General features: G+C 52.1%; 104 protein-coding genes and 1 riboswitch (2 of these 105 cut by a window edge). Of the genes, 61 read left to right on the top strand and 43 right to left on the bottom strand.

The genetic code is table 11. From position 1 onward, the window contains the following. Positions 1–1650 carry the 3' portion of a TonB-dependent receptor gene (locus ACYVAD_RS08825; protein WP_461139132.1) on the top strand. It extends 747 nt beyond the left edge of the window, so the window shows 1650 of its 2397 coding nt (coding positions 748–2397); its start codon lies off the left edge, out of view; it ends in the stop codon at positions 1648–1650. Between the two features lie 17 nt (positions 1651–1667). Further along, the gene (locus ACYVAD_RS08820) at positions 1668–2909 is read left to right on the top strand and encodes a DUF4249 domain-containing protein (RefSeq protein ID WP_461139131.1); all 1242 of its coding nucleotides are present in this window, start codon (positions 1668–1670) and stop codon (positions 2907–2909) included. 190 nt (positions 2910–3099) lie between these two features. Here the strand turns inward: ACYVAD_RS08820 and ACYVAD_RS08815 are convergent, their stop codons facing one another. From ACYVAD_RS08815 to ACYVAD_RS08800, 4 genes are all read right to left on the bottom strand, one after another. Further along, positions 3100–4497: a Gfo/Idh/MocA family protein gene (locus tag ACYVAD_RS08815; protein WP_461139130.1), complete on the bottom strand. Its 1398-nt coding sequence runs from the start codon at positions 4495–4497 to the stop codon at positions 3100–3102. Positions 4498–4686: 189 nt separating this feature from the next. Further along, positions 4687–5700 carry a hypothetical protein gene (locus ACYVAD_RS08810; RefSeq protein WP_461139129.1) on the bottom strand — a complete coding sequence of 338 codons (1014 nt, stop codon included), beginning with the start codon at positions 5698–5700 and terminating at the stop codon, positions 4687–4689. Beyond that, complete coding sequence (locus tag ACYVAD_RS08805) at positions 5685–6104, bottom strand: hypothetical protein (protein WP_461139128.1); 420 nt, start codon at positions 6102–6104, stop codon at positions 5685–5687. Before ACYVAD_RS08805 ends, ACYVAD_RS08810 begins: the two co-directional genes overlap by 16 nt. Before the next feature lie 58 nt (positions 6105–6162). Beyond that, positions 6163–6579: a hypothetical protein gene (locus ACYVAD_RS08800; protein ID WP_461139127.1), complete on the bottom strand. Its 417-nt coding sequence runs from the start codon at positions 6577–6579 to the stop codon at positions 6163–6165. Between the two features lie 283 nt (positions 6580–6862). Here ACYVAD_RS08800 and ACYVAD_RS08795 point away from each other — a divergent pair, with 283 nt between their 5' ends. The 7 genes from ACYVAD_RS08795 (at position 6863) to ACYVAD_RS08765 (ending at position 15294) form a co-directional block, all read left to right on the top strand. Beyond that, complete coding sequence (locus tag ACYVAD_RS08795; protein ID WP_461139126.1) at positions 6863–7966, top strand: aldose epimerase family protein; 1104 nt, start codon at positions 6863–6865, stop codon at positions 7964–7966. A 14-nt stretch (positions 7967–7980) separates the two neighbouring features. Continuing rightward, complete coding sequence (gene uxuA / locus ACYVAD_RS08790) at positions 7981–9207, top strand: mannonate dehydratase (RefSeq protein WP_461139125.1); 1227 nt, start codon at positions 7981–7983, stop codon at positions 9205–9207. A gap of 193 nt (positions 9208–9400) precedes the next feature. Continuing rightward, positions 9401–9901: a hypothetical protein gene (locus ACYVAD_RS08785; protein ID WP_461139124.1), complete on the top strand. Its 501-nt coding sequence runs from the start codon at positions 9401–9403 to the stop codon at positions 9899–9901. Positions 9902–10017: 116 nt separating this feature from the next. Further along, positions 10018–11436 carry a Gfo/Idh/MocA family oxidoreductase gene (locus ACYVAD_RS08780; protein WP_461139123.1) on the top strand — a complete coding sequence of 473 codons (1419 nt, stop codon included), beginning with the start codon at positions 10018–10020 and terminating at the stop codon, positions 11434–11436. Between the two features lie 284 nt (positions 11437–11720). Continuing rightward, positions 11721–13139 (top strand): putative oxidoreductase C-terminal domain-containing protein, encoded by a 1419-nt coding sequence (locus ACYVAD_RS08775; protein ID WP_461139122.1) that lies wholly within the window; start codon positions 11721–11723, stop codon positions 13137–13139. A 144-nt stretch (positions 13140–13283) separates the two neighbouring features. Further along, positions 13284–14444, top strand: coding sequence for a Gfo/Idh/MocA family protein (locus ACYVAD_RS08770; protein ID WP_461139121.1), 1161 nt, complete (start codon positions 13284–13286; stop codon positions 14442–14444). Between the two features lie 7 nt (positions 14445–14451). Next, the gene (locus ACYVAD_RS08765; RefSeq protein ID WP_461139120.1) at positions 14452–15294 is read left to right on the top strand and encodes a ThuA domain-containing protein; all 843 of its coding nucleotides are present in this window, start codon (positions 14452–14454) and stop codon (positions 15292–15294) included. 220 nt (positions 15295–15514) lie between these two features. On the opposite strand, the gene ACYVAD_RS08760 is transcribed toward ACYVAD_RS08765, so the two are convergent. From ACYVAD_RS08760 to ACYVAD_RS08735, 6 genes are all read right to left on the bottom strand, one after another. Continuing rightward, the gene (locus ACYVAD_RS08760; RefSeq protein ID WP_461139119.1) at positions 15515–16432 is read right to left on the bottom strand and encodes a hypothetical protein; all 918 of its coding nucleotides are present in this window, start codon (positions 16430–16432) and stop codon (positions 15515–15517) included. A gap of 17 nt (positions 16433–16449) precedes the next feature. Continuing rightward, positions 16450–16578, bottom strand: a complete 129-nt coding sequence (locus tag ACYVAD_RS08755; RefSeq protein WP_461139118.1) for a hypothetical protein — start codon at positions 16576–16578, stop codon at positions 16450–16452. Positions 16579–16669: 91 nt separating this feature from the next. After that, complete coding sequence (locus ACYVAD_RS08750) at positions 16670–17608, bottom strand: hypothetical protein (protein ID WP_461139117.1); 939 nt, start codon at positions 17606–17608, stop codon at positions 16670–16672. A gap of 17 nt (positions 17609–17625) precedes the next feature. Next, positions 17626–19050, bottom strand: coding sequence for a hypothetical protein (locus ACYVAD_RS08745; protein ID WP_461139116.1), 1425 nt, complete (start codon positions 19048–19050; stop codon positions 17626–17628). Continuing rightward, positions 19034–19621 carry an RNA polymerase sigma factor gene (locus tag ACYVAD_RS08740; RefSeq protein WP_461139115.1) on the bottom strand — a complete coding sequence of 196 codons (588 nt, stop codon included), beginning with the start codon at positions 19619–19621 and terminating at the stop codon, positions 19034–19036. Before ACYVAD_RS08740 ends, ACYVAD_RS08745 begins: the two co-directional genes overlap by 17 nt. Positions 19622–19643: 22 nt before the next feature. Beyond that, complete coding sequence (locus ACYVAD_RS08735) at positions 19644–20597, bottom strand: hypothetical protein (RefSeq protein ID WP_461139114.1); 954 nt, start codon at positions 20595–20597, stop codon at positions 19644–19646. A 483-nt stretch (positions 20598–21080) separates the two neighbouring features. Here ACYVAD_RS08735 and ACYVAD_RS08730 point away from each other — a divergent pair, with 483 nt between their 5' ends. The 3 genes from ACYVAD_RS08730 (at position 21081) to ACYVAD_RS08720 (ending at position 24139) form a co-directional block, all read left to right on the top strand. After that, on the top strand, positions 21081–22439 hold the full coding sequence (locus ACYVAD_RS08730; protein ID WP_461139113.1) for an MFS transporter: 1359 nt from the start codon (positions 21081–21083) through the stop codon (positions 22437–22439). A gap of 7 nt (positions 22440–22446) precedes the next feature. Then, positions 22447–23502, top strand: coding sequence for a zinc-dependent alcohol dehydrogenase (locus ACYVAD_RS08725; RefSeq protein WP_461139112.1), 1056 nt, complete (start codon positions 22447–22449; stop codon positions 23500–23502). Between the two features lie 100 nt (positions 23503–23602). After that, positions 23603–24139, top strand: coding sequence for a DUF2911 domain-containing protein (locus tag ACYVAD_RS08720; RefSeq protein WP_461139111.1), 537 nt, complete (start codon positions 23603–23605; stop codon positions 24137–24139). Positions 24140–24211: 72 nt separating this feature from the next. Here the strand turns inward: ACYVAD_RS08720 and ACYVAD_RS08715 are convergent, their stop codons facing one another. Further along, positions 24212–26512 carry a glycoside hydrolase family 3 protein gene (locus ACYVAD_RS08715; protein ID WP_461139110.1) on the bottom strand — a complete coding sequence of 767 codons (2301 nt, stop codon included), beginning with the start codon at positions 26510–26512 and terminating at the stop codon, positions 24212–24214. A gap of 307 nt (positions 26513–26819) precedes the next feature. On the opposite strand from ACYVAD_RS08715, the gene ACYVAD_RS08710 reads away from it, so the two are divergent. The 3 genes from ACYVAD_RS08710 to ACYVAD_RS08700 all read left to right on the top strand — a co-directional run bounded on the left by ACYVAD_RS08710 (position 26820) and on the right by ACYVAD_RS08700 (position 29533). Continuing rightward, the gene (locus ACYVAD_RS08710; protein WP_461139109.1) at positions 26820–27416 is read left to right on the top strand and encodes a TetR/AcrR family transcriptional regulator; all 597 of its coding nucleotides are present in this window, start codon (positions 26820–26822) and stop codon (positions 27414–27416) included. A gap of 21 nt (positions 27417–27437) precedes the next feature. Further along, entirely contained in the window at positions 27438–28583 is a 1146-nt protein-coding gene (locus ACYVAD_RS08705; RefSeq protein WP_461139108.1) for an FAD-dependent oxidoreductase, read from the top strand. Between the two features lie 149 nt (positions 28584–28732). Next, entirely contained in the window at positions 28733–29533 is an 801-nt protein-coding gene (locus ACYVAD_RS08700) for an FkbM family methyltransferase (RefSeq protein WP_461139107.1), read from the top strand. Positions 29534–29615: 82 nt separating this feature from the next. On the opposite strand, the gene ACYVAD_RS08695 is transcribed toward ACYVAD_RS08700, so the two are convergent. After that, positions 29616–30464, bottom strand: coding sequence for a cupin-like domain-containing protein (locus ACYVAD_RS08695; RefSeq protein ID WP_461139106.1), 849 nt, complete (start codon positions 30462–30464; stop codon positions 29616–29618). Between the two features lie 362 nt (positions 30465–30826). On the opposite strand from ACYVAD_RS08695, the gene ACYVAD_RS08690 reads away from it, so the two are divergent. Beyond that, positions 30827–31453: a DUF2306 domain-containing protein gene (locus tag ACYVAD_RS08690; RefSeq protein ID WP_461139105.1), complete on the top strand. Its 627-nt coding sequence runs from the start codon at positions 30827–30829 to the stop codon at positions 31451–31453. Here ACYVAD_RS08690 and ACYVAD_RS08685 read toward each other — a convergent pair. Both ACYVAD_RS08685 and ACYVAD_RS08680 read right to left on the bottom strand, forming a co-directional pair. Beyond that, positions 31450–31998, bottom strand: a complete 549-nt coding sequence (locus ACYVAD_RS08685; RefSeq protein ID WP_461139104.1) for an arsinothricin resistance N-acetyltransferase ArsN1 family B — start codon at positions 31996–31998, stop codon at positions 31450–31452. The two genes, ACYVAD_RS08690 and ACYVAD_RS08685, sit on opposite strands and share 4 nt — an antisense overlap. Positions 31999–32022: 24 nt before the next feature. Continuing rightward, positions 32023–32421 (bottom strand): response regulator, encoded by a 399-nt coding sequence (locus tag ACYVAD_RS08680; protein WP_461139103.1) that lies wholly within the window; start codon positions 32419–32421, stop codon positions 32023–32025. A 412-nt stretch (positions 32422–32833) separates the two neighbouring features. On the opposite strand from ACYVAD_RS08680, the gene ACYVAD_RS08675 reads away from it, so the two are divergent. After that, positions 32834–36049, top strand: coding sequence for a SusC/RagA family TonB-linked outer membrane protein (locus ACYVAD_RS08675; RefSeq protein WP_461139102.1), 3216 nt, complete (start codon positions 32834–32836; stop codon positions 36047–36049). A 13-nt stretch (positions 36050–36062) separates the two neighbouring features. Then, the gene (locus ACYVAD_RS08670) at positions 36063–37487 is read left to right on the top strand and encodes a RagB/SusD family nutrient uptake outer membrane protein (RefSeq protein ID WP_461139101.1); all 1425 of its coding nucleotides are present in this window, start codon (positions 36063–36065) and stop codon (positions 37485–37487) included. A 257-nt stretch (positions 37488–37744) separates the two neighbouring features. Here the strand turns inward: ACYVAD_RS08670 and ACYVAD_RS08665 are convergent, their stop codons facing one another. Beyond that, the gene (locus tag ACYVAD_RS08665; protein WP_461139100.1) at positions 37745–38311 is read right to left on the bottom strand and encodes a hypothetical protein; all 567 of its coding nucleotides are present in this window, start codon (positions 38309–38311) and stop codon (positions 37745–37747) included. A 121-nt stretch (positions 38312–38432) separates the two neighbouring features. Between ACYVAD_RS08665 and ACYVAD_RS08660 the strand changes: the two genes are divergently transcribed. After that, positions 38433–38879 carry a hypothetical protein gene (locus ACYVAD_RS08660; protein ID WP_461139099.1) on the top strand — a complete coding sequence of 149 codons (447 nt, stop codon included), beginning with the start codon at positions 38433–38435 and terminating at the stop codon, positions 38877–38879. A 205-nt stretch (positions 38880–39084) separates the two neighbouring features. Here ACYVAD_RS08660 and ACYVAD_RS08655 read toward each other — a convergent pair whose 3' ends face one another. Continuing rightward, a complete protein-coding gene (locus tag ACYVAD_RS08655; protein WP_461139098.1) occupies positions 39085–39885 on the bottom strand; it encodes an SDR family oxidoreductase in 801 nt (266 codons plus the stop codon). A gap of 252 nt (positions 39886–40137) precedes the next feature. On the opposite strand from ACYVAD_RS08655, the gene ACYVAD_RS08650 reads away from it, so the two are divergent. The 12 genes from ACYVAD_RS08650 (at position 40138) to ACYVAD_RS08595 (ending at position 52244) form a co-directional block, all read left to right on the top strand. Further along, the gene (locus ACYVAD_RS08650; protein WP_461139097.1) at positions 40138–40260 is read left to right on the top strand and encodes a hypothetical protein; all 123 of its coding nucleotides are present in this window, start codon (positions 40138–40140) and stop codon (positions 40258–40260) included. A gap of 277 nt (positions 40261–40537) precedes the next feature. Next, entirely contained in the window at positions 40538–41203 is a 666-nt protein-coding gene (gene modB, locus ACYVAD_RS08645) for a molybdate ABC transporter permease subunit (protein ID WP_461139096.1), read from the top strand. After that, positions 41200–42009 carry a sulfate/molybdate ABC transporter ATP-binding protein gene (locus ACYVAD_RS08640; protein ID WP_461139095.1) on the top strand — a complete coding sequence of 270 codons (810 nt, stop codon included), beginning with the start codon at positions 41200–41202 and terminating at the stop codon, positions 42007–42009. Before modB ends, ACYVAD_RS08640 begins: the two co-directional genes overlap by 4 nt. A gap of 11 nt (positions 42010–42020) precedes the next feature. After that, on the top strand, positions 42021–43352 hold the full coding sequence (locus ACYVAD_RS08635) for a chloride channel protein (RefSeq protein WP_461139094.1): 1332 nt from the start codon (positions 42021–42023) through the stop codon (positions 43350–43352). A 96-nt stretch (positions 43353–43448) separates the two neighbouring features. Further along, positions 43449–45467: a M13 family metallopeptidase gene (locus ACYVAD_RS08630; protein WP_461139093.1), complete on the top strand. Its 2019-nt coding sequence runs from the start codon at positions 43449–43451 to the stop codon at positions 45465–45467. A gap of 112 nt (positions 45468–45579) precedes the next feature. Next, on the top strand, positions 45580–46701 hold the full coding sequence (locus ACYVAD_RS08625) for a glycoside hydrolase family 18 protein (RefSeq protein ID WP_461139092.1): 1122 nt from the start codon (positions 45580–45582) through the stop codon (positions 46699–46701). 123 nt (positions 46702–46824) lie between these two features. After that, positions 46825–48570 carry a S41 family peptidase gene (locus ACYVAD_RS08620; protein ID WP_461139091.1) on the top strand — a complete coding sequence of 582 codons (1746 nt, stop codon included), beginning with the start codon at positions 46825–46827 and terminating at the stop codon, positions 48568–48570. Positions 48571–48742: 172 nt separating this feature from the next. Beyond that, on the top strand, positions 48743–49732 hold the full coding sequence (locus ACYVAD_RS08615; protein WP_461139090.1) for a helix-turn-helix transcriptional regulator: 990 nt from the start codon (positions 48743–48745) through the stop codon (positions 49730–49732). A 69-nt stretch (positions 49733–49801) separates the two neighbouring features. Beyond that, the gene (locus tag ACYVAD_RS08610) at positions 49802–50218 is read left to right on the top strand and encodes a DUF1761 domain-containing protein (protein ID WP_461139089.1); all 417 of its coding nucleotides are present in this window, start codon (positions 49802–49804) and stop codon (positions 50216–50218) included. Positions 50219–50368: 150 nt separating this feature from the next. Further along, positions 50369–51016, top strand: coding sequence for a YdeI/OmpD-associated family protein (locus ACYVAD_RS08605; RefSeq protein ID WP_461139088.1), 648 nt, complete (start codon positions 50369–50371; stop codon positions 51014–51016). 170 nt (positions 51017–51186) lie between these two features. Continuing rightward, positions 51187–51507, top strand: coding sequence for a quaternary ammonium compound efflux SMR transporter SugE (gene sugE, locus ACYVAD_RS08600; protein ID WP_461139087.1), 321 nt, complete (start codon positions 51187–51189; stop codon positions 51505–51507). Positions 51508–51665: 158 nt separating this feature from the next. Continuing rightward, a complete protein-coding gene (locus ACYVAD_RS08595; RefSeq protein WP_461139086.1) occupies positions 51666–52244 on the top strand; it encodes a nitroreductase family protein in 579 nt (192 codons plus the stop codon). A 222-nt stretch (positions 52245–52466) separates the two neighbouring features. Here the strand turns inward: ACYVAD_RS08595 and ACYVAD_RS08590 are convergent, their stop codons facing one another. Further along, a complete protein-coding gene (locus ACYVAD_RS08590) occupies positions 52467–53654 on the bottom strand; it encodes an ABC transporter substrate-binding protein (protein WP_461139085.1) in 1188 nt (395 codons plus the stop codon). An 89-nt stretch (positions 53655–53743) separates the two neighbouring features. Continuing rightward, positions 53744–53845: riboswitch (TPP riboswitch) on the top strand. Positions 53846–53911: 66 nt separating this feature from the next. Here ACYVAD_RS08590 and thiM point away from each other — a divergent pair. The 14 genes from thiM to ACYVAD_RS08520 all read left to right on the top strand — a co-directional run bounded on the left by thiM (position 53912) and on the right by ACYVAD_RS08520 (position 64057). Next, positions 53912–54718 (top strand): hydroxyethylthiazole kinase, encoded by an 807-nt coding sequence (thiM, locus tag ACYVAD_RS08585; protein WP_461139084.1) that lies wholly within the window; start codon positions 53912–53914, stop codon positions 54716–54718. Further along, on the top strand, positions 54715–55386 hold the full coding sequence (gene thiE, locus ACYVAD_RS08580; protein ID WP_461139083.1) for a thiamine phosphate synthase: 672 nt from the start codon (positions 54715–54717) through the stop codon (positions 55384–55386). Before thiM ends, thiE begins: the two co-directional genes overlap by 4 nt. Beyond that, positions 55346–56152 (top strand): bifunctional hydroxymethylpyrimidine kinase/phosphomethylpyrimidine kinase, encoded by an 807-nt coding sequence (gene thiD / locus ACYVAD_RS08575; protein ID WP_461139082.1) that lies wholly within the window; start codon positions 55346–55348, stop codon positions 56150–56152. Before thiE ends, thiD begins: the two co-directional genes overlap by 41 nt. 8 nt (positions 56153–56160) lie before the next feature. Beyond that, positions 56161–56811: a thiaminase II gene (gene tenA, locus ACYVAD_RS08570; RefSeq protein ID WP_461139081.1), complete on the top strand. Its 651-nt coding sequence runs from the start codon at positions 56161–56163 to the stop codon at positions 56809–56811. A gap of 259 nt (positions 56812–57070) precedes the next feature. Beyond that, positions 57071–57724: a hypothetical protein gene (locus tag ACYVAD_RS08565; protein WP_461139080.1), complete on the top strand. Its 654-nt coding sequence runs from the start codon at positions 57071–57073 to the stop codon at positions 57722–57724. A 194-nt stretch (positions 57725–57918) separates the two neighbouring features. Further along, positions 57919–58242 carry a TfoX/Sxy family protein gene (locus ACYVAD_RS08560; protein ID WP_461139079.1) on the top strand — a complete coding sequence of 108 codons (324 nt, stop codon included), beginning with the start codon at positions 57919–57921 and terminating at the stop codon, positions 58240–58242. 294 nt (positions 58243–58536) lie between these two features. Next, positions 58537–58800, top strand: coding sequence for a hypothetical protein (locus ACYVAD_RS08555; RefSeq protein ID WP_461139078.1), 264 nt, complete (start codon positions 58537–58539; stop codon positions 58798–58800). A 431-nt stretch (positions 58801–59231) separates the two neighbouring features. Then, a complete protein-coding gene (locus ACYVAD_RS08550) occupies positions 59232–59495 on the top strand; it encodes a hypothetical protein (RefSeq protein ID WP_461139077.1) in 264 nt (87 codons plus the stop codon). 274 nt (positions 59496–59769) lie between these two features. Further along, positions 59770–60207: an NAD(+)--rifampin ADP-ribosyltransferase gene (gene arr, locus ACYVAD_RS08545; RefSeq protein ID WP_461139076.1), complete on the top strand. Its 438-nt coding sequence runs from the start codon at positions 59770–59772 to the stop codon at positions 60205–60207. A 136-nt stretch (positions 60208–60343) separates the two neighbouring features. After that, positions 60344–60700: a TfoX/Sxy family protein gene (locus ACYVAD_RS08540; RefSeq protein WP_461139075.1), complete on the top strand. Its 357-nt coding sequence runs from the start codon at positions 60344–60346 to the stop codon at positions 60698–60700. A 140-nt stretch (positions 60701–60840) separates the two neighbouring features. Continuing rightward, the gene (locus ACYVAD_RS08535; protein WP_461139074.1) at positions 60841–61377 is read left to right on the top strand and encodes a GNAT family N-acetyltransferase; all 537 of its coding nucleotides are present in this window, start codon (positions 60841–60843) and stop codon (positions 61375–61377) included. A gap of 396 nt (positions 61378–61773) precedes the next feature. After that, positions 61774–62277, top strand: coding sequence for a hypothetical protein (locus tag ACYVAD_RS08530; protein WP_461139073.1), 504 nt, complete (start codon positions 61774–61776; stop codon positions 62275–62277). An 82-nt stretch (positions 62278–62359) separates the two neighbouring features. Next, complete coding sequence (locus ACYVAD_RS08525; RefSeq protein ID WP_461139072.1) at positions 62360–63094, top strand: MBL fold metallo-hydrolase; 735 nt, start codon at positions 62360–62362, stop codon at positions 63092–63094. 378 nt (positions 63095–63472) lie between these two features. Further along, positions 63473–64057: a diheme cytochrome c-553 gene (locus ACYVAD_RS08520; protein ID WP_461139071.1), complete on the top strand. Its 585-nt coding sequence runs from the start codon at positions 63473–63475 to the stop codon at positions 64055–64057. Between the two features lie 250 nt (positions 64058–64307). Here ACYVAD_RS08520 and ACYVAD_RS08515 read toward each other — a convergent pair whose 3' ends face one another. Both ACYVAD_RS08515 and ACYVAD_RS08510 read right to left on the bottom strand, forming a co-directional pair. Next, the gene (locus ACYVAD_RS08515; RefSeq protein WP_461139070.1) at positions 64308–65150 is read right to left on the bottom strand and encodes a hypothetical protein; all 843 of its coding nucleotides are present in this window, start codon (positions 65148–65150) and stop codon (positions 64308–64310) included. Positions 65151–65521: 371 nt separating this feature from the next. Then, a complete protein-coding gene (locus ACYVAD_RS08510) occupies positions 65522–66472 on the bottom strand; it encodes a sensor histidine kinase (RefSeq protein WP_461139069.1) in 951 nt (316 codons plus the stop codon). Between the two features lie 325 nt (positions 66473–66797). On the opposite strand from ACYVAD_RS08510, the gene ACYVAD_RS08505 reads away from it, so the two are divergent. Both ACYVAD_RS08505 and ACYVAD_RS08500 read left to right on the top strand, forming a co-directional pair. Beyond that, positions 66798–66947: a hypothetical protein gene (locus ACYVAD_RS08505; RefSeq protein WP_461139068.1), complete on the top strand. Its 150-nt coding sequence runs from the start codon at positions 66798–66800 to the stop codon at positions 66945–66947. Positions 66948–67190: 243 nt separating this feature from the next. Then, a complete protein-coding gene (locus tag ACYVAD_RS08500) occupies positions 67191–67979 on the top strand; it encodes a bestrophin-like domain (RefSeq protein ID WP_461139067.1) in 789 nt (262 codons plus the stop codon). Positions 67980–68186: 207 nt separating this feature from the next. Here the strand turns inward: ACYVAD_RS08500 and ACYVAD_RS08495 are convergent, their stop codons facing one another. The 3 genes from ACYVAD_RS08495 to ACYVAD_RS08485 form a co-directional block, all read right to left on the bottom strand. Then, on the bottom strand, positions 68187–69110 hold the full coding sequence (locus tag ACYVAD_RS08495; protein WP_461139066.1) for a helix-turn-helix domain-containing protein: 924 nt from the start codon (positions 69108–69110) through the stop codon (positions 68187–68189). 4 nt (positions 69111–69114) lie between these two features. Further along, positions 69115–70089 (bottom strand): NADP-dependent oxidoreductase, encoded by a 975-nt coding sequence (locus ACYVAD_RS08490; protein WP_461139065.1) that lies wholly within the window; start codon positions 70087–70089, stop codon positions 69115–69117. Positions 70090–70361: 272 nt separating this feature from the next. Next, positions 70362–71486: a TlpA family protein disulfide reductase gene (locus ACYVAD_RS08485; RefSeq protein ID WP_461139064.1), complete on the bottom strand. Its 1125-nt coding sequence runs from the start codon at positions 71484–71486 to the stop codon at positions 70362–70364. A 189-nt stretch (positions 71487–71675) separates the two neighbouring features. On the opposite strand from ACYVAD_RS08485, the gene ACYVAD_RS08480 reads away from it, so the two are divergent. The 4 genes from ACYVAD_RS08480 (at position 71676) to ACYVAD_RS08465 (ending at position 78196) form a co-directional block, all read left to right on the top strand. Continuing rightward, positions 71676–72746, top strand: a complete 1071-nt coding sequence (locus ACYVAD_RS08480) for a sensor histidine kinase (protein WP_461139063.1) — start codon at positions 71676–71678, stop codon at positions 72744–72746. Then, the gene (locus tag ACYVAD_RS08475; RefSeq protein WP_461139062.1) at positions 72739–73416 is read left to right on the top strand and encodes a LytR/AlgR family response regulator transcription factor; all 678 of its coding nucleotides are present in this window, start codon (positions 72739–72741) and stop codon (positions 73414–73416) included. Before ACYVAD_RS08480 ends, ACYVAD_RS08475 begins: the two co-directional genes overlap by 8 nt. 348 nt (positions 73417–73764) lie before the next feature. Continuing rightward, the gene (locus tag ACYVAD_RS08470) at positions 73765–77073 is read left to right on the top strand and encodes an efflux RND transporter permease subunit (protein ID WP_461139061.1); all 3309 of its coding nucleotides are present in this window, start codon (positions 73765–73767) and stop codon (positions 77071–77073) included. Beyond that, the gene (locus ACYVAD_RS08465) at positions 77054–78196 is read left to right on the top strand and encodes an efflux RND transporter periplasmic adaptor subunit (protein ID WP_461139060.1); all 1143 of its coding nucleotides are present in this window, start codon (positions 77054–77056) and stop codon (positions 78194–78196) included. Before ACYVAD_RS08470 ends, ACYVAD_RS08465 begins: the two co-directional genes overlap by 20 nt. Positions 78197–78283: 87 nt before the next feature. Here the strand turns inward: ACYVAD_RS08465 and ACYVAD_RS08460 are convergent, their stop codons facing one another. The 3 genes from ACYVAD_RS08460 to ACYVAD_RS08450 all read right to left on the bottom strand — a co-directional run bounded on the left by ACYVAD_RS08460 (position 78284) and on the right by ACYVAD_RS08450 (position 81619). Next, the gene (locus tag ACYVAD_RS08460) at positions 78284–80341 is read right to left on the bottom strand and encodes a glycoside hydrolase family 3 protein (RefSeq protein ID WP_461139059.1); all 2058 of its coding nucleotides are present in this window, start codon (positions 80339–80341) and stop codon (positions 78284–78286) included. Between the two features lie 251 nt (positions 80342–80592). Continuing rightward, positions 80593–81045, bottom strand: a complete 453-nt coding sequence (locus ACYVAD_RS08455) for a YybH family protein (RefSeq protein ID WP_461139058.1) — start codon at positions 81043–81045, stop codon at positions 80593–80595. Positions 81046–81100: 55 nt separating this feature from the next. Continuing rightward, complete coding sequence (locus ACYVAD_RS08450) at positions 81101–81619, bottom strand: glycine zipper domain-containing protein (protein ID WP_461139057.1); 519 nt, start codon at positions 81617–81619, stop codon at positions 81101–81103. Between the two features lie 194 nt (positions 81620–81813). On the opposite strand from ACYVAD_RS08450, the gene ACYVAD_RS08445 reads away from it, so the two are divergent. Then, positions 81814–82428, top strand: coding sequence for a 2,3-bisphosphoglycerate-dependent phosphoglycerate mutase (locus ACYVAD_RS08445; RefSeq protein WP_461139056.1), 615 nt, complete (start codon positions 81814–81816; stop codon positions 82426–82428). 24 nt (positions 82429–82452) lie between these two features. After that, the gene (locus tag ACYVAD_RS08440; protein WP_461139055.1) at positions 82453–83385 is read left to right on the top strand and encodes an NADP-dependent oxidoreductase; all 933 of its coding nucleotides are present in this window, start codon (positions 82453–82455) and stop codon (positions 83383–83385) included. A gap of 225 nt (positions 83386–83610) precedes the next feature. Here ACYVAD_RS08440 and ACYVAD_RS08435 read toward each other — a convergent pair whose 3' ends face one another. Beyond that, positions 83611–83952, bottom strand: coding sequence for a hypothetical protein (locus ACYVAD_RS08435; protein ID WP_461139054.1), 342 nt, complete (start codon positions 83950–83952; stop codon positions 83611–83613). 442 nt (positions 83953–84394) lie between these two features. Here ACYVAD_RS08435 and ACYVAD_RS08430 point away from each other — a divergent pair, with 442 nt between their 5' ends. Together ACYVAD_RS08430 and ACYVAD_RS08425 are read left to right on the top strand one after the other, a co-directional pair. Further along, positions 84395–86863: a TonB-dependent receptor gene (locus ACYVAD_RS08430; protein ID WP_461139053.1), complete on the top strand. Its 2469-nt coding sequence runs from the start codon at positions 84395–84397 to the stop codon at positions 86861–86863. A gap of 7 nt (positions 86864–86870) precedes the next feature. Beyond that, a complete protein-coding gene (locus ACYVAD_RS08425; protein ID WP_461139052.1) occupies positions 86871–87791 on the top strand; it encodes a DUF4249 domain-containing protein in 921 nt (306 codons plus the stop codon). 22 nt (positions 87792–87813) lie between these two features. On the opposite strand, the gene ACYVAD_RS08420 is transcribed toward ACYVAD_RS08425, so the two are convergent. Next, a complete protein-coding gene (locus tag ACYVAD_RS08420) occupies positions 87814–89079 on the bottom strand; it encodes an asparagine synthetase B (RefSeq protein ID WP_461139051.1) in 1266 nt (421 codons plus the stop codon). 109 nt (positions 89080–89188) lie between these two features. On the opposite strand from ACYVAD_RS08420, the gene ACYVAD_RS08415 reads away from it, so the two are divergent. Next, complete coding sequence (locus ACYVAD_RS08415; protein WP_461139050.1) at positions 89189–91735, top strand: M1 family aminopeptidase; 2547 nt, start codon at positions 89189–89191, stop codon at positions 91733–91735. An 81-nt stretch (positions 91736–91816) separates the two neighbouring features. On the opposite strand, the gene ACYVAD_RS08410 is transcribed toward ACYVAD_RS08415, so the two are convergent. From ACYVAD_RS08410 to pdxR, 4 genes are all read right to left on the bottom strand, one after another. Further along, a complete protein-coding gene (locus ACYVAD_RS08410; protein ID WP_461139049.1) occupies positions 91817–92122 on the bottom strand; it encodes a hypothetical protein in 306 nt (101 codons plus the stop codon). A 356-nt stretch (positions 92123–92478) separates the two neighbouring features. Continuing rightward, positions 92479–93306: a 4,5-DOPA-extradiol-dioxygenase gene (gene ygiD / locus ACYVAD_RS08405; RefSeq protein ID WP_461139172.1), complete on the bottom strand. Its 828-nt coding sequence runs from the start codon at positions 93304–93306 to the stop codon at positions 92479–92481. 129 nt (positions 93307–93435) lie between these two features. Continuing rightward, on the bottom strand, positions 93436–94038 hold the full coding sequence (locus ACYVAD_RS08400) for a Crp/Fnr family transcriptional regulator (RefSeq protein WP_461139048.1): 603 nt from the start codon (positions 94036–94038) through the stop codon (positions 93436–93438). Positions 94039–94042: 4 nt separating this feature from the next. Beyond that, complete coding sequence (pdxR, locus tag ACYVAD_RS08395; RefSeq protein ID WP_461139047.1) at positions 94043–95512, bottom strand: MocR-like pyridoxine biosynthesis transcription factor PdxR; 1470 nt, start codon at positions 95510–95512, stop codon at positions 94043–94045. A gap of 92 nt (positions 95513–95604) precedes the next feature. Between pdxR and ACYVAD_RS08390 the strand changes: the two genes are divergently transcribed. The 4 genes from ACYVAD_RS08390 (at position 95605) to ACYVAD_RS08375 (ending at position 98362) form a co-directional block, all read left to right on the top strand. Further along, complete coding sequence (locus ACYVAD_RS08390) at positions 95605–96234, top strand: pyridoxamine 5'-phosphate oxidase family protein (protein ID WP_461139046.1); 630 nt, start codon at positions 95605–95607, stop codon at positions 96232–96234. A gap of 37 nt (positions 96235–96271) precedes the next feature. Continuing rightward, positions 96272–96598 (top strand): cupin domain-containing protein, encoded by a 327-nt coding sequence (locus tag ACYVAD_RS08385; RefSeq protein ID WP_461139045.1) that lies wholly within the window; start codon positions 96272–96274, stop codon positions 96596–96598. 33 nt (positions 96599–96631) lie between these two features. Then, complete coding sequence (locus ACYVAD_RS08380) at positions 96632–97102, top strand: OsmC family protein (RefSeq protein ID WP_461139044.1); 471 nt, start codon at positions 96632–96634, stop codon at positions 97100–97102. A 171-nt stretch (positions 97103–97273) separates the two neighbouring features. After that, positions 97274–98362, top strand: a complete 1089-nt coding sequence (locus ACYVAD_RS08375) for an acyltransferase family protein (protein ID WP_461139043.1) — start codon at positions 97274–97276, stop codon at positions 98360–98362. A 70-nt stretch (positions 98363–98432) separates the two neighbouring features. On the opposite strand, the gene ACYVAD_RS08370 is transcribed toward ACYVAD_RS08375, so the two are convergent. The 7 genes from ACYVAD_RS08370 to ACYVAD_RS08340 form a co-directional block, all read right to left on the bottom strand. Beyond that, positions 98433–99320, bottom strand: coding sequence for an NAD(P)-dependent oxidoreductase (locus tag ACYVAD_RS08370; protein ID WP_461139042.1), 888 nt, complete (start codon positions 99318–99320; stop codon positions 98433–98435). An 8-nt stretch (positions 99321–99328) separates the two neighbouring features. Next, positions 99329–100057, bottom strand: a complete 729-nt coding sequence (locus ACYVAD_RS08365) for a universal stress protein (RefSeq protein ID WP_461139041.1) — start codon at positions 100055–100057, stop codon at positions 99329–99331. A 173-nt stretch (positions 100058–100230) separates the two neighbouring features. Beyond that, complete coding sequence (locus ACYVAD_RS08360) at positions 100231–100890, bottom strand: YdcF family protein (RefSeq protein WP_461139040.1); 660 nt, start codon at positions 100888–100890, stop codon at positions 100231–100233. 37 nt (positions 100891–100927) lie between these two features. After that, a complete protein-coding gene (locus ACYVAD_RS08355) occupies positions 100928–102496 on the bottom strand; it encodes a glycoside hydrolase family 43 protein (RefSeq protein ID WP_461139039.1) in 1569 nt (522 codons plus the stop codon). A gap of 187 nt (positions 102497–102683) precedes the next feature. After that, positions 102684–103622, bottom strand: coding sequence for an SPFH domain-containing protein (locus tag ACYVAD_RS08350; RefSeq protein ID WP_461139038.1), 939 nt, complete (start codon positions 103620–103622; stop codon positions 102684–102686). A 182-nt stretch (positions 103623–103804) separates the two neighbouring features. Beyond that, entirely contained in the window at positions 103805–104977 is a 1173-nt protein-coding gene (locus tag ACYVAD_RS08345) for an MFS transporter (RefSeq protein ID WP_461139037.1), read from the bottom strand. A gap of 163 nt (positions 104978–105140) precedes the next feature. Further along, a complete protein-coding gene (locus ACYVAD_RS08340) occupies positions 105141–106664 on the bottom strand; it encodes a T9SS type B sorting domain-containing protein (protein ID WP_461139036.1) in 1524 nt (507 codons plus the stop codon). 205 nt (positions 106665–106869) lie between these two features. Between ACYVAD_RS08340 and ACYVAD_RS08335 the strand changes: the two genes are divergently transcribed. Further along, positions 106870–107805, top strand: coding sequence for a carbon-nitrogen hydrolase family protein (locus ACYVAD_RS08335; RefSeq protein ID WP_461139035.1), 936 nt, complete (start codon positions 106870–106872; stop codon positions 107803–107805). Here the strand turns inward: ACYVAD_RS08335 and ACYVAD_RS08330 are convergent. The 5 genes from ACYVAD_RS08330 to polA all read right to left on the bottom strand — a co-directional run. Continuing rightward, entirely contained in the window at positions 107795–109150 is a 1356-nt protein-coding gene (locus ACYVAD_RS08330) for an HlyD family secretion protein (protein ID WP_461139034.1), read from the bottom strand. The genes ACYVAD_RS08335 and ACYVAD_RS08330 overlap by 11 nt on opposite strands. Before the next feature lie 9 nt (positions 109151–109159). Then, entirely contained in the window at positions 109160–110458 is a 1299-nt protein-coding gene (locus ACYVAD_RS08325) for a TolC family protein (protein ID WP_461139033.1), read from the bottom strand. Positions 110459–110511: 53 nt separating this feature from the next. After that, positions 110512–112707 carry a peptidase domain-containing ABC transporter gene (locus tag ACYVAD_RS08320; RefSeq protein ID WP_461139032.1) on the bottom strand — a complete coding sequence of 732 codons (2196 nt, stop codon included), beginning with the start codon at positions 112705–112707 and terminating at the stop codon, positions 110512–110514. Positions 112708–113420: 713 nt separating this feature from the next. Continuing rightward, positions 113421–114656, bottom strand: a complete 1236-nt coding sequence (locus ACYVAD_RS08315) for a multidrug effflux MFS transporter (RefSeq protein WP_461139171.1) — start codon at positions 114654–114656, stop codon at positions 113421–113423. A 125-nt stretch (positions 114657–114781) separates the two neighbouring features. After that, on the bottom strand, positions 114782–115343 hold the final stretch of the coding sequence (gene polA, locus ACYVAD_RS08310) for a DNA polymerase I (protein WP_461139031.1). 2537 nt of this gene lie beyond the right edge of the window; the window shows 562 of its 3099 coding nt (coding positions 2538–3099); the start codon falls outside the window, past its right edge; it ends in the stop codon at positions 114782–114784.

Genomic DNA, 115343 nt, shown 5'->3' with positions numbered 1-115343 from the left:
CGGCTGACGATCGAAACGCCCATCGTCAAAGGAAAACTGGGTCTCCTGGTGTCGGGGCGGGGGGCGTTTAATGATTTCCTGCTGCGTCTGGTGTCCGATCAGCTCAGCAGCATTCGGGCTAAGTTCGGCGACGGAACGGCGAAGCTGTTTTGGCGGGTCAACGACCGCAATACCGTAACCGCCATGGGGTATTACAGCGCCGATCTGTTTCAGACAAACCTGCTGGGTAGTCTGGCCAACGTCAACGCCGTTAATACGCAGTATGGTCAGCAGACAGCCAACGGTATGGTTCGCTGGTTTCATTCGATTACACCCCAACTGAACCTGCAAACGACCGCGCTGATCGCTCGTTACGTACCAACAATTATCTCGACCGAAGACAGTACGAATAATAAGGTCGTGCTGAAACAGGGACTGCTGCAACGGCAGGTCAAGTCGAACCTCAATTACCAGCTGACGAATCAAAAGATTGAGGTAGGCATCAGCGGGACGCACTACCAGATCAATCCAGGCGAGCTGATTCCCAATAACAGTCCATCGGTCAACTACAGGCGGACGCCCCAGGAAAACGCACTGGAGCTGGCCGTTCACGCCGAAGACGAAGTCAGCCTGTCAGACCAGCTAGCGGTTTCGGTGGGGATACGCTATTCGCATTTTCTGGCGCTGGGCCCGTCCGTTGTTCGCCAGTACCGCCAGAGTGAAGTCGGCTTCGACGCGTCGGCCGTAGTCGATTCGATACGGTATCAGAATGGACAGGTAAGCGCGCAGTACGGTGGTTTTGAACCCCGGGTGGGCCTGCGTTACGCCCTGTCGCCCAACTCGTCAGTCAAGTTTGGCTATAACCTGATGCGGCAGTATCTTCAGGTCATTACCAACACCACGACGCCCCTCCCTACCTCGCGCTGGAAAACATCGGATGCGCACATCCAGCCGCAGGTAAGCCAATTGTGGTCGGCGGGCTATTCGCATAACTCCAAAAACAATATTTTAGAGCTGTCGGCGGAGATCTACTGGCGGAGTACGCAGCACATTCTGGACTACAAACCAGGGGCCGATTTTTTGTTACAGCCTTACCCCGAAACGCAGTTGCTGGACGGTCGCAGTAAAGCCTATGGGCTGGAACTGATGGTTGCCAAGAAAAAGGGGGAATTGACGGGCTGGATCAATTATACGTATTCCCGGACGCTGAACCAGGTTAACCAGGGCGCTACGTTCCAGCAGCGAATCAACGGCGGAGACTGGTACCGCGCCAACTACGACCGCCCCCATAGTCTGAACGCCAGCCTGACTATCAACCAGGGACGCCACCATAGCTTTTCGTTCAACTTTGCCTACAGCACCGGCCGCCCCTACACCGCCCCGGAAGGATTTATCCGCTACCAGAACCGAAACTACCCGTTTTACAACGAGCGGAATCAGTACCGGCTCCCTGATTACCACCGGCTGGATTTCGCCTGGAATATTTACAACCCCGGCCTGAAGAACCGACGCTGGCAGGGCCATTGGACCTTTACGGTCTACAACTTATACGGTCGCAGCAACGTCTATTCCATCTTTTACCGGACCGAAGGCCAAGCCACGAAGCCGTATCGCCTGAGCATCTTTGCCGCCCCAATCCCTAGTCTGACCTATAACTTTCAGTTTCATTAACTCAGCGTTTTTGACCTATGTCCTCTTCCCGTCTACTTTCGTTACGTTGGTTGCTGCCGCTGCTGGTACTGGCGGGTTGCGTCGATCCCATCGACCAGACCTTGCCCGGAAATCTGAACGTTATTGCGGTTGATGGCACCATTTCTAATCTGGACGAAACCCAGTTTATTTTGCTGAGCAAGTCCGAATCGGACCCGATCAGTGGTCGTCCGGCGTCTTTTCCACTGACAAAAGCACGGGTTGAAGTCGTGGTGGATTCGAGCCAGGTTATTGCCGCAACCGAAACGACGGATGGGCGCTACCAGCTACCGTCGGACTTTAAAGGTCAGATCGGTCACGCCTATCAGTTGCGGTTTACGTTGACTAACGGGACGCGTTACGTCTCCGATCAGCAGGTTATGCCTAAAGTTCCTCCGATTGAGCGAGTCCGGGCGCAATTCAACCCGACCAGCTTAGCTCCCATTGAAGTTGGTGGATTTCTGGCGGCCCACGACATTTACCTCGACGCGCAGGACCCCAGCGATCAGACTAATTTTTACCGCTGGACCTGGCGATTGTGGGAGAAACAGGACTGGTGTCGAACGTGTAACAACGGCGTATATTCCATCAATAACGTACGACTACTGACATCAGCGAACGGTCTTCGGTATTTCGCGCTGGGCGATTCGTTACTGGAAGACTGTTTTACCCAGCCGGCTTCCATCCCGATTGTGCGCCCCTGGACGTATGATTACAACTGCCGCTCCACCTGCTGGGCGATTATTCCCAGTTATAAACTGAACGTCTTTTCGGACACCTACACCAACGGTGGCCCCATCCTGGCGAAGCGAGTCGCGCAGATTCCATTTTATCAGACAAACCCCTGTCTGGTTGAGATCCGGCAGGCAGGGCTTACCGCTTCCGCCTACGAGTTCTACAAACAGCTTCAGGACCAAACCGAGAATACAGGAGGAATCGTCGACACACCCCCGACGGCATCGGTAGGGAACGTCAAGAATGTTAACAACGACCGGGAAATTATCTTTGGCGTGTTCACGGCCTCGGCCATTGCCACGACCCGCTACTGGATAGACCGGAAAGACTCGCAGGGCATTCCGCCGGGGCTGTTCAGAGGCCTCAATGGACGCGAATTTATTGCCGAACCGACCTTCCCTGCCAGACCGGCTATTGTTATTCAGGGAGCCAACCAGCCGTATACAGCAGTCTGCTCGTCCAACGAAGCCAGGACACCCTTCAAGCCCGCGGGTTGGCGGGATTAATGTAGCAGGGGCTGGGGGTAGCGAATGGAGAACGCTAATATCTGGTCTTGTAGGGGTTTTACGGTGTACCCCCGGCACTACCCACCCCTCCCGTTCCCCTCCTAAAACAGGAGGGGAACATGCAGAAGTGACATTTTTTTACCTCCCCCTCCTGTTTTAGGAGGGGGCCGGGGGGTGGTAAATACCATCCTTACACCGTATTCGGGTCGGGGTGCTGCCAGGGCTGGCGGTAGGGTCGTTTCAATAATTTGGTTGCTTCCGGATCGCCCACAACTTCCCGTTTCTTTGGATCGTACACAACCGGACGTCCTATCTCCATCGATAGGTTTGCCAACAGGCAGCTTGCCGTCGAAATATGGCCTTCCTCAATGTCGGCGACGGGCCGTCCGTTGGTTTCAATAGCTTTCAAGAAATCACGCATGTGCAGGCGCGTAGCCGGGGCCGCGTTCAGCTCAATTCGCTCTTCGGTTACGTCTTCGGGGTACTTTTCCTTTTCGTAAACGACGTCCTTGTGAATCTTTTCCCCTTTCGTCGGGCCGTCTTTGCCTTCCGGGATGAAGTCGTAACTCATCGTGCTGGCCCAGAGCGTTCCTTTATCGCCGTACAGCGTGAACGACCAGGGATAGTCCGGATTATTGGGCGTACCCCAGGTGCGGTGCTGCCAGACACAGTTCAGATTATCGTACTCGAACAAAGCCGACTGCGTATCGGTAATGTTGGATTTACCGTCTTTCTGTACGTAAATACCACCCGTCGAGCTGATGCGGTTTGGCCAGCCTAGTTTTAGCATCCAGCGCACGGTATCAAACATGTGGATGCACATATCGCCCATAATGCCATTGCCGTATTCCTTGAACGTCCGCCACCAGCGAATGTGGGGCAGACCGTCGTACGGGCGCAGGGGCGCAGGACCGGTCCACATTTCGTAATCCAGAAAAGCAGGTACGGGTTCGACAGGTGGATTGCCGTTGTTGCGCATGTGGTAATAACAGCACATTTCCACGTGCTTGATGTTACCCAGCAGTCCGGCATCCACGATGGTTTTCTTAGCATCAATGAGGTGCGGAGTACTTTTACGCTGCGTCCCGACCTGCACGACCCGCTTGTATTTCCGGGCCGCAGCGACCATGGCTTCACCTTCCATGACGTCCACGCTGATGGGTTTTTGTACGTACACATTAGCACCGGATTTCATGGCTTCGATGGCCTGGAGTGCGTGCCAGTGATCAGGCGTGCCCACCAGCACGATGTCCAGTTTATTTTCGGCCAGCAGCTTCCGGTAGTCGCCGTATAGCTTGGGCGTCTTGCCTGATTTCTGACGCTGACTGACGAGCTTAGCCGCCCCATCCAGCTGATTTTTGTCCACATCGCAGAGCGCAATAACCTCCACGGGAGCCACCTGAATCAAGCGAAACAGATCACTTTTGCCGTACCAGCCGGTACCAATCAGCGCCACTCGCAGGGGAGCCATCGTGGTGTCCTGAGCCAGCAGATTGGCCGCCATAGCGTTACCCTCCAGCGCCGAGAGAGCAAGTGCGGCTGAAGTACCCTGTAAAAAATGACGGCGGTTAAGCGGGAAATCCTTCATCAGACAATCAGATTGCGATAGTTTCCCAGTAAAGGCTGATATGATCGTTTCTTACTTAACTCTACGGGGCAAAGCGTCTGTTTACCGATGCGATGAGCTAAACGCTTGGTACGCTGATTTGGTCAATACTCAACGTTGAACGAGTTGTCTTTCATTTTAAGACCTCGATCATATACGGCATCCGAACTATCAATAATCTGTAACTTCTTTTAACCAGTTTTCAAATGAGTATTTCTTCCTGACCGTATCATTAATAAAATAAGGCTGTTCTAAGAAATCATCAATTTCGTTTGCGCTGTTTTGAGTTAATACAAAGAAATTATTAGGATGATAAAAATCTTCATTTACTACACAAGTATTCGTCGTAATAACTTTCTTCCTTAGTTTAATTCCATCAAAAATCCGAAAAGAAAATCCTGAGTGGTGCACCATCTTTATATCTATAATTATCTCAGTATTCTGAATCAATTTGAGTTGTTCTTCGTAAGGAACAATAGCCCGTATGCAGTTGAAGTTATGCTTTACGTACTCAGGAAGTTGTTCCTCCTCAGCTTCGTTACACACCAAATCAAATCGTATCGGTGCAATTCGGCGACATAGCAATTGATGAAGCGACTGAATAAAGTCTAGGCGAAAGGGATTAAACGAGCTGATGTAATAAATTTTATTGGGATTATCTTTCTGATTCGCATTGAGCGATGGATAATCAAAATAAAAATTGGAAGCGTACGAAACAGCATGGTCTCTGAATGCGGCTAGCTCCGTCTTATCAAATATATAAAACCGATCAAATAAAGGAACAAAGGGTAAGACATGTTGGTTGTGCGTCAAGCCATCATAGAAGAAAGAGATAAACTTACGGCTTCTTCTCTTAGCCTCTCTCAGCAAATCTTCAGAAAAAACATCAGCTCTGAGTACTAAGCATATATCATAGTACGGTTGTGATTTAGCCAAAGACAACCTCTTTTCTTCTTTATAAATATCCTTTAATCGTTGCTTGCTAGCTTTTTCTTGTGTCAATAATTTCTTGAGAGCATGTTTTAGTCTAACTGGTAAATCGTTTAAAGTGGGGGTATAATGATTATTATGAATAACAGTCACTTCATAACCTAAATAGCAAAGATTTTTCTCAATTACTTTGTACAACTGATAATCCCACGGAGCAATAAGTAAGAATTTCTGGGGGACTAATTCCTCAGGCATGTATTGGCTGGTTGATTGGGCACAGATAGAGTGTCGATTGCGCGCATACCATCACTCGACTTGACGGCTTGTTCGAGAATATCTTTTCTTACGTTCTTCCAATAACAAGAAGGTCCATCAGGTATATCTTGTTCCAATCCCAGCGTTTCTTGATTCTTGTTGTACCAAAGAGCGTTTGCTCGGGCTTCAGAAGGCAGCGCATTATCATTGGTATATTTTACTTTGTAATCTCCGTTAGTTGGTAGCGAATTATAGTTTTTAAGTAGATAGGCAAGCGCCTGGTTCTGGCCTTCCACTCGGCTACTAAACGAGCCTAGATCGCGATATGAACTAAATAAACCCGGCTCTTTGCAACTAAACACAACTCCTATTGCTAGGACAAAAACAACCGAACGAGTTTTCATAGTAAAAAATGAATGTCGTAATAACTGAGCTTGTAACGAGTCCTCAACCGGCTAATACCTATCTCAGACACGTATTGGCAGGTTGGTAAGGCTTAGCTAACGAATCGATTGTCAGCATACCATTATTCGACTTAACAGCTTGCTCTAAAATATCTTTACTTACGTTCTCCCAATAGCAAGCAGGTCCATCGGGGGGACTGACTTCCATACTCAGAATATGCTGACGTTTATCGTACCAAAGAGCGTTTTCACGGGCTTCTGATGGCCGTGCGTTTTTATTAGCATACCTTACCTTGTAAATCTTGTTAGGTGATAGTAAAGGATAGTTATTAAGTATGTCTGCCAGCGCATAGTTCTGACCGTCGACTCGACTATTAAAGGAACCAAGCTCTTGATACGGAATTAGTACAGCTGGTTGTTTGCAACTAAAAACAGCTACGACTGCTAGAATAGAAATTAATGAACGAGTTTTCATCTAATTGAAGGTGAGTCTTTGCAGGATTTTAAATGCATCCAGCAGGACGTGGACGAATGTAGTATAGATGCGTAAAGATACATGATTTACATTTCATGCGTATTACTTGAATGGATATTCTAATAGTATCAGTCAAATGATCTATCCTATCTATCCCCCCTTCTCTGCCATCAGTAGTAATCAACGGGATTTATCTTACCGTATCGTCCATCTTTTTTTGTTCATGCCTGGTATCGTCAACATCCTCCGTCAGCTCTTATTTGTCAGTACTGTCCTCTTTTTTATGCTCGACTCACAACAGACACTCGCCCAGAAGGCGGGTATTGAACAGACCGTTTTTGGTAAATTTCCCGACGGACGTGAAGCCCAGTTATTTACGCTACGTAACGCGGCCGGAATGACGGTTCAGATCACCAATTATGGTGGCTATATCGTTTCCTGGACGGCTCCCGACCGACAAGGCAAGCAGGAAAACATTGTCCTAGGCGTCCCTGCTTTTGCCGATTACCTGGCTGGAACGCCCAACTTCGGCCCCATCGTCGGGCGCTTTGCAAACCGCATTGGCAAAGGAAAATTCACGCTGGATGGTACAACCTACACGCTGGCAACGAACAACAATACCAACCATATTCACGGTGGACCCCAAGGCTTCGATAAGAAACTCTGGGCCGCTACGCCCGTTGATGGCGCAGAACCCGCCGTCAAGCTCCATTACACCTCCCCTGACGGCGAGGAAGGCTACCCCGGCACGCTGTCGGTCGACGTTACGTACACCCTCCAGAAAGATAACGCCCTACGGATCGACTACCAGGCTACGACCGATAAACCCACCGTCGTGAACCTGACGAATCATGCCTATTTCAACCTGAGTGGCATGAAACAGGATATTCAGCAGCACGAGGTGATGATCAACGCCGATCACGTGTTGGCGACCGACAAAGGGCAGATTCCAACCGGCGAACGACTGGCCGTTAAAGGTACAGCCTTCGATTTTAATCAACCCACCGTCGTCGGGAAACACATCAACGACACGACCGGTCAGCAGCCGGCCAACGTGCAACTCCGCTACGCCAAAGGGTTTGACCACTGCTGGATTTTTCCGGATCAATCGAACAAGCTGAAACTGGGCGCTACGGTTTACGAGCCGACCAGCGGCCGCCTGCTGACGATGTACACCACCGAGCCAGCCGTTCAGTTCTACACGGGTAACAACCTGAAAGGCAACAAGACCGGCAAGGAAGGGGTCGCATTTACGAGCCGGTACGGGCTGTGTCTGGAAAGCCAGCACTTCCCCAATTCGCCGAATCACCCCGATTTCCCAACAACGACGCTCCGTCCCGGCGAGCGCTTCCAGTCAACAACCGTTTACAAACTATCTACTAAATAACGTCAACGATACCCATGGGTATGTTACAAACAATGCGATGGTTCGGGCCGAATGATCTGGTATCGCTGATGGACATTCGTCAGGCAGGCTGCACCGGCGTCGTCACGGCGCTACATCCGATTCCGGTTGGCGAGGTCTGGCCAGTCGACGCCATCCGGGAGCGCCAGCGACTGATCGAAGCCGATAATGATAAATTCGTACCGCTACACTGGGCGGTAGTCGAAAGCTTACCCGTACACGAAGCGATCAAAAAGGGGAATCCCAGCCGCGATACGTACATCGCCAACTACCAGCAATCGCTGCGCAACCTGGCGGCCTGTGGCATCCAGACGGTGTGTTACAACTTCATGCCGGTACTGGACTGGTCGCGGACCAACCTGAACTACGTCATGCCGGACGGCTCGCGGGCACTGCAGTTCGTCTGGAACGATTTCGCCATTTTCGATCTATTTATCCTGAAGCGACCAGAAGCCTCAACTGATTATAATCCGGAATTCACCGCCAGGGCAAACGAACAGTTTACGATGCTGTCGCCGGAGCGTGTTGCCGAGTTAAAAAACACGATCCTGCTTGGTTTGCCCGGCTCGGAAGAAAGCTTTACCCTTAATACGTTCCAGAGCTTACTTGACGAATACGCTCAGATTGGCGACACGGAGCTACGGAATAACCTGTACTACTTCATTCAGCAGGTTGCCCCGGTAGCGCAGGAGGTAGGTATTAATCTCTGCATCCACCCCGACGATCCGCCGATGCCACTGCTGGGGCTGCCCCGCGTGGTCAGCACCGAAGCCGATCTAGCCCAGCTCATGGCCGCCTGCGACGTACCGGCCAACGGCATTACGTTCTGTACCGGCTCGCTGGGTATCCGGCCTGATAATGACCTACCAGGAATGATCGAGCGCTTCGGCGAGCGAATTCATTTTCTCCACCTGCGCACGACCAAACGGGAAGGACCCAATAAAACCGTCTGGTATGACTCCTTTTACGAAGCCGACCACCTGGCGGGCGATGTCGACATGTATGCTGTTGTGAGAGCCATTGTTCTTGAACAACAGCGACGGATCGAAACAGGTGTTGGTAATCCATCGATTCCCATGCGTCCCGACCACGGCCACCAGATGCTCGACGATCTTCACAAAAAGACGTACCCCGGTTACTCGGCCATCGGACGGCTGCGCGGGCTGGCCGAAATTCGGGGACTGGAGCTGGGTATCATGCACGCTCTGGGGAATCAATCATAAACGTCGTTGAGAGTGGGTTATGGGCGAGCGCTTTTCGAGCTTTCGCCACTACTCTGCCAGTATCAACAGCTAACCGGAAAGACCGGCTAGCTGTTGATACCAGGATACAGCTTGACCATAAGACACGTCGTCTCCGTCTATTTCCTGTACTACAGACGAACCTATCAGCGAACGTTAAGACAATTCCCTATCTATGACTCCTCTCTCCACTAAATTCCTTACGGGTATCGCTTTCTCCGGTTTATCGTTACTATTCACGTCAACCAGTCATGCCCAGACGCTGGCCAAAAACGGGGCCTGGCTCGAAAAGCATTTTGCTAAACTGGTAACCGACAAAGACAATGCGCCTACGTTTACGTTCAAAGGGTGCCAGATGAACATGGCAGTTGCCGATAAGGATAAAGACGGCTCAGTCAATATGAACATGGGGTGGCTGTTGAAGGACGTTCGGAAAGTGAGCTACAAGAAAGAATCAAACGGACAGTACAAACTTCTGTTAGATGTTCCAGCCGACAAAGTAAGCATGGCAATGAACATAGGCGGTTTCTCCGGCTCGTTTAGCACAGACGATAAATATAAAGGCAAGGATAATACGACCTCGTTCGGGCTGGACACGACCGACGAATCGCTGGTGAAGCAGCTTAAGCAGAAGCTGGAAGAATCCGTGCAGCTCTGTCGCCGGGGAAAAGAATAACAGTAGTTTGGCTTTACTACGTGTTACGTCTCTCTCCTAAAAGTTCTATCTCATCCTCTGCTAGTAGACCGTGACCGTTTGTTTCTTTTAGGTATATCTCCTAAACGACACGGTATATGAAGCCGATCTCCGACCCAACAATCAACCGACGTGATTTCTTGAAAGCCAGCGCGCTGGCCACGACTGTCATCTGTGGATTTCCTACCATTGTACCCGCTTCGGTATTTGGTAAAAATGCCCCCAGCAACCGAATCAACGTGGGAGCCATTGGTACCGGCCGCATTTCGCGGGGCCATGATCTACCGGGCGTCTGGCAGTATGACAATGCACGCGTCATGGCTGTCTGCGATCTGGACAGTCTCCGGGCGGAGGACGCCAAGAAGCTTGTCAACGATTATTATACCAAAAAGACGGGAAAGGAGTACGACGGCGTTCGGGTGTACACGGACTACCGCGAGCTACTTAATAACAAGGACATCGACGCCGTTCTGGTCAGCACTCCCGACCACTGGCACGCGCCCATCGTCATCGACGCGGTTCGGGCGAAGAAGGACGTGTATATGCAAAAACCAGCGTCGCTGACCATTGCCGAAGGGCGGATGATGGCCGATGTCGTTAACCAGTCGAAACAGATTGTGCAAGTAGGCAGTCAGCAGCGGTCGTCGGAGCAGTTCCGCTACGCGGCCGAACTAGTGCGTAACGGCCGGATCGGACAGCTTAAAACAGTATACGTCGGCCTTCCCGGTGATCCCTCGGGCGATGAAGAAGCGCAGATGCCCGTCCCCAAAAACCTTAATTACGATATGTGGCTAGGCACCACGCCGGATGTTTACTACACCGAAAAGCGGGTTCATCCACAAGCGGGTTACGACCGGCCGGGCTGGCTCCGCTGCGAGCAGTTTGGCGCGGGGATGATTACGGGCTGGGGATCCCACCACATCGACTGCGCCCACTGGGCCATGAACACAGAACATACCGGCCCGGTCGAAATCTGGGGGAAAGCCGACTTTCCCAAGTCGGGGCTTTGGGATGTCCACGGTATTTTCCGGACAGAAGCGCTGTACGACAATGGCGTACACATGATTGTGAGCAACGAAATCCCGAACGGTATCAAGTTCGAAGGGACCAACGGCTGGATTTTCGTATCGCGGGGAGACGGGTCAGTTACGGCCAGCGATCCGGTGGCCAAGCAGCAGGCCGCCAAGAAACTGGACGCCAGCGACCCGAAATTACTCACGTCGGTCATTGGCCCGAACGAAGTTCACTTGACCGTCAGCAAGGAGCACCACGGCAACTGGCTGGAAAGCGTTGTGAGCCGCAAGCAGCCCATTGCTCCCGCCGAAATTGGGCACCGCTCCTGCTCAGCCTGCCTGCTACACCATGCCGCTATGAAGCTCAACCGGAAACTATACTGGGACCCAAAGAAGGAACAGTTCAAAAACGACCCCGAAGCCAATCAACTCTTGTCCCGCCCCCAACGCAAGGAATATGCCATTAAACTGGCCGCTAACCAAAAGAATGCAGTTGGGAAGTAGGCAATCTACGGCAGCGGTTGATCGTCACGGCCCTTGTCCTAAAGCTTAATCTTGTAAAGGTTTGCTCTGACCACCGGCACGGGCCGCCCCGCCTAGCCCCTCCTAAAACAGGAGGGGAACAAGCACCAGTGCCCCCCCCCCGGCCCCCTCCTATAAAATTAGGAGGGGGCCGGGGGGGGGCAGAGCAAAACCTCGACACGATTAGGTTATAGGCAGTCCACCGTCGCGAGAAGGCATAAGTTATGTAAACGCCCCCAGCCCGACACAACACTGAACCAACTTCCATGACACGTAATTTCTTTCTTCGTACTCCGTTCATGCTGCTCCCGTTCATAGCTGCGCTGGATACGTCGGCACAACAGACTACGCCCCAAAATGCTACGGTTCGGCTTGTTACGTTAGATCCTGGCCATTTTCACGCAGCTCTCGTGCAGAAAAGCATGTATCCCCAGGTTAGCCCGGTCGTGCAGGTATACGCGCCGGAGACTCCCGACGTAAAACTGCATTTAGCCCGAATTCAGTCGTATAACAAACGCGCCGATAAGCCGACAAGCTGGGACGAAAAGGTATACATCGGACCTGACTACCTCGAAAAAATGCTGGCTGACAAACGGTCGGGAGCGACGGCGGGCAACGTCGTTGTCATCGCGGGCAACAACCAGAAAAAGACTGAGTACATTCAAAAATCCATTGACGCCGGGTTTAACGTGCTAGCCGACAAACCGATGGTGATCGACGCGCGGGACTTCGACCAGCTCCGGACTACGTTTACAACGGCCGCCCAAAAGAACGTACTGCTCTACGACATCATGACCGAGCGATCGGAGATTACAACCCTGTTGCAGCGTGAACTCTCGATGATTCCCTCTGTGTTTGGGACGCTCGAAAAAGGCACGCCCGACAATCCGGCGGTGACGAAGGAAAGCGTCCACCATTTTTACAAGTACGTATCGGGCAGCGTTCTTCAGCGTCCGGGCTGGTTCATGGACGTAACACAGCAGGGCGAAGGTATCGTCGACGTAACGACGCACCTGGTTGACCTGGTACAGTGGGAATGTTTCCCCGAGCAGATCATCGATTACAAGAAAGATATTCGTCTGAACTCAGCCCGGCGGTGGACGACGGATATGACGCGCAGTCAGTTCAAAACCATCACCAACTTCCCCGACTTCCCGGATTATCTGAAACGGGAAGTCGTGAATGACTCACTCCTAAAAATCTACAGCAACGGCGAAATCAATTATCAACTGCGGGGCGTCAACGCGAAAGTATCAGTCATCTGGGCGTACAAAGCACCGGAAGGTGGTGGCGATACGCACTACTCCATCATACGCGGCACCAAAGCCAATCTGGTAATTCGTCAGGGGGCCGAACAAAAGTACACACCAGCCCTCTACATCGAGCCGATCACCACTAATGCCGCCTACGAAAGCAGTCTGACCGCAGCCGTCAATACGCTCCAGCAGCGCTATCCGGGCGTTTCGGTGAAGAAAAACGATAAAGGCTGGGAGGTAATTATTCCAGAGAAATACAACGTTGGCCACGAAGCCCACTTCAGTCAGGTTACCGAAAATTTCCTGAAGTACCTTCAGGCCGGTAAGCTCCCCGCCTGGGAAGTGCCGAACATGATCGCCAAATATTACACAACAACGCAAGCGCTGAAGCTGGCGAAAGAGAGTAAGACCGGGTCGCCGTTGCGATGAACGAGCGAAAGCAGCTCGCTAGGCCCCATCCTATACTCGTAAAAAGCTGCTCACACGAGCATGCTTGGTACGCGCTTGACGCCCCTCTTTACTCGCTCTTTCGCTCATTCATTCTTTCACTCTTTGATTCTTCTTTCACTCTCTATGCCCCTTCGACGTCAGTTTTTAAAAGATTCGGCGAAAATGGCCGCTGGTCTGGCCGTTTCGCCTACCCTTCCTACTCTTGTCCATCCGGGTGAGGCCCGGCCAGGCGAGGCACCGTTCTCAATCGTGTCCAGCGCTCCGTTAGCTAACCGCATTCGGTTTGCAGTTATTGGGATGAACCACGGGCATATTTACGGGCAGGTTGAAGCCGTTATCCGGGGCGGTGGCGAACTCGTATCTTTCTATGCGCAGGAACCTGACCTGACCGCCCCCTTCGCCAAGCGGTATCCCAACGCCAAACAGGCTCGCAGCGAAAAAGAGATTCTGGACGATACGTCCATTCAGTTGGTTCTCAGTTCGATCATTCCTGACGAACGAGCTCCACTGGGTATCCGGGTGATGAAAGCGGGTAAGGATTACATGTCTGACAAGCCCGGCATCACGACCCTGGATCAACTCGCCGAGGTTCGTCGCGTACAGAAGGCGACCAAGCGCATCTACTCGATCATGTACAGCGAGCGCTTCGAAAACAGAGCCACCGTGAAAGCGGGGGAACTGGTCAAGGCCGGCGCCATCGGTAACGTCATTCAGACCATCGGACTGGGCCCACACCGCATCACGCTCTCATCGCGCCCCGACTGGTTTTTCGACAAGAAACGGTTTGGTGGTATCATCTGCGACATTGGCTCGCATCAGTTCGACCAGTTCCTGTATTTCACCGGCTCGACCCAGGCCGACATTGTTGCCTCGCAGGTGGGCAATCTTCATTTCCCGCAACACCCGAAGTTTGAGGATTTTGGCGACGTGATGATGCGGGGTAATGGTGGCATGGGCTACATCCGCGTCGACTGGTTTACCCCCGACGGCCTGAAAAGCTGGGGCGATGGTCGCCTGACGATCCTGGGCACCGACGGTTACATCGAGATTCGGAAGAACATCGATCCCGGTGGCCGTGAAGGTGGTAATCACATGTTCATCACGGACAAGAAGGAAACGCGCTACATCGATTGCAGCAAAGAGAATCTGCCCTACGGCCAACTGCTCGTTGACGATGTGCTGAACCGAACCGAAACGGCCATGTCGCAGGAGCACTGTTTCCTGGCGACCGAACTGGCCCTGAAGGCACAGAAACAAGCCGAAACGATCAACCTCAAAAAGTAGCGAACGTATGATGAGCCGGTATCTGATCATTCTGCTGCCCCTGCTGCTAACCTGGAATTTAGTCATGGCAGAAAGTACGCCACCCAGGGACGGCATCAACTGGAAAAAAGTCCGCGTGCTGGTTTACACCAAAAACGGCAAAGGATACGTTCATGATAACATTCCGAACGCGGTTCAGTGCATCCGGAAGCTGGGTCAGGAACATGGCTTTTCCGTGGAAGTAGCCGATCAGCCCGGCGTTTTCGTTGAATCGAACTTACAGAACTACACGGCCATCATTTTCCCCAGTACCAACAACGACGTATTTGATACCGATGCCCAGCGTCTGGCGTTCCGGCGCTACATCGAAGCGGGGGGCGGCTTCGTGGGTATTCATTCGGTGGTGGGTACGGAACGCAACTGGACCTGGTTCAAGCGTATGATTGGCGGGACGTTCGCTTGGCATCCTCGTTTTCAAAAATTCCGGGTTCAGGTGATTGATACGAAACACCCGTCGACGCAGGGCATTCCGCCGACCTGGGAGCGAGAAGACGAGTTCTATTTCATCAAAGACATGTCGCCCGGCCCCACGGTGGTCATGGCCAGCGACCTGAATTCACTCAACGGTGAAGAACCCGAAAAGGTCCAGCAGTTTCGGGGTTCATTCGGGCAGTTGTATCCTTCGGTCTGGTACTACAATTTCGACGGGGGGCACACCTGGTGCACGACGCTCGGTCACGACAAACGGGACTACGAGAATCCGCAGTTCATCCAGCACATTTTTCAGGGGCTGCGTTATGTAGTGGGACAGGTCAGAAAAATCAACTTCGCCAACGCCTACGCCGACTCACACGATACGCCCATTCGGTAATGTATGACAAGGGATTTTAAGCTTTTATTCCTATTACACTGTCAAAGAATAGTATCTCATTCTCCTTTTTGTCATCCCGACCGAAGGAGAGATCTTTGGTAGTAGGCGTTTTTCCTGCTGTTCCTGAAGATCCCTCCTTCGGTCGGGATGACAAAAAAACTTTCAGTTCGTCAATAGAAAATCCAGACAGGTTCAGTATCCCCAACCAAGTACGCTCTATTTAGGGTGCGTACGAGAACGTATAACCACTTGTCCAATCACCCCACCGATTTTCAAACGTTCTAAATTCCCTTGTCAGATAGCCTGTCAACCGATTCTGGCTATCAAATTCATAGCGATATTGATACAGTTCCTGCGCCGGTCCCTGTTCACTAGGTCCATAGCCGGTCCTATAATGACGACTGATTAGATTCTGGGGCCACACGTGCACTTTTGCCAGCGGATTCTCAACCTGATTATACACCATACGGACATTCGACCCTACCGGCGGTTGGCCAGGATTGTATTGCTCTATCCGATAAACATCTCCATCAGACCAGTAATGAAGGGTCACTTGATTATGACCGGTTGCTATTGCGACCGTCAGTCGGGTATATTGTAGTTTCCCCGTACCGTCATACACATACTGAACGGTCTGATCGAGTTTATATCGGTCGTCGTATTTATTGTACGTCAGCGCCAGTGCTATTCGTTGCTGAGCGTCGTACCGATATCGGGTAATAGACCAGGTCTGTGCCCCCTGTTTCGGGTAAACACCTCCCGTGTACGCTTCCGCTAATAGCGTCCCTTCGTTCCGGATTACCCGTATCACATCGTAACCATAGCTGGTCCGTTCATAGGTGCCAGTCAGTCGGCGCTGCGCATCATATGTATAAGCGTAAAAATTGCCATTTGGCGCAAAAACAGGGGCCGCATAGATCAACGTACCCGACGGCCCCTGCCCCTTGCTCGATACAGCGGAGTAATCGATCGACGCTGGAGCCGCGATGACGGAGTCAACCCGCTCGGTTACCAGCAGCTCAGCGGGCACCACCTCAACCGGCGCGGGAGCCTCGGGCGAGCAGCGGCTCAAGATTAGTACACTCAGCAGACCAAGCGATAACGTAAAAAAACAACGAACTAGGGAAGATTGAACCATGGTGTTGTGGTGGTTGATTAGCGGGTAAGAAACGTCTGCGGTCGCACGGTTACGGAGATGCCCACGGTATACGGGTGGATGATCAGTTGCCGCTCGGTGCTCCAGATTCGGTTCAGGCTGTACTCAATCGCGGGTCCGACCTGCACCAGATGCGCTTGTCCTAGCGGCAGATTGAGTCCTCAGCTGGCCTGTGCCCAACCCAGCGTTTGTTGCGTCGTGCTTAACAATATCGGCCACTCAGGGCGCGTACGTAAATACGTACTTGTCGGTCCAGTCCCCCCACAGATTTACTCCATTGCAGTAGTTCGTCGATAAGCGTCTTTGCGAACCAGTCATTCGCTGCATACTGTCATATTCGTAGCGATACTGTGTCGACTCATGCGCTTGACAATTTTCACTTGGTCCATAACCAGTCAGATAGTGTGTATTACTCAAACTGTGCGGCCAGGGATAGAGCCGGGCAATCGGGTTTTCTACCTGATTGTACACATTGCGACTACTTGGCGTTACCGGTGCGTAACCAGGACTATATCGTTCCTCGCGGTATACGTCTCCATCAGACCAGTATTGTAGCGTTAATTGATTATAGCGAGCTGCGATCGAAAGGGTGACTCGGGTCAGTTGTAGTTGGCCATTATCTCCATACTCGTATCGAACAGTCTGATCGAGATGAAAACGAGCGTCCTCCTGCTCCCTGTACATCAGCGCTAATACTACCCGATGCTGGGAATCGTATCGATACCGGGTTATAGTCCAGGTCCGCACACCTTGACCGGCTGGATTCGAATAGAAACCACCAGTACAATTTTCCGACAAAAGAGACCCTTCATACCGCATCGCGCTTACAAGATCGTAGCCATAGCTAGTCCGTTCATACGTACCGATCAACCGGCGCTGCGCATCATACGTGTAGGCGTAAAAATTGCCGTTGGGAGCAAAAACAGGGGCCGCATAGATCAACGTGCCCGACGGTCCCTGGCCCTTGCTCGATACAGCGGAATAATCAATCGACGTTGGAGCCGCGATGACGGAGTCAACCCGCTCGGTTACCAGCAGCTCAGCGGGCACCACCTCAACCGGCGCGGGAGCCTCGGGCGAGCAGCGGCTCAAGATTAGTACACTCAGCAGACCAAGCGATAACGTAAAAAAACAACGAACTAGGGAAGATTGAACCATGGTGTTGTGGTGGTTGATTAGCGGGTAAGAAACGTCTGCGGTCGCACGGTTACGGAGATGCCCACGGTATACGGGTGGATGATCAGTTGCCGCTCGGTGCTCCAGATTCGGTTCAGGCTGTACTCAATCGCGGGTCCGACCTGCACCAGATGCGCTTTTCCCAGGGGCAGATTGAGTCCCCAGCTGGCTTGTGCCCAACCCAGCGTTTGTTGCGTCGATGGTACGTAGGTTGCTTGCCCCCCTATTCGGGAGTAATACTGCTGACGCCGACCCAGTGTATACTGTTTACTGATACCAACGCCCAGCAGCGGCAGCGCCACGTTTTCTGACTGGCTTTCCACCCGGCGGGTTACCTGGTAGTCAGTTGAGCCGGTTGGCTTGACCTCAAAGTCTTCCGTCGCCAGATCGTAGTACGCCCATCGCCGAATCTGCCCATAGGATACGTAAGCATCCCATTGCCTCCAGGAGACACCGCCACTGAGTTGATATCCCCACGTCTGCCCCGACAAGGCCGAGGGCGAGCCCACATGCTGTACGTAAACACCGGCCTTCCCAACCACCGTCATTTGCTGGTAGGTACTCAGCGCGGCCACCCGAACAAACCAGTCGGGCGCAACCCGATGGGGCACCATCCGGTGGGGCACCATCCGCACATCAGTCGGAGCACCTGCTGCCGCAAAAGCAACCCGACGGTTGATTGGCAAAGACAGTTCGGCAGTAGGTACCCGGCGAATCGTTAACGGCTCTAGGGTGGTCGATGACGGGTTTACGTTTTCCGTTACGACGAGCGGTTGCTGGTTCAATTTTACGTCATGAGCCAGTGACGGTACATTAGCAGGCTCATTCGTCAGACCGCTTTCCTGACCGGAGATAGTTACATCCTGGGAAACGGTAGTCAGTTTATTGCCAGGACGACCCGCTTCAGGCGATTCTAAGGCTCCGGTAAGTTTTTCAATTCTCTCGTCGCTAGCCTCGACAAGCATAGGTCCGATCGACTCAGTTGGCGGCTGATCGTTTATCCCAATGATCACTCTTCGGGATAGTTTTTTCGATAAAGACGTATTGCGTTGCGTTGCTTCCTGGGCTGGCGATGGCGTTTTTTGCGCGCCCTCCCAAACCGCGGTTTCGGCGCCATGATCACCTCTCAGCGTGGCAATCAGCTTCTCGCCCCGACGGATCACGACTGGTTCTACAAGGTCACTAGCTGGTTGTCTGTTAGACGGATCCTGAGCAGAAGGCTGCTCGAACAGACGGCCACCGGCCGGAAACAGAGTACCAACCAGCACCAGACTGTACGCTACGTATCGCCGGAAGGCGGCCTTGGGCAGCTCACGCCAGATCCGATCTTTGAGCGAATCCGGGGGTGTTACGTCATACGCGTCGAAGACCTGCTGGAACTGCCTTCGCAACTGCTCGTCGAGGGGATCATCCAAAGAGTTCATGTCGTTCGATACCGTTTTGTTGTAAAGTTTTTATCAGAATCTGGCGGGCTCGGCTGTACTGGGAGCGCACCGTCGTTTCCGGGATGGTTAGTAATTCCGCAATCTCGCCGTGGTTGTAGCCTTCTACCAGGTATAAATTCACCACAATCCGGTACAGATCCGGCAGTTGCTGAATAAACGTCAGCAACGCATCGAGCGTAAGTTGACGGATTAGCCCCTCATAATCGTCACTGGCAACCGTTTCGACCTGATCGTCGTACGAACTGAAGCGGTCGTTGGGCTGGGTCGTGCGATTATAATAATTGATGGCTGTGCGAATCAGTATCGACCGGACCCAGCTGTCAGCTGCCTCCGGGTTCTGTAGCTCCTGAATGTGCGTAAAGATTTTAATGAATGCTTCCTGGAAAATGTCTTCAGCTTCGGCCTCCGTGCGAGCGTAGCGTCGGCACACCCCCAGCAGGCGGCTTTTGTACCGCTCGTAGAAGGCATGCTGCGCCTGCGGCTTCTGCTGCTGGCAGGCCAGCACAAGCTCCCGGAGACTGGTGTATTTTTTCTTACCGAATAAAGGCATTCCAAAAATCGTTTTGCCAGCGTCAGATTGTGTTCACGTACGAACGACTAAGAAGTTGCCCCTGTCCGTTAAAGGTCATCAGCCAGACCTGCTGCCCGTTTTGCAGGTTGACAGTGTATGTCTCCAAGCCCCGATACTCGGTTTTGGTCAGTTGGGCCATTGTTCCCTCCGGTCCAAAGCCAGCCAGCTCAGGCGTACGGGTTAGGTAAGCTTGAATGGACGAAGGTAACTGGCTCACGGCGGTGAATCGCTGGGCTGCATTCGTCGTCACGGCTGCCACCAATTGGCCCGCCGTATTATACGTAAGGGTATACGTCTTGTTGGGTTGCGGCACGATAAGCGTGTATTGCTTCTGCCCCTGCCCGTCGACTTGTACCCTCGCCCGCGTGAAGCCGATTTGCTGTTCGGCCAGTGATTGCTGGATGGGGAGCGGTAAATCAGCTAACGTAACGGTATAGTAGTCAAGCTGCGTTGGGGCCAGCAGTTCGGTACGATACGTCATCTGACCGAACACGTCCGCGCTGGTCCAGCGAACCGTATAGGTGTTACCCCGCCACACATAATCAGCCAGCAAAACCGCCCCGTTGTTTATGGGCTCAACATCCCGGTACCAGGAATAGTCCTGCCGTCGAATATTCGATAAGGTCCCGCCATCGATGAGCGTGTTCTTCAGCGTAGCACGTAACGAATCAAGCGAGACCGCAGGAGCCAGTTGGTAGGCCGTTAGCAGTAGTTGCTGATTGGTGACGGCCTGGTAGCGGGTGGTCTGCTGCTGAAACGTAACGCGCCAAACCTGATTCTTTTCCAGTGAAGTGAAAACCAGGTCCGTCGCCTGCGGATAGCGGCTGATCACCGGTCGAATGGCGCTGGCGGGTACCGTCTCTTCGGCGTCAACGGGTGCTGGCTGCGAATCGATAACTCGATTACAGGCGCTGGCACCGAGCACAAGCAGAATAAGCCATCCGATTACTTTCATACAAACTGATTAGTAGAATCCTGACCGACTGTTGAATCCCGCGCGAGTGAAGCTCGGAACCAAAGGTCAAGAATAAAGACACCGGTTTGCTTAGCCGCCGTTGCAAGGGGATAAAACTTTTCCGTGCGGCAACGACGTAATAGGAGCAATTTCTCTTTTCGGTTCAATCCTTCCTCCTGAAATATATTCTTGCAGTAGGGTCGCTAACTACCCCCTGCCCCCTCCTACAACAGGGAGGGAAAGTTAACAAGTGTCACTTCTGTATGTCCCCCTCCTGTTGTAGGAGGGGGCAGGGGGTGGTAACTAGCGGATACCAATCCCGATTCACCACCTTGACCTAAGAAGGAGGACGGACAGAACCTAAAAGACATCGTTTGCACTGTATTTCGTACTTGCCTGCTTAAGTTTGACATGCCAATAGCGGATTTCCCGCCCGGCAACCGATCCACTCACTCTATTTCTCCGTAACGTACGTTGGTATCAATGGCCAAGAACGGGACCTATCGCTGGCGCATTGTTGCGCTGTTACTCCTGGCAACGACGATCAATTACATCGATCGACAGGCCTTATCGTTCGTCATGACCGACGAGGGGTTCAAGAAAACGCTACTCGGTCTGTCATCCAGCAGCCTGCTGACCGACGAACACGTCAAGCTGTTCCGCATTCAGGTCGGACTGATCGATTCGGCCTTTAAAGCCGCTTACGCCATCGGCTTTCTGCTGGTAGGCTGGCTAATCGACCGGATCGGCACTAAAAAGGGGTTCGCGGTGGGCATTACCGTCTGGAGCGTTGCCAGCATTGCCACGGCTTTTGCGTCAACGGCCGGTCAGTTTACCGCCATTCGTGCCGTGCTGGGTCTGGGCGAAGCGGCCAATTTCCCTTCGGCCATGAAAGCCATCTCGGAGTGGTTTCCCAAAAAGGTACGGTCAACGGCCACGGGGCTGCTCAACGCGGGCTCCAACATGGGCGTTATTGCGACGGCTCTGCTCGTACCGTTTCTGATGCAGCAGTTCGGCTGGCGGATGGCGTTCCTGCTCTCGGCCGGGCTGGGCGTGCTGATGCTCGTTATCTGGTGGCTGAGCTATTCAAAACCGGAAGACGCCAAAAACCTGTCCCCCGCCGAATACAACTACATTATGGATGGTCGGGCCGCTGAACACGCAGCCGTTCAGGAGCGGCAGCTTTCCTGGAAGCAACTCCTGAGCTACCGCCAGACCTGGGTGTTCTGTTTCGGTAAAATCTTCGCCGACCCTGTCTGGTTCTTTTACCTGACCTGGTTGCCGGATTTTCTGATGACCAATCAGCAACTCGACCGGAAACTCGATCTAAAGAACTTCGGGCTTCCGTTTTTGATCATCTACTTGGTTTCTGACTTGGGCAGCATCTTTTTCGGCTGGCTGGCGACCCAGTTCATGCTCGCTGGCTGGAACGAAAACAAAGCCCGCAAAGTAACCATGCTGATCTGCGCGCTGCTCATTACGCCTATCTATCTAATTCCATCCATCTCCAGCTTCCCACTGGTCGTCGCAATGCTGGCCTTGGCAACGGCCGCCCATCAAGGTTGGTCCACGAACGTATACGCCATGACGACCACCCTATTTCCTAGCGGTTCGGTTGCCTCGGTAACGGGACTGGGCGGTTTTTCGGGCGGCCTGACGAGTATGGGGGTGGCAGCCGCTACGGGTTACGTCGTTGCCCTGTACGGCTACCAGCCAATGTTTATCTTCGCCAGCTGTTCCTACCTCGTAGGCCTGATTGTCATCCATTTAATCCTTCCGGTCATTCGCCCAATTCGGGAAGCCACTCAGAATTACGCGGATACGCTACCGACTTCACTCTAAGTTCACTATGCAGCATCTTCCGGCTTCTTCTACCGTAGCCAGTCCATTGACCACGACCATGCGCGCGGGTATCTTGAGCGGGATTCAATCCCTGGCCGTTCAACAGCTCGCTATTCCTGAACCCGGCCCCGGTGAGATACGTATCCGGATGAAGGCCGTCGGTATTTGTGGCTCGGACGTATCGATGTTTCTGGGTCACCGCCCCGATCTGGCATTACCCCTGCTGATTGGCCACGAAGGCTTGGGTTACGTCGACAAAGTGGGCACGGGCGTTACGTCGCTTCAGCCCGGCGACCGGGTAGTTATTGAACCGAATTATCCCTGTGGACACTGCGCCATGTGCTGGCAGGGGCGCGGTAACATCTGCGTTGACAAACGGATTATGGGCGTACGCGAAACCGGCTGCTTCGCCGATTACGCCATCGCCCCCGCCGACTTTACCTGGCCCATTCCCGATACCGTTCAGGATGATGACGCCGTTGTGATCGAACCCACGGCGGTTGCGCTACACACCATTTTTTCGTCCCCCGCGCGACCCGGTGACGTCGTAGCCGTCATCGGCCTCGGTGCAATCGGTCTTCTCGTCACGCACTTGGCGGTTCAGATGGGTTACCGGGTGCTGGCCTATGATCGACTCGCCGATAAGATCGCTCTCGCTGAAATATTCGGCGCCGTTTCCATGCCCGCAGATGCAACGACTCAGCAACTGGCTGCTCTTTGGCAACAGGCTAATGTGCATACGGTATTCGAATGCGCCGGGGCTGCTCCCGCCCTGACACTGGCCGTTGAAGCCGCCCCCCGGGGCGCTTACGTCGTTGTAGCTGGCCTATCAGACAAGGGTAGTACGATCTCCGAGTTTGCCATGACCCGGCAGGGGATTAACATCATTACGTCCATGATTTACCAGCACCCGATCGATTTTGCGCGAACGATTCGCCTGATTGAACAGGGATTTATTCAGCCCGGCCGGATCATTTCGAAGCACCTGCCGTTCGAGCAACTGCCGGACGCCTTAGTTGCCGCCAGCCGGGGTCAGCACGCCAAAATTATCGTTCACTTGTAAACGTAGCAGGGCAAGCCGGTTCGTACACTAAGAAGACAGCACCGGGGCAAGTTTCTATTGAAATAAATGCTGATATTGGCGCGATAACCAGTCAAACCTAATGAAAACAACACGCAATCTGACAGCCCTTACGCTGCTTTTAACCGGCTTTTTCCTGACCACGCTGACCTGGGCGCAGGAGAAAAAGGAAGTTCCCAGCCCACCCGCTACGGCCTCCGGTAAAGTAGCCGGATCGGACATTACGATCAACTACGGTAGCCCAGCCGTAAAAGGACGAACGCTCTTCGGTCCTGAAGGGTCGCAGGCCTTGGAAAAATACGGGAAAGTATGGCGGGCCGGTGCCAACGATGCCACCACCTTCGAAACCAGCAAGGACATCAAAGTGGAAGGCAAAACACTCCCAGCCGGCAAATACGCGCTGTTCACGATTCCAACCGAAAATCAGTGGACAGTGATCTTCAACAAAACCGCCAAGCAATGGGGCGCGTACAAGTACGATGAAGGTCAGGATGCCCTACGCGTTATGGTTAAGCCTAAAAAATCGGCTTCGATGAACGAGCGCCTGAAATACGACGTCACCAAAAATGGCTTCGCGCTAAAATGGGGTGATGTTGAAGTTCCCGTCGCGATCAAGTAATTCTTAATTGTAGACAAAAGAGAAAAGCCGTAAGAATGACTTTTGTCGATCTTACGGCTTTTCTCTTTTGTTCTATTTCCGCAACGCTGGCTTTTGGTACGTCGCGGTACGCTTGTCCTGAATAATACCTTTCCAGTTCAGCCCGTAACCGAAGTCGTAGCAGTGTTTCTCCGAGTCAACGTAAGGCGTTACGTCGCGCGGCACGTCCTCGGCCTGCACTTCGACGGTTTTCATATCGGCGGGCATCACCAGTGGCAACAGCGCCGACGGCTCGCTCACACCGGTCAGAATCTCCAGCAACGCCTGATCCTGCACGCTGAAATGCGCCAGAATCGCCTGGGATTGCGGTTCGAACTCACGGCAGACCGTCGGGTTGGCCAGCTGAATGATCGTAATCACCGGTTTCCCATTCATCTTGGCGTAGGTTTCCGTTACCATGTCAAGATCCCGGCTATTGATCGTCTTCGCGGTTTTGCCTTTATACGTCCGGTTCGTGAACTTCTCCAGCGGATCACCACCGGCCAGGCTGGGGTCTCGACTGTCCTGCGCGGTATAATCGTTGTATTGCAGACTAACCGGTACGTAGCCCGTGCCGCCCGCTTTGGCATCCTCTTTACTATAGCCACCACCCGAGTCCGGACTACGAATAAAGGCCAGCGCAAAATCAGCGTCTTCGGGCTTGTCCGTTACGGTGAAGTATTTCTGCGCGATGGCGACACTGATGGGCGATTCGAGTTTTTCGGGTGTTTCCATCCCCAGGAAGTTACGACCGGCGGGGGTGAAGCGCTTCGGAATGTATACTTTCTTTCCCTTCGCCAGCGGCAATATGTTCCCTTTGTTTTTCAGCATCACTACCGATTTCAGCTGCGCCTGATAGCCAGCCTGCATAAATTCAGCCTGACCCACCGTCCGCTGTGAGGCCGAAGGATCAAGGTACGGGTTTTCGAACAGGCCCACCCGGAACATGTTACGCAGCAGCCGCACCGCTGACTTCTCCAGTCGGGCGCGCATCGCTGCTTCGCCCTGCTCACGAACGCCCAGTTTGTAGGCTTCCATGACCGGCCCGGCATCGTTGTTACCACCAAACTGGTCGGCCCCGGCTTGCAAGATTTTGTAATGCCGTTCGCCCACCGTCAGTTTCTCAACGCCCCAGGGTTTCCCGGTCAGAAATACGTCAACGGCAGTTTCGTCGGCCGTGATGTTCCAGTCGGTGCAGACAACCCCGTCGTACTTGTACTGACCACGTAACAGATCGTTGATCAGGTATTTGTCGTAGCTGTTACCCACGTTCTCGCCGTTCTTCTTATCCTGTCCGAACGAGATCGTGTAGTACGGCATCACGGCTGCGGCTTTACTGGTTTTCCCACTTAGTTTAAACGCGCCCTCGGTAAACGGCAGCAGGTGCGCATCGAAGTTGTTTCCCGGATAAACCGCGTATTTACCATAGCCATAGTGCGCATCGCGACCCGCTTCGCCCGAGCCACCACCCGGCCAGTGTTTCACCATCGCGTTGACGCTGGTATACCCCCAGCCATCCTTAATTTCCTTCGCGCCTGTCGACGTTTGAAAGCCGTCGATGTAAGCGCGGGTCAGGTCCGTCGTCAGCCGTGGGTCCTCGCCGAACGTACCGCTGAACCGGTACCAGCGCGGGTCTGTCGCCAGATCGACCTGGGGCGACAGGGCCGTAGCAATACCCAGCGCCCGGTACTCCATCGCGGCAATCTGCCCAAACTGCCGGGCAATAGCCGGATCGAACGTAGCCGCCAGCCCAACTGAGCCGGGCCACATCGAGATGGTTCCGCCCGCCCCAGCATTGTACTCCGCATCAGCACGGGTACCGTGGCGCGGATCCGAGCTACTATTGATCGGAATGCCCAGCCCCATGCCTTCGACCAACGCCTGAGCATTGTTGTTCCATTCGGCCGCAATGGCGGGGCTCTGCACCGACGTAATCAGGACGTGCCGGAGGTTGTCTTTGGTCAGGAACTCGCGTTGCTGGTCGGAGAGATCGGCGGGATTGGCCCCACTTTGTGCGAAGATCTTACCGCCATACGTACCGGCAAACGGGCCACCCGCTGCCGCCGGAATGGGCTGGTGTTTACTGTAGAGCATCAGCCCGGCAATTTGCTCGATGCTCATCTTCGACGCCAGGTCTTTAGCGCGCACCTCAACCGGTTGCCGCCAGTCCTCGTAGGGGTCGAGTTTACCGTTGCGGTTCAGGTCTTTGAAGGCCCGCCCGCCGATCGACAGTATTTTCAACCCCGATTGGGTTGAGTACGCCATCGTTGGCCCACCCTCGGAAGAAAATGTAAGAATACCACCATTTTTCACTCCACTGGGAAAGCCAGTCTGGGACCAACCAGCAGTTTTCATACACAGGCAAACTAGACTGGCCAAGGTAATCGTACGAATCATTATAGAAAGGGGTTAGCACTGTCTGGCAACTTATTCAAAAATCGAACGCAAATCAACCTAAGCCGGCGGTTACTAAAGGTTTCCTCTTCGCACGGATCAGCAAGCCGTCACGCACACATAGATTTTTATTATACCATCACGGAGAACGACTGATAATAAGGCCACTGCAACTGAAATCAGCATCTTCTGTCAAATTAATAATTAGTAAACGAACGTTTATTTATAAATATTGATTAGATAACTAATAATCTAAACACCGTACCCCATGCGACCCAGAAGCGAAGAAAAAGAACAGGCGATTGTTACCGTTGCCCTCCGGTTGATTGCCGACGAGGGGCTGGAAAATCTGAGTATGCAGCGACTGGCGAAAGAAGCCAACGTATCCCCCCGTACGATTTATCTAAAATACGAAAACAAGGAGGATCTGCTTATTAAGTTATTCGTGGATGAAGTGCTTGCCGTGTATGAAACTGCTGTCCTGACGGGCTTTGACAATAGCATGGACCTTGCCGAAGGAATTCAACAACTTTGGATGAACAGCTTCAATTACTTGACTACCAACCGACACGCCTTTGTGCTGATGCAGTACGGTAAGTCCTCCCCCCTGCTTAATAAAGCGTATCAGGAACGTAACATCAAGCAGGCGCATCATTTTGTACCCATCCACCAGTTTTTGACCCGCCATAGTCAGGCGGGTCTTATTCCCGATTTTCCGTTTGACGTCTACCGGGCGCTGCTTTTTGCGCCCCTTCTCGACCTGGTTGGCGAGTATTTCGACTACCTCGACCGACCCCGGCAAATCATTACGAAAGAAACTATACGGGCCTGCTGCCAGGTCGTTATCAATGGATTACGTCGATAAGCTTATAAAACAAGTACGACCATGAGTACCGTAACGAACAAAAAAATAGCCATCGTCGGCGGAGGCCCCGGTGGGCTCACCCTGGCCCGACTCCTACAACAAAAAGGTGCCCACGTACGCGTCTACGAGCGTGACCTGGACCGGAACGCCCGGGTGCAGGGCGCTACGCTCGACCTACACGAAGAGTCGGGGTTACTGGCTTTGCAGGCCGCGGGGTTGATGGACGCCTTTATGGCGAATCACCGTCCCGGTGCCGACCGGGTACGTATTGTGGATGCGGACGCTACCATCCGGCTGGACGATCACACGAACGAGGATAAGGACGCCAGTCGGCCCGAAATTGATCGTGGTCCTCTGCGCGACATTCTGCTGGATTCGCTACTACCCGGTACGGTTGTCTGGAACAGCCATCTGATCGATATGAAACCGCAGGGTGATGGCTGGCAGCTGTCCTTTCAAAATGGTACGTCATCAGTGGCCGATCTGGTTGTTGCCGCCGACGGAGCCAATTCGATAATACGGCCATTGCTCACCCCCCTCAAACCCATCTACTCGGGCGTTACCATCGTGGAAGGTACGGTTTACGAGTCGGCAGTTAACGCACCGGCTGTCCACGAGTTGCTGAAAGGCGGGAAGATCTTCGCTTTCGGGGACGAAAAAACCATCATTGTCAGTTCCAAAGGTGATGGTAGTCTGGTATTCTATACCGGTTGTCAAACAGAAGAGGACTGGATACGGACCAGCGGTATCGACTTTACGGACAAAGCGCAGGTTCGGGCCTGGTTCGAGCAGGCGTTTGGCGACTGGAACCCAATCTGGCGGGAGTTGATCGACGGGGCAACTACTCTCTTTACGCCCCGACCGCAGTATTGCATGCCGTTAGATCAGCACTGGAAAAGCCTGCCCAACCTCACCCTGCTGGGCGACGCGGCTCACCTGATGCCCCCCTATGCCGGAGAAGGCGTCAACATGGCCATGCTCGACGCCCTGGAACTAAGCACCTGCCTGACCAGTGGGGAATTTGCGGATACTCAATCCGCCATTGCCATCTACGAACAACAGATGCTGGCTCGCTTCGCCGACATTGGCGGTATTACGTTACAGCAAACAGCCGCCCTTCACTCGCCCGATGGTTTAATGAACATGCTGCTTGTATTGACAGCCTAACCACTCATATGTTAGTTAGTACGTGACTTATGCGTTTGAACGAGGTCCCATAAACAGAACATTATTTCTTACCGGCTGACGTGCAGCAGCTTCCAGCATGAATCAGGCGGTATGGTTTCCCCATTTATCAGACGACCTGCCACGTACTTATGCTGAAAACTATCGCGAGCGTTACTAAGAAAATTATTGGTATTCATCCACAACAGGGCGTTCAACCGCTCCGTCAGCTAACCCACGTGGGGTCAACCTTTCATGGGTACCACGTCCCCGAAAAGCTACTCACGCCTGATTCGATCTGTTACTGCATTGGCGCGGGCGAAGACATCTCCTTCGATACGGAGTTGAAATACCGGTTCGATTCGCGGGTGTACATCTTCGATCCGATGCCCGAAGGCATTCACCATTTTGAAAAGCTGAAAGAACATACCAGCCGCAACCAGCCGTTTTCTATTCATACCAGCATCCCATTTACGTATCGTGTGAACAAGGAGCAGGTGGATGCGATTACGTTCGTACCGATTGGCGTATGGGATGCCAAAACGAAGCTCAAGTTTTTCGCACCCGACCGCGACGACTATCCCTCCCATTCCGTTTACTTGTTCCAGGACACGGGCAAGTACATCGAGGCTCCCGTTGATCGGCTCAGTAATCTGATGCAGCAGCTCGGCCACCAGTCAGTTGACCTGGTCAAGATGGAAATTGAAGGGGCTGAATACACGGTCATTGATACCATCGTGGACGATAAGCTGGATGTCAAGGTCATTCTGGTGGAGTTCGACGAGGTATTCAATACCAAAGACAAGTTCTTCCATTTCCGGATCAAGAACGCCTGCGATAAGCTAAAGAAAGCGGGTTACGTACTCGTTCACTCGACGGATAACCTGAAGCGCACGTTTGTCCGGCAGGACGTGTACGAAAAACTCAAAGCGCAGGAACTGAATTTGAATTAACAAGACCACATGTAAACGAAACGCGGGCGGCCTGATTCCGATTGGAACGGGCCGCCCGCGTTTTTCGCTATAAGCTTATTTATCAGTTAAATTTTTCCTGAATGTCCATCAGCTTACCCAGCGTTTTCGCGTAAAGCAGCGCGGGTCTGGCTATGCTTGGCCGGTATTGCTGCCAGGATTTATAATTGTCACTGGTAAAATCGTCCCAATTACCCGCGTTCAGTTGTACCCGGCCCATCGAAATACACGGTTCATGAATCCGGGTGGTATGCCACCACTTGGTAGGAAACAGGATCGTTTCACCTTCTTCCACGATCACCCGCAGTGGCTTTACGTTCCGGAACAGTGGAAATTTCTCGTAATCGGGATTAAACACATCGACCTGCGAGATCTTTTCGTTGTCGGGCCGGGGATACATATAAGCCGACTGCTCAGGCGGATACAGGATAAACTCTTTGGCTCCGTAGAGCTGCGTGATCTGCGTGTGCAGGTACAACGCATCGACGTGCAGAAATGGAAAGCTGGCTCCATTACCTCCGAAGAAAAATTCGTAGATATCCGTACCGTGCAGCATGAATCCGGGCAGCAGCGGGTGGTTAATCCGATCAGACTTGCCGTAGATAATTTCGGGCTTGATGTCCTCCAGTAATTCAGGACAATGCTCTCTGATATTGAGGTTAAACGGGTAGGGCGCGGGATTTTCCGGCGTCGACTCCATCATCAGATCAATATACTGGGCCAGCGTATACGTATTGCCTTTGATCTCTTTGGTCAAGTGGCCATAATGCTGCTTAAAAAAATCGGGAGTCAGTTTTCCCATCCCCGACCAGTCACGGGTGGCATCAGTTATCACGACCGGAAGCTCGGGTTTTATATATTCTTCCAGTAACTCCCGTCGAGAAAGATTGCTTCGCTTTTCTATCTTTCTCACTATCTGCCGATTAGGCGTTTCTGCTGTAACCATCTATAAAATAAAGTACAAGTTTTCAATGTAATTCTCTTCTCATAAGAATACGTTTTATCTCTTTTGTCACTGTGTGACATGAACTTTCTTCATATTTGGGTTATTTTGTATTCACGACTGATAATCAGCTAACTCTACGAGTTTTGTGCTTGGTCTGAACCTGTCACCGAACTGAATTTACAACTAGTGCCTCTTCCTTCTGCATCACATACGCACTGGTTTTCTATTCCGCTATTACCTGGGTTTATCCCGTAAAAGGACCACTTCGTCCTCTTTCGCTACCATCACCAGACTACCATGTTTACTTTGGCAGGACAAATGCCAACCTTATGAGCACCTTTGCCCGCAAGACAGTCAACTATATCGGCTATTTTCTAATAATCGTCGTCGCACTTTACGCGCTAACGTTCTTCGTCCCTGGCTTACACGATGGATTTCTTGGCCATAAACCGCTGACAAGCCTGCTCTGGCGACTCGGTTTCTGGACACACGTTTTGTTAGGTACGATTGCGTTGGTATTGGGGCCCATTCAGTTTTCGACCCGGCTGCGGGCGCGTCGGTTGACGTTACATCGGCAGTTGGGTAAAATTTATGTCGTCAGCATTCTGACGGCCAGCGTCATGGCATTTTACATCGCTTGGTTCTCGGATACGGGCTGGATTGCGGCAACGGGTTTCGCGGGTCTGGCAATAGCCTGGTTCTATACGACCTGGCAGGCGTACGCAACCGTTCGGCGGGGTGAGTTGCTGTTGCATCAACAATGGATGTACCGCAGCTACGCCCTCACCCTGGCTGCCGTTACGTTACGAATTATTCTTCCGCTGGAGCTGGCAGCCCTGCACCTACCCTTTCCACTTGCCTACCGTATCGTAGCCTGGCTCTGCTGGGTGCCCAATCTATTCGTAGTCGAATGGTTTTTTATCCGTCGGAAAGCGCCGGCTGCGGTACGTGTTTAACGTCCGATTTTGCCAAGCTGGTGAACCGGCATGGGAGGAACCGGATTGATCGGATACGGTTGCAGCGTCAGCTGAAACCAGGATACGCTCCGCCAGGCGCCCATCTTGTAGCCAACGTTGTGGTAGGTGCCAACTGACTCAAATCCCATTGCCCGATGAAAAGCCTCGCTGCTGGGATTTGGTATAGTGATACCAGCATAGACGTTGTAATACCCCTGCTGCCGGAGCAGGTCAAACAGATGGCCATACAATTGTCGTCCAATTCCCTGCCGGTGCCCGTCGGGGTGAATATACACGGACGTATCGACCGACCACTGATAGGCTGAACGTTCGCGGTGCTTTGACGCATACGCATAGCCCAGCGCTCGGCCATTTATCTCGGCAACCAGATACGGTAATTGTTGCTGAATGGCTTCAATGCGCTGGGTAAACTCCGCTAGCGACGGTACTTCGTATTCGAAGGAAACAAATGAGTCGGTAATGTAGGGAGCGTAAATCGCTAGTAGGGCAGGTGCATCGGCGAGTGTAGCGAAACGAATTGTCATAATTCCGGCCAGGCATCAATATTTTCAGGCAAAATACCCAGCCAGGCAAAGTTCGTCCGCAAAATCACGCCACTCCTTGAAGCTGGTGGGTTTTGGCGACACCTGATATACGTTCAAGCCCTGCGCTTTTTCTACAATATCTTTCTTCAGGCTTTGGCTGAACAAAACTGTTTTCAAAGTACTGGTATCGGGATTCGCTTTAAGTTTTTCAATGACTTTCAGACCATCATCTCCTGGCAGGTAGTAGTCGACAACCAGTAAAGAAGGCAAATGATTACTCGCGCCCAGCGCTTGCATCAGTGAGCTACCATCAGGAAAACTCTTGACCTGGCAGCTCAGGTTTTCCCGCTGAAATGCCCGCTGAATGACGTCAATAACATCAGTATCGTCATCAACCAGCCAAATGGTCGCTTTTTGTTTCATAAGTGGTATCAATAAGATCGCTTTCCTTTACTTCTTAACTATCATTCTTACTTTGATGAAAGCAACCAACAAGCAAGATTGATAGGTCTACAAGCATAAAACAAGCCTTATTGTTACGTTCCCAGCATCGCTGGCGCCACGATCAATTAATTGATATGGTACTTTTCAGCTTCAGCACCCCCATCAGACCCAATTTAACTTGTCATGCCAAGTCAGCCGACGTCTGCACGGAGGACTGCTATGGCGCACTAAAATGATTTAGCTAATCCCGCCCAGACGACGAACGTCAATTATATATTAAAATTTTTTAATTCTTTGGTAGTCTAGCACGTAATATTGTATCGCTGGCTTTGTCAGTAGAAAATTTGCCAATCAGGCAATCAGCTCCATTTCACCAGTTAACTCAATCAGTATGCTTGTACCACTACGTAAACAGATCCGGCATGGCATCCGGCACTGGGCCGGTCTGGGCTTGCTGCTTCTTCTGGCGCAGGCCAGTTGGGCGCAGACGCTCATCACGGGTACCGTCACCGATGCTGCCAACGGCGAGAAGCTCGCCGGCACAACGGTTCAGGTTAAAGGCACCTCCGTGGGAGCCACTACCGATGCCGCCGGCAAATACCAGCTCAATCTGCCCGCGGGCGGTACGGTACTGGTGTTCTCATTCATCGGCTATCAGCCGGCCGAAATCACGGTCGGCAATCGTAGCGTAGTCGACGCGAAACTCACCGCTACTGACAATGCCCTGAGCGAAGTCGTCGTGGTGGGCTACGGGGTACAGAATCGACGCGACATCACGACGTCCATTGGCTCGGTCCGGTCGAAAGACCTGGCGAATCAGCCGGTGCCCAGCTTCGACCAGGCACTGGCCGCTAAGATTGCCGGGGTGCAGGTAACCCAGACCTCGGGGGCACCCGGGGCCGCCCTGTCGGTGCGGGTGCGTGGAACGGGCTCCATCAGTGCGGGTAATGACCCGCTCTACGTTGTCGACGGAATTCCTCTCTCGCGCGATACGAAGTTTGCCACCGGCAGCACCAGCACGCAGTTTCCCGATAACCCGATCAACGTCCTGAGCACGCTCAACACCGACGATATCGAGAGCATTGAAGTACTCAAGGACGCGTCGGCAGCGGCTATCTACGGCTCGCGGGGCTCCAACGGCGTAGTGCTGCTAACCACTAAACGGGGTAAGGAAGGCAAGACACTGGTGAACTACGATACGTACGTGGGCGTGCAGCAGGTCTCGAAAAAGATCGATCTGCTCAACGCCTACGAATACGCTCAGTTAAGCTATGAAGCGAAAAATAACGCTTACCTCGATCGCAATCCAACCGGTAAGATCACCGACTCAAATGACATTCGTAACCGGGGCGTGGGGGCCCCCAGCACGCTGATTCAGCCCGAGATTGTACCATATCTGATCGGACAGCCTGGCGCATCCACGCCGGGCCTGACGAATACCGACTGGCAGGACGCCATTTTCCGGTCGGCACCCATTCAGAACCACACGCTGTCCATTTCCGGTGGTAAAGACAACTTCAAATTTTACGTATCAGGCAACTACCTCAATCAACGGGGCGTAGTGATCAGTTCGGGCTACAAACGCTACAGCGCCCGCGCCAACGTCGAAATCAAAACGGGACGGCTGACGGTTGGCGCAAACCTCAATCCGACGTACGGCTACCATGATCTGGTCAAAGCCGAAGGGCCGTACTTAGGCGAAGGTGTAGTTGGTCTTGCGCTGCAACTCGCGCCGATCTGGCCGGTAACCAACGCCGACGGCTCGTACAATTTTGGTGGCAACGCCTGGGGTTACGGTGCTACGTCGATTCTGAACCCGGTGGCCATCGCCAACCAAGTGTCTGACAAGCTGAGCCAGATCCGGATACTGGGCAATACGTATGCGCAGTACGAAATCATCGATGGACTGTCATACCGGCTTAACCTGGGCACGGATGTCAACAGCTTCCAGCGGGACTACTATCGGCCATCGACGCTCGAAATCCGGGATCGTAAAGGACCTTCGACGCCAACGGGTTTCTCGCGGGCGCAGAACTTCGTGAACTGGCTGGTTGAGAACACACTGAATTACAATCGCTCGTTTGGGGCGCATAACGTATCGGCGCTGGCCGGTTTCACGTCCCAGAAAGATCGACGCATCGCCAACGAACTGACGGCGACCAACTTTCCGAATGATCTGGTCTATACGCTGAATGCGGGGCAGGTATCATCGGGTAGCTCCGACATTCAGGAGTGGTCGCTGCTGTCGTACCTGGGTCGGGTGCAGTACGATTACAACGGCAAGTATCTGTTCTCGGGCGCGGTTCGGGCGGATGGTTCCTCCCGCTTCGGACGCGACAACCGCTGGGGTTATTTCCCGTCGGTGTCGGCGGGCTGGAACGTTTCGCAGGAGTCGTTTCTGAAGTCATCGACCTGGTTGAGTGATCTGAAACTGCGGGCCAGCTACGGCCTGACGGGTAACTTCCAGATTCCGAACTACGGATCGGTGAGTTTGCTGAACTACCAGAACTACATTCTCGGTGCCGAAACCATTGTTAGCGGGCTGGCACCGGGCAACTCCGCGAATGACCGCCTGCGCTGGGAAAAAACGGCCATGCTCGACGTAGGTTTCGACGTTAGTTTCTGGCGCAATCGCCTGAATCTGACGGTCGACTATTACGATGCCAATACGTCGGACCTGTTGCTGAACGTACCGGTCCCCCGCGCGTCGGGCTTCAGCACCGAATTGCAGAATATCGGCAAGGTGAACAACAAAGGAATTGAATTTACGCTGGGGACCCGGCAAACGTTCGGCAAACTAACCTGGGACGGTAGCCTGAACTTCGCCAGCAACCGCAACCGCGTTAAGGCACTTGGCCCCGCCGGTGATCCGATCATCACGGCCGGTGGTGTAGCGGGCGCGCAGTTCATTACGCAGATTGGTCGACCTATCGGCGAATATTACACCATGATCAACGACGGTGTGTTCAAGAACCAGGCAGAAATTGACGCCTACCCACACGTATCGACAACCCGCCCCGGTGATTTCAAATTCCGGGATACCGATGGTAACGGAACGATCGATTTCAACCGCGACCGGGCCATCACGGGCAGCTATTTCCCGAAATTCACTTTTGGTTTCAACAGCAACCTGGCCTACCGGGGTTTCGATTTGGGTGTTGCGGTACAGGGCGTACAGGGGCACAAGATCATGAACCTGATTCGTCGGTACATCTACAACATGGAAGGCAACGGCAATCTGTTCCGGGGTGCGCTCGACCGCTGGCAGTCGCCCGAAAATCCGGGCAATGGTATCGTAAACCGGGCCAACCGACTGGCGTCGGGCTCGAACGGCGAAATCTCAACCTGGCACATCGAAGATGGTTCTTACGTTCGTATTCGTACGCTCACGCTGGGCTACACCATTCCATCGACCCTCATGCAGCGCTGGCGCATGAACCGGGCGCGCATCTACGTAACGGGGCAGAACCTGTTCACCTTTACGAAGTATCTGGGCTACAACCCGGAGGTAAACAGCCGCCCCGACAGCGCTCTGTCGTCGGGAGAGGATTACGGTACGTATCCCCTACCCCGCACCATGTCAGTTGGTCTTAACCTTTCTTTCTAAACCACCCAACGCCATGAAAAAAACACGCTTTCAGTCAGTAACTAACGTAGCGCTCTTTCGCTCTGTTATTCTTTCGCTCGTTGGTACGCTTCTGCTAACCGCCTGCCGCAAGGACTTCCTCGATCTGTCGCCCCTGTCGCAGCCCAACGTCGATAATTTCTACAGGACGCCCAGCGACTTCAACAACGCCGTCAACGGTGCTTATGACGCCATCCAGAACCCCAGCCAGTACGGTAGCGAGTTCAACACGATTATCGAAGCTCGTAGCGACAACGTCCTGGACAACGATCCCTCATCGGGCTCAGGACTCCGGTACAACATCGACCGGTTTATCGAACCAACGACCAACACCGTTCTACGCGACAGTTGGGGCAGTCTGTACACGGGCATCAACCGCTGCAACCTGATTCTGGACAAGATCGACGCCGTAACGATGGACGCTATGCTTAAGGCGCGCTACAAAGGTGAAGCTCAGTTCATCCGGGCGCTGTCGTATTTCAATCTGGTCCGGTTGTGGGGCAAGGTCCCGCTTGTTCTGACCGCTGGCACGACCAACGACGCACGTTCCTATACCCGCAACGAAGTGACCGCCATTTATGCCGCCATCGAAGCGGATCTGACGGCGGCAATAGCGGGGTTGCCTGCCAGTTATACCGGCAACGATATTGGTCGGGCCACGTCGGGATCGGCGCGCGGCTTGCTGGGAAAAGTATACGTAACGGAAAAGAAATACGACCTAGCCGTATCGACGTTGCGCGAACTGGTTACGGGCACGCGCTATCAGCTATTACCGAACGTGGCTGATGTCTTTGCCGTATCGAACAAGAACAACGCCGAGCTGCTGTTTGCGGTGAAGTACCGGAAAGGTGGTTTGCTGGGCGAAGGGCACGGTTCCTGGTTTGGCACCAGCATCGGCGACAACATCGAGCCGTCGCTACGGGCTGCTTACCCGGCTGGTGACAAGCGGTTACCACTCACCGTTCAGGTGCCAGTGCCAAGCAGCATCAACGCCGTCCCTCGAAAGTTCTATGACGAGCTGTCTTCGACCAACGACGTGGGTAACGACTTTCCTGTTCTACGTTACGCGGATGTGCTGCTACTCTATGCCGAAGCCCTGAACCAGGTTGGGTACCAGGCCAACGGCGATGCCTTCGCTGCCTTGAACCGGGTTCGGACGCGGGCGGGTGTCGCTACGTATACCAGCGCCCAGCTGGCTACTAAGGAAGCCTTCCAGACGGCGGTTATCGCCGAGCGTAGGCTGGAGCTAGCCCTCGAAAGCGACCGCTGGTTCGATCTTGTCCGGACGGGCACCGCCGTCGAAGCCATCAAAGTAACGGGCATCACCATGCCTGCCTACCGGGTCCTTTACCCCATTCCGCAGTCTGAAATTGACGTGTACAATAATTCAACCACGTTCCCGCAGAATCAGGGGTATTGAGCGGATGTTCTGACCACCCCTGCCCCCTCCCGCTACGGCGGACTGTTAGAAAATTAGGAGGGGGATGTTAAAAGGCCACTTTTGCTTGTCCCCCTCCTAAAACAGGAGGGGCTAGGGGTGGTAAATAGCGAAAATGGCCGATTCACCTCTTCGCGAAGCTTCTAAAAAGATTAGCCTGAAGACCTAGATAGAGATTAACCAAACAGGAAAGCCCGGCTCTCTATGTAGAGAGCCGGGCTTTCCTGCTATTGGCTCGATCAATCGTTGGTCGAAGGCAAGGGGGGTATATCTCGTGAATCGAACCCACGATTGTTCCGGGACCATTCCTCCTGACCGTTTTTCACCCTGAACTGCCACTCTAAGCCTCCATGAACGACTATGATCTCCATCATCTGCAGCCCGTTTCCAAGGTCAGTGACGGATTGATATTTCTCCATAAACGGTTCCGCATAGCTGATCAGATTCGCAACCGGTGCAGTATCCGTTATGTACAAAATCGAGTCTGTCCGCGCGGCTGATTCAACAATTACGACAATGCCCTTCCAGACAGCCCAGCGCGTTGGTGGATGGTCAATAATATTGTTGAGAAAAGGTACATCCGATAGATGGCAGATATATCCTTCTTCTGCCTCCCGTAGGTTCACTCGCACAGCCGTATTTTTTCTGGCGGCAAACATCTGGATGAAACTGGGCAGCACGTTGTCCTTGAAAACGATATGCTGTAACGGAATCGGTGGCTTGGGCTGGCCGATCACGCTTGACAAACCAAGCAGTGAAAGAATGAAAAGGCCCGCTAGTTTTTTGTACAGTCGTCGTTTCATCATGTACGTGATGTAGAAAAGCGGGAGCAATGCAGAATGAACGTTCGCTCCGCTAGTGACAAAAATTAATGACTTCGGTTATACTGATTAATTTCTGTCAGTTATTCCATATCAATCGACTGTTATGAAAACGATCTTCGCCTTTTTTCTGCTGATTAGCTCGGTAGCAATGGTCCAGCCGGGTCAGGCCCAGCCGGGTCAAGTCGCGAATTACTCAACCGGCAAACCCGGCACCGACGGGTACGAAGAATTCTCATTCTGGGTTCGAAACAATACGGTATCCACCATCTCGTACGTGTACGGGCGCGACCGCAAAGAAGCCAAAATAAACTACCTGGGGAAAAGCAGCCTGAATGGCAAACCCGCCTTTAAGCTGGGGCTTCCCAATGGCGTCACCTTGTACGCCGTTCCGCTGGACATCACGCTGATGATTACCGACCGGCCCGGTAAGTATGTTAAGCGTTTCTCCTGGCAGTACGAGGGCCCTGTCAATGGTATTGGTACGTTCTGTCAGCCCTGTGCGCCGGACGAACGCTCGGCTATGCGGCTAATTAAAAAGTATTATCTGTAAGATTTCAGGCGAGCAGTTAAAAGATATCTCCTCTCCTAATTCCTCCGTATGCGTGCTCATTAAAAGCTGGTTTAGCCTACTGTCAAGAACTTGTCTGGTAACGGCATGAATATTCTCATGCATGAAATAGCATTACCTAAACAAGCAGAATGGATAAGCTCAATAGTCTATTCATTCTGCTTGTTTAGGCAACGACCAGTGCGAACTACATTTCGTAATGCTTGCGGATCATTTTTTCGTACATACCAGTAGGCAATAAGCGTTTCAGGACGACAGAGAATTTTTCCAGGGGCTTGCCAACGCGGTACGCCCGTTCAACCTTTTGTGATTGAATAATTTTTTCGATTAGTGGGCCAAACACGTCTGGCTCGATGCCCTGGCTCACACTTTCGTCAATCAGTTCGTACGTCCGATCAAACGTCTTTTTGTAAACGCTGTCGGCGGGGAGCGACACCTTCAAGCGGTTTTTGTTGATATCCGTTCGGGTGCCGCCGGGCTGCACGTAACAAGCCTGTACGCCAAACGGAGCCAGTTCCAGTCTTAGGGCTTCCGTAAGTCGATCAACGGCCGCTTTGCTGGCGCTATACGCACCCCGGTAAGGTAGTCCAGCCTCAGCCGCAATCGAGCTGATGTTAATAATTAATCCAGCTTTCTGCGCCCGCATACCGGGCAGTACCGCCTGAATGGTACGAATCACGCCAACCACGTTGGTATCAAAAACACGCTGTACATCGTCAATTGACAGCGACTCGACCGGGGCGGCAATTCCTAATCCAGCGTTATTGATGAGGACGTCCAGACGACTCTGCTCTGTCAAAATACGCTGCACCGCTCCCTGAATGCTTGCCTCACTACACACATCCATGTTCAGCGTATGGAATGGTTTAGTAAGCTGTTCGATACTGCGAGATGTACCGTACACGGTATGTCCCTGCTTGGCCAAGTAACTGGCGATATGTTCACCTAGCCCGGTAGAGGCTCCGGTTATCAGAATAACTTTTGACATGGTGTTTGCTAGCCGCTTCATCCAGAGCGAACACGAAGGTAAACGTTCCAGACACAAAATCACTTGACATGACTCGTATACATCTTCACTATTTTGTATACCCGACCAGCGAGCATCTATAGACAAAATCTATATATCATAGACGATATCATAGAAAATTAAAATATAATTAATTTAATTAGTTGCATTATCTACCTAAATACTTTCACTTATTTTTGACCACTTACCGTTGTATTTTAAACCTAGATCACCATGACATCATCACGCACAGGCTCCATTGATATTACAAATCTAATTACCTGGAGCATCGTTCTTTCGGTTGCAGCCACCATGGCTGTCGAACTGGCACGAGTAGTCCTTTACTGCCTCCGCTAGACAATCTCTTCAGAAAAAGCCCAGCTAATAAATCAAGTACGCGTACCGCCAACTGACTCCTCTCTAACATAAATCGAGTGCCAATGCGGAAGCCTTACGTGATTATGTAAGGCTTTTTTTTATGAGTTCGACTTCAGCTGGTCAAGTTAATAGCTGTCTTTTCTTCCAATCATATTCCCGACGCGGCATGATCAGCTCTTTTGCAGTCTGCGCTTCGAGCCCGTACTTTGTGATGATGCAGGCAATTACTATCCGCGCTGCATCCTAGTTGCTCTGTATGCCCATTGACTGGGAACCCATCTGGCTTACGCTGCGGCTAGCCAGTATCACAACTCTGGTGCTGTTTGTCATCGGTGTTCCGCTGGCGGGTGGCCTGGCCCTGAATCAGTTTAGGGGTAAATCTGTGATCGAAGCCTTGATCAGCCTGCCGCTCGTGCTGCCCCCGTCCGTCGTTGGGTTTTATTTGCTGCTGGCATTTAGCCCAACCAGCGCGTTGGGAGCCTGGCTGCTAACGCACCTGAATCTGCAACTCGTCTTTTCCTTCGAGGGGCTTGTGGTAGCTTCTCTGCTGTATAGCCTCCCATTTATGGTGCACCCCATTCAGGCGGGCCTGGAAAACTTACCGACATCCTGGCGCGAAGCTGCTTATACGTTGGGACAATCCCCCATTCGTACCTTCTGGCGGGTACTACTTCCCAATTGTAAACCGGCCTTATTGACCGGTGTTGTTCTTTCGTTTGCCCACACCATTGGCGAGTTTGGGTTGGTATTGATGATTGGCGGTAATCTACCCGGTCAGACGCGGGTCGCTTCCATTGCGATTTACGACGAGGTTGAACTGCTGCATTTTGATACGGCTCACGCGTATGCTGTGCTGCTGCTGGGGCTTTCGTTTATTATTTTATTGCTGGTCTACAGCATCAACAAGCGCGTTACGGTATGATTCAGGCCGATTTGACGCTCCCCCGCCTGTTCGCAGAAGGTGCCGGTAACCTGCACGTCCAGTTAACACTACCGACGGGTAACCTAACGGCGCTGATTGGTCCATCAGGTTCGGGCAAGACGACGATTTTGCGGCTGTTGGCGGGGCTGGAAACGCCTACGCAAGGACGTATTACTGTCGGCGAGCAGATCTGGCTGGACACCCAGCAACGTATCAACCGACGGCCGCAGGACCGGTCCGTGGGGTACGTTTTTCAGGACTCCGCCCTGTTTCCGAATATGACCGTTCGCGAGAATATTCAGTTCGTTACGCCACCTAGCCAGCAGTCATTTGTTGCAGAATTAATCGACCAGACCGGATTACTGCCGTTTATTGATCAGAAGCCAGGCCGCTTATCGGGCGGACAGCGACAACGGGTAGCGTTGGCTCGGGCGCTGGTTCGTCGGCCGCAGTTGCTCCTGCTGGACGAGCCATTCGCAGCGCTGGATTCGGCCTCCTCCCAGACGCTTCAGCGCGTACTGCTCGATCTCCACCAGCGGTGGGGTACGACGACCCTACTGGTTAGCCATCACATGGCCGATGTTCAGTCGCTCGCCGACCGGATCATTCGGCTCGATCAGGGCCGGATTCAGGCCGAATCGCCAGTCGACGTAACGGGGCCCGCAAATGGCGAACGAATCGAACGATTATATTTTGACCAGCCGACTGGCCAGTGGGTGCTGGAAACGAAGACAACACAATTACGGGCTGAGACTCCGGCCTGGCAACACTTAAAAGCGGGTGATCGGATTCACATCAGCTGGTAACTTTTCTACCTATGCGCCTGAACGACGAACTGATTCTCTTTTTTTCGGTCCTGAAATGGCTGATCATTTCAACAGTCATTGGTGTGCTTGTGGGCGGGGCCGCTTCGGCCTTTATCCTGTTCATTCACCACATCATTGAACTGGGCAATCAGCACGAAAACGTGTTTTACCTGTTGCCGCTTAGTTTTTTTACCGCCAACCTGCTCAGCCAGTTCGTACTGAAACGACACCTGGGCACCGATGCGCTGATTTCGGCCATCAACAAAAATTACGGTAAAATCGATGGAACATTCATTCCCACCAAAGTCATTAACGTATCGCTGATCCTGGGAACGGGAGGCTCGGCCGGGAAAGAAAGCCCATGCGCGCAGATTGGTGCAGGAATCGGTAGTGTCATCGCGACGCTGCTGCGCGTCGACGATGTGGATCGCCGAAAAATGGTCCTCTGTGGTTTCTGTGCTGGTTTCGCCTGCGTTTTTGGTGCCCCACTGGCCGGAGCGCTGTTCGGCATTGAAATCCTAGCGGTGGGCATCATCATGTACGACGTACTCCTACCCGCTTTTGTCGCGTCCATCACGGCTTATCAGGTGTCTTCGGCGCTGGGCATTACGTTCTTCTACTACCCACTGGATTTCGTCCCGGCTTTTGAAGAAGGGTTCTTTATTCGGTTGCTGGCCGGTGGCATTTTCTTTGGTTTGTGCGCTTTTGCCCTGCTTCGCACCATTCGTCGCAGCACCGCCCTGACGGCCCGGATTCCGATCTGGCGACCGCTGAAAGGATTGGTTGGCGGCTTGGTGTTAGTGGGTCTTACGCTGCTATTCTCCCGCGATTACCTGGGACTGGGCCTCAACCTGATGGAAGATACCATCCGGGGCGTGCCGGTACTATGGTACGCTTTTCTGCTGAAAGCGCTGTTTACCATCATTACGTTAAGCATCAGCCGGATTGGTAGTGTCATTACGCCGATTCTGTTCATTGGCGCCACGGCGGGTAGTTTTTACGCGGACCTGGTCGGGGCCGATCGGGCGACGTTTGCGGCTATCGGCTTTGTGAGCCTGCTGGCCGGGGCAACTAATTCGCCTATTGCGACCAGCGTGCTGGCCATTGAACTGTTTGGGGCGACAGTAGCGCCTTACGCGGCCGTTTCCTGTGTCATCAGCTTCCTGATGTCGGGGCACCAAAGCCTCTACACCTCGCAGTTACTAGCCACCAGTAAATCCCGCGCCATTCCGGTCGAGTTAGGAAAAGAAATCAGTTCGGCGGGTCAAGAGCAGAGCCATACGTACCCGCCTTTACACATTCTGCTGCGCGACTGGCTTAAGCAGTGGCGCCGGGATAAGTAGCGCTGGCACAATTCGTCGCTCGATCAATTTAAATTAGATCATTTTGGCCCGATGTAAATTAGTCGGTGTATCTTGACGAGTACCCAAACACAAACGATGAAAAAACTGGTCTACTTCTCGCTGGCCCTGCTGTTAGCAGGTGCCTGTCAGCGACCGTCCATGCCGACAACGAAGCGCGTTGTCATCACCGGAATTGATGCTTCTAAAAAGCCCGGCGATGATTTTTTCACCTACGCCAACGGCATCTGGAACGATACGGCCCAGATACCACCCAGTCAAACCGGCGTGGGGGCTTACTCCTTCATGAATTACCCGCAGCGCATCCGGTTGCAGGGGATTTTGGACAGCGTTTCGACAGGAAAGAACCGAGCGGGAAGCCTTGAACAACAGGTGGGCGATTTTTACGCGTCCGGCATGGACACAGCCGCGATCAACAAGCGCGGTTATGATCCCATCAAACCCCTGCTTACCCGTATCGATGCCGTAGCAGATGTCGCGTCGTTGCTGAAATTAGTGGCCGATGAGCAGAAAGCCGGCAACGGTTCTATCATCGGTTTTTACGTTGGCCCCGACGACAAACAGAGCACGATCAATATCGCTCAGTTTTCCCAGACGGGCATCGGTCTGCCCGAACGAGCGTATTACTTCAAGACCGACTCGTCTACCGTTGCTATTCAGAACGCGTACAAAAACTACCTCACCCGCCTGTTCGAGCTGACGGGGACGGAACCAGCTACGGCGGAGAAAAATGCCGCCGTTACGTACGATCTTGAAAAACAACTGGCTGACGCACACCGAACCAACATTGAACTCAGGGACGTAAAGGCCAACTACAATAAACTGGCCGTTGCGGACCTGTCGAAGAAACAGCCTGCTCTGAACTGGACTACCTTATTGACCGATCTGGGCGTCAAAGCAGACTCGGTTAACGTCGGCCAGCCAGCCTATTATGACAAGCTGAATGCGATGGTAGCAACCGTCCCTCTCCAGAACTGGAAAGTCTATTTGAAAGCTCAGGCACTGACCAACTACGCGGATCTCCTGAGTCAGCCGTTTGTCGATGCGTCTTTTGCCTACGCAAAAGTTCTGACCGGCCAGGCTGTCAAGAAAACCCGGGCGGAAGAAATGACACAAGCCGTCGATCGGTCGCTCGGCGATGCCCTGGCCCAGCTGTACGTAAAAAAATACTTTCCGGAAGCGGCCCGAAAACGAATAGCCGATCTGGTCGACAACCTCAAAAAAGCGTTTGAAGTCCGTATCGATAAGCTGGACTGGATGAGTGATTCGACGAAGGCAAAGGCGAAAGAAAAGCTGTATGCCTTCAGCCAGAAAATCGGTTACCCGGACAAATGGCGCGACTATTCGAAGGTGATGATAAAGCGCGACGCTTACTTTGAAAACCGGCTGTCGACCAACAAGAATGATTACGCTTACAACGTGGCTAAAGTTGGGCAGAAAGTCGACCGAACAGAATGGCACACCACCCCGCCCACGGTAACGGCCTACAACAATCCTCCGCTCAATGAAATTGTTTTCCCGGCGGGCATTCTTCAAGCGCCATATTTCGACGTGAACGCCGATGACGCGCTGAACTACGGCGGCATCGGCATGGTAATCGGGCACGAAATAACGCACTCATTTGATGATCAGGGAGCGCAATATGACAAAGACGGCAACGTGACAGACTGGTGGACCAAAGCGGACTATGCGAAGTTTAAAGCCAGAACCCAGCAGGTGATCGACCAGTATAATACGTTTACCGTCCTGGACTCGGTACACGTAAAAGGAGCACTGACCGTGGGCGAAAACACCGCCGATATTGCCGGGGTTGCCATTGCCTACGACGCCTTTAAGCTGACCGAGCAAGGAAAAAGCGCGACCAAACTGGACGGCTTCACGCCCGATCAGCGGTTCTTCATTTCAATAGCCCGAATCTGGCGCGTCAAAACCAGGAACGCCTACATGGGCATGTACGTGAATACCAATCCGCACTCCCCGGCTAAATGGCGCGTAAACGGCCCGCTGATGAACTTCACGCCATTTTACAACGCCTTCAACGTGCAGCCCGGCGACAAAATGTACAAACCAGAACAGACTAGAATAACGGTCTGGTGAGAATTTCTCGAAGCAAATTAGTCTATGACTAATTTGCTTCGAGAAAACCCGCTAGTCAACTCGCGCGGACAAACACCCGCTTTTCTGGTTTCCTGTCTATACCCCTTTCTGTATGCATCGTCTTCTTCATTACATTCCCGTTTTCCTGCTGATTGCCGGTCTCAGCGCTGGTTTTAAACCAAAGCCGACAACCAAACCCATCGTGCTGGCCTACGTCGGCGGTTTCCGGGGGCTGGTCGACGCCGAAAATATAGCGGCCGAGAAACTGACGCACATCAACTACGCCTTCGTCAACGTGCAGCATAACCGCGCCACGCTGACCAATCTCGCCACCGACTCGACCAATTTCCGGAAACTGAACGAGCTGAAACGGCGCAATCCGGATCTAAAAATTCTGATTTCCATTGGCGGCTGGTCCTGGAGCGAAAACTTTTCGGATGCCGTTTTGAGTGATACATCACGAACGGCGTTTGCCGCGTCGGCGGTGGATATCGTCCGGCAGTACCAACTGGATGGGATCGACATTGACTGGGAATATCCGGGCATGAAGGGTGAAGACAACGTATTCCGGCCCGAGGATAAAGAGAACTTTACCCTGATGTTCAAATCCCTGCGGGAGCAATTGAACGCGCTCAAGCAGCAAACCGGCAAAGATTATCTGGTTACGACAGCCGTGCCGGGTTTCGAGGAAATCTTCACGCATACCAACATGGGTCAGGCGCAGCAGTACATGGACTACGTAAACGTCATGGCGTACGACTACTTTACCGGCGGTCCGCTGGCGGGGCATCACACGAACCTGGCAACCCCGAGCAAAGACTATAAAGGTCAGTCCGGCGAACGTAACATCGAACTGTTTAAGAAAGCGGGCGTTCCGGCTAACAAACTCGTACTCGGCGTAGCGTTTTATGGTCGGGCGTGGCAGCTGCAAAACGATAACCCCAAACAGGAGCCCCGCACCATTGCGAAGGTTGAGCGCGGGGGAGGTTATACCTTCATCAAAGACAGCCTGCTCACCAATCCGGCTTACAAACGCTACTGGGACAAGAAAGCCAAAGCACCTTACCTCTACAACGCCGACCTGAAACGTTACGTCTCCTACGACGACGAACAATCCATCAAGGAGAAGTGCCGTTACGTGAAACAACAAGGACTGGCGGGCGTCATGTTCTGGGAGTATTTCAGCGACCCGAAAACGTATTTGCTGAGTGAGATCAACCGGGATTTGAAGTAGGCTGACACGAACGATCAGTAAATTTGTCCCCTGGACTGTTTCCTTATCCCGGATTGCTTATCGATTTATTAAACAGAGGACAGTACCTTTCTGCCTGTTGTAATAAACCCTTTGTCTTCCTGTATGAAACCTGTACTCTTCATCTTGTTGGTATGTAGCTACCTCATTGCTCATGGGCAAACGGACCGATTGGGCATGAAGGAGTACACGTTTTTACAGAATGAACGACAACGCGCGGACAAAATCGTAGGCGACGCTCCCCAACCTCCACTCGACAGTCTGAAGAAAGCCGAACAGATTCTGCTCGACGCCCTGACCTACTACCATCGCCCCGAGGTTCAGGAACTGGCAAAGAATAATTCCTCTCTGTTTGCCCGTAAGGGTGATATTTCGTACGACCTGGCGGTCATTCAGGCGAAAATGAACCAACCGGACAAAGCGGCCCAAACGTTGACATATCCGCTTTCCGGCAAATTAGCATCCGCCTACGCCGGTTTTATCAATGATGAACCCGCTTTTGCCAGCGTTCGGCACCGACCGGCCGTCGCGGGTTTATTATCCAAGGCATTGGCGGGTGACCGCCTGTTCAATTCCAGTGCCCTGAAGACCCCATATCAGGTCAATATCAGCGAGGACGAGAAAGTGGCGGGTCTGTCGAAGTTGTGGTCAGAGGCTAAATATAACTTCGCTTATTTTGACCATCTGCCCGACCTCGACTGGGACAAGCTGTATCTAGACTACCTGCCCAAGATTCGCAATACCCAATCGACGGCGGAGTATTGCCAGGTACTGAAAAACTTCTGCGCGCAACTTCACGATGGGCACACGAGTGTCTGGGCCAATGACCCAAAGCTGGCCGACTTGCTGTCACGACGTCCACCAATTGGAGCGGTGTTGATTGAGGGTAACGTAGTAGTAGAGAATGTGTTGAGCGATAGTCTGCTACAAACCGGCATTCGTCCGGGTCTTGCCATCGTCACGATCGACGGTATCCCGACCATCGAGTACGCCGATCGATACGTACGGCCCTACCAGAGCGGATCGACGGTACAGAATGTCGATGTGCAGACGTATCAGTACAATCTGTTGCGCGGCCCCAAAGACAAACCGGTTGTCATTACGTTCCGCGACGCCCGTGGTCAATCGTTTACCCGAACACTGCCCCGAACGGGTTACGGCAACCTAAAACCTATACCTGCTTTCCAGTTTCGGATTTTACCAGGAAACGTAGCGTACGTCCAGCTCAATAATTTCGAAAATGATCAAGCGCTTAATGGCTTCAAGGCCGCTTTCGATTCTATTGCCACCACTAACAGCCTGATCCTGGATGTTCGACGTAATGGGGGTGGGGACAGTGGCTACGGCTGGAATATTCTGGGCTATCTGACCGACAAACCCATGAAAACCGGCTCATACGAATCCAGAATTTACAGCCCGTTACGCCGGGCGCGGGGCGAAGGGGTCGTACTGGAATCGGTCGAGTCAGGAGGGAACTGGCCTCCCAACGGCAAGCGTCTTTACACAAAGCCGGTAGTCGTACTAACGAGTGGCCAGACATTTTCGGCGGCCGAAGACTTTGCCGTGGTCTTCGACGTCATGAAGCGTGGCACAATCATTGGCGAACCCACCGGCGGCAGTACCGGACAGCCGCTGGCGTTTTCACTGCCGGGTGGCGTTATGGCCCGTGTCTGCACCAAGCGGGATATGTATCCGGACGGTACCGAATGGAATGCAAAAGGAATACAACCCACGCTGCTTGTCAAACCTACCCTGGTCGATTATCAATCCGGACGCGATACGGTACTGGAGGCAGCCTTGGCACATCTAGGGTCCACCTCAACTAAACATAAAGCAGGAAAAGGCAAATAAATCCAGCCACCACTGACCTCGCTCCTTGGTTTCGTAGATCATCCGGTCCTTTTTCTTTTTAAACGTTGTTTCCACGAGTTTATAGATGACTCCCTGCTTGCCTGCGGCTGGAATTTTAATTTATTAATCAGCTCATTTTGTGAGCAACAATTGCCAATTGCCCTAACCGCCGATGGTTGATCCAGAAATAACCCGACTCTCCCGGCTGGTGGCGTTACTGACGTTACTGCAAACAAAACGAATCCTGACGGCGACGGAGCTGGCGAAGCGCTTTTCGGTTAGTACGCGAACCATTTATCGCGATATCAGGACGCTTGAGCAGGCTGGAATCCCCATCGTGACCCAGGACGGAAAAGGCTACGCGATGCTGGATGGCTACCGATTGCCGCCGGTTATGTTCACGCGGGAGGAAGCCATAGCCCTGCTCACAGCAGAAAAGCTAACCGCTGGTCTTACCGATGCTTCTACGGCGCAACTCAGCGGGGCCGCTATGGATAAACTACGAGCCGCGTTACGTCGCGCCGACCGTGACCATCTCGAAAGCCTCGACCCGCACATTCAGGTACTGGGGGCAGTGGGACAATCGAACCGGCCTAATGCGTACCAGCAGCTAGTGATGGCGATTACCAACCAGCGCGTAGTCCGCCTGAACTACCTTGCCGCTGATTCGGGCTCACCCACAACACGCGACATAGAACCCATTGGGCTTTACCTGAGCCAGCAGTGGCACGTCGTCGCCTTCTGCCGATTGCGGCAGGCGTTCCGGGATTTTCGCCTTGACCGTATTCAGCATCTGGTTGTTAGTGAGGACGTTTTTGCGGCCCGGCCCGAAACGCTGCAACAGCACTGGGATGCTGAGGCCAGTCGGCGATCAAGAGAAAAAGTCGTTATCAACTTCCAGCCCGCAGCCGTCCAGCCCGCCCTGGCACAGCACCTGCACGATACCAAACACCAGTATGGCTGGATAGATGAACAGCTCCTCCCCGACGGTAGCCTGGCGATGTCGTTTCTGATCGGGGATCTGCCTTACCTGGCCACCTGGTTATTACCGTTCGCGGGGGCAGTTACCATCCTGGAACCACCCGCCCTGCGGGATCAGTTGCGTGAGTTAGCCCAGCGGGCACACGATTTTTTTTGCGCCCCCAATCGACCTATGACATAGGGCTGTCAGTGGGTGGTGTGACCTTTGTTAAGTCAAACGACAAGCATTCTCACCCCTCATTTTTCAACTATGTTTAACGTATTGTCTGATATCAACTGGCTTAGTGTTCTTGCGGCTTTTGTTGTTTATTTTCTGCTGGGATCTCTGTGGTATATGTTACTTTTCCCGAAGCCATACCGTATTTCATTGGGTCGGGACGCGAATGAGCCCCAAAGCCCGAACCCGCTCTATATTGTTGGCCCAGCCGTCTGCGCGTTGATCATAACCGTAACCTGCGCTGTTCTTTTACAGGCGTTGAACGTAACATCTTACAGTGATGCGTTGCAGTTTATACTGATCATCGGCTTTGGCTATCTGTTTACCAATACCGTCAACATTGCCATCAATCCCAACATACCCCGGCCTTTCCTGTACGGAATGATAACGGGTAGCTATCATCTGATTGGCATGATCCTCGTCAATATGATTCTGGTCGCAATGCGTTGATAGCTGATATAACATTTGTTTTCTGTCATCCCGACCGGTCCGCCGGCGCGGGATGACAAAAGAATCGGTGTCATCTGATGCACAAAAACCTTTATCCTCGTTTTTATTTATGTCAATTACGTTCGCGCAGCGGAAACACCTCAGATAAATATGGCTGATCAGGAGATTGAAACGTTCTGTCCGACAAACCGGCAACAGTGGCGGGAATGGCTCACTGAGCATCACACCACGAAACAATCCATTTGGCTTATTTACCACAAGAAAAACTCCTCTGTTACGGGGATAACATACAGCGAAGCCGTTGAGGAAGCGCTTTGCTTTGGTTGGATTGATAGTACGGTAAAACCCATTGATGCGGAGCGGTACCGGCAGTTTTTCAGCCGCCGTAAACCCGTCAGCACCTGGTCGAAAGTTAACAAAGACCGTATTCAGCGACTGGTTGATAAGGGCCTGATGACGAAAGCCGGTTTCGACAGCATCGATACCGCCAAGCAAAATGGCTCCTGGACGATTCTGGACGATGTGGAAGCGCTGGTCATGCCCGCCGACCTGGCCGAAGCGTTTCGGGCAAGACCGAACGCCGAACGCTATTTTTTGAGCTTGTGCCGATCCGACAAACGAAATCTGCTACAGTGGCTGGTGCTGGCCAAACGGCCGGAGACTCGGCGCAATCGGATTACCGACATCGTCGAATCCGCCGATCAGAACCAAAAACCAAAAGCCTTTTTGTGGACTAAGAAACAGCTCGCGGTCGATGATGAGGAAACGTATCAGAAACCGACAACCGATCAATCCTAACTGTACAGATGATTCCTGTAGCTAGGAGTCTCTTTTTCCGTAGTGTATTATCTTTGTGCTGTCTACTAAGCCCTTTTTCGAAAGGGCTTAGTAGACAGCAGGAGGACGACCTCCCCCAGAGCGGGAAGCGCATTCGGGACGGCCCGGTTCTTTTAAAAACCGTCTTAGTCATGTCCTGGATTTATTTAGTTGTCGCGGGTCTGTTAGAAGTTGTCTGGGCCTACTTCATGAAGCAGTCGGAAGGTTTTACCCGGCTCATTCCCTCTCTCATTACCGTTGTTGCCATGATGGCCAGCTTTGGTTTGCTGGCCCTAGCGATGCGCACCCTGCCGCTGGGCACGTCTTACGTCATCTGGACGGGTATTGGGGCAGTGGGTGCCTTTATTGTGGGCATTCTTCTGCTTGGTGAGCCAATGAATGCCACTCGGTTGCTAGCCGCTCTTTTGATTGTTGCGGGACTTATTCTGATGAAACTTTCGTCGGGTCACTAGGTCAGGCCAATCGCTGAATCTTTGTGGACAGCTTCTCCCCTGCCACTTTCCTCGTAATTTAGCGCTGGCAAAAATATCGCACCGCGCGAACTAACGCGCCGGTGTTCACTTAAGGTGTTGCAGAAATTAACTTATCTGCATCCAACTAACGTAGTACCATGGCAACATCCGCAGACACGATCACTGAACTTATCAAAACCCGCCGGAGCATTTTCCCGCCCAGCTATACCAACCAGGAAATTCCCCGTGAACTGATTGAACAGGTACTCGAAAGTGCTACCTACGCGCCCACGCACCGCCTGACCCAGCCCTGGCGTTTCACCGTTTTCCGGGGTGAAGGCTTACAGAAACTGGCCGATTTCTTCGGTGATGCCTACAAAGCACAAACGGCTCCAGAAGCGTACTCGGAAGCGAAATACGAAGGTGTGCGAACCAAAGTACTGAAATCAGCCTGCGTCATGGCTATCATCATGGACGTGCACAGCGATAAAGTACCGGAATGGGAAGAAGTTGCTGCCGTGGCCTGCGCCGTGCAGAATATGTGGCTGACGACAACGGCCCTGGGTATTGGGTCGTACTGGAGCTCGCCAAGCAGCCCGGCTCGTCTGCACGAGTTCCTAGGTCTGGGTGATGATCAGAAATGCCTGGGTTTCTTCTACATGGGCTACCACAACGCCGAGCCTAAACCCGCCGTTCGCAAACCCATCGAAGAAAAAGTAAGCTGGGTCGAAGCGTAGAACTTTTTTGTCTTTTCTGTCATGGCTCCGGCCACCCAGCCCAACGACAGGAGAGATAGTAAACTTGTTTCTTTTCAAGTCTTAATACCCCTAAATCCCCTAAAGGGGACTTTGCTCATTCTCGGACAGAGTCCCCTTTAGGGGATTTAGGGGTATTAACACAGTTTCTGATATCCTTCCTATCGTCAGGATGACAAAAACAAAGTAGAATACGTAACGACTTTATTTAACCTGCTGGTAATAAACCAGCTTGTGTTCAGGCACCAGTTCGGGATGTAGAATCTTGATCAGGTCGGCCAGGACCAGGTGGGCGTTGACAGCCCCAGACTCCCAGTAGTCGTTGGCACCTTTGGCGTTCACGCGCTTGTTGTAGTTGAATACCTGCCCCGTTTTGAACGACTTAAAATCGCCGTAGCGAACGTCCTGCGCCACGATGTCCGGCTTGGTGGTAGCCGTACCAACGTTCACCCAGTAATCGGCGGTGAGGGCGACGGGATAAACAGCTTCAAAACTCAGACCGAGTCCCCCCTGCCCTTTCGTGTCGTTCCAGTGATACGTACTGCCTGCATCCCGAAAAAACTGCGCCATGTAACTGTCGCCGTAGGGCACAAACCACGAATCTTTGTAGCTCATACCCGCAATCACACTGGGCTTTTTCGTTACGTTCTTCGTCAGGGTAGCCAGTCGGTTATACTCCGTTTCGACTTCGGCAAACGTCTGATTGACCAGCGCTTCTTTATCCAGCAGGACAGCCACCAGCTTGACCCACTCCGCCCGCCCCAGCGGGGTCGTCTCCAGCCATTCGGAATTGATCAGTACCGGCACCCCCGCGCGGGTTAATGTCTGGTACCGATTGAGCTGCGCCGTGGGGCTCCCCGATACCATCAATAGGTCCGGATGCATGGCAATCAGGGCTTCTTCATTGAGCGTCTGATCTCCGCCAACTTCCTTGATTTTCCCCTCGGCCACTCGCTTTATTACCCGGGGCGACGAAATGTAAGCCGCGTTATCAACGCCGACCAACACGTCCTCCGCGTTCAGAAAACTGAGCAAACCAATGTGCATTGATGACGACGTAACCAGGCTGCGAATGGGCGTTTCGATCACCTGACCTGCTGGCAGATTCGTCGGTTTAGGGGTTCCCCGGGGGATCAGCACGTACGTCGCCGTGTCTTTGTCGGCGGCCGCTGAGTTGAAAATGCGGACCAGTTTGTACCCGTGGAGATATTCAACCGAAAAGCCTTTGGCGTGCCGAACGGAAACCTGCCCTGTGGACGAATTCGTCTGACGCCTGTCGGTCACCGGAGTTTGTTCAGTTGTCTGGCGGGAACGGCAGTGGGTGAGAAGGAATAGCAGCACCAACAGGGGCAGCCAGGTAGCACGGAGAGGTGGGCAACATTGGGTAGGCATAACGCGCCAAAGGTAACAGGATTGAGCCAATGCTTTTCTACCGGCCAAAAGCAGGTTGATCGATTACTGAAATTACACGTACCTTTGACGCACAACTTTAGGGGTGTCGGTTCAGGAACGAGCCGACTGAGACAATACCCTTATTACCTGATGCAGTTTATACTGCCGTAGGAAAAAGTTAGCTCCGCTTGCTGCTCTGACAGACCGCGGTCTTTTCTCTCCCCTGAGGTTGCTATCATTCGTTAATGCAACCCCGTATGACCGCAACACCCCAATCCATCTGGAATGACGTTGAGCAGATTCGCTCGCAGTCGCCCCTTGTGCAAAGCATTACCAATTTCGTTGTCATGAACAACACGGCCAATGCCCTGCTGGCACTGGGTGCTTCGCCGGCCATGGTGCATGCCAAAGACGAAGTGGCTGATTTCGTTACCATTGCCAGCGCGCTGGTTGTTAATATCGGCACGCTGGATCAGAACTTTGTCGCCGGGATGCGTCCGGCTGTCCTACGAGCCCGCGAACTGAATAAGCCCATCATCTTCGATCCGGTCGGCGTAGGCGCTACGTTCTATCGCAACCAGGTTAGCCGGGAGCTGCTGGACCTGGCCCCGCCAACCGTGATCCGGGGCAACGCATCGGAGATTATGGCACTGGCGGGTCTGAACGCGAAGACCAAAGGTGTCGACAGCATACATGGATCATCGGCGGCTCTCGACAGTGCTCGTCAGTTAAACGCCGAACTGGGTAGCATCGTGGTCGTGAGTGGTGCCGAAGATTATATCGTCAGCGCGGATCAGGTCGTAACCGTTGCCAACGGTCACACGATGATGACGAAAGTAACGGGTATGGGCTGTACCGCCACGGCGCTGATCGGGGCGTTTGCGGCTGTCAATCCCAACTATTTTCTGGCCGCCGTACACAGCATGGTCGCGATGGGGCTGGCGGGAGAACTGGCCGCGCGTCGGTCACCCGGTCCCGGCAGTTTGCAACTCAACTTTCTGGACGCGCTCTACCAACTAACAGCGCAGGACGTAACGGCTCACCTCAAACTAGGGCAGCTATGAACGTAAACGACCGCGTCTACCTGGTAACCGACAGCGTTATCAGCCAGCGGGCGGGCCATACGGTCCCGTTTGTGGTGGAAGAAGCCTGCCGGGCGGGTGTCGGCTGGGTGCAGCTCCGCGAAAAGACGATGTCGACCCACGCTTTTGTTGAGCTGGGTCTTACGCTCAAAACCATTACCCAACGCTACGGTGCCCGGCTGCTGATTAACGACCGGATCGACGTGGCGCTGGCCATCGACGCCGACGGTGTTCATATCGGGCAGGATGATATGCCTTACCCGATGGCCCGTAAGCTATTGGGTCCGGACAAACTAATTGGTTTGTCGATTAATAACATGGCCGAACTGCTGGCCTCTCAGGCGTACACCGATATCGATTACCTGGGCGTAGCGGCCGTTTTTGCCACGCCGACCAAACTCGATACTGTCAGTGAACTCGGCCTGCTGGGCTTACAGGCCATTTGCGCCCAAACCCACCTGCCAACGTTCGCCATTGGCGGCATCAACGCAGCTAATAGTCAACCGATCATGCAGACCGGCGTAACGGGCGTAGCCGTCGTGTCAGCCATTTGTGGGCATCCGTCGCCCTACGACGCAGCCCGTGAACTCATTCAACTTACCCAAGCCTATGAAAACATACACCCGGGTTCTGACGATCGCCGGATCTGACAGTGGTGGTGGCGCTGGTATCCAGGCCGATCTGAAAACGATTTCGGCGCTGGGCTGCTACGGCCTCTCGGTCATTACGGCCCTCACGGCGCAAAACACGCTGGGCGTAACAACCATTCACCCCGTCCCCCCCGCTTTTGTAGCCGAGCAGATCAAGGCCGTCCTGAGCGATATTGGTGCCGATGCGATCAAGATCGGTATGCTCCACTCACCCGACATCATCCGGACTATCAATGATACGCTGCGAGAATTTGACGTACAAAACATTGTCATCGACCCAGTCATGGTGGCGACGAGTGGCGATAAGCTCCTGCAAGACGACGCCATCGACGCGCTAAAAACTCACCTGCTGCCAATGGCTATGGTGATAACGCCTAACTTACCCGAAGCGGGGGTCTTGCTGGGACGTACGCTTGAAACCTTTGACGATTTACGACAGGCGGCCAACGACCTGAGTAGCCAGTACCCCGGCGCTGTCCTGGTGAAAGGTGGCCACTTGCTGAACCGGGACAGCACGGACATTCTGTGTCCCAAACCGGGCGAACAACTTCTGTTTCCGACGCAACGGATCGTTACGCCCAATTCACACGGAACGGGCTGCACACTCTCGTCTGCCATCGCGGCCGGTTTGGCCCAGGGTCTGTCTCTTCGCGATGCGGTTGAGCAGGCCAAGACGTACCTCACCGGGGCCTTACAGGCGGGGGCAGCCTACAAACTCGGCCACGGCCACGGCCCCGTTCATCATTTCTTTTCCATCTGGCAGTAATCAAACCCATGCGCTTCACCGATCAACTCTGGCAGCAGACTACGTCCCTGTACGAAACCATCCTTTCCCACAGCTTTGTGCAGGAACTGGCCGCTGGTACGTTACCCACCACCAAGTTTCAGTATTATATCCAACAGGACGCTCTTTACCTGACTGATTTCAGCCGGGCACTGGCGCAACTGGCCGTCAAGGCAACCCGGCCCGCCGATATTCTGCAATTCACCGAGTTTGCCGCCAACGCTATCCGTGTGGAGCGGATTCTGCACGAAACGTATTTTACGCTGTACGATATTCAACCAGAAACGGCCAAAAAGCCAGCCTGCTTTGCGTACACCAATTTCCTGTTAGCGACCACGGCAACGCAATCGCTGGCGGTGGGCGCGGCCGCCGTGCTGCCCTGCTTCTGGATCTACCGCGAGGTAGGTAAATCAATCTACGCACGGACCGTCGCCCAGAACCCCTATCAGGCCTGGATCGATACGTACGCCGGTGATGACTTCGATCAGGTCGTTAGCCAGATGCTCGCGCTCACCGATCAACTCGCCGAATCTGCCAGCCCCGCCGAGCGAGATCAGATGACAGCCGCCTTTGTACAGTCAAGCCGACTGGAATGGTACTTCTGGAACGACGCGTATCAACTGGTAGACTGGTTGGTCTAATGACCACCGTATAGTAAACGTAGTGGTAGCTTTCCTGCCATCCCTCTATCTTGTGTAATCTGACTACAACGCCTGTATTTAAGCAGCAGACAATTAAAATGATACCACTGCCTATCAGCGAATTGATATTAAGTGATTTTTTGTACAATACGGTGAAAATGGGCGGGTTACCTACGACAGGATGCGCATCTCTTAGCTCGCCGGGCAGGTTTCGGTCGACACGAGAATCGCCCCGGTTGATTGTAGTCTACTTCTAAATATGATTTCAACAAAAGATTACCAATCACTACCGGATAGCAAAACCTTACAGACAATCTGTAAAGCCATTTCTATTTTGGATGCCATTCTGTGCCAAGAATGGGAATACCGCTACTACTCCTATAATGCTCATTGGGCCGACCAAGAAGAGGTATGCGAGATGCGAAACGGGCAAGGTAACCAAATGCTTGTTTTATTTCTGAAAGAGGGTTGTGCTATAAATGGGTACGCTCATGAGGCAGAACAGTCCGACAAGCAGCAAATAACCAAGAATTTACCTGCGCTGTTTGATGAGTTCATCTTTGGCGAACCGGTAAATACAATCGGTACAACCTTCTGTCTGTGGACTACAGGTATGGGCAGTTGGCAAACCGGGCAGCTTGACGGTAATGAGGACAACTCGGAAGAGATGTTGAGTATTTTCGATGGAAACCCTCAAACTTACATTGATTGGGCGAGCAAGTATTTTGAAGAGTGTTACAAAGAAAGTGGTATTCCGCTTAAAACAGTAAGCCAGATTTATGCGGGTCAGCCCTTGACGAGAGCAATGGTTTTGTCGATTGTAGAGGAGTTAGCGGATTGGTCGCAGTTGGAATCGGATTTGCAAGAAATCAATTATCCTTACAACTTTAGTTTAGATAAGATTACAAAGTGAAGAGGGTAGTTTTCCGTCGACAGGGTGCTCGCCCCTGAAGGAGAGTAGCAGCCCAGCCAAACATGTGTGTAAAGATTGGAAGTAATTTGTGTTCAGGCACGTAGCGTACGCATCCATCAACCCCTGTGTTCGTCGGGTGAACCGACCATGCAAATGAGTATTTCACGTCTCAATAGACAATAAAGGACTAACCAATGGCATCCGACCAAAATTTTGTAGACTTCGTTTTGGACCAAATCAAAAATGCAGGCGTAATAACCGCTAAAAAAATGTTTGGTGAATACGGTATTTACTCTGACGGAAAATTATTTGGACTGATATGCGACAATAAATTATTCATAAAGCCAACCAATTCAGGACGAGAATTTATAGGAAATGTTTTAGAAGCACCACCCTATGAAGGAGCCAAACCAAGTTTTTTAATAGAAGATAAAATTGAAGACAGTGAATGGTTAAGTGAATTAGTTAGACTATCAATACAAGAACTACCACTACCTAAACCGAAAAAGAAAAAATGAAATTCGACTCGCGTGAGTAAATTATTTTACATTATCACTTACGTTCCATAGATAAGTTGAACGCCCCAGGTAGACGAAATTTTTCGTTACTTTTTGCGTTTCGGATGACAGGGAGAACGGCACAAAAATCAGTCTTTTGTATGTCCAACTACTATGTGTTAGGTTAGCTTCGGTTGACAAGTCAAACCGATCAATTTGAAATCGGCAGACTTTTTACTTTGACGGTTCATAATAAGTAACCAAGCTTCTATTTTAATATTTTAGAGAGTTTCACTGTATAAAATCACTTGGGTTATGAGTCAGACATTTGACAAATTGGATACGTTCAGCAAACGCTTATTGGTCGGATCAATTGCTTGCTCTATGATATTGTTGAGTATGGCGTGTTTGATTTACTCAACAGAGAAAGTCTTCGCTCAGCCAAACAAAAACGGCAACGGCACACGGCAATCACAAACAGCAGTAGGCTTAGGTTGTGATGAGCAATTTGTGTATTGGTTTACCACTAGTGGAGAGTTTCTGAAGCAAGAGAAGAAAAGAGCAAGAGAAATTTTTTAATCTGAAGGAGAATTGGGTTTGATGAGATCTGCATTTGTCATCGCTCCGCATAGGCGGCTCTTGGGCGACAGGAAGCAGGTGTGCACGCGACGTAACTCAACCCAATAGACAGGAGGTCTAAAGGCGTAAGCCCCACCTGTTTTGTCAACTTGTGAGCTGATTCATCAGCCCTCTTGGTCGTTGAACACAAGTTCAAAATGAGGCTTGGGTATGTTCTATTTTCAGCCAGCAAACAGCGCACTTTAGAAAATAAACGACTTTTGTTCAAGCCACTTATATAACGAAATAAACGCCTAAACAGACCCGATTGAAATTTGCAGATCGGCACTTCATTCGGCAACACCACCTAGATAAGTGTTGTTATTTTTTTAGTTTAGTCCAGCATTGAATAATCTCCTCATTACATCATCTGCCCGTAACGAAAACTGGCCATGGCTACAACTACTGATTACTCAAAATTAACCGTAGACGAATTACTGGCCGCAGAAGCCAAAGTCAAGAAACATCGTATCATATGGGCCCTTGTTATCGGAGGCTTCGTTGGTATCGTTCTTTGGGCTGTTATAGCTCACGCGTCATTTGTTAAAGTAGCGATTTTGGTACTTTTTTTCGGCGGTCTGGGTAGTGGCGGAAAGAAAAACGAAGACAATTTTAAAGCCATCGAATCCGAACTTCGTATCCGCAACATTCGATAACCGATCGCATATAAAGCCGGTCTGATAGCACAGTCTTGCTCCTTTGTATTCGTCTTATCGTCTTATGGGAAAACTTATTACGTCCTGGAGCGAGGCTAAAATTCAATATCCCTCTTGTTTTTTGGCTGTAAATACCACGCCTTGCGACAGCGTGAACACCCCTATTAGTCTGACTTTTGCAGCCAGGCGTAGCGCTCGGGCAGCAAGGAAGCGCCCTCGGATGGGTAAGTTGTCTGCGTTGTGGGATCAGAAAAGTAAACAAGAGTAATCAAGAATGGAAAGCAAGATTATCGCTTTAGATCAGTCTGATGTGTTAGACAATGGCCCCTTTTACCACGGAACGAAAGTGGATTTACAGGTTGGCGATTTGCTGACAGCAGGGTTCAGGTCAAATTACAAGCCTGAAGTCATAATGAATCACATCTATTTTACAGCCCTGGTTAATGGGGCGGGGCTTGCCGCAGCTTTGGCTAAAGGTGATGGAAACGAACGTGTTTATATCGTTGAACCGACGGGCAGTTTTGAAAACGATCCGAACGTTACCGACAAAAAATTTCCGGGTAACCCAACACGTTCCTATCGCAGTCAGGCACCCTTGAAAATCGTTGGCGAAGTAACCGATTGGGTGCGACTAACCTCCGAAGAGCGTCAACTATGGCGCGAGCGATTAGCGAAACTTGAAGCAGACCCAACGTCCGAGATTATCAATTAGCCGTGATCCGTTCGCTCAGCACAGGCGGCAAGATGCTAACATCTAAATGCTCATCGGAGGGTCTGAATTTGTGTCAACCTTTATTGACACCGAAGGCAAAGCGATTGCCCATTACTCACAAAAGTAAATTCTAAGAATGGCTTACAATACTCATCTTGCGGATCAAGTGCGGGAATTCCTTTCCGAAATCCCTGACATAGCCATCGAAGAAAAGGAAATGTTCTCGGTGTTGAATTTTATGGTAAATGGTAAAACGTGCGTTTGTGTGAGTGGTGAGAATTTAATGTTACGCTTCGATCCAAAACTACAGGAAGAACTCTCTGAGCGAAATGGCTACGAAACAATGTTGATGAAAGGTAAAGAGTACAGAGGCTATTGTTACATAACTCCGGAAGGATTTAAAAAGAGAGCAGACTTTGAATACTTCGTAAACCTGTGTCTTGATTATAACAAGGTGTCAACCAAATCGAAAAAGAAAGCGACGAACCGCTGACATTGACCTTGCGTGGCCGCGCCGATTCGTTATCTTCTTTACAATTTGGGCGAGTTTCAGGAGACAGACAAGCCTTGGCGAATAGGCCCTATCGTAACGAAGTGGTCATTACTTTTAGCTTATCTGGTATTCCGTACATCATGCCTCAACACGTAGAATTTATTTTAAGGCCATGGTCAACGAACGACGTAAGCAGCCTCGTTACATACGCCAATAATCGACTTATCGCCCAGAATATGACCGACAAGTTTCCTCATCCCTACACGGAAACGGACGGTCTGTCATTTATTGAGTTTGCTACCGCGGACAGCCCGATTCATATGTTCGCGATAGCCGTTGGTCAGGAAGCGGTTGGAGGGATTTGTATTCATCCCCAAACGGATATTCACCGCATGAATGCTGAACTTGGTTATTGGCTGGCCGAACCGTTTTGGGGCAAGGGTATTATTAGCGCAGCCATCAGACAGATTGTTGACTTTGCTTTTGAATCGTATGATGTGAACCGGGTTTTTGCCAGACCCTTTGGTACGAACGTGGCGTCCCAGCGAGTACTTCAAAAGAATGGCTTTGTGTTAGAGGGGCATTTCAAAGGGACGATCTACAAAAATGGAGCGTACATTGATGAATTAGTTTACGCCGTAAGACGCTATAACTGGGAGACGACCAAAGGGGCATAGTGACCCATGAACCCATTTGCTTGCCTACTTAAACCTGCTGATTTATGGCAGTTCACATATTCCCTTTCTCCGATATCTGTTTACGATGCACCCTTACTTTGAAGTCGTAGATTTCGCTCAGGTTCTGAAATAGATCGAAAAACTCATTGTCCGCCCCCGTCGATGAGCGTGTTTTCGACGACAGGTTGCTCGCCCATTTCGGTTGGCTTGTTGACCGTACGACAGCGCTTGTGCCCAAGCTGCGTGCTGGTCGATAGATCAATGCATTGCCTATACTGGCAAGCCAAATCCTCGACAGACTAACCGAATAGTAAAGCCATATAGACACGAGTGGATTTAGGAACGTAATTCGTCTTCACACTAATCTGGAGACGTAAAATCTATCTAGTCAAGACAATGATGAACACAAACCAAACGAAGAAACTACAATTGGTTACAGCGATCCTTGCTCTACTTCTCGGACTAGAAACGTACGCTCAGGTTCCACCCGCAAACAAATACGATACGTCGTCCTACCCCGAAGATAGAAAAGCAATCGAGCTGTTGAGCCGGAAGAACGACAGCACCCGATTCCATAATGACGACTACATAGCCGTCGGACCAGAGGGACGAATATCCTATGGATTTGATGAGTGGAAAAAGGGATTTCAAGAGGAAGGAGCAACATTCAAGTCTGCTAAGCCTGTGCCAGGGACTACCACCCTACGAATCTACAACGGGGATGCGGCCGTGAAAACCTTCGTCCTGGACGTCGTATTTGCTACGACAAAAGGGGATTTCCCGATACGAGTTGTTCGAACCGAAACGTACATCAAACAAAAGGGCCAGTGGTATTTTGTGGCCGGTCAGGGAACGAGAGTCCTCGCCAAAGAAGAATACGACGAGCATATGAAACGATAATATAATTCTTAAAATCGACAGGTTTGAAAAGCTACGCACGACGACTAAGGCGGGCGGCAAGTAGCAGTGAGTACATTGCCTTATGAAAGTGACTACGTTCCCGGTTACCAGCTTCGTTGGCGGCAGTTCAGTAACGATCTACCCTACTCTGATCCAGCTCAACGACAAAAACTACCTTGTCGACTGTGGATACGAAGAATCGTTCGGTGAACTGTCTCGCCAACTCCAGCATATTGGCGTTACTCCTACCGACATTCATGCCATTCTGATCTCACACGATGATATCGATCACCTTGGTGCATTACGCCTATTCAAAGAGGCAAATCCTAATTTGCTTGTTTATTGTAGTTCGATCGAAGCAGATTCAGTTGCTGGAAACGTAAAGTCAGAACGCCTGGCACAGGCAGAATCATCCTTGGCGCAACTACCTGATACACATAAAGAGTGGGGGCAAGGGTTTATTGATAATCTCAAAAGTATTAAACGAGTGCCAGTCGATGCTGTCCTGCACGATAACCAGCGCATTGATCAGGAAATACAGGTCATATCGACGCCCGGCCACACGAAAGGACATATTTCGTTTTACGTTCCTGCTCAACGGGTTTTGATTGCGAACGATGCCGTTGTCCTTGACGACGATCAACTCGACCTTGCGAATCCGCAATTTACCCTAGACTTAAAGCAGGCGATTAAATCCGTAAAAAAGCTTAGCGAACTCCCGATCAACAGGTTAATCTGTTACCACGGTGGCATTCTGGACGCAGCCGTTCAACTACAGTTATCATCGTTACTGACACGATATTCAACTTATTTATAGCCGGGCCAAAATACCTATGCAAGCAGGGCAACGCGACTCTGTAAAGAGGAGTTGTAATGGCAGGAGTACTCCCCCGAGGCCATTAACGCTGTGAGCGCTCGCCTTGACCAACGCTGGCACAATTACAAGTGACCAGACACAAAAATTCGTTACGATCCTGCCTATCTCGGTCTAAAATGCATACAGGATGCCTCAGTGAACGTCAGTATGACACGATAGGCTTAATCAATCATACAGCTAAGCACTAGAGGAATTTCTTAAACGAGTAAGTAGACACGTTACGTTCACTAAATTAAGTATCCATTATTTTAAAATCGTTTACTATTCACCTAACAATAGTTTTATTTACCCTCATTTCACCTACCTTTTCTTAGTTGCATGAAAACATCCGTACTATTCACCTTTGTGGTTCTCTTAGGAGCCACCCTTTTTCTGGCCGGTTTCTCCACAAAATCACCCGAATCGTTGCCCGTTGCAGTTCACCTTCCTCCCGATCAAGCGTTAATCAAACGAGGAGAATATCTGGTAGGCATCATGGGCTGTAACGATTGTCATTCGCCTAAAGTGATGGGGGCGCAAGGACCAGAGCCCGTGGCTGACAAACTATTGTCGGGATACCCCGCTGACCGCCCGCTACCGGCCCGGAATGCAGACGCGCTGAAAGACTGGGTTATGTTCAACGGCGACAATACGGCCTCAGCAGGACCCTGGGGTGTTACGTTCGCGGCTAATCTGACGTCAGATCCTACGGGTATCGGCAATTGGACAGAAGAGCAGTTCAAACGGGCCCTGACCCAGGGCAAAGCAAAAGGGCTGGCAACCAATCGAATGTTGCTGCCACCGATGCCCTGGACCAACTACCGAAACATCAAGGACGCTGATTTGAAAGCTATTTTTGCTTATCTCAAGTCGACAAAGCCGGTGGCAAACGTTGTTCCTGCCCCGATTCCTCCGGGTCGCTAGTCTGAAGCTACAGCTGTTTCATTGACATAATCCAGTCTGGTTACGCTACTAACAGTAGCCTACCAAACTGGATTTTTTATGCTGTCCAGACGTTTCAGGAAAACGGTACTCACTGCACCAAAAACCGCAGTATAACATTGATGATTAAACCTTGGCACTCCTCAAACCATCGAGTTCCGCCACTGGATTGACCAGAACGAGGCTCGTTAACAACATGGCATCGGCCTTTTGGGCACCGGGTAAGCTATGCTTAGAAACTTTCGTATTCATACCGCAATACAACGCCCGGAGAGACCGCCCGAGTTGGTAAGCCCTGTTCGTTGAACTCATACTGGATGGTGTAAATATCTCTTGGTTGAGCTTGGGTAGATGCACCAAAATTATCAATCATCGATAATTTGGTTACGTTGTTACGGCTAAACCGACGCATATCTCCCACTCCTGGAGCAATCAATCCGAAGAATGGATTCAATCGATTATCGTAGGTAAAATCAGAGGCCGTTCGATACGAGCTACCCGACTGGCTTATGGATCGGGTCATGTTACCACCGGCAAATGTTTGCTCGTAAGACGAGCTTGCCGACGTTTGTGGCGACGTATTGGTGAAGCTGACAGGTTGATTCTGAGCGTCTAATGTATACGCAGATGTCGTTATCGTTCTGAGCGGGGTGTACTGGCCATTGGTTGTCGTCAGCAGCGAAACGGTAGTACGTATTTGCCGTAGGGCATCATCGTAGGTAAACGCGGTTTGCTCCCCAGTGATATTGTCCCTGGTGACGTACGTGTACCGAATGTTGGTAACTCGGTCGTTGGCATCGTACGTAAATTTAGCCGTGTCGCCTAAGTACACATAACCGGATTGCCGACCTTGTTTGTCGTACAAAAAATCTGTCGTGCCCGGTAAGCCGGGGGAAGTGCTGATGGTTCGTTTTAGCCGTATGCGGGGCTGGCTCGGATCGTTCAATCGAGCAGCTCCCAGGCGCAGCAGTTGCGGCTGTTCTGGCTCGTTGACGGATTGATTTTCGGTACAGGCACTCAGGCCTGCAAGCAGGCTTAGCCCTAGTATTGTCAGAATACGCGCAGCGTGAAACATGGTTGAAACTGTTTAGTTGAGTGAAAAAAGTCCGGTTACCGGAGGTGCTTAAGAAGATGGTAACGGGTTGTCAGTCAACCGTACTGGATCACTGCTGCCCGTCGGGGCGACAGACACGGCAACGCCCAAAAGTGTTGCATTCGTCAGATTAATTCTGCTTAGTAGATTCGCCAAGAATCGAGGGAGACTTGTCGACATGTCAAGTCTTGAACCGGCTTTGAGTAAGCCGGGAGTAGCGGCCCGAATGCGGGCCGAGAGTTGAAGAGATTTGTCTACGCGGATAAGGGGTTCGTTTTTAGACCAAGCCACGGCGGACTGTTCCCGAGCCGTACACTCCCATTGATCAATCTATTATTTTACCATTTCTGTAGTCAACTCGGGTATTGCCTAGAGAATGACAGGATAAACTGCGTACCGCCCTCTATCGGCTCGATCACGGAAAGCCGCCCTCCTAATAAGTCACACAGTTGTCTCACAATAAGTAAACCGATTTCCTCCCCGGATGCCAGTTGGTGTCCGGCGGATAAACCAGGCCCCGTGTCGGTAACCGTCAGATGCCATTCGTGCTCACTCACGCCAGTTTGCCAATCTAGTTGCACTCCGCCCACCCGCGTATACTTGATAGCATTTTGCAGCAGGTTCTGAGCAATCCGATAGAGCTTAACCCTATCGCCTTCAATCACCATAGAGCTAACTCCCTGCGTTCGGAGCCATAAGTTCTTTTCCTGGGCGACAGGTCGCATTACTTCGGTCAATTCGTTCAATAGATCGACTACATCAAAGCTTGTTAGTTGCAGTTGTTCCCGACCAGCCTCAAACCGGGTCACGTCCAGCAACTGGGTGAGTAGTAGCTGAGCTTGTTGAACGTTACGTTGCAGTATACTCATCATCCGTTGCCGCTCCTTCGGTGTCCGGGCCCGGAAGAGTAAATCAACAATCCCCCTAACGATACCAAAATAGCTTTTTAGGTCGTGCGCGCTTTGTCGTAGTAGTTCACTTCGCTGGTCAATTTGTTGCTGTAGTTGCTCGACCTGACTGGCGGATTTCTTCTCAACTACCAGCTCAACATCCCTGCCCCAATCAGTCGAAGCGGGTACTGGGTTATCAACTACTACTTCTAGCTTTACCAGTTGCAGTAGTTGATCGATCCGTGTCTGGGAGTCCTGTATTTGTTGTTGGCGACCCTGGTAACGCTGTTGAAGCAGCAACAGCCGGCCATTCGCCTGGAGTACCTTTGAGCGGGCCAAAGCCAATTGGTGGACCATCTGATTATGCATCAGCGACAGAGGGGATGACGGTGTTGATTCCAACTTAGTAGGCACGGGGGTAGGCAGACAAGCCCGTTGTAGTCACGTTAACAGTTATTTGTCATACGATAAGTAGAATTGAATAGTTTTGGTCCGGCTTTTACTTTTCTCCTCAGTGGCCAAAAGTTATTCTGGTTGGGGTTCTCCGTCGTTCCTGGGCCGCGATAGTATACGGAGTTCGTTGTTTGCCGCCAGGTCTTTCAAAACCGCTCCGGCGTAAGCCACAGGCACTTTCGTCTTTGCGCACCTTAAGCCAGGTGTTTGCTGAAACCTTACCAGCTGCCACGATAGACTCGGATGATTTCCCTACTGACTAACGTAAAATAAATTCTATAACAAAGTGGAAAACGGATTGGGGCAGGCTGGTGTCGTGCCTGATGTCATCGCGGAGAAAGATCAGGCGCTCACCAAAGCGCAGCAACTATACTGGTTGCCCAAACTAGGTACTACCTCTAGTGTAGAAGAAAAAAGAAGATTCATGGGCGGTTGAATCAGTTACCGAATAAGCTGATCACCCCATAACTTAATCACCCGTAAGCCTAAGTTTCTGCCTTCACGGCGGCTAGAAAGATACTGGTCGGTCCAAGTGATTAGTTTGTACCGCACGCAGACGATTGACAAGCAACCAGCATCGCCGACGCTTGTGTGCTCCCGGGCGAGCAGAAACCTGACCTTCAGACTCAAAAACAATTTACGACGATGGGCAGTCTTACTTATGCATTTTTACTCAACCATGGTCTGGTTTTATAATATACCCTCCTGGCTTTTAGCTGCCCTACTTGTCATCGTTACCACAAGCATTTCCTGGCTATGCATGCTGCTGATTCGGCGACCTTTACAACGTAGCGCGGTGGCGGCCCTGATTGATAATGGTACGGTGGGCTGGTTCTTTTCGGGTGTAACTATTTTGTATGGCCTGCTGCTGGGCTTACTGACGGTGGCTACCTGGCAGAATTTTACCCAGGCGTCAGCCTTATCGTCCCATGAAGCCGCTCAACTCTCGGTGCTTTACCGAAACTTAGGCGGCTACGCCCCCACTCAGCGGCAGCCATTGCGGGACCAGCTACGTCGCTACACCGCACACATTGTAGAGCGCTCTTGGCCTCTCCAGCGGCAGGGTCTCATTGATGATTCTGAATCAGACGAATTCTTACGATTACAGACGCTACTACTGGCCTATGCCCCCGACACGGTGGGCCACGAACTGATCCATCAACAGGCCCTGCAAGCCTTCAACGACTTAGCCGAAACTCGTCGGCTACGGGTGGAAGCTATTAGTGGCGGGGTACCGGCGGTCATCTGGTGGGTTGTCCTGATTGGCGCTCTGGTGACGCTTGTGTTCTCAGGGTTGTTTGTCATGCCTTCGTTTTGGTTTCACGGACTGTTGACCAGCCTGTTAGGCATTATGCTGGGATTGTTGATCTTTCTAATCGTTGCCCTGGACCACCCTTACTGGGGAGAGGTAAGCGTAGGTACGAAAGCCTATGAACTGGTGCTACAAAAGGTGATGATTATCCCCTAGTGAGGTGGTCACTATCCATAGTCCCGTGGCGATTGAGCACAAGCCCCTGTACAATTCAGCGAGAAAGGCACTAGTGACGGATTGAGATACTATCTGCACGTATTCCACAGTCAGTTTATCAATCCACGCTGGTTTAATTGATCAGAGGTTTACTACGGCACAGGTAATACACCCGTGCGGGTTGTACCAGATTAAGTGGAGCGGTACTCAACGCTGCTTAAAGGAAGTTCTAAAATCCAGCGGGGATTGAGTAGTTTTGGCTTTGAACAGCTTGCTAAAGGATGGCAGGTGTTCAAAGCCTAATTCATAGGCGATTTCACTGATGCTCAACTCAGTGGTGGATAGCTTTACTTTCGCCCGCTCAATCAGCTTGTCGTGAATGTGTTGCTGGGCCGTCTGGCCAGTTAATACCTTGAGTAAACTGCTTAAATATTTTGGAGAAACGTGCAAGGCATCGGCAAGATAGCTGACCGTTGGCAGTCCCTTGTTTAGTAGATCACGCTGGCTAAAATAATCCGCAAACACACTTTCCATCCGCTCCAGGAGCTGATGATTCGCCTTCTCCCAGGTCATAAACTGCCGGTGGTAAAACCGATCAGCATAGTTCAGCAGGGTTTCCAGATGCGAGATGATAATGCGCTTGCTGAAGGTATCCAGGTTGGATCGGCATTCTTGTTGAATTGCTTGAAGAGTCGTGATTAAAACAGCCTCTTCCCTATCCGCGAGAAACAAGGCTTCGTGCACCGAATACCCCCAGAAATCGTAGTGATTAATCGTTTTGCCCAGGGAAGTATTCCAGAGAAAATCGGGATGGATGAGCAACATCCACCCCGACTGGTTAAGTTGAACCGTACCCGGATCAACGGAAAGACTCAATACCTGGTTGGGCGCGATGAAGGACAGAATGCCCTCGTTATAATCATAGGTTTGCTGGCCGTACTTCAGTTTGACCTGCTGCGCGTTAGCAACTCGTTTGAGGCCCATGCAATAGAAATCGCAGCACCAGGATTCCGGTTCGCTTAGCTTTAAGCTGTCTACGGATTCCAGGTTGAATACGCTGATCAGCGGGTGCTCGGGACTGGGCAGTTGCCGATACTGGAGAAACTCGCTGATGGTTTTATAGCGTTTCATTGGTTCAGGGTTCTGTTCGTATTTCCAGTACTAATTTACCCCGTACATGTTTGGTTTCGCTTTGGCGATGGGCCTCGGCTACCGCCTGTAACGGATATACCTGGCTCACGACGGCTTTTACCTTCCCCTCGTCAATGAGCTGAGTCACCTCATCCAGGGATGAACTATACGTAGTTACGCTGCCTGCCCCAACCATGGTCGCCGTCGCATTCTTGGCAGACAGCGCCTGCAGAAACTCCTGGCTAAAGGGCTCATCCAGATGCGTACACACAAAAATACTACCCTCTTTCATAACGGCAACCGATGACAACCTGAGCCGCTCATCACGAACGGGCGAGGCATTAAAGACCACATCGATGTCGTTCAGCAATTCCGCAAACGACTGGTTGCGATAATCGATCACTTCATCGGCACCCAGCTCACGTAAAAAATCAACGTTGTGAGCGGACGCCGTTCCGATCACGTAGGCCCCTTTTGCCTTGGCGAATTGCACCGCCAGATTACCCACACCGCCTGCCGCTCCGTGAATAAGCACCCGCTGCCCTGGCCCTGCATGACCCAGATCCACGATCCCATTCCAGGCGATGAGGGCGCAGGAAGGCAGCGCACCGGCCTCGTTAAACGAAATTCGCTGCGGCATCCGCCAAAACTGACTGGCCTTGGCCGCAACGTATTCCGCGTAACTGCCGTCGCCAGGAAAGTTGGGAACGCCGTAGACGTTGTCCCCCTTTTTAAACCGGGTGACTGCGCTACCGGTTTCTTCGACCAACCCAGCCACGTCTAATCCCAGCCCCAGGGGTAATTTGAGAAATGAACGTAACACGTCATTACCGCCTTCACGTATGACGTAGTCAGCGGGGTTAACGCTGCTAGCGTATACTTTTATTAAGATTTCGTCTGCGGCAGGAACCGGTTTTTCCACCTCAACCAACGTCAGTACGTCTGGCCCACCAAACTCAAAAATGCGAATCGCTTTCATCGTTCTGATTTTGTTTATGCAAAGGTGGGCACGATTATCAGGAGCGATTTAGCCGAACTACGGTTTGGTTTAGTCGAAAGTCAGGACCGCATTGTTTAGTGCAAATCTGGGCAAGGGTCAGGGGTGCTCGTGCCCGGTAAGCCCCGAATCTGGTGTATACCCACAGCTGATGTATACAGGAAACCGTCTGCGTTTATCAACCATTGACAGAACGTTACGTACCGGTTGCTGAGATAAAGAACCTTTAACGTAACGGGAGCTCACCTAAACAGTCAGGAATCGAGGAGAGTCTGGATGGTCGCTTCAATATCGGTCGTAAACCCTTCCCTGACCAACACGATGTTGCCCTGCTGGTTGATTAACACGTACAACGGAATCGCTTCCAGTTTGTAGGCTTCCCGGAGCCGGTCATTACCGACCAGCGTACGGAAACTGATCCCACGCTTTTGGAGCACCTTTCGGGCGACATCCAGTTGATTCGTTTCGTGGGTGATTCCATACACCTGCAAGCCCTTACTAGCGTATTTTTTGGCCAGCTGTTCTACTTTGGGCAGGGAGGCAAGGCAAGGGCCACACCAGACTTCCCAAAAATCCAGGAGTGTCACTTTACCTAGGAAGCTTGCGGACGAGACACTATCCTTTTCCAGGGAGGCTACCGTAAAGGCGGGGGCGGTTTTGCCCACTAGTTTTTGCCCGGGTTTCGTTCGATTCGTCGTCGGTAGTTTTTGTTGGTAGCGGCTCAGAAAGGCTGGTTCCTGAAAGGTAGCAGCGGGCAGGGAATCGTTCACGGTCAACGAGGTGATCTGGTAGAAGAGATCCTGTACTTTACCCAATGTCTCCTGATGCTGTCGAACGCTCATAGGTAGCAGCGTGGTTTTGTCAATGCTCAAGCGCTTAAATCGATTGGTGACGTCGTGCTCGGTCAAGTCATCGTACTGGAGTGTCAAATAGTAAAACTGTCTATCCTGCCCCAAGCTCCATCGAACCGCTTTGGTCGTATCCAGATTAACTACATCGGGCATGACCAATCGTCCCCCGGGCTGGTTGAGAAGCTGACGAATCTGGTTAGGGTCTGTCGACAGCGTATAAGTCCGGGTAGAGTCGTCCGTCTGGTAGCCCACCCGGCCATCGTAAACCACCTCACCCGCGACGCCATCCTGCCGGGATCGAAACCAGAAACCAATTAATCGGTCGGATCGATCGATGCGTAGTTCGGTTCGGCCGCTAAAGTGTCGGACCATCCCCGTAACCAGCGTGTCGGTTCGTGTCATCGTATACGCCAGCGTTTGTAAGCTCAGCTGCTTTTGTTTAACAGCGGCAATTAACTGACGAACGTCTTGGGCGGTGAGCGACTGGCCGCTCGCCAGGAAAAGGAAAAAGAAGGCGATCCGAAGCATGGGTATGTCGTGTTTAGCAGCACAAACGTAACTCCTCACTCCAGTCTCAAACGGGCAATTCGGCTAAGCCGTCAAACAATTCGACCGGAGCGGTTTGGTCGAAAAAAACGGGGGATTAGTCGAAGATGGATACCGCCCGGACCAGGCTCGGCGGGAAATGCTCTATTTTGCCTTTGTAATGCAGTAGCTATGAACCGTCTTCTGGCAGCCAGCCGAACCGAGCTCTATTTTTTCAGTATCGTTTTTGTGCTCTTCCCCATCCTGACGATGGTTGAATTTGGGGTTAATGAACCGGGGGCAACGTATCCAGCGTGGCCTATATGGGTAGAACGGGTTCTTTACGGTATCCTGGATAGCCTTCCTTATTGGCTTTACTACAAGCTGATCTTACCCACCTTGTTTGCCAAACGATACGGGTCCTTCACCTGGCAGCTAGGTCTCTTCATCGTGCTGCTGGACGTTTATCAGCACTATCTGGTCTACGGTTTGGTCATGCAGGCACAGTTTTTACCGAACGAACTGATTAAGCGGGCTCAGCGATGGTATAAAGCTCCCGTTGTTCTTCATTTCAGTATCATCTACGTGCTCCGGCAACTGTTGATGGTAACGGCGCTGGGGTATTACCGCCGAGCCACCTGGCAGCAACAGAAACTGCATGAGTTGAGCCAATACCAACTACAAGCCGAACTTGACTCCTTAAAATCGCAGTTACAGCCCCACTTTTTCTTCAACACGCTCAACAACATGTATTCGCTGGCGCTTCAGCAGTCGGCCAAAACGGCTCCCCTGATTGCCCAGCATGCCCACATGATGCGCTACGTACTTCAACAGGCCAAGAGCCATCGGGTTCCCCTGCGTGATGAGATCGACTTTCTCGCGAATTACGTCGCTGTCGAATCCGTACGCTTTTCAGAGCAGACCTCGATTCAGTTTGAGACGCAGGGAATTCGGAGCGACGTATTCATTGAGCCGCTGTTGTTACTACCCCTACTTGAGAATACGTTCAAGCACGGACTGCACCAGGAAATTACGACTGGTTTTGTCCGGATTCTGGTTGTGCTGCAGGAGCAGGACCTGATTCTGGAAACGCATAACAGCAAGCTGGGCCGGGTAACCGAGTCGAATCGCTCCGGTATCGGCCTTCAAACGACCCAGAAACGCTTGAGTCTGCTGTATCCTGGTCTTCACGAATGGCGTATTCAGGAAGATGAGTGTACGTATACGCTCTACCTATGCATTACCTTGTCGTCCCATGACTAGCTGTTTACTCGTTGATGATGAGCCGCTAGCCCGGCATATTTTAGAAACGTATATTGATCGAACGCCGGAGTTACAGCTGGCCAGAAGCTGTGGGCATGCCTACGAAGCGTTTGAGGTGCTGACCACTCAGTCCGTTGATCTGCTGTTTCTGGATATTCAACTGCCGTCGTTGACCGGCATCGAGTTTTTACGGCATCTGAAACAACCCCCGGCCGTTATTTTCACAACAGCTTACCCGGACTATGCCGTGGAGAGTTACGAACTGGAAGCCGTGGATTATCTGCTGAAGCCCATTACGTATGAACGCTTCGAGAAAAGCCTGGAAAAGTTCTTCAAACGCACCAGCCTTGTGCCGAAGCAAACGGCTCATACCTACTTCAAGGTCGATGGCCAGTTGGTCAAGCTGCTGCACGCCGATATGCTCTATGCGCAATCGATAAAGGATTATCTACTGATTCGGACGGTTGATGGCCGTTACATTACCCACATGACCATGAAAGCCCTGACCGAGTTATTACCAGAAAGCGAATTCAGACGAGTCCATCGTTCGTTTCTGGTCAACTTGGCGCACGTCAGGATGGTGAGTCGTCAGTCTTTGGAGGTGAATGGTGTCACTATTCCGATTGGTGATAGCTACCGAAGTATTCTAAACGGATTTCCAGTAAAATAAACAAACGCTGGTCGTTGTTCCTCCGCAAACTAGATCAATACATAGCTTAAAATATTCGGGAGGGCATTTTGTCTTTCCAGCCTCATTCCAGTAGCGGACCGCACCTAACCCCTCCGCTGTTTTCTTGATCCGTAACACGACGTGCAGCACGGGCTCAACGCCCATCAATACATTCTTCATCCGGGAGCGATCAGCGCCAAACAGCTGTCTTATACCGAATAATTTTGTAAATTTTAGGATCGAAACCCTGATCATATAACGGTTTTTAGAAAAATTTGGCTTTTCTCCCAGCCAGATGTTTAGTCAAGGGGCCCCTCTTGAAAACCATTAACCCAACTCAACCGAATTATGAATTTAATTCGCTCCGCGCTGCGAAAACCAATTACAATTCTGGTGGTCGTGGCGAGCTTGTTCTTTTTTGGAATCAATGCCATCCGTAACATCAAAGTTGACATTTTCCCGAAGCTCGACCTACCCGTCATTTACATCTCCCAACCGTTTGGTGGTTACACGCCCAACCAGATGGAGTCTTTTTTTGGGAAACAGTACGTTAACCTCCTGCTTTACGTATCGGGCGTTAAGAGTATTGAAACCAAAAATATTCAGGGGCTTACCCTGATCAAGCTATCGTTCTACGAAGGAACGAATATGGCGCAGGCAGCCGCCGAAGTGTCGGCCTACTCCAACCGGGCCCAGGCCATTTTCCCACCGGGTTCGCAACCGCCGTTTATCCTTCGCTTTGATGCCTCGACGCTTCCCGTCGGGCAGCTGGTCCTGAGCAGTCCTAAACGCACAAACAATGAATTACAGGATCTGGCGAACGTGTACGTTCGGGCGGGCTTCAGCTCGATTCCGGGTCTGGTAGCCCCGGCTCCCTTCGGTGGTAACTCCCGGTCCATCGTTATTAAAGCCGACCCGGCTCTGCTGCGCTCGCACAACCTGACCCCCGATCAGTTGGTGGCAGCCCTACGGATCAACAACCAGGCTAGCCCGGCCGGTAACGTGCGGGTGGGTGATTTAAACTACTTTACGCCCGCCAACACAACGGTCAAAAATATTGAGGATTTCGGCAATATCCCGCTGTACACCGGCTCGGTTCAGAATCTGTTTCTGAAGGACGTAGCGACTATTGAAGATGGTGCCGACATTACGCAGGGTTACGTACTGGTTAACGGCAAGCGTTCGGTTTATCTACCGATCACTAAGTCGGCCGATGCCTCCACCTGGGAAGTCGTACAGAATCTGAAAGCGGCCCTTCCCCGTTTTCAGGCGTTACTACCCGAAGACGTTAAGCTCACGTATACCTTCGATCAGTCGGTCTACGTCATTAACTCCGTCGAAAGCTTGCTGACGGAAGGAGCCATTGGCGCTGTTCTGACGGGACTAATGGTCTTGCTCTTCCTGGGCGACGTTCGGGGAGCGCTGATTGTGATTATCACCATCCCGACCTGTATCATCGCGTCGGTCCTCTTCCTCTATCTCTTTGGGCAGACGATCAATATCATGACGCTGTCCGGGTTGGCACTGGCCATCGGTATTCTGGTCGACGAATCGACCGTAACGATCGAAAATATTCACCAGCACATGGATATGGGGAAACCCAAGGCACTCGCCATCTGGGACGCCTGTAAGGAAATTGCCTTCTCCAAATTGCTGATTCTATTCTGTATCTTGGCCGTGTTTGCGCCCGCTTTTACCATGACGGGGATTCCGGGTTCGCTGTTCCTGCCGCTGGCCCTGGCGATCGGTTTTGCCATGGTTACGTCGTACCTGATGTCGCAGACGCTGGTCCCGGTACTGGCGAACTGGATGATGAAGGAACATCCGCATAAAAGCAACGGGAAGGCAAACGGGCACGAAGGCATCAACGGCCATCTGAGTCAGGCGAACGGTATCAGCATTGCCAACGGTCGACAGACGAAAGACGACATCCTGCACGAAAAAGAAAAGCTGGCGCACAAAGCGGACCTGAATAACGATGGCAAGATTGGTACGTTTGAACGGATCAGGATGCGGTTTATCCGTGCACTGGACGGTATGATGACCTACCGTAAGCCAATCGTCATCAGCTATCTGATTGGGGGGCTTGCCATTGCTGCGGTTCTGATTACCATCATCGGTCGGGACGTATTACCCAAGAATGACGCGGGCCAATTTCAGGTTCGGATACGCGCAGCCGACGGAACCCGGTTGGAAAAGACCGAAACGACCATGCTAAAGACCCTCGACGTACTGAACAAGCTTGTCGGGAAAGAGAATATTGAAATTACGTCGGCGATGGTCGGAATGCACGGTGCGCAATTCTCCACCAGCCCCATCTATCTGTTCATGGCCGGGCCGCAGGAAGGTGTTTTACAGGTCAGCATGAAACATGGATTTGACAAGGACATGGACGAGCTGAAAGACGAGTTCCGGGCGCGCATGAAAAAGGAACTGCCGGGCGTTAAGCTCTCGTTCGAACCGATCGAGCTGACTGACAAGATTCTCAGCCAGGGCTCTCCCACGCCGATTGAAGTCCGGCTGGTTGGTAAGAACAAGAAGCAAAACGAAGAATACGCCAATAAGATCATTACCAAGCTGAAGCAGATTCCGTATCTGCGGGATGTGCAGATTGGTCAGTCGACGAACTACCCAACGATCGAGGTCAACATTGACCGGGTACGGGCCTCCCAGCTGGGCACGGATATCTCGTCCATTTCGCGGTCGCTGATTGCGTCGACGTCCTCGTCGCGGTATACCGAGAAAAGCGTCTGGATCGACCCCAAATCAAGCCAGAGTTACAGCGTACAGGTACAGGTCCCAGAAAACCAGATGAGCAGCATTAATGAGCTGGGCGAAATACCGGTCTTACCAAATACCAACCGTCCGGTACTGAGCGATGTAGCGACGCTGCAAAAAGGAACGACAAACGGCGAAAACGACAACCTGGGTGCTATCCCGATCCTATCCGTAACGGCCAACCTGAAAGATATGGACCTAGGCACGGCCGCCACCGATGTGCAGAAAGCAATCGACTCGCTGGGCGAAATGCCGCGCGGCCTGACCGTCGGCATTCAGGGCCTGAGTCAGGTGCTGAACGATACCCTCGCCAGCCTGCAAACGGGGCTGTTAACGGCGATTGTCGTCATCTTCCTGATGCTGGCGGCCAATTTCCAGTCGTTCAAAGTATCGCTGGTGGTGCTCTGTACGGTTCCGGCCGTACTGGTGGGTTCGCTGACCCTGCTCCTGCTGACGGGCTCTACGCTGAACCTGCAATCGTACATGGGCATGATCATGTCGGTTGGGGTGTCGATTTCCAACGCCGTCCTCCTGGTCACCAACGCCGAAGAATTACGTTTGCGGAACGGTAACGCCCTGCTGTCGGCCAAGGAAGCCGCTTCCGTCCGCTTACGTCCGATCGTGATGACCAGCGTCGCTATGGTAGTAGGGATGATCCCGATGGCGTCGGGTCTGGGTGAAGGCGGGTCGCAGTCGGCTCCGCTGGGCCGTGCGGTAATCGGTGGCCTGATTGCCTCGACCTTTGCTGCGTTATACATGCTCCCGCTGGTGTTTGCCTGGGTACAGGGCAATACCACAACCCAGTCGGTATCCCTTGATCCTGAAGATAAAGAAAGCAAGTTTTTTATTCCCTCCTCGTATGAACCGGTTAACAACTAACCCTTTTCGTAACCTGCTCCTTGTCGGTAGTTTTTTCGTTTTACAGTCACTAACCAGTTGCCATTCGCAAGAAAGTAAGGCCGACGTAGCCGAATCGGAAAGCGCGCCGGAAACCACCGAAGTATTCGCGCTCCAAAAAGGTAAACTGTCGTCTTCCTTACAGGTGCCGGGTGAACTGGTTGCGTACCGGGACGTGGATATTTACGCCAAAGTGAGCGGCTTCATCAAAACGCTGTACGTCGACATTGGCTCAGAAGTTACTCAGGGACAGCTGTTGGCTCTGGCCGAAGCTCCCGAATTGAGCGCCCAGCTCTCCTCGGCGCAGTCAAAGCTTAAAGCCCAGGAAGCGTTATCCATTGCCAGCAAGGCTAATTATGACCGGATTCTGGAAGCGAGTAAGTTCTCGGGAGCGGTCTCGAAGAACGATGTCGATCAGGCCCTGGCCAAACGTAACGCTGATCTGGCCCAGTTGGAAGCGGCCCGTTCATCCTATCGCGAAGTAGCCGACCTGAAACAGTATCTGCAAATCCGGGCTCCGTTCAACGGCGTCATCAGCGCCCGGAACGCCAGCACAGGCGCCTACATTGGTCCAACGGGGAAAGGATCCGAGTTTCCTCTATTCGTACTGACGGAGCAGAAACGATTACGTCTGGTTATCTCGGTTCCAGAAGCGTACACGGGCTACGTTGATCAAAACGAAACGGTCAGTTTCAGCGTCAAAGCCTTCCCCGACCGGAAGTTTACGGGTCAGGTGAAGCGGCAGGCGGGTGCGCTGGACAAACGACTTCGGTCGGAGCGGGTTGAAGTTGACGTTCTCAACAATGACAAGAAACTGCTGCCCGGTATGATTGCCGAAGTCAGCATTCCGCTGCCGACGCGTACCAGTACGTTCATTGTCCCCAAATCCGCCGTGGTCAACTCATCGACCGGTGTGTTTGTGGTGAAAGTGATGAACAACAAAGCAACCTGGGTACCAGTGCAAAAAGGACTGGAAGCCGACGAGAAAATGGAAATTTTTGGCAAACTAAACGAAGGTGATCAGCTCGTCATGACAGCCACCGAAGAGATCCGGGACGGTTCCCCCGTTACGCCAGCTAAAACGACCGGTAACGCCGTGCAATAAGTACTATACCCACGTAACACAAAAGCCGCTTCCTAAAGAAGCGGCTTTTGTGTTACGTGGGGTATGGGTATTCGGGTGACACTACAGTTATCTCTTGGCTGAATCGTAGCTTAAGCCAGTACCAAAGTAGAACAGGCCATATCCTTTGGGCTCTTCAAAACCCGGCACATCGGATTTGTTTTCAGCTACGACCTGATCAGAAACCGGGATCGTAAAGGGCATTTTCCCCGTCGGGTTATAGACACCGCTCACGACATCCAGCAACGCATCGGCCGTCGTACCAAACGTAGCCAGTATGGTTTTAGTGGCTCCACTGTCCAGTTCATCCAGCACCCATGGACTGGAGAAATTGATCGCCAGAACAGTCGGTTTGCTCTTGATCAACTCATTGACGTGCGCCATGTCAATCTTATTCTTTGACAGTTTCAGCTCGATAGGCTTGTCCGCCGACGCAAACAAGCCCCCAGCGCTTGGGATAAGCCATAAAAGCACCACATCCGCTTCATCTTTACTCGACACAAATTCCAGTGTGTTATTAGGAGTTACGGGCTTATGAACGGTGATCGGACTAGCCGCCCGGCCGTTGTCGTAATAGGTTTCGAAATACACTTTCGTTTTGGGTCGTAGTGGCAACACCTTTTCCGCATTACGGAGCAGCACAATCGATTTCCGCTGAGCTAAGTCGGCCTTTTGCTGAAACTGAGCATTCCCAACGAACTTCTGCGCCTTTTCCGCGTCCACGTACGGGTTTTCAAAAAGACCAAGGACAAATTTTTCGGTCAGCAGACGCACAATTGATTCATTGATGCGCGACTCTGTGATCATTCCCTGCTTTACGGTTTCCAGCAGAATAGTTGGGTCAGCCGTTCCGGAAAACAGGTCTACTCCAGCCGTCAAGGCTTTCTGGTAGCGCTGATGCAGGGAGAGATTCTCTACACCCCAGGGCATCATTTCAATTGGCCCCGTATCAGAGTTGACAATCCCTTTGAAACCTAGTTTTCTCCGGAGAAGGTCCTGAATAATTGCTTTGTTGTACGAGAAGCCGACTTCCTCAAACTCCTTCCCTTTGGGGCTGGAATAATAAGGCATGATCGCGGACGTACCAGCTTCGATGGCCGCTTTGAAAGGTTTGAGGTGATAGGCAAACATGCCACCGGGATAATGGGCGTATTTACCCCAGTCAAAGTGGGAGTCAAGTCCCTTTTCCTGTGGACCTCCACCGGGAAAATGTTTGGTTGTCATGGCCACGGACGTCTTTCCTAGTTGAGTACCCTGGAAGCCTAGCACAATCTCGCGAATCATGCTGGACGTCCAGTCGGCATCTTCCCCGAATGTGCCTTCGATACGTTGCCAGCGCGGTTCGGTAGCCAGATCGGCCATGTACATATAGCCCTTCCGCAGGCCCACGGCCGCCCACTCCTGACGGGCAATGTCGGCAAACTCGCGCGTGAGCGTCAAATCGTGCATGGCTGACAACCCTAATTCGCCGGGCCATTTTGAAAACGCCGTTGTCCCTACGCTTAACCCGATAGCCGCATCGAGGGTAATATGATTCCGGGGGTTAGACGCGACAATAGCGGGAATCCCCAGACGGGAAGTTTCGCATAATGCCTGGAGCTGATTCGCCCACTCCGCAATGGTCCTGGCCGGCGGATTGGCACGCAGAATGAAATGGCGCAGGTGATACTGGGTCACTCCTTTTGTCGTCCCTGCCGCCGACATGATCGGCACCGTCAACGGCTTACGGGTAAACATGTTGTTGGGCTGTACCAGGTCCTCTTCGTTGAACCCACTGGTAATTTGAGCTGGCCCACGATTAGCGCCGGGTGCGTTTTGCTGTAAGGCATTATCGCCCGCCATCCGGGTGGTACTGATAAGCATAAACCCTATCTTCTCTTCCAGACTCATCTGAGCCAGTAAGTTCTGGACCCGTTTTTCCACCGGCAGACGCCAGTCTTCATAAGGATCTAACTTGCCGTTTTTGTTAAGATCCTTAAAAGTTAACCCATTCTGAGTCAAAATTTTTGCCGATCGATAACCTAGTACGGGTTGGTCTGATTTCTGCGCCAGCATCGAGTTGCTGGTCAGCACACCCACCGTCAGCCACAGACATACTCTGTAAAACTCTTTGTACAGTTGTTTCATTGGGCTAAAAGGTCTGGCACCTGGAATCTCACCATCGGACAAATCCGTTACCTATGGTGGATTGGGGTTGTTAGGTGGATTGTTTTACGACTTTCGGTTACGGACAGAAAGTCGTATTCAGCCTGATTATACTAAGCCTCTTAGCTTTCTCAAACCGCTATCAAACCCTCATCACGCCAGCCATTTTCGACGATGCGTACAACCATACCGCCAATAACCAAGAAAGCCGCTCCTGGGAGCGGCTTTCTTGGTTATTGTTTCACCTGCACCGGCAGGTCTTCTAACTGAGCGTAACTAAGTTTCCAGGTGTCGTCGGTGCCTTTCTTCCAAAGGAGGATGAAATTTCCTTCGCCGAATCCGTGGGGTTGTTGGGGTTGCTCGGGCAAAACATCGACCGAAAACGTTCCCGCTTCGTAGGCCATCGTAGCATCGGTTCCGGAGCTTACTACGTTCGTTTTCAGATCATTCAGCGACGTAATGGTTTCCCGTACCCACTTCTGAGATACTTCGGACTTCCCGTTGAAACGAACATTTCCCTGCAGAAACTGGACATCTTCGGCCAGCATGCCAATGACCTTATCGGCGTTCTTGTTGTTCCAGGCTCCAATGAACTCCTGGTTTAGAGCTTGCACATTGGCCGTCTCGCCTGATTTGCACCCTACCAGCAGCCATGCGCTGATAAGTGCCAATACGATATGTTTCATGATTTTAGTGAATGTAGTTGGGAGAGTAACTGACGTACCCTCCCAAAGGTTGGCATTACCAGCTCTTACGCCGGTAAATGGATGAGCCATAGGCCGTCGACTGATCCCCGTATGACACATTGGTCAGGAAGGACGCATTCAGCACGTAAGGCGACGTTGTTGGCTTAGCCGCCACTGCTGCAGGCAGGGCAACAGGTTTGGCCGGTCCCAGTCCGTGAGCTGGAGCAGCCGCCAGAGCTGCCCGTTCTTCGACTGCCCGCTCGGCAACCATACGACGTTCGCGTTCGCGGGCAGCCTCCGCTTCGGCAGCCGCGATACGGGCTTCGGCTTTGTTCTTGTTGTCCTTGTTTTTACCAATCAGGTAGCCAGTAGTTCCACCAACGGCCCCACCAATCAGACCGCCGACCAAACGGTTTCGCCGGTTAATGAGGGCTCCGGCGGCTCCACCCGCAGCGGTTCCGATAATAACCCCTTTCGTCTGTGGTCTCATTCGCCGGCGTTGCGCCTGCGCTGGGGTATAAAACGTTACGAATAGCAACAGAGCCAGGAGTAACGCGAGTTGATTCGTTTTCATAGCAATTGATTTTACAGGTCAAACATCAACAATTGTTGTTTAGACAAACGGAAGCAGGAAAGGTTTATTTCCCTAGTCAACTGACCTACCCTAACGTATGACCAAAGCCAATTGTTCGACGGTTACGGGTTGGCGTCAAACAGTTGACCGCTTTCTGCGGTAGTTTACAGAGGATACAACCACCCACATATACTATGGCTCTTTTTGTTATTGTTCGCCATGGACAATCAGAATGGAATCTGGAGAATCGCTTCACGGGCAGCACCGATACACCCCTTACGGATCAGGGTCGCCAGGAAGCCCGAAAGGCCGGTCAGTTGCTCCATGATGATCGCTTTAGCATCGGCTTTACATCGGTCCTGAAGCGAGCCGTTGAAACCATGTCCATTATCTTGGAAGAAACTACTCAAACAGACTTACCCGTTGAGCGCAATGCCGCGCTCAACGAACGCTACTACGGTGATTTACAGGGCATGAATAAGCACGACGCGGAGCTTCAGTTTGGGAAGGAGCAAGTTTTTTGCTGGCGACGCGGGTACAGCGAACGCCCCCCGAACGGTGAAAGTCTGGCTGATACGTGCCATCGGGTAATGCCTTTCTTCAACGCTCACATTCTACCACATTTACAGAAGGGAGAGAACGTGCTGGTTGTAGCGCACGGTAATAGTTTGCGGGCGCTGATGATGCAGTTGGAAAACATTAGCCCCAAAGACATCGAACAGGTCGAACTGGCTACGGGGGTGCCACGCCAGTATACGTTCGATGGAGCGACAAAGACATTTACCTGGGTAAAGAACAAAGACGAATAATTAAGTAGCTAATCTGAGATAACCATGAAAGCAATTGTCTTAAGCGACTGGGGCGGCCCCGAGAATTTCTCCGTTCAAGATGTTCCTAAACCCACCATCAAACCCGACGAGGTCCTGGTGCAGGTGAAAGCGTTTGGCGTCAACCCGGCCGATTTCAAAACCCGAACGGGTACTACACCCTACGCAAAAAACTACCAGTCTCCGATTATCCTGGGCTGGGATATGGCGGGGGACATCGTAGAAGTGGGTGCCGACGTAACGAATTTCAAGATAGGCGACCCGGTGTTTGGTATGGTTAACTTTCCTCAGCCGGGCAATGCCTACGCCGAATACGTAGCAGCCCCCGCGACGGATCTGGCGATCAAACCAACGGCGCTTCCCTACGAAGAAGCAGCTGGTGCTCCCCTGGCGATCCTGACCGCCTGGCAGGCGCTAACGGAACATGGCGACCTCAAACCTGGGGAGAAGATTCTGATTCAGGCCGCGTCAGGCGGGGTCGGCCATCTGGCCGTTCAACTGGCAAAGGCGCTGGGTGCTTACGTGATCGGCACGGCTTCGGGTAAGAACGAGGAGTTTGTCAGGCTACTCGGTGTCGACGAGTTTATCGATTACAAAGCCACAAACGTAGTAGACGCCGTTTCGGACGTGGACATGGTTTTCGACACGGCTGGCGCTGACACCATTTTTGAGTCGGCGAAAGTGCTTAAATCGGGCGGCCGCCTGATTTCGATTGCGTACGGCGCCATGGATAAAGTGCTGGCCGAGCGTCCCGACATTCGCGCCGAACGGATTCAGGTTCATACCAGTGGCGAAGACCTGGAAACCATTAGTCAACTCGTCACCGAAGGCCGCGTCATTGTGAAGATCAGCGAAGTGCTCCCTGCTGAGCAGATCGCCGACGCGCATCGGCAACTCGAAAGCCGTCGGACAACGGGTAAAATCGTGCTGACGTTTTAAAATTCCCGTGTTAAAAAAGCGTTGGGCCGACTAAAGCTGATACGAACACGTCATTCAACTCAATTTTTGTCATTCCGAGGAACGAGGAATCTTCTGATAAATGGATATTTCTTCCCCTCTCCCGAAGATTCCTCGTTCCTCGGAATGACAAAAAAGACAGCTTACCAAAGCCGACAGATTTCAAACAGACTATTGATCTCGCTCTTTTCTGAAAGGCAACTGTACTTATTGCCGTATGTAGCGAACGTCGGCGTCCGGTAAATCTTTTGCAAACTTCTGCACGATTTCATCCATTCGCCGAAAAGCTGTTTTGTAAACAGACTTATCCCTTCCTTTAAAGACGACAGGGTCGTCCTCGATTTCGATCCCCATCACTTCCGATGACCACTGGGTCCGGAATGTGGCCACGCTGTTTTTTGCGTCAACCAGCAACCGCATCCGCCAAATGGTTTTAAGCGTGCGATTCTCCGTTGCGAACCCGTTACGCTGCCTATCGGGCCGGGCGATGACCCACCCCTGCCCTCTCAGGAAGCTCATCGTCTCTTTAAACAGCAACGAATCAGCCATGGACGATCTAACCTGAATGCTGGTTGCACCCTCCGGTATTACTTGGCCGTAACAATGGAAAGAAAGAAGAATTAAGCACGTAAAAAGTAACTTCATCATATGGGTTTTTACCGCAAAATAATGGGTAGCAGTGTGCTCGTAGGCCTTTATCGATTATTTGGTAGCTGATCGGCAACGCTTGTTACCCGGGTCGGGTCTATGGTACTTTAGGCGAAACAAAATCATCAAAATGGAACGCCTGCCCTCCGACTTACCCCTCGCTGCTTATGCTGATTAATACGTTTGTTTCAATAACTAAGCCCTAGCTTTGCCGCCGATTTAGCCACATCCATTTTATAGTGATCATTCATCAATACGTCCCTCAACGGCTCCAGATTCTCTGGCTGAACTTGCGACGTATGTACTGAGCGATTCCGATTATTTTCAGCTTCACCCTAGCCACATGCACCAACACCTTTCCGTATTCTTTTTAAGTCTGTTTTGCCTCTCCACTGCCTTTGCTCAATCGACCGACCGGTTTACCATTAGTGGTTACGTCCGCGAAGCCGGTAGTCAGGAAACGCTCACTGGCGTCAGCATTTACCTGCCGGGTACGACTACGGGCACAACAACAAACGCGTACGGCTTCTATTCGCTGACAATCCCGGCCCGCGATACGCTTCGGCTACTCTTCTCGATGGTGGGCTATACCACGCAGGCTCGAACGATAGCGCTGCGTAAAAATGGGACGCTGGACGTATCCTTGCCACCTGGTCAGACATTGACCGCCGTCGACGTTCGGTCCGGCCGTTCGGATGCTTCGCTTGTCGAAAGCACCCAGATGAGCCGCATCGACGTTCCCGTAGCGCAGATCAAACGAATGCCCGCGCTGCTGGGCGAAAAAGACGTACTGAAAGTACTACAGCTCATGCCCGGTGTCCAGAAAGGCTCCGAAGGGCAGACCGGCATTTACGTCCGGGGTGGTGGACCGGATCAGAACCTGATTCTGCTGGACGAGGCCACCGTCTATAATGCCAACCACCTCTTCGGTTTTTTCTCCGTCTTCAACGGCGATGCGCTCAAAAGCGTCGAACTGACCAAAGGTGGCTTTCCCGCGCGGTACGGCGGTCGGCTGTCGTCGGTGATCGAGTTAACCATGAAAGATGGAAACCGGGAAAAGTTGCACGGCGAAGGCGGCATTGGCCTGATCTCATCCCGCCTAACACTGGAAGGGCCACTGGGTAACAAGAAAAACCGTCCCGCACCCGCGTCGTTTCTGGTATCGGCCCGGCGCACTTACATTGACGCGCTACTAGCCCCAATTACGTCGATTGGCTCCCAAGGCAACAGTAAAGCGGGCTATTATTTCTACGACCTCAACGCTAAACTTAACTACCAGCTCTCTCCCCGCGACAAGTTGTATCTGAGCGGCTACTTCGGACAGGACCGCTTCTACTCGTGGGATCTGTTTCAGGGAACGACGTACGAAAGCGGAATCGACTGGGGGAACGCAACGGGTAGTCTTCGGTGGAATCACCAGGTTTCCGAAAAAACATTCGCCAATACGGCGCTGACGTTCAGCAACTATCTGTTCAACATTTTCAGCGACGAATCCCGGTCCTCGCTCACCGGCGATGGTGGCCAGTTGTCGGCCCGTTACGGCTCCGGTGTTCGCGATGTTGCGCTAAAACACGACATAGACATTTTTCCCAGCCCTAACCACTCCGTTCGCCTTGGTCTACAGGCGACGTATCACCGGTTCCGCCCCTCGGTGCTGGTGTCCCGCGATACGCAGATCAATGAATCCCGCAACGAAGCCGAACGGATCGACGCGCTGGAATCGGGTGTCTACGCCGAAGATACCTGGCGGGCGGGGAATCGCTGGCGGTTCAACGGCGGCATACGGCTCAGTCAGTTCCTGGCTCGAAAACGCTCGTACCTACGACCCGAACCACGTTTGTCGGCGGTTTATCTGCTCAAACCAGGTTTCTCGCTGAAAGCGTCGTACGCGCAAATGAATCAATACGTTCATCTGCTCTCCAATACCGGAATTGGCTTGCCAACTGATTTGTGGGTACCTACCACCGACCGCATAGCGCCCCAGCAATCACAGCAGGTTGCCATCGGCCTGGCGCATGACCTCCGGAATCTTCGATTTGCCCAGGGGCTGACTCTAACCGTCGAAGGGTATTACAAAACGCTGGAAAACATTATCAGCTATCGGGAGGGGGCCAATTTTCTGGTCGTCGACGATCCGGCCTCTGCCCGGTCTGTAAATTGGGAAGATAACGTAACGGCCGGGCATGGCTGGTCCTACGGTGGAGAGGTGCTGCTTCAGAAAAAAACGGGTCGCTTTTCAGGCTGGGTGGGCTACACCTGGTCCTGGACGCAGTGGCAGTTTGCGGAACTCAACGAAGGTAAACCGTTCTTTCCCCGCCACGACCGACGGCATGACATTTCGCTGGTCGGCCTCTACGAGCCCAGCAAGAAGTTAACCCTGTCAGCAACCTGGGTGTATGGAACGGGTCAGGCGCTGACCATGCCCCGGGCGAATTACTCGGCCCTGCTCAACCAGGTTACTCACGTACCGGTATACAATCCAACTGCCAACAATCCGTTCAGCAACACGTTTTTCGACTCCGGACGTAACGTTCAGGATTACGGCGCCCGTAATACGTTCCGGGCGGAAGCGTACCATCGCTTTGACATTAGCCTGCAATTTCACAAGCAAAAACGACGGCACGAGCGTACCTGGGAGTTGAGCGTGTATAACCTCTACAATCGTCGCAACCCATTCTTTTACCAGCTCAACACACGAAGCGGTTATTCTCAGGAAAATAACGGTCCGGGGGTTTACCGGAGTGAAACGACCTTACGCCGGTATTCCGTTTTCCCCATTGTTCCATCCATAAGCTACGGCTTCAAATTCTAGCCACCTGATGAAACCCTTACTTCTCCTCCTGAGTCCGTTCTTGATGTTATCGGCCTGCACGGGGCTGGTGCAGGATATTGATCCGGCGCGGTTGCCACAGGCCGATCCTGAACTGGTTGTTCACTGTTACCTTTCGCCCCAGGATACCGTACTGACCGCAACCGTAAGTCAGTCTCGTACCAGCGTTGGCGTACAGACCGATAATTCGGGGTTCAGTGCCATTCCCGACGCCCGCGTCACTCTTTCAGAAGGCTCCCAAACTAGTACGTTACCCTTTGATGCTAAACAGGGGATTTATAAAGTATCCGCCAGCCGGTTCAGCGTGCAGGCGGGCCATACGTATCAGCTTACCGTCGTTCTGCCAGACGGTCGACGAGCAACGGCCAGCAGTCGGGTTCCCGTAGCCAGACCTGTGCCTGAAGTCATCGTCGATTCGGTCCGTAATCCGGGTAGTTTACTGGGGGTCGATTATTACGTAACGCTCCGATGGACGGACGCTGCGGGCGAACAGAACTACTACCAGGCCGCGGGCGACAATTCCTACGGCAGCGTTGCTCGCACGCTATTGGGCAACGGTACCTGGGACGAGATACCGTTCCGGGCCGTTAATCAGGTATTTTTCGAGAGTTACAACGAATCTCCGTTCGTACTCGACACAGACCGGGATGGCCAGATGCTGACGTCTGGCCGGGGCCGGATACTCATCTATTCTCATGGTACCAACTCCTTGCCCCAGCGGCCGTTCGATCTGAATGTTTATTTGCTGAGCGTGAACGAGGCCTATTATAACTACGTTGATCAGGTACTGACGCAGGCCCGTAATAACAACAACCCTTTTGCGGAACCTACGCTGATCAGAAGCAACATCACGGGTGGATTGGGTTGCTTCGGAGCGTATAACAAAACCGCAATTCGCCTGAGTCTGTAGTCGATTTATGCGGGTGTTTCTGTTACGTCTTCCGCTTCTTTTTCTTGGCGGATGGGAAGAGTACGTTATTGAGAATGAGCCGGTAGCCAGGTGAGTGCGGATGTAGATTCAAATCCGTCGGGTTGCGAAAGCCCCCCCCGCGATTACCTTCAGGATCGTGTCCGCCGTAGAAGGTCCACTGGCCTTTACCCAGTTCGCCGTACAGGTAGCGGTCAGAGGTTTTCCCCTCTCCCATCACCAGCGCATTCGGCTTGACGGCAGTTTTGCGGAAGGCGGTTGTCTGCCCAAAAAACTCCTTGATAATCATCGTGTGGTTCTGGGTCAGCATGGCCGGAATCGCATCCCACTTGGCCGAGAAGTTGAACAACTCGAAAAAGCCGCCCGACTGGTCGTAGCCCCGTCCTCCCGAATTGATATCCGAGAAGGTCGAAAAACCACGGTAGCCGTTGTCGCCTTCGAGCGTAAAATTCTGAAAAGCCAAGGTTTTACTGTAATCCAGTTTAGCCTGCGCAGCGGGGTCAATGCCATCGCCATCGTAGTTGTCCCCCACGATATCGACCCCGTCGGCTGCCAGCGCAATATCGAGCGTTTCGGCTCCCGAACACATGGCGAACAAATAACCGCCCCCCGCGCAGAAATCCTTGATGCCTTTGGCAACGGCCAGCTTCATCTGCGATACCTTCGCGAACCCGTATTTATGCGCGATGTTTTCCTGGGCCTTGATGTCGGCCAGCGTCTGCCGGTGCAGATTTCGGCCAAACTGCCCCGTAAAGTCTTCGTGGTGCAGGTGCAGCCAGTCATACTTCGGCAACTCTCCTTTCAGGACTTCTTCATCGTAGACGATTTCGTACGGAATCTCAGCGTAGTTGAGTACCAGCAACACGGCATCCGTGTTTTCAAACTCCGACGGACTCACCTTCAGCGGGGAATAGACGATGATTTTGGCCGCTTTTTGCAGCATAATAACGTCCGTATTCAGATCGGGATTAGCCAGCTGCTGCTTGATGGCATTGGCACTGGCGTCGGATAAGGACTCGAACGAGACACCGCGCACCCGGCATTCGGTTTCGACAGCGGGCGTTTGTTTAATAAGGAAACTGCCCCCCCGGTAATTGATTAGCCATTCCACCTCCAGGTCATCTTTCAGCACCTTGTAGGCAATGCCGTAGGCTTTCAGGTGATTTGCCTGCTCATCGTCCATCGGAATCAGGATCGAATTGCTCCAGGCCGGTGAGACAAGACCGAAAATTGTCCCGAATAGCAGCAGAAAAGTAAGGTGCTGTTTCATGGCACGTGCTATTTTTGATTGACGTTACGCCCTCTTCCAATTCGACACCCTTATGGGAATTCAGCCCACTATGCTTCGTTACGGTCTTTTCCTTCTACTACCTGCCGTTATGTCCTGCTCCCGCCAACCATCGTCCAGCAGCAAATTACCCGTTGAAACGGGCGTCTCGCAGACGCTGGCTCAACACCGCAATCAGGTCATCAGCCAGCTTGGGTACGCCTTGTCGTTCGACATTCCGGCGCAGAAAGCGCAGCCTATTCCGGCAACTGAAACAATTTCGTTCGTCTGGCGGACAAATGCAAATCCGATTCAGCTGGACTTTAAGGAAGAACGCTCTCATTTGCAGAAGGTTGCCATTAACGGAAAAGATATTCCGATCGTTTTCGAAAAGGAGCATCTGCTGATCGATAATACCTTCTTGAAAGCGGGAGTAAACGAGATCGATATTCAGTTTACGGCGGGTAATCTGTCCCTGAACCGCAACGACGATTATCTCTACACGCTGCTGGTTCCCGACCGCGCCCGGACGGTATTTCCCTGCTTCGACCAGCCCGATCTAAAAGCGTCGTTTCGGGTATCACTGACGGTTCCTAAAACCTGGCAGACAATGGCCAACGGTCCGGTCCGGGATTCGTCTCTGGCCGGTGACCGAAAGACGGTTCATTTCATGCCATCGGACACGATCAGCACGTATCTGTTCGCTTTTGTGGCCGGCAAGTTCGAGTCCATTACCAAAACGCTGGACAAACGACCGATGACACTACTTCACCGGGAAACGGACCTCACCAAAATCCGGCTGAGCACCGATACGATTTTTAGCCTCCACACGGATGCTATCCGCTTTCTGGAAGACTACACCCAGATTCCATATCCCTTCCAGAAACTGGACTTTGCCGCTATTCCCGATTTTCAGTACGGTGGGATGGAACACGCCGGGGCTATCGATTATAAACTGTCAAGTCTGTTTCTGGACGCTGGGGCAACCCGCGATCAGAAACTTTCCCGCGCGACGTTAATCGCTCACGAAACCGCCCACATGTGGTTCGGCGATCTGGTTACGATGCGTTGGTTTAACGATGTCTGGCTGAAAGAGGTGTTCGCCAACTTCATGGCTGACAAGATTACCGAAACGGCTTTTGCTGACGCCAACTACGACCTGCAGTTTGTGGTCGATCACTACCCGGCGGCTTATGGCGTTGACCGGACGCAGGGCGCTAATCCCATTGGCCAGCCGCTCGCCAACCTGCAGGAAGCGGGTACGCTCTACGGCGGTATCATTTACCACAAAGCGCCGATCATGATGCGGCAGCTCGAAAAGCTCATAGGAAAAGACGCCCTGCGCGACGGACTGCGGGAATACCTGAAAACGTATGCTATTGGCAACGCCACCTGGACGGACCTGATCACCATTCTGGACAAACGCACCCCCACCGATCTGGTAGCCTGGAACAAGGTATGGGTAGAACAAACGGGGCGCCCCCGCTTTACGTATCAGCTCGATAAGCAAGGCAACTCAATTGGCAAGTTGACTATTTCGCAGCAGGGCGAAGACGGATCAAAACGCGTCTGGCCGCAGGGCTTTTCTATGGCGCTTGTCTACTCCGACCACGTTGAGGAGCTGCCCGTCGCGATGAACAAAACGCAGGTAACCATTACGTCAGCGACGGGCAAACCGATGCCGTCTTTCATCCTGTTTAATTCGTCCGGCGAAGGGTATGGACTGTTTCCGGTTGATCCAGCACTGCTTTCGTCGTTGTCGTCACTCCAGAACCCGGTTATGCGGGCATCGGCTTACATTAATTTGTACGAAACGATGCTGACAGGGCAACTAAACAAACCAGCAGCAGTCACTCCGGCGCAGTTAGCGGCTACATACCAGCAACTCCTGACTACTGAAACCGAGGAACTGAATCTCCGGTTCCTGACCAACCAACTAAGTGATCTTATTTGGACGTACACCCGCCCCGAAAGCCGGTTGGCGCTGGCTACGTCCGTCGAACAGGCGGCCTGGCAGGCTATGCAACAAACAACCGGCAAATCGGCCGGTGGCCGGAAGAAACTGCTGTTCCGACTTTACCAGAACGTAGCACTTAGCCCCGACGCGCAACGGCGACTCTACAGTATCTGGAAAGAGCAGCAAGCACCAAGTGGCGTTACGCTGACCGAAGACGATTATACCTCCTTGGCCTTGTCTTTGGCCGTACGCGACTACCCAGCTAAAGGTATTCTGAACGAGCAACTGACACGTATCAAAAACCCGGATCGGCAGAAGCGGTTGCAGTTCATGATGCCAGCCCTATCGGGCGACGTAGTCGAACGCGATGCTTTTTTTGCGTCGCTGTCTACGGAAGCCAACCGTGATCGGGAAGCCTGGGTAACAGCCGCTTTAGGTTACTTGCACCATCCCCTACGAATAGCAACATCGGCAAAATACGTTCCTAAAAGTTTAGAGTTACTGGAGGAAATTCAACGGACAGGAGACATCTTCTTTCCCGAGTCATGGCTGCGGTCAACGCTGTCATCCTATCAGACACCAGCCGTTGCTCAAACAGTGCGTCAGTTCTTAGCCGAACGCCCTAGCTACAATCCTCGTCTGAAAGCTAAACTCCTTCAGGCGGCAGATAACACATTCCGGGCGAGCCAATTACTGTATTAGCGATGCATACATATGTGTATGTAACAAAAAACGCCGGACACACTGTCCGGCGTTTTTGCAATTATATAGCTCAATAATAGTCTAACTGTTGGCGGCTTCGGCGGCAGCCTGGGCTTCCAGCGCTTCGATAGCTGACCGGTTTTTGTCTGCGTATTCGTCGCGTTGCTGTTCGAAGTACGAGAAAATGCTCGTTACCGCGTCTACGTTCTCCGCGACTTTGCCGTGCATATCGCTCAAGTTTTTTTCCAGGAACGAGTCGTTCAGACCGTTCATGTTGTCTACTTCAATTTTACCGATCTTTTCGATCAGGGCGTTTTGGCTGTTTTGCAGGTCTTCCAATTCCCGAACGACCTTATTCATCAACTCGAATTTCTGTAATTTATCCATTGTCGTCTCTGTTGAGTATTTTCTATTAACTTATTACGGCTTAAAAGGTTTGACCAACTCTAAAACCGAAGATTCATAACCAAAATAACCTATTCATTATCAATGAAATACCTATTTGACTCAAAGTAGAACAAATCAATAAATCACAAATATCTATTACATTATAAATTAAATCAATTTGATCTATATACATATTCCACCTTATTTTTGCTCAGCAATTAAGGGGAACGCTGGCTATCGATTAGCATTTCTTAGTTGTCGAAATAACACCGAAGAGGATTCTCTACTTACCGTAACATCAAAGCAAAGCCGGGCCATCTGACCCGGCTTTGCACTTTTATGCCAGTCCTTGATTACTAGCCAATCTTCACCGACGTCATTGTCAGCGAGCCGCCCACGGCTTTGTCGTTGAAGAACGAAACGGACTCGTTTTTGCCCTGTAGACCCAGCGTGTACAGTAGCGGCAGGTAATGCTCCGGCGTGGGGATGGCCAGTTGCGCGTCTTTGCCCAGGCGGTCGTAGTGAATCAATGAGTCGTGCGTCCCGGTTTGAATCAGCTTTTTGAACGTATCGTTCATCTGGATTGCCCAATCGTACCCACCACCGTTGATCATCTGCCAGGAAACCATTCGCAGGTTGTGGACCATATTGCCACTGGCCATAATCAACACACCCTTCCGACGTAATGCGTGTAGTTCTTTCGCCAGCTCGTAATGATACTGCGGTCCTTTCGTGTAGTTAATACTAAGTTGAAGCACCGGAATGTTCGCGTCGGGATACATGTGCCGCACAATTGTCCAGGTACCGTGATCGAGACCCCAGTCGTGGTCCAGTTCGACATGAGCCGAATGAATCATCGACGCCGTTTCTTTCGCCAGTTGCGGGTGGCCAGGTGATGGATATTGCACCGCAAACAAGGCCGGCGGAAAACCACCAAAGTCGTGGATCGTCTGTGGCTTTTCCATAGCCGTAATGCGCGTTCCCCGCGTGAACCAGTGCGCGGATACGACCAGGACCGCTTTCGGCGTTGGAATCTCACGGGCCATCTTGGTCCAGCGCCGGGAGAACTCGTTATCTTCGATCCCGTTCATGGGCGACCCATGCCCAACGAATAGGACAGGCATCAACTGTGACTGCGTTTCCAGTCCAGCCGTAAACGTATTGAAATCGGATAAATCGGCGATTGTCGTCATACCAAGGACCGACTGTAGGAATGTTTTGCGGTTCATCGTGGATACCGTTCTAGGTCGGTATACAAAAATACCGCTTCCGCCAGCCTCCTGTCATTGATGTATGATAAGAAAGCAAGGCCGTCAGTCCCGTAGCAGCTGCCGCCGGACCCGGCTCAGCGTTTCGGGCGTAATTCCCAGATAAGCCGCCAGCATATGCTGAGGTACTCGCTGCATCAGGCCCGGAAACTGTTTTCGTAGAGCCTGGTATTTCTCCTCCGTCGACTGGCTCAATGAGCTGATAAGCCGCTGATGCAGGGCAATTACATTCTTCTGCAACAGCTTCCTGAAGTACCGCTCCAACGCTGGTACACTCGTCAGCATTGCCTCCATCGACTCGTTTGTCAGCAACAGGAGTTGCGAATCTTCCAGCGCTTCGATGGCGTAGTGCGAGGGTTCGTGCAAAAACAAACTTTTCGGATCGGAGATCCAGTTGCCTTCAGGCGCAAACTGAATGATGTGCTCAGCTCCTTTGTCGTCGATGGTGTAGGCACGTAATAACCCAGTGACCACGAAAGCCAGTTGCTGACAGGTGTCGCCAGGTTGCAGCAAAAATTCCCGCTTCCGGATCGTTCGCTGGCTGAAATAGGACCGGCAACGTTCCTGCTCGGCCGCCGTTAGGTGGGTGACGGCACTGATCTGCTGAAAAAATAGATCAAACATAAACTGCATGAAAAGCTGCTTCACAAAGCTATCGTGGAGATTGTACTAGCTTACGTAAAATAAGAACACTTTGCGTCAATTCCGTTTCCGTACTGGACGCAAACCCCAGCCGGGTGCCGTTGAGCCGTTGGCCAGGCGGATTGTGTACCAGCCCATTAGCGAACGATAAGCCCATTCGATCAGCCTGCTTGGTGATTATTTCCAAATCAATATCAGGCCTGAACGTAGTCCATACCGCCAGCCCGCCGTCTGGTCTGGTAAACTGAACGACATCGGGCAGTTCGTTCGCCAGCAAATCGCAGAACCAATCACGCCGGGCGTGGTAGGTACGTAACGCTTTTCGAAAGTGCCGTTTCATGTCGCCGTTTTTAAACAGTTGACCGATGGCAAATTCCAACATCGGATCGCCCTGCCGGTCAATAATCCGCCGAAGCCGCGCCAGTTCATCAATCAACGCGGTGGGCGCCACAACGTAACCAATCCGGAAGGCCGGTGCCACGGATTTAGTTAATGAACCGATATAGACCACCATACCTTTTTTGTCGGCACTGGCCAACGGCAGGATCGGTCGACTCATGTAATGAAAATCGTAGTCATAATCATCTTCCAGCACCGCAAACCCATGTTGCTCGGCCAGTTGCAGCAGCCGCACCCGCCGGTCGGCCCGTAGTGTTACGGTAGTCGGGTAATGGTGGTGGGGCGTTACGTACACCATCCGAATCGATTGCTGGTCTATCAGGGCCGCTAGCTTGTCCATGTCCATACCGTTCTGATCGACCGGCACCGTCAGCACGCGGGCTCCGGCCTGTCGCATGTTCATAACAGCTACATTCCAGGTCGTTTCGCCAACGACCACGACGTCGTCCGGACGTAACAATACCTGACAAGCCAAGTGTATCCCCATAATACTACCTCTGGTAATCAGGACATTATCCGGTGTTGTACGTAAGCCACGTGTTTCGTTCAGGTGACAGGACAATTGCTCCCGGAGCAACAGGTGTCCTTTCGTGTCGCCGTAGCCAAAATGTTGCTGCGGATTTCCCCAGCGGAAGTAGGACCGGTACGCCCGGCTAAGCTCGTCCATGGGTGCCAGCCGGTTATCCGGGAAACCGTCGTCCAAATGCAAACCGGCCTTATTGATCATCACGGGCCGGGCCAGGTACGATTTTGTGTCAAACGCATAGCCGGGTTGTGTCTGGGAGGATGACGAAGCCACAGTCAACTTTTGGGGAGTTTGCTGCGGTATATGAGCCGCTACGTACGTACCGCTCCCCGGTCGACTTTCGAGCCAGCTCTGCGCCAAGCCTTCATCATAGGCTGCCACAACGGTTTGCCGATGCACACCAACTAACTCAGCCAGTTGCCGGGTACCCGGTAGCCGCTGCCCAGCCGTTAACTGACCGGATTGAATCAGCTGATTTAGCTGATCACTCAGCTGCAGGAAAATGGGCGTGACGGATGCTTTGTCGAGCTGAATGAGTGATTTAAACGGAATCATAACTGGACTAGTGAAAATCTAAAAACCGGACGATTTTACTGGTCCGGCAAAGATCGACTTTTGTTCCATACAACCATCCTGCTTCAGCATTTATGCAAACTGCTCGTACAACTCCCAGCCGTTTGGCGAAACGTACTTACTACGACGAAGCCACCATTCATCCCATTCTTGACGAAGCCCTGTTCTGTACGGTCAGTACCGTCATTGATGGGCAACCGTTTGCTTTACCAACCGCCCACGCACGTCAGGGTAACAAATTGTACATTCATGGCTCGGTAGGTAGCCATTTTATTCGCGCCATCGAAAACGGAGCCCCGGTGTGCATTTCGGTGATGCTGGCGGACGGACTGGTGCTCGCTAAATCGGCGTTCAGCCATACGGTCAATTATCGATCGGTAATCCTATTTGCGAAGGCGGAGAAAGTGATCGACGAAGCCGAAAAAATGGATGCTCTGGCGCTGATCACCGACCATCTCATTCCTAATCGCTGGGCTGATCTTCGTCCTACCACCGAAAGCGAGATGCGTAAAACCACCGTACTAGCCTTTTCCCTGGATGAAGCTTCGGCGAAGGTACGTACTGGCGGCCCGAACGACGAGCCCGAAGATCTGAACCTGCCAACCTGGTCGGGCGTAGTGCCATTGAAAACGGTTCGGCTGGCGCCCATCCCAGCGAAAGAAAACGATAGCATCGACCTTCCCGACTATTTACAAACTAGCTAGTAGCACTGACTATCAACGTCCTTCAGCATCACGACGCATGCAGCAGCCTATCACGTCCGAAGAGGGTTTACACCGGTTGCAAGCAAGCGCCAGTGAGTTTGTCGAGCTGTTCAAGCACGGCAGTCTAGTCGTGGAGTACTATAAACCGGACCGGATTGACAACCAGCAACCCCACGACCGCGATGAAGTATACGTCATTCTTGCGGGCAGTGGTACGTTTGATCTTGCGGGCGCAAAAATGGCCGTTAAACCAGGTGACCTACTGGTTGTACCGGCCAGAACGGAACATCGGTTCGAAAACTTCACGACTGATTTCGCCACGTGGGTACTGTTTTACGGGCCTATTGGCGGAGAAGAACGGTAGCGTCTTATTTTGCGACCAGCAACGCTAACGACTATGACCAAGGAACATCAGTACGTAGTTACCACAAACTGGACGGGCAACACCGGTCAGGGAACCCACTCTTATCAGACCTACGAGCGAGAGCACGTAATTTCGGTGACTAACAAGCCAGACATTCCCGGTTCCTCCGACCCCGCCTTTCGGGGCGACCGTACGCGGTACAACCCAGAAGAACTGCTGGTTGCGTCGCTGTCGAGCTGCCATATGCTCTGGTACCTGCACCTCTGCGCTGAAGCGGGCGTGGTCGTAACCAAGTACGTTGATGAGGCAACGGGCGTGATGATTGAAACTCCGGAGGGAGGGGGGCGTTTTCGACAGGTTACGCTCCACCCCATTGTCACAGTTGCCGATGCCAGCATGATTGACAAAGCCAACGCCTTACACACGCCCGCCAACCAGAAATGTTTCATCGCCAACTCCTGCAACTTTCCGGTACACCACCAGCCAGTTTGCACGAGTGAGTAGTGATTTTATGCCTGTCTACGTAAAGACACCTGAATCATTGTCAATTGCGTCACGGGCGTGAGTAGTCAAGACCTGCGCCTGTGACGTTTGAATCGGTCTATCCACCCGCTCGTCTTACTATAATTCCAGGTCTCAGTCAGTATTATTGCCCTTTATCACGCTTAGACAGGCATGAACCTGACTAAACCAGCAACGCCTTCCCTGACGACCAAGCACCATTTCGAGCTTTTAGACGGTCTGCGGGGGATTGCCGCCGTAGCCGTGGTGATCTTCCATTTCATGGAGTTTATCAAGCCTGACTATCACGATAATTTCGTCGCTCATACCTACTTAGCCGTCGATTTCTTTTTCTGTTTATCCGGTTTTGTCATCGCCTACGCCTATGACCAGAAATTACAGACACTCGGCCTTGTTACGTTTCTGAGACTCCGCCTGATTCGGCTGCATCCGCTGGTCGTTATTGGGTCTGTCCTCGGTTTGCTTACGTTCCTCTTCGATCCGTTCAGCAACCTTTACCAAACGTATGCCAGCAAACTGGTAGGCATGTTTGTCGCTTCCTGCCTGATGATTCCGTACCCGCTGGTGCATGAACGCTACTACAATCTGTTCCACCTGAATCCGCCCACCTGGTCGTTGTTCTGGGAATACGTCACTAATTTGATCTACGCGCTCATTCTGGTTCGACTACCTAATAAAGTATTGTGGGCGCTAACGATCGTAGCGGCCACCTGCCTCATTTACGAGGCTCATCGATCCACGAATCTGGGGGTTGGATTCGGTGGCGATAACATCATTGGCGGGGCCTTCCGGGCGTTTTATTCCTTCCTGGCCGGAATGCTCGTGTTTCGCTCCGGTTGGGTCATTAAATCAAACCTTGGCTTTGCGTCGATGGCTGTCTTGCTGGTGCTGGCTTTTCTGGTTCCTTTCTCGAAGTCGGTCAATTGGTTTGTCGACCCAATATTGGTTATCGTTTATTTCCCTTTTCTAATTGCCCTGGGAGCAGGCGCGCAGACCAACGCAGCCTCAGCCCAAATCTGCAAATTTTCGGGCGACATATCTTACCCGCTTTACATGACTCACTATCCCTTTTTGTGGATCGTCTACAGCTACATCGAAGTCAACAAGCCGACCATTCCGCAGCTAACGATTCTTACTGTCGTAGGAACCATTCTGTTGATCATCAACGCCTACCTGATTATGCGCTTTCTGGATATTCCTGTTCGGAACTACCTGAAAAAGTCGCTCAGGAAAACGCTTTAGACTATATACCGGCAAAAGGCCGAACCAGTACGTACTGATTCGGCCTTTTGTTAGCTCGTTAATTTATTATCTACCGTTTTCCCACCCCCGCGTTTTCGGATACCTCTCCGGCAAAGCCAGCCCAGTCGATGTTCTCAACTCCTTTGGCAACCGTAGCCGTCAGTTGCTGATGCACGATCTGGCCAAAAGGCATCGGCACCAGCGATTTCTGGGCTTCGTCAAGCACCAGTCGGATGTCTTTTCGGATCAGCGCCGGAGCCGCCCCAACAGGCTCGTACACTTCTTCGGCCACCATTTTCCCGTAGTTTTTATACACCGGTGAATTAAACAGCGTATCAGTGAAGAACGTCCAGACGGCGGTACGATCGATCCCGTTTTTTTCGGCCAGTGTAAAGGCTTCGGCCATCGCTTCAATCGCACAACCCAGCAGGAAATTACCGGACAGTTTTACGACGTTAGCCGCTCCCGGATCATCCCCGAAATCGTACACGCCCTGTCCAATCAAGTCCAGCAGCGGACGGATTTTCCGTTTGGCGGCCGCATCGCCGGAGATCGTCAGCCAGAGTTTGGCCGCAACGGCAGCGTCGGGTTTTCCGAACACAGGACAGGCTACGTACGTAGTCTCCCGCTGCTGATGAAGTTCGGCCAGTTGCCGGGCGGTATTGGGTGCAATCGTACTGCATGACAGATGAATAGCACCACTCGGCAGCCGATCCAGAAAGCCAAATTCTCCCGTAACGACATCGCGTAGCGCCGAGTCGTCCGTCAGCATGGTGAAGACAACCTCGGCCTGCTCGGCGGCTTCGGCGGGCGTGGCGGCCCACTGCGCACCAGCCGCCAGCAACGTGTCGGCCTTGTCTTTTGTCCGGTTAAACACCGTTAGCTGATGCCCGCCCTTGAGTAGGTTATGTGCAATAGCCTGGCCCATGTTGCCCAGGCCAATGAATGCAACGATCATACGTAAACTTATTTGGGCTCGTGGTAAATCAGCAGCGGCACTTTCGCTTCTTCGACCAGTGCGTTCACTTTATTCGGGTGTAGCAGGTTGTCGAGGAATCCACCGGGTGGGTACATCTGCATCACAATCATATCAGCGTTGTTGCCTTTCAGCTTATCTGCCGTAAGAATCACCAGCGTAGCGCCAAACAGGTCGATCAGCCAGTCGGTCTGTTCCGAGACGTCGCTCTGATTGGTTTGCGGCTGCATGGCGTAGGCGATAGTTCTTATCTCAGCCGGACTAGTAGCCCCACCCTCGTCAGTCGTTGGAATAATCAGCACCGGGCAAACGGCACCCTCCGCGACGTCCGACACCGAGCTGCCAGCCAGCCGGTCAAAGAACGTACTCAGATCGCTGCGGCCCATCACAATTAGGTCTACCTGAAGCACGCGCGCGGTTTCCAGAATTTCATCCTCCACCGAACCAATGCGCCACTCAGCTTTAACGGAGAACCCTTCAGCGATCAGTGTCGACTCCAGGTCTACCAGTTGCTGACGACCAATATCCTCCAGCTCCAGCGCGGTCATCGTTCCCAGTCCGGGGTCGCCAACGGTGGGCAGCGTCGTATCTGGCACAACGGGTTGGTATACGTGCAGCAACGTAATCGTTGCGCCCGTTTGTTTGGCAAACAACCGAACCCAGTTCAGGGCCGCCGTCGTGTGCATAGAAAAATCGGTAGGGAAAAGCAGGTTTGTCATTCGTGCGTGAATATTGGTCTATCTGCATCAACAAATAATACGCGCAACGTTCCCGATTTTCAGCAAGGTTTCTTGGCTTGAAAAGGATTCGAGCCACCGGCTGGACACCTGGAGGAAGCCGGAAAATACCCTACATCTGGACGGCGTGGTCCTTTGACAACCATGGCTCTTGACTAACTGAAAGCCAGATGGCGATTATAGCCCGCCTGAACCAGTGCTTCGTAGGCGGCCCATACGTCCTCGGGAATCGGTTGGGGTATCTGAAAGCCCTTCTCCGGATAAAGCTTGATCCGTTGCAGGTCACCAACCATGATATTGATCACATCGTCAGGCGTCAGGGCGGGGTTCGTGTATTGACTTAAATACACGTCTAGCGAATCTTGAGGGGACGTAACAAGTATGTCTTTTTCAGGCCACACCTTTTTGAACGTAGCAAAGCTCCGGCGTTCCATGTAAGGCTTTTGAACGACGATAAATCGTCCTATTTCTATCCGGCGTTGTTCCAGCAATTGTTTGGTAAACAATACATTTTCGCCCGTGTTACTGGATTGATTCTCAATCAGAATCTGCTGAGCCGGAACACCCATATCCTGTGCAATCCGGGCAAACAACTCGGCTTCGGGTTCCGACCACATGTGCCGGGTAATGACGCCCAGTCCGCCGGAGAATATCAGCAACGGAGCCCAGCCTTCCAGAAATAGCTCTGCTGCTCGTTGAGCCACCCGAAGGTCATGGCTGCACAGCACTAAAATGGCATCTGCTTTAGTCAGGGTATGATTCAGCTGGTGGTAATCCCAGAGCGTGAGAGCCAGCTTGCGTACGTAATCTGTCATGTCAATCCGTGCTGATTTATCGCTTCAATCAGCGCTGCTACTTGTAGGTCATCTGAAGTTTTTCCACGGCACCATGTCCACCGGTAGGTCCCGACACACTCAGACCAACCCGGGGTGCCCGGTCCCACCGGGGTAGAAAGGAGCCGTCGATTGGCGACTGGTTAACGGGAGAGGAGGTTCCGTTCGGCTCACGCCAACTGAACGAATAGAACTGCCCCAATCGACTGTCCAGCTGTAAGGTAAGTAGTGACGAACTAGGCTTAATCGTCTGCGTACTGAGGACCGTACGTACACCTTCCTTGATCTGCCAAAGCTCAACCGTACCGTTTTTGACTCCCAGGCCAATGGCGTTGTCGCTATCTCCGTAGAGACATATGCTTTGTAACACATCACTGTTTGGTTTGACATCCGCGGTGAAGGTGTAAGTCCCGTCTTTGATCACCAATCCCAGAAAACTGCCCACGGGTTTATTCGTCGTGCTTGTCACCTGCAACTGGCCCTTCTGGACGGTATACGAAGGCTTGGGCAGACTGACGTCCCATACCCAAACCGGATTCGATCCGGACTGTTGAAAATCAACGGGTTGATCATGTTTTTTCTGCTGCACGACGGCGTAAGGCGATTCGGCCTGAGCAGGGGTAGTAGAACCGTACCGGAACGAAGGCCACTGGCTTTTCTCGTCCCAGACTAGTTCACTCAGAACTCCCTGACGACCAGTGAAAGTAAAATCCGTCCCCTGATAAGCATGGTGCAAATAAAAATAGCGGTTGTCCGGCGTCGTCACTACCGTACCATGTCCGGGGCACTTCCAGCGTTCATCACTCGTTAGCACCGGATTGTTGGCGTATTTTTCCCAGGGTCCCTGCAGGTGCTCGGCGCGGGCGACACCTACCTGGTAATTACACCGGGGGCCACAACAACTGTTACCTGAATAAAGCATGTAATAATAACGGCCTCGCTTGATAATCGCCTGTCCTTCTGCCCCACCTGCTTCCCAGGTATCCCGTTCGGCTTTTAGTAGGGAAAAAGCTTTCCCCGTTACCTTAAGACCGTCGGTCGACAACTCCGCTCCCAGAATTTCAATGTCTTTGCCGCGATCAAGACCATAGGCCTTCCAGGTGATGAATCGTTTGCCCTTATCGTCGAGAACAAACGCATCGATGGCCTCGCTGGTCCATTCCAGCAGCAGCCCATGATCCGTAAATCCCTTACGTAGGTCGCTGGTCGTCGCAACACCGATGTACGAGTGCTTATCCGATTTCCGCCGGGCTGTGTAGTAAACGTAAAATGTGTTGTTGTGGTAGACCAGCTCGGGTGCCCAGAAGCTACCCATTGTCCAGTCGGGCAGTGCATTGAAGACCGGGCCAACGTAGGTCCAGTTAACCAGATCGGTAGAGGTGTAGATTGGATAAGCAGGTCCCCACTCGGATGAAGTACCCACAGCGTAATACGTAGTCCCAACCCGAATGATAGATGGGTCGGCGAAGTCACCCGCAATCACCGGATTTTGGTAGGTAGCCCCTGCTCCCGACGGTTTATTAGGTGACTGGGCCAGACCCTCCAGGCTGAGCAGACAAGCGATTATAACGGAGAAAAATCGGAGCATGGTAGACGATCAGGGTGATGAACAACGTCAAGTTTCGCAAAGGTAATTCATGCGTCTTTTGCAAGCTCTGCTGACTGCGCTGAATTAAGCCATGAAGTTTCACCACTGATACTATTCTATGTAAGCAAAAACGTAGCGATCTCATACCGTCTGGTGGCATGAGGTCGCTACGTTTAGGACTGTGTTTTTAGCGCGACTGGTTAGGGCCGTTCGACGCGTTCATATTTTCCACCGCCAGTAACTGCCGCATCGTTTTCTCCATACCCTCCGTCGAACCATCCAGGAAAATGACGTTGCCCTTACCATTTTCGGCGAAGTGCTTGATTGCTTCGGTCCAGATCGAGAACAGAATCAGTGACGCGTCCAGGTTAGCTTCGGTCATCACTTTCGCGGACTCCGCCATACCGCGGGCCACTTCCTCCCGGAATAACGCAACACCCTGCCCCCGCAACTGAGACGCTGTTTTTTCGGCCTCAGCCGAGATCTGAATGGCGTTCCCGTCGGCCTCGGCGGCTTTCGTTTTCGTGATGAGCAGGGCCTGTCCTTCGTTTTCGGCAGCCGCCCTCAGATTCGACGACGCAACCACTTGCGCCATCGAGCGCATAATGACCTCATCGAAAGCAATGTCGTTCAGTTGCAGATCCGTCAGATGATAGCCCCAGCTTTCGAGCAGCGTGTCGATCTGCGATTTGACGTGCTCAATGATTTCAGAACGTAACGAGAGGATTTCGGACTGCCGTTTGGTTGCTACAAAACTACGGATAGACCCTTCAATGGTCCGGACCAGCGCCTGCATAAACGATGCTTCGTCAATGAATTTAAAGGCCACGTTCTTGATCGTTTCCTCGTCCTGATTCAGCACCGAATACACCAGCATGGCTTTGAAATTAACGTTGGCCTGATCGGACGTAATGGCCTGAAACGCCAGTTCGACCGAGCGGTTCTGCACGGAAATCCGGCGGTAGATGATCTCAATAAAGGGAATCTTGAAGTTCAACCCCGGCGTCAGCACGCGGGAGTATTTGCCAAAGATCGTGATGACCGCCACGGTCCCCTGCTGCACAATCACAATGGACAGGAAACCGATCACCAGTATCAGTGCGAGAAGTATACCCAGGAAAGTCATTGGCTTAGGTTGATTTGGTCGTGAGACCAAAGCTATGGATCACCCGGAATTTCCAATCACAAAATCTGGACGAACGGCAGAAAATCAATCAGCTTTTGCTCGCAGCGCTGATGCCGTAAATGCAAAACGGATTCTAGGTGTCGACCCAGAATCCGCCATCATTGCTATTTTTATAACAGTTGTTATTCAGCCACCAGTTCGTAATGCTTCACGCTACGTTGCCGAAAATAAACCGCAGCGGCCAGCAAACAACCGGAGGCCGCCATGATCGCACCGACCCACTGAGGGGACGCATACCCCAGGCCCGCTGCGATGGGCAGACCGCCCAAGTAAGCCCCCAGCGCGTTTCCGACGTTGAAACCAGCCTGACTTACCGACGAGGCTAGCATCTCCGAGCCGTTCGACGCCCGAATCATCAGAATCTGGATCGGAGCGCCTAGCGAGAACGAAACAGCGCCCGTTACAAATGTCATGACCAGCAACGGAATCTTAAAGGGTGACACGACATACACGACCAGCAGACAAACCACCATCAGGAACAGAAACAGTATGGTAGCTTTTATGGGCGAAATGCGATCGGCCACGTAACCCGATAGCAGATTACCGACAGCCATACCTACCCCAGCCAGCACCAGAATATACGTAATCTGACTGCTCTCGAAGCCCGCAACTTCAGTCAGCAAGGGAGCAATGTAGCTGAACCAGGCAAACAAGCCACCCGTTCCGATCGCCGTAATACCCAGAATCAGCCAGGGTTCAGCGTAGGAGAATAGCTTGAGATCTTTCCGAATGTTGGATTCGCCAACGACCGGCATATCGGGGAGCAGTTTATAAATGCCGCCCATCGTGATTAGGCCGACAACAGCGATGATCAGGAACGTAATGCGCCAACTCATGGTGTGCCCAATGTACGTTCCTAGCGGTACACCAATGATGTTGGCAATTGTTAAACCAGCGAACATCATTGAAATAGCCTGCGCTTCCTTTCCGCGCCCGGCCAGGCGGCTGGCAACTACGGCCCCAACGCCGAAGAAAGCACCGTGTGGTAATCCCGACAGCAGCCGGGTAATCATCATAATCTCGTAGTTGGGCGCGAACGACGACAGGGCGTTACAGAACGTAAACATCGCCATCAATCCCAGCAGAATTTTCTTGGGCGGATAGTTACCTGCGATGGCTACCAGAATGGGTGCCCCCAGCACGACCCCCAGTGCGTAGGACGAAATCAGGTGTCCCGCCACAGGAATAGAAATGTGCAGCGAGTTGGCAATGTCGGGCAAAATCCCCATCATCACGAACTCGGTCATGCCGATACCGAAGCCGCCCATCGTGAGCGGCACCAAACTTTTTTTCATGCGTAATTTCTTGTTTTTGTGGGTAGTATGAGCCCACCTTGCCCCAGTCAATCAGTTCCCAGATTCGGGTCGTCACTTTCAGAAAAGCAAAAAGCCAGAATTCGTTTCCGGCTCTATGAATCTTATAATATCTTACCCCACCGATACAATTAACGGCGCTCTTTCAGCGAATTAGCGTCAGTGTTCCCTGCTGCTGGTGGGCCGTGGTACGATTTCGGCTCTTCAACTCGTAATCGATCTGCCAGGCGTAAGGACCGGACTCGGCCAGTTGCCCCTGATAATACCCATCCCACTGAAAGGGAGTTTTTTTCGTCTCGAAAATCACCTCACCCCACCGATTGAACACCCGCATTGACTGGACCGTAATGGCCCCGCACCCGTAAATCAGAAACTGATCGTTAACACCATCCCGGTTCGGCGTAAAGCTATTGGGCGCGTAGAGATGACAGTCGCAGGCATCGTAGTCCACCGCTACCGAATCAGTCACCGTGGCGCAGTCGTTCTGTACACTTGCCCGGAAAACTCCGTTCTGATTCACAACGCGTTCCTGGTCGGCAAAGCCATCCAGCCAGCGGAACGTACCGGATTTGATCATTGGCTGTAGCCGAGCCGTCTGCGTTCCGCAGAGTTCCCGGTCCGGGCCCAGTTCCAACGTGGGTTTTGGTACGTACCGTACCTGAACCGAGTCGGTCACGGCGCAACCCGCCCGCGACACCGTAACCCGGTACTGACCAGACTGACTTACCGTATAGTCCGATCCACCGCTACCATCCTGCCAGCGGTAGGTAGCCGCAGCATTCGTCGGAACCGCCAGCTTCAGTATTTGTCCTTCGCAGATGGTCGTGTCGGGTCCCAGTTCCAGATCAATGGCGTAGTCTACCTGTATGGCATCTGTCAGTGTTTTGCACCCCGTAATGGCTGTCACCGAATACTTACCGGGTTTGGTCACCAGCAGTGTCGGCTGCGAACTACCATCACTCCAGCGGTAATCCACGGCGCCGGGCGTTGTCGCGTCTAACCGAAACGTGCTCTGCCGACTACAGAGAGTCGTGTCTTTTCCCAGATCAAGGGTCACTTTACGCAGTGAGACATCATCGACGTAGATGTAATAGTACCCCAGAAACGGCGGTTCTTTGTAAAAGCTTCCGATCGTTACGTATTCTTCGCCACCGCTCGCCGTAAACTGCCCCGAAACAGATTTCCACTGGAGCCGAGACACGTTATCGCGGGTTGTATTATCCAGCACCTGCGGATTAGCCGCCAGTAAGGTGGTCGATCCACTCGTGATGGGCTGCGTCGACAGATACGCTCCCAGCGTACCGGGAATGTATTTATTCACAATATCAGTGGCGACGTACATCTCGAACTGGTAGCACTCGTTGGCCTTCAATGGCTCGGTTAGCCGTACGGCCATATACTCCAGCCATCCCTGATCAAAAAATAAGTGCGCTAATCCCTGCCCCGAGTGTGGAGTCAGTTGCATTGGACTACCGGCAAAGCATTTGTGGTAAAAGTCAGGCGTCGCTTTTGTGGGATTATACCAGGGGGCCGCTTCGAACAGCAGGTTATTTTGCTCCGGGCAGTGCTGGTACGTTTCGAAATTCCCGTTTGGGACAAGATTCTGACCGGTAACGAGTGCAGGCAGCATAAACAAGGCTAATACCAGCCAAAGAACGACTCGTTGCATGAACGTACGGTTGTGTTAAACGCCCCTCGCTGTTTACCCGGTCAATCGGAAATTACGGGACCCTAAGGTACAATATTTTTAGCGCATAGTACAAAAACTTGACCAACGGACCATTTTGGTTCTACCGGTTCAATTCAGGAGTTAAAGATTGTTTATCGCCAGTTTGTCGCTCATGTATTCAGAGTGAACTACGTATTTTCGTCGTATGACTCATAAACTCGTCAATGTGGGAGTTGTGCAGGCCACGCCGGCCCTGTTCGACCAGGGAAAAAGCATCGATACTGTCATTGACTGGATTGCGCGGGGAACCGCCCAAAACTGCCAATTATTGTTATTTCCAGAATCGTTTATTCCCTGCTATCCACGTGGGTTACGTTTCGATGCGATTGTTGGCCAACGTACCGACAAGAGTCGAGACATGTGGCTCGATTACTGGGAAAACAGCGTCGAGTTCGACAGCGAATCCATTCGCCGGATTCAGGACGCTATCAGGAAAGCAGGAATTTTCGTTGCCCTGGGTATTACCGAGAAAGAACCGATCGGCGGTACATTACACTGTTCGCTGCTTTATTTCGGCCCCGATGGTTCATTGCTTGGCAAGCACCGTAAATTGAAACCAACGGGTCTGGAGCGCTATATCTGGGGCGAAAGCGACGGTAGTACACTGGTGAGTTTTGCGACTGAACTAGGCCGGATTGGCGGACTGATCTGCTGGGAAAACTACATGCCGCTTGCCCGAACGGCTCTTTACCAGAAAGGAGTTGAGATCTACCTGGCTCCCACCGCTGACGCCAGGCCCTCGTGGCAATCGACCATGCAACACATTGCCCTGGAAGGCCGCTGTTTTGTGCTGGCCAGCAACCAGTTCGTTCGCAAATCCGATTACCCAGAACGCTATCAGGCTAACCTGGCGGATGAACCCGAGATTATGAGTGCGGGCGGTAGCGTAATTATTTCTCCCTTAGGTGAGGTGCTGGCAGGGCCGCTCTGGAATGAGGAAGGGCTGCTGACCGCTGAACTGGATTTTTCTCTACTGGCGAAAAGCAAACTGGACTTCGATTGCGTGGGTCACTACGCCCGCCCGGACGTATTTCAACTTACTGTCGCCAACCAGCCGGAAACGGTACAAATTACCGGATAAAGGCGGAGCGGATGCTATCGAAGATTCGTTCGATCACGCGAATGTCCTTGGTAATGACCTCGGCGGTACCACCCATACCGTAACGAAACGTCAGCTTTTTGTTTACCGTCGTTGTCAACCCATTGGGTAAAACGACGTAAAGCTTGTACGCCGTTTGCGGCTGACCACCCGTGTTCAGGGTTGTGCTGATGTCGGCTACCGTAGCGACCCGGCCACGTAACATACCAAATTCCTTTTTACCGTAGCTTGTCAGAGTGATATTAACCGACTGTCCTACAGCTACCTTTCCCGAGCCGGACGGTTCAATAAACAATTCGCCAACGTAGGGGCTGTTCAGGCCGGGTACGGCGGCTCCAGTTTGTCCGGGCGCGTCGGGAACCACTCCGGCCACCTCCTGCCCAGTCACCACCGACGAGTTTTCATGCATAAAATTCAGGTAGTTCAGCCGCCCGGCAATCGGGGTCCGGAGTACGTACGTCGTTTCCCAGGTCGTAATGGCGTTCAATAGGCTGGTGAATGCGTCGCGCAGGCTGTTGCGGGCGGCCAGTTGCCGATCCGTCTGATCAAAGTCGTACTCGGCTTTCTGACTACGTAACACCACGATACGGTTCTGATTTTCAGCAATGCTCGCCCGGGCGGCTTCGATAGCCTTTGACTTAGCGATCAGTTCATCCCGCTTGACTTCCAGTTGCTCGGCCGATATACTACCTGAGCGTTGCAGGGGTTTGTAGCGGGTTTCGTACGTCCGGCGCAGCAGTGAATATTCGGTTTCTAGTAATTCCAGTTGCCGGTCAAGCCGCCCGCTGATCTGTTCAATCCCTCGAATTTGTTCGTTGACGATATTTTTCCGCTGCTGGTTGCTGGTTCCCCGGACCCCCAGCGCCTGCCATTCTTTCCAACGCATCAGTAGCGCGTTGTACGGTAGTTGCAGTTCGCCCAAAACCAAGCCATCGGATAATGCGCCCCCCGTCGCAGCCAGATGATCGCCATCCAGAATTGTCCGTAGCGAATCCAGCTCGGTCTTCAACCGACGTACATCGGCGTACTGAGCCGTTCCGCCAATCGTGGCAAAAGCCTGATTCGCCTTCAGCAAAGACTTATCGGTTGCCAGCAGGTGCATTGGGCCATTCGTACGGGCCACAATCGTGGCGGGCGGGCGGTTGGTCGTGATGGTGATTTTTCCCTTGATGACGTCCGGATATTTAATAAACCAGGCCAGGCCAAGCAGGAGCAGCGCTACGCCGAACAGCAAACTAATGCCCCAGCGCAACGACCAGGATGGCATTTGAGTCAGCAGTTCGTCGACTTCCTCCGATCGGGCAGCAGGCGGAACGGATTGTGGCATAAGTAAAGGTTAGTTTAATGCACCAATCAGGGCGTTGGCATCCGCTTCAATAATTTTTAGGGCGTACAGAGCCTGTAGCTGATTCAGCCGAGCTTCGGTGTACGCTAGTTGCATCGTCCGGTATTCAATCAGGTTCGAAAAGCCGTTCATCAGCCGGTCACGGGCAATCACCAAACTCCGACTTGCGTTGGTCGTTAGCCGGGCTGATAAGGCGACAACTTTAGCCTGCATCTGGTAGGACTGCCCCAGCAAATCTGCTTCGGCCAGCAGCCGACGTTCAGCCCCTCTTGTTTCAAGATCGACGACGGTACGCTCCAGGCCGCTTTGCAGAATGGCCCGTTTTACGTCCAGACTGGGTACGACTGGCCAGACAAACGACAAACCTAGTGGAAGCCCCGTCGTCAGGTTCCCGTCAATCCGAGGGAAGTCAGGGAATTTAGTACTGGTAAAACTGTGGTTGATGGAGGCATTCAGTCTTATAACTGGTTGCAAGGCCGTTTGCCGAAGTTGCCGATCGGCCGTCAGGATCTGTGAACCTACGCGCTGGCCCCGTAGCGTGTAATTCAAACTCAGCAGTTTACCGGGCAGATTAGCAAAGGCAGGTGGTTGCGGATTTGGTTTCAGGCTGTCCGTTAGTACCAGCGCATCAAAGCGACTCCAGCCTATCGTTTTATGCAGGTCGTTATACGCCGTTTGCTGAGCGATTTCCTGCTGCAACAGGGTCGTTGAGTCAGTTAAAAACAAGTTTTCGGCTTGTAATACGTCAAACAAGCTGGCTTTTCCCAAGCGGTCCTGCTGCTTCATATCCAGCCACCGGGCTTTTGATAAAGTCACCGCTTCGGCCCGAACGCGCTGTTTTTCACTTTCAACTACCGCCCGGTAATACGCCCCGATAATAGTTCGATTCACTGACTGTCGGGTAGCCAATGTGCGAAGTTTTGCCTGTTGAAGCTGCTGATCAAGCAGCCTTTGCCCGATGGCGACCCGACCTCCATTGTACAATAACCAACTGGCATTCAGGCCGCCATTTACTGAATTATCCTGATACACCCCCCGCACAAAACTGGTCGGCGTATCGTATTTGTTAGCGTAATTATATTGGCCGGCTACGACATCAACGACGGGCCGGCGATCCGGTGACCCAATTTTCTGGTTGCTGACGGCGATCGCTTCCCGTCCAATGGACACTTGTAATTCGACGTTGTATTGTGCCCCATACCGTAACGCATCGGTCAGAGAAAGGTGATTCTGCGCCCAACCGGTCTGAGCAATCAACAACAGGAAAAAACCGGCCCACCCTTGGACCATGGTCTGTCTACAAAAGGTAGCCGAGCAGTCACTAAAAACTCCGAAGAAAATCCTCATGAACGACTCAATTCCAGCTGATTACTCACTAGTGTGTGATAGTACCCTTGTTTCTCTACGAGTTCAAGGTGCGTACCGACTTCGACAATTTCGCCCTTGTGTAGTACCACTATCTGATCGGCATCCCGTACCGTACTTAGCCGATGCGCAATCACCAGTACGGTGCGTCCCTGCGTAAACTCAGCCAGATTATTCATGATAACCTTCTCATTGTTAGCGTCCAGAGCACTCGTTGCTTCGTCGAAAAACAGGAAGGTCGGATTTTTGTAGATGGCCCGTGCCAGCAAAATTCGCTGCTTTTGCCCAACGCTCAGCCCTACTCCTTCATTCCCGATTTTAGTGGTAATGCCTTTGGGTAAGGTTTGAATAAACTCCGGTAGGTTGGCCGCAAAAACGGCGTAGTTCAGTAAATCGTTGTCGGGTCGTTCGTCGTTGCCAATAATGTTCTGTAGCAGTGTATCCGAAAAAATAAACCCTTCCTGCATGACCACTCCGCACTGCTCACGCCACCAGCCGTTGTGAATGGTGTTCAGTCGCTGCTGGCCGATGGTAATCTCCCCGCCCGTCGGCTCATGAAATTTCAGCAGTAATTTCATCAGGGTCGTTTTGCCACTTCCGCTAGCCCCCACGAGGGCCGTCGTTTTACCACGGGGCAGCGTCAGGTTGATATTTTTCAGCACGGGTGGCGTACTGGGTCCACCATAGGAGAACCGTACGTTCCGGAACGTAATGTCGTTCCACTCGCGCAGCTGCTGGGTATGCTCGGCCTGCGGGGCATCTTCGTCTTCTTTTCGATGCACCTCGCTGAGTCGATCCAGGCTTATTTTGGCGTCCTGTGCCGTCTGGACAAACGTGAGCAGATTACTCAAGGGAGCATTTACCTGACCCACGATGGCCTGAATAGACAGCATCGTACCGAGGGTGATATCACCGTCGATAACCGCCTTGGCCGCCAGATACGTAATAAGAATATCCTTCAGCTGTCCAATAAAGAACATACCGACCTGTTGCACCTGCGTTAGTCGCATATCTTCAACACCGAGCTTGAACAGTCGAGCCTGCACCTGCTCCCATTTCCAGCGTTTCTGGTTTTCGACGTTCTGTAGTTTTATCTCGGTAATCCCCGTCACGATTTCGAGCAGCGAGACCTGGTTGTCAGCCATACGGTCAAACCGACGTAGATTAATTCGCTTACGGGCACGCAGGAATCCCAGCATCCAGACCAGATACGCTACGGTACTGACAGCAAACACGGCAAAGATGGTAAGGTCATAGACAGCCAGTACTACCCCGAATACCAGCATGTTGAAGAGAGAGAAAACAACGTTCAGCGACGAGCTGGTCAGGAACCGTTCGATGATGACATGATCGTCGATGCGCTGGAGCACATCCCCCGCGTTACGTGTCTCAAAAAATGAGATTGGTAACCGCATGAGTTTGGCCAGGAAATCAGAAATCAGCGTAATATTGATCCGGCTGCTAATGTGCATCAGAATCCACTGCTCAACAAAGTCGGTGATCAACTGACACAGGAAAATAGTAAGCTGACCGATCAGGATCAGATTGATGAAATCAATATCCTGGTATTCAATCCCCCGGTCGACAATGGCCTGGGTCATGAACGGAATAATAAACGTCAGGAGCGCCCCCAGCACGACACCAATCCCGAGTTGCACCAGATACCGGCGGTAGGGTCGCAAATAATTCCAGTAATACGAAAAGCGAATGCCTTCACTATGCTCGTCGGAGTCCTCGTAGAAAGCGGGAGTTGGTTCCAGCAGCAGCGCAATACCGGGCTCATTTTGATTGTTGGGCTGTTGGGTCCAGCCCCTCAAAAACTCCGCGTGATCGTATCTGATGAGCCCCTGTGCCGGATCAGCTACCAGAACATGCGTTTTCGTACTTCCATAAACGACCACAAAATGGCGCTGCTGCCAATATACGATCAAGGGTTTATGTGCGTCGGTTAGCAGGACGGCCAGGGTAATTCGAACCGCTTTCGTGCGGAAGCCAATTGCCTGCGCCCCATCGCTGATACCAGCAAGCGTAACGCCTGTTTTTCGAATAAAACATTTATCACGTAGGTATTCAAGCGGGAATGATTTACCATAATGTTTACTAATTATTCGTAAACATGTAGGCCCACAATCAACTAAATCTAATTGCCGATAAAACGGAAACTTCTTACTCACTATTCAAACTATATTATCGTCTATAAAACCTAATTTTTGTCTTTTTTTCTACTAACTATATAAAAAACTTTACAGTGAATTTACATTTTTCTCAATACGTAAATTTATAATATAAGGTGCATAAAAAGGCCCTTGCGGTGCAAAGCACGTTGCGCAAGGACCCCTTTATTTAAGTCGTTATCCTGATTAGAAATAACTTAATTTTATTGATAATAACTATTGCTGATTGACTAGCAGTTAGGTTTTGGTTTTGGTGCGCAAGGGTTTGGTTTCGGCGCTGGCGCACAAGGATTTGGCTTTGGTGCGCAATAGCTCAGACCACCCAGGATTCCACCAATAAGACCAGAGACAAGGCAAAGCGTACCGCCTTCAACCATGTTCAGTTCATCCTGCGATAATTCTACTGCGTCGATAGATAAATAGTTTGACATGATACTGTTGTATTTATGGGTTAGAATTTGATTGTTATAAAACGTAGCCAGTTATTATTATCCGCTGTCGTTTTATACTCTATAGACCACAAGCACCGTTTCAAGTCACACAATTTTCTAAATAAAATACATAAATATCTGTCTATTGTTATTCGCAATACATCAAGCTCGTGTATAATCTCCTTATTAGTAATTAACTATAAAATTTAACTACCGCAATTACTATCAGCTACGTGGAGATTTCTAAGCAGTAAATTTCGTTTTAGCGCACGCTCTCTATATTTAGAGCATTGCTTCTGTCAGCGGCTCATCCATTGCAGTATCTTTACGCCGGTATTGAATTCTACGCTGACCAATCAGCAAAATCAGCAGCCCCAGAAGGACGCACGTAGCCATGACGCCAACCATCGGAATGGCGGTGTTATTGTGCAGTACGCTCACTGCCCCGGAAACAAGCGCCCCAAAACTCATCCGAAAACTGCCCATCAACGCTGCGGCACTACCGGCATGCCGCACAAACGGAGCCAGTGATAGCGCCGATGCATTGGGGTTCGATAGCCCCTGCCCGGCCAGGAAGAGAAATAACATCCCAATCAATCCGTAGGCACCGTACCAGTCAAGCCAGGTCCCAATCACCAGCAACAGACTAATGATTGACTGGTAAATCAGCGTTGCGTACACAATCTGTTCACTCTTGAAACGCTTCAGCAGAAACCGATTCAACTGGGTTGGACCAATCATCCCAAACGCCAGAAACGCAAAGATCCAGCCGTAGCGTTGCTCGCTGATGTGGTACTGATTGATAAATACGTCGGGGGAACCTGAAATGTAGGCGAAGGGTGCAGATGTAGCGATACCACCAACCAGGGCATAGGTCAGAAACTGGGGTTGTTTCAGCACCGTAAAAAAGCTACTTAACACGGCCTGAGGACGTAACGATAACGACGCATCAGGCTCGCGCCCGTCGGGAAGAATGAAATAGATCGCGATCAGGATCAATGCCGTAATAACGGCCAGAATCAAGAAAATTGAATGCCAGCCAAACGCTACGGTCGCGTAACCGCCTACCGTCGGCGCTACCATCGGAGAAATAGCCACCACCAGCGTCAGTAGTGAAAAAACCTGAGCGGTCTCTGTCACGGGAAACAGATCACGGACCAATGCCTGCGCAGCTACCAGCCCCACACAGCCCCCCAGCGCCTGGAAAAGCCGCATAAGAATCAGCGCTTCGATCGACGTAGCAAACGCACACCCGACGGAAGCCAGCAGATACACCAGCAACCCGGCATAGAGGGGCCTTTTACGACCAAACCGATCCAGCAAGGGACCATACAGCAACTGCCCAACCGCAATACCGACCAGATAAGCCGTCAGCGACAACTGCACCTGCGAAATGGACGTATGCAGGTCGCTGGCAATCGCCGGAAAGCCCGGCAGGTACATATCAATGGAAAAAGGACTGATTGTGGAGAGCGTTCCCAGAATCAGGATAATCGTAAAATGTTGTCGGCGCGTCATGACCTCGTTGCGGTAATCGTACTCATGAGACACGCGCCGAAAAATGATTGTTCCCACGGCACAAAAACGCCCGGCTAAAACCAGTCAGTGGTTTCAGCCGGGCGTACCAATTCGTGTACTTTTTCTTAGTGTGCCAGTAGCCAGTTTTCCCCGACGCCGATGCCGGTTTCCATCTGGACGGCCATCGGAATGGCGTTTTTCATAATGGTATCAACCCGCTCGCGGAGGTAATCGATCTCGTCGCGGTGGGCGTCGAAGACCAATTCATCGTGCACCGTCAGGATCATTTTCGACTTCAGATTTTCGGCCTGCATGAACTCGTGAATCTGTATCATAGCGATCTTGAGCATATCGGCCGCACTCCCCTGAATAGGCGCGTTGACGGCGTTACGTTCGGCAAACATCCGGTCGGTCTGGTTCCGGGAGTTGATGTCGCGCAGGTAGCGCCGACGCCCCAGAATGGTTTCAGCATAGCCAAAACCTCGGGCTTTCTCGATGCATTGGTCGATGTAGTCTTTTACCGCTGGGAAACCCGCGAAATACTCGTCAATGATCTGGGCTGCCTCCTTGCGTGGAATCTTTAGCCGTTGGGCCAGACCGAAGGACGATATACCGTAGATGATCCCGAAGTTGATGGTTTTGGCTTTCCGGCGCATATCGCCCGTGACCTCCTCAATCGGTACGTGA

The organism is Spirosoma pomorum (assembly GCF_054776615.1).
The sequence above is the reverse complement of the archived record's forward strand: the minus strand, read 5'-3'. Positions and strand labels throughout refer to the sequence as shown.

Excerpts from the sequence above, each read along its gene's own strand:
- ACYVAD_RS08820 (WP_461139131.1), top strand. The coding sequence starts at position 1,668 with ATGTCCTCTTCCCGTCTACTTTCGTTACGTTGGTTGCTGCCGCTGCTG.
- ACYVAD_RS08815 (WP_461139130.1), bottom strand. The coding sequence starts at position 4,497 with ATGAAGGATTTCCCGCTTAACCGCCGTCATTTTTTACAGGGTACTTCA.
- ACYVAD_RS08810 (WP_461139129.1), bottom strand. The coding sequence starts at position 5,700 with ATGCCTGAGGAATTAGTCCCCCAGAAATTCTTACTTATTGCTCCGTGG.
- ACYVAD_RS08805 (WP_461139128.1), bottom strand. The coding sequence starts at position 6,104 with ATGAAAACTCGTTCGGTTGTTTTTGTCCTAGCAATAGGAGTTGTGTTT.
- ACYVAD_RS08800 (WP_461139127.1), bottom strand. The coding sequence starts at position 6,579 with ATGAAAACTCGTTCATTAATTTCTATTCTAGCAGTCGTAGCTGTTTTT.
- ACYVAD_RS08795 (WP_461139126.1), top strand. The coding sequence starts at position 6,863 with ATGCTCGACTCACAACAGACACTCGCCCAGAAGGCGGGTATTGAACAG.
- uxuA (WP_461139125.1), top strand. The coding sequence starts at position 7,981 with ATGGGTATGTTACAAACAATGCGATGGTTCGGGCCGAATGATCTGGTA.
- ACYVAD_RS08785 (WP_461139124.1), top strand. The coding sequence starts at position 9,401 with ATGACTCCTCTCTCCACTAAATTCCTTACGGGTATCGCTTTCTCCGGT.
- ACYVAD_RS08780 (WP_461139123.1), top strand. The coding sequence starts at position 10,018 with ATGAAGCCGATCTCCGACCCAACAATCAACCGACGTGATTTCTTGAAA.
- ACYVAD_RS08775 (WP_461139122.1), top strand. The coding sequence starts at position 11,721 with ATGACACGTAATTTCTTTCTTCGTACTCCGTTCATGCTGCTCCCGTTC.
- ACYVAD_RS08770 (WP_461139121.1), top strand. The coding sequence starts at position 13,284 with ATGCCCCTTCGACGTCAGTTTTTAAAAGATTCGGCGAAAATGGCCGCT.
- ACYVAD_RS08765 (WP_461139120.1), top strand. The coding sequence starts at position 14,452 with ATGATGAGCCGGTATCTGATCATTCTGCTGCCCCTGCTGCTAACCTGG.
- ACYVAD_RS08760 (WP_461139119.1), bottom strand. The coding sequence starts at position 16,432 with ATGGTTCAATCTTCCCTAGTTCGTTGTTTTTTTACGTTATCGCTTGGT.
- ACYVAD_RS08750 (WP_461139117.1), bottom strand. The coding sequence starts at position 17,608 with ATGGTTCAATCTTCCCTAGTTCGTTGTTTTTTTACGTTATCGCTTGGT.
- ACYVAD_RS08745 (WP_461139116.1), bottom strand. The coding sequence starts at position 19,050 with ATGAACTCTTTGGATGATCCCCTCGACGAGCAGTTGCGAAGGCAGTTC.
- ACYVAD_RS08740 (WP_461139115.1), bottom strand. The coding sequence starts at position 19,621 with ATGCCTTTATTCGGTAAGAAAAAATACACCAGTCTCCGGGAGCTTGTG.
- ACYVAD_RS08735 (WP_461139114.1), bottom strand. The coding sequence starts at position 20,597 with ATGAAAGTAATCGGATGGCTTATTCTGCTTGTGCTCGGTGCCAGCGCC.
- ACYVAD_RS08730 (WP_461139113.1), top strand. The coding sequence starts at position 21,081 with ATGGCCAAGAACGGGACCTATCGCTGGCGCATTGTTGCGCTGTTACTC.
- ACYVAD_RS08725 (WP_461139112.1), top strand. The coding sequence starts at position 22,447 with ATGCAGCATCTTCCGGCTTCTTCTACCGTAGCCAGTCCATTGACCACG.
- ACYVAD_RS08720 (WP_461139111.1), top strand. The coding sequence starts at position 23,603 with ATGAAAACAACACGCAATCTGACAGCCCTTACGCTGCTTTTAACCGGC.
- ACYVAD_RS08715 (WP_461139110.1), bottom strand. The coding sequence starts at position 26,512 with ATGAAAACTGCTGGTTGGTCCCAGACTGGCTTTCCCAGTGGAGTGAAA.
- ACYVAD_RS08710 (WP_461139109.1), top strand. The coding sequence starts at position 26,820 with ATGCGACCCAGAAGCGAAGAAAAAGAACAGGCGATTGTTACCGTTGCC.
- ACYVAD_RS08705 (WP_461139108.1), top strand. The coding sequence starts at position 27,438 with ATGAGTACCGTAACGAACAAAAAAATAGCCATCGTCGGCGGAGGCCCC.
- ACYVAD_RS08700 (WP_461139107.1), top strand. The coding sequence starts at position 28,733 with ATGCTGAAAACTATCGCGAGCGTTACTAAGAAAATTATTGGTATTCAT.
- ACYVAD_RS08690 (WP_461139105.1), top strand. The coding sequence starts at position 30,827 with ATGAGCACCTTTGCCCGCAAGACAGTCAACTATATCGGCTATTTTCTA.
- ACYVAD_RS08685 (WP_461139104.1), bottom strand. The coding sequence starts at position 31,998 with ATGACAATTCGTTTCGCTACACTCGCCGATGCACCTGCCCTACTAGCG.
- ACYVAD_RS08680 (WP_461139103.1), bottom strand. The coding sequence starts at position 32,421 with ATGAAACAAAAAGCGACCATTTGGCTGGTTGATGACGATACTGATGTT.
- ACYVAD_RS08675 (WP_461139102.1), top strand. The coding sequence starts at position 32,834 with ATGCTTGTACCACTACGTAAACAGATCCGGCATGGCATCCGGCACTGG.
- ACYVAD_RS08670 (WP_461139101.1), top strand. The coding sequence starts at position 36,063 with ATGAAAAAAACACGCTTTCAGTCAGTAACTAACGTAGCGCTCTTTCGC.
- ACYVAD_RS08665 (WP_461139100.1), bottom strand. The coding sequence starts at position 38,311 with ATGATGAAACGACGACTGTACAAAAAACTAGCGGGCCTTTTCATTCTT.
- ACYVAD_RS08660 (WP_461139099.1), top strand. The coding sequence starts at position 38,433 with ATGAAAACGATCTTCGCCTTTTTTCTGCTGATTAGCTCGGTAGCAATG.
- ACYVAD_RS08655 (WP_461139098.1), bottom strand. The coding sequence starts at position 39,885 with ATGTCAAAAGTTATTCTGATAACCGGAGCCTCTACCGGGCTAGGTGAA.
- ACYVAD_RS08650 (WP_461139097.1), top strand. The coding sequence starts at position 40,138 with ATGACATCATCACGCACAGGCTCCATTGATATTACAAATCTAATTACC.
- modB (WP_461139096.1), top strand. The coding sequence starts at position 40,538 with ATGCCCATTGACTGGGAACCCATCTGGCTTACGCTGCGGCTAGCCAGT.
- ACYVAD_RS08640 (WP_461139095.1), top strand. The coding sequence starts at position 41,200 with ATGATTCAGGCCGATTTGACGCTCCCCCGCCTGTTCGCAGAAGGTGCC.
- ACYVAD_RS08635 (WP_461139094.1), top strand. The coding sequence starts at position 42,021 with ATGCGCCTGAACGACGAACTGATTCTCTTTTTTTCGGTCCTGAAATGG.
- ACYVAD_RS08630 (WP_461139093.1), top strand. The coding sequence starts at position 43,449 with ATGAAAAAACTGGTCTACTTCTCGCTGGCCCTGCTGTTAGCAGGTGCC.
- ACYVAD_RS08625 (WP_461139092.1), top strand. The coding sequence starts at position 45,580 with ATGCATCGTCTTCTTCATTACATTCCCGTTTTCCTGCTGATTGCCGGT.
- ACYVAD_RS08620 (WP_461139091.1), top strand. The coding sequence starts at position 46,825 with ATGAAACCTGTACTCTTCATCTTGTTGGTATGTAGCTACCTCATTGCT.
- ACYVAD_RS08615 (WP_461139090.1), top strand. The coding sequence starts at position 48,743 with ATGGTTGATCCAGAAATAACCCGACTCTCCCGGCTGGTGGCGTTACTG.
- ACYVAD_RS08610 (WP_461139089.1), top strand. The coding sequence starts at position 49,802 with ATGTTTAACGTATTGTCTGATATCAACTGGCTTAGTGTTCTTGCGGCT.
- ACYVAD_RS08605 (WP_461139088.1), top strand. The coding sequence starts at position 50,369 with ATGGCTGATCAGGAGATTGAAACGTTCTGTCCGACAAACCGGCAACAG.
- sugE (WP_461139087.1), top strand. The coding sequence starts at position 51,187 with ATGTCCTGGATTTATTTAGTTGTCGCGGGTCTGTTAGAAGTTGTCTGG.
- ACYVAD_RS08595 (WP_461139086.1), top strand. The coding sequence starts at position 51,666 with ATGGCAACATCCGCAGACACGATCACTGAACTTATCAAAACCCGCCGG.
- ACYVAD_RS08590 (WP_461139085.1), bottom strand. The coding sequence starts at position 53,654 with ATGCCTACCCAATGTTGCCCACCTCTCCGTGCTACCTGGCTGCCCCTG.
- thiM (WP_461139084.1), top strand. The coding sequence starts at position 53,912 with ATGACCGCAACACCCCAATCCATCTGGAATGACGTTGAGCAGATTCGC.
- thiE (WP_461139083.1), top strand. The coding sequence starts at position 54,715 with ATGAACGTAAACGACCGCGTCTACCTGGTAACCGACAGCGTTATCAGC.
- thiD (WP_461139082.1), top strand. The coding sequence starts at position 55,346 with ATGAAAACATACACCCGGGTTCTGACGATCGCCGGATCTGACAGTGGT.
- tenA (WP_461139081.1), top strand. The coding sequence starts at position 56,161 with ATGCGCTTCACCGATCAACTCTGGCAGCAGACTACGTCCCTGTACGAA.
- ACYVAD_RS08565 (WP_461139080.1), top strand. The coding sequence starts at position 57,071 with ATGATTTCAACAAAAGATTACCAATCACTACCGGATAGCAAAACCTTA.
- ACYVAD_RS08560 (WP_461139079.1), top strand. The coding sequence starts at position 57,919 with ATGGCATCCGACCAAAATTTTGTAGACTTCGTTTTGGACCAAATCAAA.
- ACYVAD_RS08555 (WP_461139078.1), top strand. The coding sequence starts at position 58,537 with ATGAGTCAGACATTTGACAAATTGGATACGTTCAGCAAACGCTTATTG.
- ACYVAD_RS08550 (WP_461139077.1), top strand. The coding sequence starts at position 59,232 with ATGGCTACAACTACTGATTACTCAAAATTAACCGTAGACGAATTACTG.
- arr (WP_461139076.1), top strand. The coding sequence starts at position 59,770 with ATGGAAAGCAAGATTATCGCTTTAGATCAGTCTGATGTGTTAGACAAT.
- ACYVAD_RS08540 (WP_461139075.1), top strand. The coding sequence starts at position 60,344 with ATGGCTTACAATACTCATCTTGCGGATCAAGTGCGGGAATTCCTTTCC.
- ACYVAD_RS08535 (WP_461139074.1), top strand. The coding sequence starts at position 60,841 with ATGCCTCAACACGTAGAATTTATTTTAAGGCCATGGTCAACGAACGAC.
- ACYVAD_RS08530 (WP_461139073.1), top strand. The coding sequence starts at position 61,774 with ATGATGAACACAAACCAAACGAAGAAACTACAATTGGTTACAGCGATC.
- ACYVAD_RS08525 (WP_461139072.1), top strand. The coding sequence starts at position 62,360 with ATGAAAGTGACTACGTTCCCGGTTACCAGCTTCGTTGGCGGCAGTTCA.
- ACYVAD_RS08520 (WP_461139071.1), top strand. The coding sequence starts at position 63,473 with ATGAAAACATCCGTACTATTCACCTTTGTGGTTCTCTTAGGAGCCACC.
- ACYVAD_RS08515 (WP_461139070.1), bottom strand. The coding sequence starts at position 65,150 with ATGTTTCACGCTGCGCGTATTCTGACAATACTAGGGCTAAGCCTGCTT.
- ACYVAD_RS08500 (WP_461139067.1), top strand. The coding sequence starts at position 67,191 with ATGGTCTGGTTTTATAATATACCCTCCTGGCTTTTAGCTGCCCTACTT.
- ACYVAD_RS08495 (WP_461139066.1), bottom strand. The coding sequence starts at position 69,110 with ATGAAACGCTATAAAACCATCAGCGAGTTTCTCCAGTATCGGCAACTG.
- ACYVAD_RS08490 (WP_461139065.1), bottom strand. The coding sequence starts at position 70,089 with ATGAAAGCGATTCGCATTTTTGAGTTTGGTGGGCCAGACGTACTGACG.
- ACYVAD_RS08485 (WP_461139064.1), bottom strand. The coding sequence starts at position 71,486 with ATGCTTCGGATCGCCTTCTTTTTCCTTTTCCTGGCGAGCGGCCAGTCG.
- ACYVAD_RS08480 (WP_461139063.1), top strand. The coding sequence starts at position 71,676 with ATGAACCGTCTTCTGGCAGCCAGCCGAACCGAGCTCTATTTTTTCAGT.
- ACYVAD_RS08475 (WP_461139062.1), top strand. The coding sequence starts at position 72,739 with ATGACTAGCTGTTTACTCGTTGATGATGAGCCGCTAGCCCGGCATATT.
- ACYVAD_RS08470 (WP_461139061.1), top strand. The coding sequence starts at position 73,765 with ATGAATTTAATTCGCTCCGCGCTGCGAAAACCAATTACAATTCTGGTG.
- ACYVAD_RS08465 (WP_461139060.1), top strand. The coding sequence starts at position 77,054 with ATGAACCGGTTAACAACTAACCCTTTTCGTAACCTGCTCCTTGTCGGT.
- ACYVAD_RS08460 (WP_461139059.1), bottom strand. The coding sequence starts at position 80,341 with ATGAAACAACTGTACAAAGAGTTTTACAGAGTATGTCTGTGGCTGACG.
- ACYVAD_RS08455 (WP_461139058.1), bottom strand. The coding sequence starts at position 81,045 with ATGAAACATATCGTATTGGCACTTATCAGCGCATGGCTGCTGGTAGGG.
- ACYVAD_RS08450 (WP_461139057.1), bottom strand. The coding sequence starts at position 81,619 with ATGAAAACGAATCAACTCGCGTTACTCCTGGCTCTGTTGCTATTCGTA.
- ACYVAD_RS08445 (WP_461139056.1), top strand. The coding sequence starts at position 81,814 with ATGGCTCTTTTTGTTATTGTTCGCCATGGACAATCAGAATGGAATCTG.
- ACYVAD_RS08440 (WP_461139055.1), top strand. The coding sequence starts at position 82,453 with ATGAAAGCAATTGTCTTAAGCGACTGGGGCGGCCCCGAGAATTTCTCC.
- ACYVAD_RS08435 (WP_461139054.1), bottom strand. The coding sequence starts at position 83,952 with ATGGCTGATTCGTTGCTGTTTAAAGAGACGATGAGCTTCCTGAGAGGG.
- ACYVAD_RS08430 (WP_461139053.1), top strand. The coding sequence starts at position 84,395 with ATGCACCAACACCTTTCCGTATTCTTTTTAAGTCTGTTTTGCCTCTCC.
- ACYVAD_RS08425 (WP_461139052.1), top strand. The coding sequence starts at position 86,871 with ATGAAACCCTTACTTCTCCTCCTGAGTCCGTTCTTGATGTTATCGGCC.
- ACYVAD_RS08420 (WP_461139051.1), bottom strand. The coding sequence starts at position 89,079 with ATGAAACAGCACCTTACTTTTCTGCTGCTATTCGGGACAATTTTCGGT.
- ACYVAD_RS08415 (WP_461139050.1), top strand. The coding sequence starts at position 89,189 with ATGTCCTGCTCCCGCCAACCATCGTCCAGCAGCAAATTACCCGTTGAA.
- ACYVAD_RS08410 (WP_461139049.1), bottom strand. The coding sequence starts at position 92,122 with ATGGATAAATTACAGAAATTCGAGTTGATGAATAAGGTCGTTCGGGAA.
- pdxR (WP_461139047.1), bottom strand. The coding sequence starts at position 95,512 with ATGATTCCGTTTAAATCACTCATTCAGCTCGACAAAGCATCCGTCACG.
- ACYVAD_RS08390 (WP_461139046.1), top strand. The coding sequence starts at position 95,605 with ATGCAAACTGCTCGTACAACTCCCAGCCGTTTGGCGAAACGTACTTAC.
- ACYVAD_RS08385 (WP_461139045.1), top strand. The coding sequence starts at position 96,272 with ATGCAGCAGCCTATCACGTCCGAAGAGGGTTTACACCGGTTGCAAGCA.
- ACYVAD_RS08380 (WP_461139044.1), top strand. The coding sequence starts at position 96,632 with ATGACCAAGGAACATCAGTACGTAGTTACCACAAACTGGACGGGCAAC.
- ACYVAD_RS08375 (WP_461139043.1), top strand. The coding sequence starts at position 97,274 with ATGAACCTGACTAAACCAGCAACGCCTTCCCTGACGACCAAGCACCAT.
- ACYVAD_RS08370 (WP_461139042.1), bottom strand. The coding sequence starts at position 99,320 with ATGATCGTTGCATTCATTGGCCTGGGCAACATGGGCCAGGCTATTGCA.
- ACYVAD_RS08365 (WP_461139041.1), bottom strand. The coding sequence starts at position 100,057 with ATGACAAACCTGCTTTTCCCTACCGATTTTTCTATGCACACGACGGCG.
- ACYVAD_RS08360 (WP_461139040.1), bottom strand. The coding sequence starts at position 100,890 with ATGACAGATTACGTACGCAAGCTGGCTCTCACGCTCTGGGATTACCAC.
- ACYVAD_RS08355 (WP_461139039.1), bottom strand. The coding sequence starts at position 102,496 with ATGCTCCGATTTTTCTCCGTTATAATCGCTTGTCTGCTCAGCCTGGAG.
- ACYVAD_RS08350 (WP_461139038.1), bottom strand. The coding sequence starts at position 103,622 with ATGACTTTCCTGGGTATACTTCTCGCACTGATACTGGTGATCGGTTTC.
- ACYVAD_RS08345 (WP_461139037.1), bottom strand. The coding sequence starts at position 104,977 with ATGAAAAAAAGTTTGGTGCCGCTCACGATGGGCGGCTTCGGTATCGGC.
- ACYVAD_RS08340 (WP_461139036.1), bottom strand. The coding sequence starts at position 106,664 with ATGCAACGAGTCGTTCTTTGGCTGGTATTAGCCTTGTTTATGCTGCCT.
- ACYVAD_RS08335 (WP_461139035.1), top strand. The coding sequence starts at position 106,870 with ATGACTCATAAACTCGTCAATGTGGGAGTTGTGCAGGCCACGCCGGCC.
- ACYVAD_RS08330 (WP_461139034.1), bottom strand. The coding sequence starts at position 109,150 with ATGCCACAATCCGTTCCGCCTGCTGCCCGATCGGAGGAAGTCGACGAA.
- ACYVAD_RS08325 (WP_461139033.1), bottom strand. The coding sequence starts at position 110,458 with ATGGTCCAAGGGTGGGCCGGTTTTTTCCTGTTGTTGATTGCTCAGACC.
- ACYVAD_RS08315 (WP_461139171.1), bottom strand. The coding sequence starts at position 114,656 with ATGACGCGCCGACAACATTTTACGATTATCCTGATTCTGGGAACGCTC.